This window comes from Acidilobus sp. (genome assembly GCF_049973875.1).
Classification (GTDB): domain Archaea; phylum Thermoproteota; class Thermoprotei_A; order Sulfolobales; family Acidilobaceae; genus Acidilobus.
Map to the genome: position 1 here is coordinate 1 of NZ_JBMFJI010000003.1, position 110933 is coordinate 110933.

A 110933-nucleotide genomic window follows, 5' to 3' on the forward strand; every position below is an offset into this window, starting at 1 on the left:
GGCGCTTTAGGCCCAGTAGACGTCCCGACCACTCGCGGGGCTGGTATTACCGCGGCGGCTGACACCAGACTTGCCCCCCGCTTATTCCCCCGCCTCCTTGCAGCGGGGAAAAGCTCCCTTACGGGAGCACTCGGGGTGACCCCGTCACGGTTTCCCGCATTGCGGAGGTTTCGCGCCTGGTGCGCCCCGTAGGGCCTGGGCCCTTGTCTCAGGGCCCATCTGGGGGCTCCCGCTCCCACGGCCCCTACCCGTCGTCGGCTTGGCGGGCCATTACCCCGCCAACTACCATGATGGGCCGCAGCCCCATCCTCGGGCGGACCCCAGGCGATAACCCCCCAGGGTCCCTTTCGGCGAGGGACCGTTCCAGGCCCCCTCGCCTATCGGGGATTAGCCCCAGTTTCCCGGGGTTATCCCCGTCCCGAGGGTAGGTTAGCTACGTGTTACTCAGCCGTGCGCCGCGCCCAGCGGCGGCTGGGCGCGCGACTCCCATGGCTTAGCCTCACCCCGATAGCAGTCGGGTCCGGCAGGATCAACCGGAGTTCAGCCGCAAGGCGGCGGCTGAGGCGGTCGGGCACACCCTGCCGTTACGTGGCTCACGGACCCCTGTCAGACCTAAGCGTCCCTGGGGTACCGCTCCCCAGGGTTTGCTTAGGCCCCCATTCGCTAAGCGTCCACGGCTCCTGTCAGAGCCGTAGATTCTTCTTACTGTGCTAGGGTTTATAACGTTTGCTAGTAGCTGATACCCCAGAACAAGGTTATTAGCTGCCCCAAAGCCCCGTGGACGCCGCTGGGCAAGGAATTCATGGCATGCAAAGCGCCATAAAAGAACGTCAAGGCGGTGTCCCCGCAGCCAGAGGCCGGGCCTCACGCTGGGAGCGACGACTCCCCGTTGGCCCAGCGCCGCCGGGCGAGCAGCTGCGGGGCGCTATTGCTGTGGCCTCCAGGGCTATTAACTTCAGGGCTCCCTGAGGAGGCCGAGCCTCCTGGCCAGGAGCTCCCAGTCAAGGCTGAAGACTATGAGGCCCGCCACGAGGCCGGCGACCGCCATGAATGTTATGATCACATATTCTGGCAGCCTGAATATCATGGACACCTCGCCAGTTATGAAGTACAGCAGGGAGGTCTCAGCCACGGTCTTCAGAAGCTTGGCAGCCGCGGCTATGAGGCCCATGAGCTTGGCCCTCATGCCCGAGGCGCCCCCTACCATGTAGACGAAGTCGTCAAGTGGGAGCACCGGCACCACCGCCGCGAAGAATGCCAGCAGGTAGGCCCACCTGCTGTTGGAGTACCTCGCCAGGAACCTCACGTTCCTGTTCCTCCTCAGGACCCCCTTAAGGCCCACCCCAAGGTAGTACATGATGACCTTGGCTATCGCCGCCCCGAGGGACGCCGCGAGCACCGGGGGCCAGAAGCCCAGGCCCCCGTACTTTATCTCAAGCAGGACGACGGTGACGTAAGGAGGGGCCCCAAGGGGGATTAGGTTGAACAGCAGGGCCACGGAGAAGCTAGTGGCTATTACTGCGAGGGCGCTCACTTGCGTCACTCGCTCATCCTTGTTACCGCCTCTACCTGGACGTCCTCAACGTCAGGCACTGACCTCAGCACGTCCTCAAGGGTCTCGGTGCCGCCCTCCACGTCCTCGGGCATGGCTATCACCAGCTTGAGCGCCCTGAGGCCGAAGGCTATGGGCTCCTCCCCCGAGTTCAGGACCTCATAGCCCTGCGGCAGCGAGCCCTTGATCCTGTTGAGCAGGTCGCCCAGGTTAACGTCAACTGAGGAGGGGGTCACGGTGACCAGCACAGCCACCCTTGCCACGGCCCCTCACCTCACGGGCCGACGAAGCCGCAGTTGGGGCACCTGTACGGCGTCCCCTGCTTCCTGCACTTGGCGCAGCGCCATATCAGCGCCTTGCCGCAGTTGGGGCAGTAGAAGGCCACGGCCTTCTCCTTTGGGTGTATGATCCTCCCGCAGCTGGTGCACACGGGGGGCTGGACCATGTCAAGCATGTCTATCTTTCTCACCGCAGCCACTGACATGCCCTAATCTCCCCGCTCAGGCCTGTGATCTCCCCTATTAAGTGTTAATCGGCCACGCCCCTGGGCCTCCTCAGCCCCCCTGCCTGGCCCCTCCTGGCCTGCGATGTAGAGGCCCTGCCCGGGAGCCTGGCGGCTACCTCAGAGGGGTCCAGGGCCCTTATTACCTTGGCCTCCGGCGCTGTCCTGGAGAGGGAACTTATGATCTCCTCCGCCGCCTCCTCGACCTTCATGTCTCCCGGCGTCACCCTGAGGTAGGCTATGGCCTGGGGCGACACTACGCTCTCCGGGCCCACTACCACCACCGGAAGCCCCTCCTCGTCGAGGGCGACGCCCAGGTACAGCTCTAGCCTCAGCGGCCTCAGGTAGTTCTTCTTGCCGTAGACCATGAAGGAGCCCTTGGCTAGGTACTCCCCTGAGGGAGGGCTCTTTGAGACCTGGGAGCCGTAGGCCCAGTAGACGCTGACGCTCGCCATCCCCTCCTTCCACGCCCTGCTGTATGCTGCTGTCAGCACCGCCGCCTCGCTCACGTCGGTTTCAGTGAAGCCCCCGGCGGCGGCAGCCATGAGTATGACCGCAGGCGCCCCGTGTATGTCCGCGTGCAGGAAGACGTCATTTGGGCCGAGCATCTTCCTCACGAGGCTCTCGTTCTGGTCGGCGTCCCTGCCGCCAACTGCAAGCACCCCCGACGAAGTCACAAGCCAGTGGTACCTCTCGTACCAGGCCCTGCGCCTGCGGCTGGCCCTCTCCCTGAGCTCCTGGAGCTCGAGCTGCTCCTCAAGCTGCTTAAGCTTGGCCTCTATGTCAAGCTGCATCCTGGAGGCCCTCTCCGCCTTAGCCCTGAGCTCCCCCGCCTGCCTGTAGAGCCTCTTTATGGCGTCGTCCACGGTTTCGTAGAGGTAAAGCTTCACGTCAACGCCTGAGAGGTCGACTATCATGTAGCCCTGCCTCCTGTTAACCTCCTTAGCCCCGCACCCCTCCTTGCCCTCCTTGACGCACCGCAGGGCCTCGAGGGCCTGGTAATAGGAGGAGGCCACGGCGTTGGCCTGCGCTTCGAGGGCGCTGGCCTGCCTCAGGTACTCCTCTGCCTCAGCCCTGGCAGCCTCAAGGCTCCTGAGGAGCCTCCGCCTCTCGGCATCGAGGGGGCTCTGCCTCCTTGACGTAAATGAGCTGAAGTAGAGGTCTAAGGCCTCGTCAAACGTGCTGAAGCTCAGCTCCCTGAGGCCCGTCGCGGAGGTCACCCTGAACGGCGTGGCCTGCACGGGCGAGCCGTCCTGGCCGATGTAAACGTAGCCCTGCCCCCTCAGCGACTCCTCAGCTATGGACCTGAGCGCGTCCGCTACCTTAGCAAGGTCAGCCTCGCCTAAGGCCTGTGGCTGCTCATTACCCCTGAGACCCGCCCTGAAGGCCGCCTCCTCCGCGGCCTCGCCGGGCACTCCGAGGTTCATAACAAGGGCCCTCACTATGTCCTTGGCCTGGGACCCCCTGAGCCTGCTCGCCAGCCCAGCGCCGTCGAGGGCGAAGGGGCTCTCAAGCCTCAGGGGAGGGTAGGAGTACTGGAGCCCCCTCCTCACCCTCCTGTCCTTGGCGTCAAAGTATGATGAGGCCGCCACCAGCCTGCCGTCCGGCGAGACCAGCGCTATGACCCCCCTGGGCAGGAGCTCGAAGACAAGCCTGTGGCCGTCCTCAAGCGTGATCTCTACAAGCCTGTCGAAGCCCACCTGCTTAACCTCTGATACCCTCAGGTCCCTCACGTTGTCCCTCATCGCCTTTGCGAGCGGGCCCAGCTCCCTCCCGGGCTGGTACCTGGCGCTCGCGTGGAGCCTGACCCCGGGCTGGGCCACCAGGAAGTCCCCGTACCTCAGCCTCATCCTTATGGCCAGCAGGTCCCCGTCCTGGTATATGTTGTCCAGCCTCTGGCCCCTGAGCTGGCTCGCCTGCTGCGCCGCCCAGGCCATAACGTCGAGCGAGCTCATGGACTTCCTTGCCAACTACGCCACCCTCTCGGACCTGAGCCCCCTGAAGAGCCACGAGTACCTGTCGTAGAGGGAGCAGTCAACTATAATGTCATCGCCCTCCCTTATTATTGAGAGCCCTTCAAGGGGGTTCTCCGGGGGCTCCGGGAGCCCCTTGGGCTTCACGGAGCCCGCGTATATGAGCTTCCCCTCCCCCTTCCTCCACCAGTACCTGCCGTAGTACTCGTACACCCTGGTTACTCCGTTGACCCTCTTGTAGACCTTGTGGACGGGCTTAAGGTAGTAGCCCCTCCTGGAGGCGAGCTCGTTGTAGACGTAGAGCTTCTCCTTGACCTCGCTCAGGACGGAGTATATGGCTGAGTAGCCCCCATACACCCTCACCCTGCACTGGGGCTCACTCGGCTTTTCTCGCTCATCCCCGCCCGCCGGTCGCCTCGTCGCAGGTTCCATCATTGCCCCTTGGATGAGGTTATGCGCGAGGCTAATTAGCTGAAGAAGGCCTCCAGCCCCGCCCTGACCTCCTTAACCCAGACCGGCGACCTGTTGAGGGGGAACGCGACGTTATAGACTGGCACGCCGCTGACAGTGGTGAACCTGGACCCCTTGTGAGCGTGGCCGTGGACTGCCACCGTGGGCCTGAGCTCTACTATTAGCCTCTCCATCCTGGAGCTGTAGAGGTTCGAGTAGAACCTCGGGTCCTCGCCCCTGAGGTTTGCCTTGGCCAGGGCGTAGTGCGAGAGCAGGACCACCCTGTCGGCCTCCGACTTGGCCTTCATGAGGAGCTCCCTGACGACCTCAACCCTCTTCGCGTAGATCTCCTCTATGCCCCTGATGTGGGCCTCCTGCCACCTCGTGGGCCTGTCCAGCGCTCCTGGGGTTCCCACCACCGCCACCTTAAGCCCCCCGCAGTCGTAAACCTTGAGCTCGTCCGCCAGCCAGTCGACCTGCGGGTACCGCCTCCTCAGCTCGTCCCACCTGTCCTGAAACTCGTCGTTGCCAAACGTCGCCACAATTTTGGACCCAAGCCTCTCCTCTATGGCCTTCACCACGGGCTCAGCCATAGCGACGTTTCCCCTGTCAACTATGTCGCCTGCCAGGAGGAAGAGGCACGGCCTTCCAGTCACGGACGTCAATGACCTGACGAAGTCGTTGAGGTACTCCGGCGAGTGTATGTCGGACGAGGCCAGCAGCTGCAGGCTCAAGCCGGCTCCCTGTTGAGGTGGGGCTGCGCAGGTTTACAGCGTTGTTATAAACGTCGCAGCCCCAGACCGGTGTGGGCCTATGATGCGCGATGGGCAGTCCGAGCCGTGAGGACTAACGACTTTCTGAGGCCCTACCCTTAATATTCCATAGGGGGCTCCAGAAGGGGGCCTACCGACTTGAGCGAGGACCCTGTGCAGCAGGCCATGAAGGTGCTTGCCAAGTACCCGCTGTGCGACAGGTGCCTGGGGAGGCTGTTCGCGGGCCTAGGAAGGGGGCTGAGCAACGCTGAGAGGGGCAGGGCCCTCAAGCTTTCGGTTGTGATGAGCCTTCACGCCATGTCGCTGAGCGGGAGGCTTCCGGAGAACGCGAGGGACCTGCTGGCCAACGCTGGAGGGGCCGCCGCCCAGGTCTACGTGGAGCTCTTCGGCTCCCCTCCAGAGCGCAGGAGCTGTTACATATGTAATGATGCGCTGGACAAGTTCCTTGATGAGATGCCCCAGAGGGTGGTGGATGCAGTGAAGGAGTGGGGCGGCAGCACGTTCCTTGTCGGCGCAAAGGTTGATCCGGAGGTCATCTCCAGGGAGGAGCGCATAAAGGCAGAGTTCGGCCTGGCCTTCGGTGAGTCCATAAAGTCTGAAATAAAGAGGGAGCTGGGCAAGAGGGCCCAGCTGCTGGGCCCCAAGGTCTCCTTTGACAGGCCAGACGTTGTCGTTATGGTGAGCTTTCCTGACGGCAGCGTGAGCGTGCAGCCCAGGAGGCTCGTGATCAAGGGGCTCTACAGGAGGCTCAGGAGGGACCTCCGGCTGAGGCCCAGGGAGGCCCTGTCTCACCCGCTCGTGGCCAGGCTAATTAGTGACACGAAGTCGTCAAGGGTCGGAATAGTTGGGCTCGTGAGGGACGAGAAGGAAGTCAGGGCCCTGGGGCTGGGCATTCCTGTCGAGTTCCACCTCGGTGGGCCTAGGGTGCGCCTGGTGCCCCCTGACGGCTCCATCATAGAGGCCGAGGGGGCCTCGCTCGAGGTCAACAGCTCGGTTGAGGCCTCAGGGCCCGAGGACCTCTCGAGGAGGGTCAGGGTTTACAGGTGCATCCTCTACGTCGAGGGAGGCTCCTTTGAGTCCCTTCAGCTGGCGGCGACATCGCTGCGCGGCAGGGAGGTAAGGCAGAAGTTCATGGGAAAGGAGGTCAGCGGGGTCGTCAGGGGGGCCGAGTGCGTTGACATGGGTGGAGGCCTGGCGGAGTGCATCATAGCGCTTGACGAGAGGCTCCACGTAATGGAGCTGGTGAGCGGCAGGGGGACCGAGCCGAGCCTGAGCGGCCTCCTGGGAACAGCAGCCGAGTGCGTGGCAGCTGACCTACTTGGAGTGATCCCCCTGAGGTGAGGGGCTTGATATCATATGGTCCCGTGAAGGAGCTCGTTGGAGGCGCAATCATAGCCCTCATACTTGGCGGCCTCATGTTCAGGTCCAGGTACTTCCACAACCTGCCCATCTGGACCTTCATGTCGTTTGCCGCGTTCATAGCAATAGTCAGCGGCCTCGTGAAACCTAATGACGTGGAGGACTACGTTAACTGGAACGTCATACTTTTCCTCATAGGCGTGTTCAACATCGGCGCCCTAGCGGAGGAGTCAGGGCTCCTTGAATACGTCACCTACTACGTAGTCTACAAGGTGAGGGACAGGGTCAGGCTAATAATAGTCCTGACCATCGTGCTAGGCGTCATGGCTGCCATAGTTGTCAACGACGCCGTTGCCGCCATGGGCTCGCTCATAATAGTGCCGCTGGCCAAGGTCATAGGCGTTGACCCAGAGCTCGCAATACTTATGCTGGCGTTCGCCGTCACCATAGGCTCCACCATGACGCCCCTGGGCAACCCGCAGAACATGTTAATAGCCGTGAGCTCCGGCGTCCAGGCGCCCCTGAGCACGTTCGTCATTTACCTTGCCGTCCCCACGGTGGTAAACCTTGCCGTCACGGGCTACATCCTGGCCAAGATCTACGGCGTTAAGGGTGGGCCCGTGAAGCTGCCCTACAGGATACCTGAGGAGGCCATAAGGAACAGGAGGGACGCCTTGCTGGCCGTCTTGTCCCTGCTCGTCATAATAGTGGCGCTGACCGTTAATGACCTGCTTGAGCTGATGAGAAAGCCCGCAATAACTGAGATAGGAATCATACCGTTCACCGTCGCCGCCGCGACCTTCATACTGTCAAGCGATCCGAGGGAAACCGTCAGGAGGGTCAACTGGGGCAATACTTTTCTTCATAGTGATGTTCATAGCTATGGCTGGCGTCTGGAACTCCGGCATACTTACATCCCTCTTCAGGTACCTGCTGCCAGGCGTCGGGAGCCCACTTAGCGACTTCATCAGAATCACCGCGTCCTCGCTTCTGTTCAGCCAGCTTCTGAGCAACGTGCCCTTCGTGGAGCTCTTCATAATTTACATGCAGAGTGTTGGGTTCGGCAGCGCCAATTACATGGCTTGGCTGACGCTTGCCATGGCCTCAACCATAGCTGGCAACCTGACCATACTTGGGGCCGCGTCGAACGTGATAATATTAGAGTCCACAGAGGCCCGCCACGGCGTCTCTGTGAGCTACTGGAAGTTCATGATAGTAGGGGCGTTGGTCACGCTAGTAAACGTGGCCGTCTACGCCGCCTATATGATACCGCTGTCGATGCTGCGCATCTAGGCCCGTCGCTCAAGCTTCCTGACGGCCGCAGGCTTGAGCTTGTGCTCCTTGAAGAGCCGCATCCTCTCCTTGGCCTCGTCAGTCATGGCTAGGGAGGCCAGCTGGCCTATGGCCTCCTTCATGCGCGACAGGTCAACGTCGCTCAGGGCCAGCCTCTTTATCGCTTGCAGGGCCTGCGGTGGGAATGACATAAGGGTGCTCAGTATATCATCCACTGTTTGGTCGACGTCAGCCTGGGGCACGACCTCGTCAACTATGCCCAGCAGGGAGGCCTCTGCCGCTGACAGCCTCTGGCCGGTCATAGCCAAGTACCTGGCCCTCCTGTGGCCCAGCGCTGTGACGCCGAGGCTTAGCAGGAAGGGGGGCAGAAGGCCAAGGGCGACCTCAGGGAAGCTAATCCACGCGTTCTCAGCAGCTACTACGACGTCGCACGCTAGGAGGAGCTCCGCCCCGCCGCCGGCGGCCAGGCCCTTGACGGCGCATACTATGGGCTTATTGCACTTTATCATAGTTGTGACCACGTCAAGTATCCTGTTGAAGAACTCCTCGGACTCCCTCTGCGTGCTAAGCCTTGACATGGCATCTATGTCATCCCCTGCGCTGAACGCCACCTCGCTCCCAGTGAGCAATATAGAGCGCAGGTCAGTGGCGCAGCCCTTCTCAAGCTCCCTTGCAAGGGAGTCCCACATCTCACCGTTTATGGCGTTCAGCTTCTCAGGCCTGTTTACCGTGATCCTGTAGGCCATGTTCTTATAGTTCTCACCGTATACATAAGTGGACATTTTTCTCCTGTGCTGCCCTTAGAGGGCCACGGGGTATTTTTGCGGAGACACGTGCCAGATAACTAAGACTTCATGCAATTATGAATTAGGGCGACGCCGGGGGTGGGATTTGAACCCACGCGCCCCTTGCGGAGCAACGGGTCTCCAGCCCGTCCCCTTGGGCCGCTCGGGCACCCCGGCGCCAAGGTGTAGATGAATGCTTGTGCTTAAATCTGTTAGCTGGCCTCCTTGCTCTTCCACATGCGCGGGTAGATGCCGCGCGGCATTACTATGCGGGTGGGCTTGACGGCTATGCCCTTATCGTGCTCCATGACTTCTTTGGCATCCATGACCGCCTCACCTAAGCCTACCAGCTCTCCCTTAAGCGTTAGCATGGCGACCCTGCTGCCTGCCTTTACATCAGGCGTAAGCAGTGATATCCCTGGCACAGCGAGGGGGGCGCCGTTCACGACGCTTTCAACGGCGCTGTCCCTGAGCACAACCTTAGGTAGCTCGCACGTAATGACCTCCCCCGGGAGCACCGCCCTCCTGAGGTAGTCGTCCTTACCCTCCTCCCTGAAGCGGTACACTGCCTCCGAGAGCTCCTGCAGTGTGACTAAGTTGTGGTCCTCGTCGAAGGGGCCCGTCTTAATCCTCCTCAGCTCCCTCATGTGCGCGCCGACCCCCAGGACGAGCCCCATGTCCCAGCACAGCTTCCTCATATAGGTCCCTGGGTCTGACTCTATCCTAAGCAGGGCCAGCCTGCCCCTGACTTCAAGCACCTCAAGCGAGAATATCCTCCTGGTGCGCAGGGCCCTCTTGACGTTGCTCCTAACGGGCGGCCTTTGATATATCACGCCTGTGAACTCCTCTGCCACCTCCCTGAGCTTTTTCTCGCCTACATCGCCATGAAGTTGCATGACGCAGATATACGCCTTCCTCGAGTGCACTACGGAGCCCATTATTTTGGTCATATGGTCAAGGGCTACGGGCAGGACGCCTGTTACTTTGGGATTTCCCCGCCCAGGCCATGCGGCCTGAGCCCAAGGGTCCCTCCATGTCCCGCCCGCTTAACCCCCAGGAGCCTCTTAACCCAGGCCGTGACTTCATGGCTTGTAGGCCCAGGAGGCTTGTCTACGTTAACCACCCCATAACTTATGTACTCCCCTGTGGGCCTCTCGGTTGGTATAACCCCGTAGTCGCCTGATGTGTCCTCTGGCATCTTCTCAAGCCACTGAACCTTGTGGCCGCAGAAGCCGTTGACGAAGTCCAAAAACTCCCTTCCACGTCTTGTTAGCTCAGAGCTCAATCCTGAGCACCGGCCTCAGGCTAAGGCCTGCTGAAGCTTTACCCTCTCCCTCATAAAGTCCGCGAGGCCAGCAGACTCTATTGCCTTGAGCACCTCCTCGTCGCTGGCCCCCTTGTTTATCTGAACCGCCTTGTCTAGGGGCATTATGTGTGATATGTTGACCCTCCTCCTTCTTACGCCAGTAAGCGTCTTGGGTCCTGTGACCAGCACGTTGTTCTCATCTACTATGTCAACTATTACGCACTTCCTGCCGGCCTCACGGCCCCTCAGCTTATAGCATATCCTCCCGACCTCTATGGCAGGCACCTTAAGGCCACCCTGGAGGTTTTGAGGAGGCGGTTCACTTTAAAACTGTTCTAGCCTAAGACCCGCCTTTAAGCTCAGCCTCTCTTATTTCCCTGTCGCCAACCATGTAATAAACTCCGCTTTCCCTAACCTCAGTCTTCCAGACGGGGGCCTCGTGCTTAACGTGGTCAACCAGCCACTCCAGCGCCGGGAAGACGTTCTTCCTGGACTCCCCTGAGACGCCGACCACCATGGTGAGCTGGCCCGGCCTCCTTGGACCCACGAAATGTATCACGCAGGCGCCCGCCAGGGAGAACTTAGTTATGGCTTCAAGGGCTAACTCCCTCAGCTTAGGCTCCATGAGCTCCTCTGAGTGCTCGTAGTCCAGCTCCTTAACCTGCTCACCGTTGTTTATGCCCCGGACTATGCCTATGAAGAAGGCCACGGCCCCGACCCTTGGGTTGTCGCCGTAGAGGAAGCTGGTTAGAGAGGTCAGGTCGACCGGCTCATCGTCCCTGGCCACCCTGACCAGCACCCTCTCGTCGCCGCCGGAGGAGGGCGGGAGCACGTGAATAACCTTGGCGTCCTGAGGTATGAGCTGCGAGGGGGCAAGAGGCCTCCCGTCAACTATGACCTGCACCTCGCCCTTAAGTTCCTCAAGGGCTTTTCCTAGGCCCATTGATGAGAGCTTTTCAAGGAGCCCGGAGACTGTAATGCCGTCACCGAGCTCAAGCTCCAGCTCACCCTTGCCGGCCACCTCACGGAGCACGGAGTAAAGCTTTACCTTTACTTTCAAGCTATCACCTTAGAGCTTCCCTGCCTTCTCTTCTCAAGTGAGTCCCTGAGCTCTTTAGAGATTTGTTTGATAGGGCCCTCCACGCACGAAGCCTCGGGCCTCTCCATAAGTAGCCTCAAGAACTTGGCTGCGCACTTGGCGCTGTGAAACTCCAGCAGAAGCTCGCCCCTCCTTATAATTATGCCCTGACCCTCGTGGAAGGGCCTGCCACACACCATGCATCTGTGGAGCTCGCCTGCGGCCATACTTTGGAGACCTATGTAAGGGAGTGCCACACTATATTTAAGCACAGACCGACCTGCTGTAGAAGGTTTGGCGATGTAGCCAGAGATGGTAGGGCGGCAATGACTGAGGCACCGCTGAGACCGGAGCTAATAGGCCTGATGAAGAGGAGGGGCTGGAAAGGCCTCACGGAGCTGCAGGAGAGGGCAGCGAGGGCTATACTGGCTGGCAAGAACGTGCTTATTATGGCCCCCACCGGCGAGGGCAAGACCGAAGCCGCTCTACTCCCCCTCCTTACCAGGCTCACCAACGAAGGGAATGTAATGCCTGTGAGCATACTTTATGTAACCCCAATGAGGGCGCTCATAAACGACCTCCACAGGAGGATAAGCTACTGGGCTGAACCCCTCGGGCTGAGGGTGACCAAGAAACACGGTGACGTGCCCAGCTCTGAAAGATACCTTAGGCTTAGGAACCCGCCTCACGTGCTCTTAACGACGCCTGAGAGCCTAGAGATAGACTTGGACTGGGCCCCCAAGTTCAGGGAGTACTACCGTAACGTCAAGGCAGTTATTGTAGACGAGGTCCATGAGCTGCTCTCATCGAAGAGGGGAGCGCAGCTCCTCCTGCTGCTCGAAAGGCTTGCGAGGCTGGCAGGGGACTTCCAGAGGATAGGGCTCTCGGCAACCATTGGTAACCCTGGGAAGGCGCTAGCAATGCTTAGGGGCAGCAGCAGGAGGGAGTCAGAGCTGGTAAGCGGCGGCGGGAGCCGCGGATTCCTCTTTGAGGTGAAATACGTAGATGGGGCCAAGGACCCGTGGCCCAAGGTAGCGGAGGTCGTGTCCTCGGAGTCCTCAGGGCCGACGCTGATATTTACTAACAGCAGGTACGTGGCCGAGAAGCTTAGTCACGAGCTTCAGAAAAGCAGGCTGGACAACGTCTATGTGCATCACTCCAGCGTCTCGGCTGAGGTCAGGGAGATGGTTGAGGAGAAGCTGAGGCGCGGCGAGGGCTGTCTGGTGGTTTGCACCAAGACGTTAGAGCTAGGGATAGACGTAGGGTCCATAAGGAAGGTCATCCAGGTTCGCGCCCCAGGCTCGGTGGCTGCGCTCATACAGAGAACGGGAAGGAGCTTCCACAGGCTGGGCGGCACCTCCATGGGCCTGATAATAGCTACTGACCCTGTGGACCTGGCAGAGGCGTTAGCAGAGGTTAGGCTCGCGTCAGGCGGCTATGTCGAGGACGAAATATTGGACGTAGCGCCAGCTGACGTTATTGCAAAAGAAGTTGTTGGAAGCGCGCTGTCAAAGGACCCCGGCCTCACTGTGGAGGAACTTTACAAGACCTTAAAGGGCTCTCCCATCTTTAAGTTAAGCTATGAGGAGTTCCTCTCCCTGATTAAATATATGAAGGGGAACGGCGTAATCGACATTGATGATAAGGGCTCGATAAGGGTTGGGGGCACCTTCTACAGGATCTGGAGGCTCCGCAGCGGCCCGGAGAGGCCCTGGTCCCCGAGGGACTTCAGCGACTTCTTCTCTACCATTCCCAAGAGGGACATGTTTGCGGTGAGATCGCCCGACTCCGTTATCGGCTACATTGACGCCTACTTTGTTTACCGTAACCTAAGGGTTGGCGACGTGATAAGGCTTGCAGGGAGCGCTTGGGAGGTCTCAAGAATAGACGAGGTTAACGAGCGCGTTGACGTGATCCCTGCCAAGGGCTCCGGCGAGATACCCCTCTGGAAGGGCGAGGGCCTGACTAGATCAAAGGAGGTTTCAGAGGAGTTCTACAGGGTTATCCTGGACGACGGCTGGCGCGGCTACGAGTCAGGCCGCGTGCTAGAGGCTATAGGCTCGTGGTATAAGTCGAGGGGAATAACGATAGGCCCTCACGACATAGCCTATGAGAGGATCGGGAACGAGCAGGTGCTCCTGGGCCCCTTCGGCTCAAAGCTCGCTGAAACCCTGGGAGTTTTACTCATGTCTTTAGCAGCAAAGAGCAAGGGCCTTGATGTATATTATAGGCCCTCGTTCTTCGGCGTAAGCGTTAACATGGGCGACCGTGACGCGCTGCCCGCATTAATGGAGCTAGGGCCCGAGGAGGTCAGGGAGGCCATCTATGAGGCCCTTGACTACCTTCCCATATTTCACGAGAGGCTCGCTGAGGCAAAGTACGACCTGGGCAAACTAGGCGAAGTAAACAAAGAAAGGGACAGCACGCTAATAGATGAGGTCAAAAAGTTTATAATAAGCAAGGAACTGGACGTTGAGGGCGCTATAAAGTTCATAGAGAGCCTCGGGAACCACTACATAAAAGTGCACGTTATAAGGGATGGGCCCTCGCCCTTGTCACAGGAGCTCCTCTCGCTGCCGCCTGTGAGGCTCTGGGTTCAGGACCTGGCGAAGAGGATTGCCGAGCTGCTTAAAGACTGGGCCTTCACCTCAATAGAGATTGCCGAGGAGCTTAAGCTCTCTGAGAAGACGGTGCTCAACAAGTTGAAGGACATGAGGCGTCCTGAGTACAATGATTTGAGGGTGATCGCGTTCCTCGACGTCAACAGCGACGAGTGGAGGTGGACCCTGGCCTCCTCATTTAATGATATAGCGTCGTCTGAGGACTTTGCAGAGAGCTTCGCGCCTCTGGACCTTAACGCTGAGCTTAAGGTGACTGCTAAGAAGGGGTACACGTGGGAGCCCAGGGAGACCATAGTGAAGCCTAAGGACGTAGTGGACAGGTGGAACTTAATCTTGCCATATGTAGCGGGCACTGACGAGATATACGAGCTAAAGGTCTCTATGGCAGGCTATTATGGCGCAGATTACGAGAGCTCTGTCACGTATCATTACGTCGATGCCAATCACGCAAAGCTTCTAATCTTAAACGCCGCCGCGTACCTGCAGAGGCACAGCAGCTCTGTCGGGAAGGTGTCGGTGTAATGAGCGTATGCGATGAAGTAAATTATATTAGGATAATTGGGGCAAAGGCCTCCAGGTCTGAGAACATGGACATAAGGCTCCTAGCGGCGTCGATATACAGCGTTGCCGATACGCTTAACGGCGTGTGTGAGTACCTAGATGCCAGGGAAGTAAAGCCCCTAGTTAACGAGCTTGCTGCGGCGGTTGACTCGGGCAACTTACCTGAGGTGTCATCGGCTTTAAATTCCATCAAGGCTAAGGCCCAGGGCTATGGGAGGCTTCTTCAGTTTAGGCTTGCATCTTTAGCAACCAGGATCCTGGCGAGCCTGTCGCTGGTCGTCTTCTCCTTCCTGTTGATCTTAGCAGCTGTAACGCCGCTAGAGTTTGAGGCGGCGCCCATAATTCTTGGTCTATCTATTTCCGCCGGGGCCCTGTACGCAAGGCCCGCGGCCGACGCGCTCTTAATAGCGGCCTCCGCTATGCTGATGGTCACGGGCGCGGGCAGTTCCCTCATCGTAGCCCTAATTACGATGGCTGCGAGTGTTGGCAACTTATTGGTAACAATAATTGCGTCCTCCAGTGGGTGAACAATAAAGGCCTTTACTAGTGGACCATCGCGGAGCGCTCTCAACTTAGAAGAAATGTCGCGCCGCATTTATCTACAGCATTAGACTTCTGCTACCTCCGCAGACGTTGACAGCTCGCTTTCGCTTAACAGGCTTTCCCCCCACAGCTCCCTTTTAAGAAGTTCCCTTACGGCCACCCTTATCACCTCGCTCCTGTTTGTAAACTTCTCCTCCTTGACCAGCTCATCTATAGCCTTTACGTAGAGCTCAGGCATCTTTACAGTTACCAGCTTCACGCACATCACCGCATAAAAGCTTATAACCACTGGCTTAAAGAGGGGTTAGCTCCCCCAGGCCCTTTCTTTTGTCAACATAATAGAATATTCTCAGGTAATTATTAGAGCTGCCTAGCATTAACAGACGGTTAAAGCTCCGGTGCTCTTAACCTCCAGTCCCCCCTGAGCATGGGGCTGAGGCTTGCGTGCAGAGGTGGAGACGGGCTCTAGGCTTCACGGAGGCTTCTATTATGCTGCAGGTGACTGGAACGTCAGGTGGGGCTCCATAGGCTTCTACATTGATAACCCTAAGTTCAGGGCCACCGTGGAGCTCTCAGACAAAGAGCAGTACAGGGGGCCTCAGGAGCTGCTCGAATACGTCAGAAGGGCTGCCAAGGTAGCGGGCGTGCAGGGCTTCAACGTTGAGGTTCACGAGAGTCCTCCTGTCCACAGGGGCTTCGGGACAGGGACCCAGGCGCTTCTGTCCCTTTACATGGCCTTCAAATCGCTTAAAGGAGAACAGCCTGAGGCTGTCGAGGAGGCCGCCTTAAAGCTGGGGAGGGCGAAGCACAGCGGCGCTGGCACGCTAGCCTTTAAGTACGGCGGGTTTGTAATGGACGCTGGGCTGCCCGGAAGGCCCACGCCCCTCGTCACATTGAAGATGCCGAGCGAGTGGAGGTTTGTAATAGTTATACCGAAGATCGAGAGGGGGCTGACCGATGAAGAGGAGGAGAGCATTATGGAGAAGAGGCAGTGGAGCAACAGCGAGTCCAACATAGCGTTTATGATGAGCGGGGCCCTCAGGCTAGCCGCCGGCATAGCCAGAGGTGATTTAGATGACGCCCTTGAGGGCCTTAGGTTCGTCCAAAGGGGCACTGGGATACTCTTCGCGTCCGTGCAAGGTGGCGAGTACAGGGGGAAGCTTAATGACCTAGCGGCCGAGGCCTGGAGGAGCAGGGTCATACTGGCTCAGTCAAGCTGGGGGCCAGCTATGTACACGATCGTTGAAAATGAGTACGAGGCCCAGGGCGACGTCATGCTTATGAAGGAGATCATGAACAACGTTGGCCTGAGCGGGGAGGTAATCATATCGCCCCCAAGAAATTACGGCGCATCAATCAAGATTGTGGGGTAGCCTGGGCCTCCTGCTGTTGCTGCGAAGCCTGCTGCCCTGAGGCCTGCGCGCCCTGCTGGCTCAAAGCGACGTTCACAACGAGTTTGACGCCCTTTATGCCAAGCAATGACGAGAGGTCCCCAAGCAGCAGCTGAAGCCTTGATTCGAGGTCTGACAGTCCGAGCACCTCTTGGGGCAGCTGAAGCTCTATGGAGCCCTCCCCCTGCTGCGAGACGCCTATTGAGTTCCTGTCAAGGGGCATATACCTTGTGACCAGGTACTTCACCTTATCGTCGAGGGTCTCAAGCTTCCCAACAACTTCAAGTTCTACCTTCAGGTCCCTGCCTGCAAGCGGATGGTTAAAGTCTATGTAAGCGAACCTTTCCGTGACGCTTCTTATGACCCCTATCCTACCTCCAACCTCCACGCGGCGCCCAACCACTGGCGGAATGCCGTACCTGTTGAGCTGCTTTATGGGAAGCCTTATAATTAGGTCGCTGCGGTAGGGGCCATAGGCCTTGTCTGGCGTCGCGGTGAACTCCTTCCTTTGGCCTACATCCATGTCCCTGAGCTGTTCATCTATGGCCTTTATCACTTGGCTTCTGCCTATGACTACTAGATAAGGCTCGTATCGCCTGTTAGAGTCATAGATGCCTGCGCTCTTAGCGACATCTTCCTTATTAGTGTCCTCCACTATCTCTCTGTCGCCATCCTTAACACTTATCACATAGTTTATTAGCACGAAGTCCCCGTCCTTAAATGTCAATTACCCTCCCCTCCTTAGGTACCAGCCCAGGTCCTTCACTGGCTCAACCCTGGCTACGCGCCTGGATTTAAGCCTAATGTAGGATCCAGACCCCCACCCCAGTGGCTCCAGGGATGTGTCGAGGACTACAGAGATCCCTTCCTTAAACTTAACTATGTACTCCTCTGTGACCTCCTTACCATAAAGGAATACCTTGGTTCCATATTCGTCGAGTACCGTGCAGTCCATGGAAGCAAAGCACTTGTTGGCAAGCCTCTGAGCCAGGGGGAGTCCGGGGTGAAAGCCCTCCCTGTCAATGTAGCCTAGGTATAAGCCTACGGAGTACAGGGAGGGCAGCCTGCTCACTACCTCTTCAACGCGGCCCGTGACGTCAAATATATCATAGTAATTGCCATCAGGAACCTCAAGGTAGTAAGGCCTTGTCGCTATGGCAGACATGGGGAGACCTAAAGCTTCGGCGAACTCCTTTAGCTTTTTAAGCATGTCATCAGTGAGCCTCATCAGTCTAGGCGCCTTAGCTTGCATATGAAGAACCCCTCCGTGCCTTGTTTATGAGGGAACAGCCTGCCGCAGCCCTTCACCCTATCATCAAATATTACGCCCCTGTACTCCTCGAATGGCTTACTTAAGGGAAACCCGAAGGGCCTCTCGGTGGTCACGTAATCCTTGTCCGCGAGGACCTTATGCACGGTGTATTCGCCCTCCTCGACTGCCGTCGAGCAGGCGGCATAGGTCACAGTTCCGCCGGGGCTCACTAGGGACAACGCCCTGTTGAGGAGCTCCACCTGAAGCTCATGTATTCTCCTTAGGTCTGAAAGGGAGGTCTTCGTCTTTCTGTCCTTGTCCTTCCTTATAATGCCTTCCCCGCTTGACGGGGCGTCGAGGAGCACCTGCTCCGGCTTAGTGTCCAGGCTTAGGAACCTGGCGTCCGACCTTATCAGTATGTAGTTGCTAAAGCCCATCCTCTGTAAGTTCGACCTGAGCGCCTTAATCCTCTCCCTCTTGGGCTCCACGGCTATTAGCAGGGAGGAGTCCCTGGTGAGCTGCAATATCTGCGTCGACTTACCCCCAGGGGCGGCAGCCATGTCAAGTATTGTAGCAGAGGGCCTTGGGTTCATAACGTAAACTATAAGCATGGAGCCCGGGTCCTGAAGGTAATAATATCCCTTCAAATACTCGTGAGTCGCCCCAGGGCTTATGGGAGAGCTTATCGCGTGGTAGCCGTGCGGAAGGAACGGCACCCTCTCGAGCTCAAAGCCAGCCTCCCCTAGCCTTGACTCGAGCTCCCCGCAGCTTATCTTAAAGTCGTTACATCTGAGGGTCTCAGGCATGGGGACTTCATTGGCCTCCAGGAGGTCCTCGGCCTCGCCCCCTAACAGCTCCAGGTACCTCTCGACTATGTATGGCAGGTACCCGTACTTCTGAGCCAGCCTCCTGGCCTCGGGCGTTGACCTGTCGCTGAATATTACTTCATCACTTCTGTCCCACCGCTCGCTCTGCTTAGGCAATCCTCGCCCCCTAGGCTAAAAACCCAGAGTACTTGATTCTGGTGGGGAATTAAGCTTGAAGCAGTTTAAGAGGCTGGTGTTTCCAGGCAGGTTTCAGCCCCCTCACTTAGGGCACGTAAGCGCGATAAAGTACGCCCTTGAACTTGCTGACGAGCTGATTGTTATAATCGGCAGCGCCCAGGACAGCTTCTCACTAAAGAACCCGTTAACGGCGGGTGAGAGGCTTCAGCTCCTTAGGACCGTGTTGACTCACGAGATTGGCGACGACTACTGCAAGAGGGTTTTGATAATACCAGTTATGGATATAGAGATGAACAAGGTCTGGGTCCAGTACCTTAGGATGCTGCTCGGGGAGTTTGACGGCGTGGTCTCAGGCAACCCGCTAGTCTTACAGCTCTTCAGGGATGTGGGGCTGGCCGCCATAGAGCAGCCCATGTTCAACAGGAGCGAGTGCAGCGGAACTAGGATCAGGGAGCTGATACTTCAGGGATCCAACACATGGGCCTCCTGCGTACCACCTTACCTGCTACCTGAGCTCGAAAGGCTCAATTTCGTTGGCAGGCTGCACAGCCTAGCTTCTGAGGGCTAGCCAAGCACCTGGCCCCCTCACCGCCCTGAAGGGCGGGGCTTGCACAGGTTTTGCCATGAGGGCCCGCAGTAAACAATTATTAGGGACCCAAGGCATTAAAGTAACGGTGAACAGTGTGGAGCTTGAGGTTATAGACATCCCTATACCTGAGGGCACCAATGTAATCATAGGCAGAAGCCACTTCATTAAGACCACTGAGGACCTCTATGAGGCCCTGGTCACCTCCTCGCCTGGCATAAAGTTTGGCCTCGCCTTCTGCGAGGCCTCCGGCAAAAGGCTAGTTAGAAGGGAGGGCAACGACGAGGAGCTAGTTAAGACAGCCACCGATGCCTGCCTTAAGATAGGGGCGGGCCACGTCTTCGTAATATACATAAGGAACGCTTACCCCATAAACGTACTCAACGCCGTAAAGCAGGTGCAGGAGGTCGTTTCCATAGACGTGGCCACCGCAAACCCCGTCAAGGTTGTGGTCGCTGACCTGGGCGAAAGCAGGGCCCTGCTGGGAGTCAGCGATGGATTTAAGCCACTCGGGGTTGAGAGCGAAGAGGACGTGAAGGAGAGAAGGGAGTTCCTGAGGAAGATAGGTTATAAGCTATGAACAGCACAGTGCCTGAGGGCTAAAGGTGCTAATAGTAGCGGTAACTGGCATGCCGGGAAGTGGGAAGAGCTGCTTTGCCAGGGTGCTCTCAAGGGAGCTCAACGCCAAACTTATAGTTATGGGTGACGTAGTAAGGGAGGAGGTTAAGAAAAGAGGCCTGCCCCTCACCGTGACTAACATAGAGAGCGTGGCCACCGAGCTCAGGAAGATTTACGGCAGAGGCGCCGTGGGCTTAAAGGTTGCGGAGACGTTAAAGGAGCTCCAGGGACAGTACGAGTACGTTGTTGTAGATGGCGTCAGAAGCCCAGAAGAGATAACTTACCTCAGGGCGGCAGGCGACCTCTGCGTCGTGGCCGTCCACGCCGCTCCAGCCATAAGGTTTGAGAGGGAGCTGAGGAGGGCCAGGGAGGGCGCCTCAACGCTGGACGAGCTTAAGTTCAGGGACTCCAAAAACCTGGAGTATGGCATAGGCGACGTGATAGCGATGGCCGACTACATGATAATAAATGAGTCCGACGTCCAAGAGCTTGCGGGGCAGGCCAGCAGGCTTGCCAAGGTGATAAGGGATGGGCTCTGGAGAGATCGTTGCAGAGGTTGAGCTTAGGCCCACGGAGAGCGAGGAAAAGGTCATGAAGGCCCTTACCAACCTCTTTGACCCTGAGAGGGTTGAGAAGGTCCAGGCCGGCGACTATGAGATTATTAGGGCGTACGCGAGCTCCCTGGCCTCGCTTCAGAAGCTTCACAGGCTCCTTAGAGCACAGGAGATCCTTGAGGCGGCAAGGAGCTACATGTTAAAGGAGCTCAAAGGAGACGCTGTCACGATGCTCTTCCACAAGCAGGCGGCCTACGAGGGGAAGGTGAGCCTCCTAACTTGGAGCGAGGAGTCGCCGCTGGGCCCCATAAAGATAACAATAAGGCACCCAAGTATAAGGGACGTCATAGACTGGCTGGCCCCTCAGACCTCAAGGGGAAGGCCGCTCTGGGAGAGGAGCATGCCAGACCCTTAGACGTTGGCCACAAACCTTGCTAGGTCCCATGCTAGCACGGAGTTTGGGAACACGGACCTTGCTTCCTGCTCCAGCTGCAAGGCCTCGTAGCCCTCATACCTGGTGCTTATGTGAGACAATATGAGCTTCCCAACGTTGGCCTTTACGGCGTCCTCCGCGGCCCCGACGCTCGTGCTGTGACCATATTTTGATGCCTCATCCTTCATTGATGAATCAAAGGTGGACTCGTGTATGAGCACGTTGGCCCCTGAGGCGCCCTTAACTACGCTGTCGCAGGGCGAGGTGTCCCCTGTATACGATAGCTTAAATGACCTAGGGGAGGTAAGCCCTGAACCTCCCTCCTCAAGCAGCTTGCGCGCCTCTGAGGGCTCGACAGGCCCAGCTATCCTTGGGCCTAACTCCCATGTAAGTGAGTACCCGTAGGCCTCTATGGAGTGACACGCCCTGAACCAGCTCAACACCAGCCTGTCCCTGCCCCACGACGAGAGGGTAAGCGAGCCCTCGTCCCCAGCAACGTCTATTACATCAACGGGGAACTGATCCTCAAACTTGTTAGCATTTATAAGCTCCCTTATCGGTCCTGCCAAGTACTTGGGCGCTATTATTGTGAGCTTGCTCTTCCTTCCGCTCAACTGCATCGTACCCAACAAGCCCGGAAGGCCGTTTATGTGATCCCCATGTCCATGGGTCAGCAGTATGAAGTCCACCTTGGTAGGGGATATTCCCGCCTGCCTAAGCCTCTGCTGGGCCCCCTCCCCGGAGTCCATGAGTATGACGTTGCCAGCCCAGTCCCTCACCGCGTAGGCCGCGGTAAACCTTTCAAGGCTCGGCAATGCCGCGCCCGTGCCAAGGGTTATGATCTCTACCTGTCTCGCCACAGCGCCTTGCCCGCGCGCTGGGAGCTACGTGGCCTTTTTAGCCACAACTATTTGCCTGGTGAGCCCGGAGTGCACGTATTGATCTATTCTGGCTATTAGGTCAAAGCCCTGCTCAACGGCATACTTATAGGGGGCCAGATCGACGGGCCCTGCGTAGGCAACGTAGCTGCCAGACTTCAGCACCCGGGCTGACTCCCGGAGGAACCCCTCGACCAGGTCCCCATAGCTCTCCCCAACAACCCTGGTCGACCTGCCGTAGGGGGGATCGCTGGCTATAGAATCGACGCTGCCCTCCTTTAGGGGAAGACGCCCCGCGTTGGCAATAAGTGACAGGGAGTCCAGCCCAGCCCACGAGAAGTTGATCTTAGAGCCGTAAGCCATGGAACCATCTATATCAACGCACAGCGCCTTGCTGCCTCCGGCAAGCATCGCCTCTAGCGCAAGGGTTCCAGTTCCGCAGAAAGCGTCCAGAAAAGTGCCCCCATAAGGTAGCCTTGAGAGGTTAACCATAGCCCTGGAGAGCCTTATGTCGAGCTCCCCTGACCTCCAGAACGGCCTGTTTGGGGGTGACCTGAGCTTAACGTTGCCAAGGTCCCTCCTACCGACGGCAAGGCCGACTATGGCGATGCCCTCACTTATTAGTACCCTTACGGTGTTCTCTGAGCTTAGGCTTGGCCTTATTGAGAGCTTGGTAAGGCCTCTCAGGAGTTCTGCAGGACTGCAGCAGGGCTCCACCTTAATCGAGGTTAACTCAAGCTTAAAGGACCTGAGCCCCCTGAGCTCCAGCGACCTCAGGGCCTTAGCCAGCAGCTCTTCAACCTCGCACCTTCCTCCATAGGCTAGCACTTCCCCGACCTCCTTCACGTAAGCTGCCCTCTTGGCATATGCCGATATGTTTACAACGTCGGCGTTAAAGAGCACCAGCTGGTCAAGCCTTAACAGCGGCTTGTACTCTGAACCGCTTAGCTCTACCAGGGCCTTCAGCTCCTCCTCTGGAAGCCTTGGGTGTTTGCCAGATAGGTACGCGTAAAGCATGCACCCGTTCTCCTGATAAGAGCGAACCCTGAGAGCTTAAGAGATCTTGAGCGCAGGCTTTTAAATGGAGGATGCACAGACAAGGCTCATGAGTGCCGCCGTAGCTCAGCCGGTAGACCCTGCGCGGGCCGTCAGCGCCGGCCTTGTAAGCCGGTGGTCGCGGGTTCAAGTCCCGCCGGCGGCTCCACTGCCTAATCTTTATTTAGAGATAGACGAGTAAAATAATCACAACGATGTCGCCTGCGAAACACCAATGCTCATTATCATAGAGAGCGCGTTATTTGATAACCCCCAGCGACAAAAGCCATGCCTGCAAGGCCTGCCATCAACGTCATGATTCCGCCTATAACCGATAGCGTGGCCTTCACTACGTTCCTGGACAGCAGTGACAGCGCAAGAATTACTATGAACAGAAGACCTATGATAACCCCCACTGCCATGTGAGGCGCAAGCAATGGTATAAGTGAGAAGTAGTACATCATGTACCCCATCATGAAGTAGCCGTGAGGTGGAGTAACATTCATGGGTGCGAATAGGTTAATCCACATGCCAATCATAAACTGAATAGCCAATAACATAGCCTGAACCAGTGACACTACCTTTAGCGACTTGCTGGCCCCGCCTGCTTGGTTATCCAACATGAATCCCGTAAGGGGGCTGAAACTGCAACTTAAAAGCATGAGCCTAAATTATTGCCCTAAAGCCCCTAACAAAACTTCCATGATATCAAAGCTGGTCAACAGGAATGTCATTTAAAGGCCTCGTGATGGCCTGCCTCTTCAAAGCCCAACTCGAAAAGCTCGGTTGCCAAAACTTAGCGGCTCTGACGCGCGAACTGTGGGTTACATTATGACATAATGTTAATGACATAATGTTGTAGGGATGGCCTGGAGGCGCTAAGCTCTATTTACAGCGGTGAGCCCTCAATAGCGTTTCCACACTTTCCTTGAAGAGAGAGTATAGTTCACCACGAAACCTGCAAGAATACCAACAAAGAGCCCTAGCAGGGGGTTCACATGCGTTAGCCTAGTTACAAGCTCCGCGACAAAGAATATCGTAAGCCCCGCGGGAGCTACCATTAAGTGGTACCTGACGAGCCTTGAGTACCAGCGACCTGGCCTCCTGTCCCTGAAGGTCCAGAGGTCATTAAGTATGAAGTTGCTTAGTATGCTTACCTCTATGCCTCCAACGTAGGAAAGCGTGTAGTTAGTGACGAGGAGCAGCGCCGCCGCCACCCCTTCGTTAACTCCTGTTCCTATGGCGCCTACGACGGCGAACTTGACAGGCCTTGAAATTCTTATCACGTGCCATAAGTAATCTAAAATGGCCTTTGCGCCAAGCTTGCTCTTGCCGCTGAGCCTGCGCGAGAATATGTAGGGCACGTCGACAACTTTGGCCTGCGGGTTCCTGTAAAGTATCTCAAGTAAAGCCTTGTAACCAGTGGGGTTTGCCCCCTCTATTGAGATGGTACCCCTTCTTATCATAAAGAAGCCAGACATGGGATCAGTGGTCCTCCTGGACTCAGGCACAAGCAGCCTAGCTATAACGGTGGCCCCCCAGCTTATTAGCCTCCTTATAGGGCTCCAGCCCTCTGTTCCCCCGCCCTTTGTGTATCTGCTAGCCACGACTACGTCCGCGCCATTCTCCTCAGCAGCCTTCAGCATCAATGGTATAACCTCTGGCGGGTGCTGCAAGTCAGCGTCCATAACTACTACATATCTTCCCTTCGAGGCCCTTATGCCGTCAATTATAGCGGTAGCTAACCCCCTCCTATTCTTCCTGAGGATCAGCTTAACCCTTGGATCCACCTTACTAACCTCCATAATTGCCTCGGCAGTGCTGTCGGGGCTATTGTCGTCAACAAATATGATCTCATAATGATCTATTTTCGCCAAAGCTTCATTCAGCCTCTTAACCAGTGGAGCCACGTTTTCCCTCTCGTTGTATGTCGGCACCACCACGCTCAGAATGGTCTCGCTCAAGCAGTTCACCTTTGGGTTTATCGCAGCGGCCAATGATGCAGTTGCTAAAGACTCACGTTAAAAGTCCTAACACTCACAGCCTAATAAAGAGCGAACAGAGAGGTGCAATCTCACGTCAAAGGGCGCCCTTGGCTCAAAGCTAAAGCTGCTTGGAAGATCCCCGGCGCTGTTACATCAAAGCAGCATGACTCTCATTGTAAGTGACGTGCACCTTGGCTATGAGGACTCCATGGCCGCTCAGGGCGTCTTCCTTCCAAGGCTCCAGCTGAAGAAGGCCGAGAGCATTATAGATGAAGGTGTTAGAGCGGGCGCTAAGAGGCTCTTAATAGACGGTGACCTTAAGCATGTATTTGAAAAGCTAACAAAGGGTGAGAGACTCGAAGTCACGGAGCTTATTAGGCACGCGCTGGAGGCTGACATTAAAGAAATAGTGCTCGTGAGAGGTAACCATGATACATTTATAGCCCCGCTACTTAAGGACTTCGGGGTCGAGGTTGTTGAAGACTATATGGATCTGGGCGACGGCATTGTTGTGACTCATGGCCATAAGCTTGTCGATGCAGTTAAAAGTGGCTCCACTGTAATAATAGGCCACGAACATCCAAGCCTTGAAATAAGCCTGGCTGGCGCTAAGGTTAAGCTTCAGGCCCTGCTCAAGTCGCCCCTCAAAGGTGGGGGTGAGCTGCTGGTGCTCCCAGCCATAAGCCTCTATCAGACGGGGACGGCCATAACCCCAAGCCCTGAGACCTACCTTTCGCCTATTGTAAAGGAGCTGGCGGAGCTGCAGGAGGCAGTCCCAATAATAGTTGACAGGGAGATAGGCGTAGTGGAACTGCCGACGCTTAAGGAGCTCTTTGCAGGAATTATTTGATGCACTTGTTCTCATCAAGTATCTTGTAGATGTTATTCACAGCCTCATAGACTTCGTTCTCCCGCTTGGCGCCTGTTATCACCATTTTACCGCTGCTAAATATCAGCAGGACAACCCTCGGCTTGTCCATCCTAAATATCAGTCCCGGGAACTGCTCAGGCTCGTACATGCTGTGGGGTAGAACGAAGGCCGCCTTCTCAAGGTCTACCACCACGTTTAGGTTAGCTGAGGCCACTATGTTTTGGATCTGAATCTGGGGTCTGCCCTGGATTACTATCCCCTTGGTTATGAATTTCTTAAGTATAGCCTTGACCGCCCACACCAGCTGCTTGACACTCTTAGCTCCTGTCACCACCATTTTCCCTGACTTGAAAACAAGCGCTGTGATCTTTGGGCTCTGCAGCCTATAAACGAGCCCTGGGAACTGGTCTGGGTTATAATCCACATCGGGTATCCTGGCCTCGATTAAGTTCAGATCGAGCGTGTTCTCCAATATTACGGTCGCCACTATGTTCTCTATATTGACGACAGGCTTTCTCTCGCCTGGTACCCCTTTAACATCGACCTCAGAAGCCTCCTCTGGCTCTGGAGGCGCGATATCGTCCTCTTTGGACAAAACCTACCACCCTTTTTAAGCTCCAGCTTATAAATCGTTAGGGCTATTTAAAAACTTTACTTAGTTGACCCCTTAGGGACTTAAGCCACGAGTCAAGGTTCAGGGACCACGTAAGCGCGGGCTCCGCGAAGCCCAACGATATCAGCCCCAAGGCAGTGCCAACGTCGATGAACACTGTGTCGCCGTTTCTGAGAGTTAAACCGTCTGGAGTAGTTATGTCGGTCCTCATAAGCGCCAGAACCTTCTCTCCTTTAGCTACCACTGCCCCACCTAAGTAACTTCCGTAAAGCTCTGAGAACCTGTTGAAGAACCTTATTACGCCTGAGTCCGCGCCGTTGTAGTCAATGCCTAGATCTTCCAGCCTCGCCCTTGCAATTAGCCTTGAAGACTCCACTATTATTTCCTTAAACTTCTCACAGTACGACGTTCCTGAGGAGCAGTAAAGAGACCAAAGTCTTCGAGTCCTCTTTATGGAATCGGCGGACAGGGATTCATGGCGACCAGTCGCAGCCTTGTACGGGCCACCAGCCAGGGTCTCTTCTGACAAGTACCTCACCGCCTATAATACTCACATAGCCGGACAGATAGAGGTAAAGGGCCACAGAGGCCGGCAAACTAAGCTCCTCCCCCTCAGTTAGCGAAACCTCAAACCCAAGTATTCTCGTCGGGTCAAGGCCTTTAGTTGCCTTCGCGTCCAGGGTTCCACGGAAGGGCGAAATTTGAGGCCCTGGAGTAAAGGAGTCGCAGAGTGGCGTAACTATCAACCCTCCCTTAGCATTTAGCGAGCCTGGGATCCTCGTAAGCCTTGAGGGGTCTTCCGTAACCATTGAATCTATGTCAACACCTACGTGCGTTCCTGAGACCCTCAGGTCGACCCCGAGGCTCGCCGCGAGACCCCTCCAGCCTGGGTCCTCTGGCGTGGCCGGCGCGGGCCTCACGCCCCTCTTGTTAGGGAATAAGATGCTCACATCTAATCCTTCGGCCCTCACTAGCTTAGCTATCTCCCTCCTCTCGTCCCTGCCAAGCTGCATGCACTGCTCGCAGATGCCCCTAATGTGAAAGCCCCTGTGGCCAGTAAAGTAGATAAGGGGCTTGCCTCCTAGTAAATCCCGCACTATCCTGCTCACTAGGCGGGCGCTGTCAAAACCCTTCACAAGGCACTCATCGTCTACTATTTGTCCTTCACAGGCCCCCGGATGATCTAAGTCAATATCGAACAGAAGCTCCGAGCCCTGCCAGCCTTTTTCTTCCATGTTAGGCGCGCTCGGCAACTCATATATCCCTACTGAATGATAGAGGTGCCTTGGAGTCCTTGACTTTATGTACTTCCTCAGCGACGTCTCGTCCTTAAATGCCAAGTGCCTGATGTAGCTTTCGATGTCAAATGGCTGTAAGGCGAACTCCCTCTTTGCCATATCGCGAGGAAGTATGAAGGGCGGGTCCATTCTATAGTATATTGCAAAGAGGCTCTTCAGAGAGTCGGTCTCTGACCACTTTCTTATGATCACCTCTTGTTGGGCGCCCTCACTCGATCCTTGGTGATACGTAGAAGACAAGCCTTCCACCACCCTCGTAGTCAAATTGGACCCTGGCTGGAGCATCTTGGGCGTACTGAATAGTCACCTGATCAGCACCCCTGGCGGCCTTAATCATATCATCAAAGTATTCAACGCTGTAGGTGGCCTTATCCGGCGAGTCAACCCTTATGTCTACCAGGTTCTGGTCCTCTTTGCTGAGTTCGATCTCAACCTTCTCAACATCGCCTGCCCCTATGAAGTGGAGCTTATCATCAGAGGTAGCGGCTATAGTTATTGCATCTGCCACCTCCTCGACAGCATTTATAACGTCAACGAAGGCCGCATTCATCAGCTTTGCAGTGACTGAGAACGAGATGCGGGGCTCTGGCAGCTTCTCCACGCTTAATGATATCTGAGGTATCTTGAACTCCCTCCTTCCATGACCCTCGAAGGCAACGACAAGCGAGTCGCCGGAAGCCTCGAGCTCAAGGCTCTCATCCCTCTGACCCCTGGCCAGGACCTTATTAAACACATCAAATGAAACTCCGAACATCTCATCACCGGACACCGAATACTCATCAAAGGCCTCCTTGGGATAGAAGAGGTCTACCATAACTACCCTGCTTGAGTCCAGGGCCCTCAGCGAGAGCCCCTCTGAAGTTGCGAGGAAAACGCCCTCATCTATTATGTTCTTGATAGAACCTACTATGTAGACCCACGTCCTAGCGTTTCTGAATTTTAGCTTCATTACGCCACACCACATAATTAATGTAGTAAAACACTTAAAAGGGGAACGGTCCCCAGCCTTTGCCAAAAACTTAAGCAAAAGCTGTTTCCTGTGAGGACGCGCACGCCGTAACATAATTTACGTAACTGCTTGTTATTTTAAATTGTTTTAACCCTTTAATGCCATTAGATAAGCCGGACGCCGTGCGTCCGTCAAAGCCCTGACAAGGTTTATAGAATTCCCTGTCATCTAACGGTAATCTGGAGGGCGCCACTGTAAGGCCCATGAGCAGTCGCAAGGCGGAGGAAGGCGCCCGGTGAACCCCGCGTCCTTGATGGGAGTTAGTCCCGTAGACGGCGCGGGGAGGGGGCAAGGGCGACGAGGCCGAGCTACTAATGGCCACTAAAGGTAGCCGTCAGTCACGGCAAGGGCCGAACCTAGCTCACGCCTGCTGGGACTGCAGGCTTACTAGTATCAGTCCACTTCATGAACTTTAGAGGCTAAGAGTTTAAAACAAGTCACCTTAACTGCTCTCCTGTGGGCCGGGGTAGCTCAGCTGGTAGAGCGCCCGGCTGTTAACCGGGCGGTCGAGGGTTCGAATCCCTCCCCCGGCGCCATTATTTACCCCTGAAGTCCTCTCACTTGACCTTTGAACGTCACGAAACGGTTAAAAGCCACTTTAAGCAGCTGTAGGCCTAGGTGCTGCGCGTGAAGTTCCCAAAGACCATAAGAACCTATTGCCCACGTTGCAAGACGCACACGGAGCACACGGTAGCCATTTACAAGGCCGGCAAGAGAAGGACCCTTTCGGAGGGCCAGAGAAGGTATCTAAGGAAGAACGAGGGCTACGGCAGCAAGAGGAAGCCCGAGCAGAAGAGGTTCGCAAAGACTACTAAGAAGGTCGTGCTGCTCATTACATGTACAAAATGCGGCTATAAGAGGCACATACTTGGCATAAGGCTCAAGAAGATAGAGCTCGCCGAGGTCATGAGGTGAGCCCTTCATGTCTATGATTGCAGGGGTCCCAAGGAGAAAGATACTAGTTCCCGAGCCCAGGAGCAGGTTCTTGTTAGTAGTCTGCCCTAACTGCGGCCATAAGCAGGTGGTATTCAGCCACGCCACGTTTCCAGTACGCTGCCTCACGTGCGGAACCCTTCTAGTCAGACCCACGGGAGGCAAGGCAAAGATACTTGGCAAGGTAGAAAGCGTATTGGCATAAGCGGCTCCTTACTGCAGCGCGTCCTGCTAAATATTATTAATAATAACGCTATCCCCTAATTACTCATAGTTCTTAGCATGTACCTGTATTTCACATACTTGTCGTCAGGGGAGAACCTCGGCGGGTGGGGCACCCTTAAGGCGCCCCCGCAGTAGGGGCACCTGTCAGTGCTTAGCGTGTATCTGCCACACACAGAACATCTCCTTAGAAGCCACCTCATTTTCAAGCCCCTTACTCGCGGAGTCTCTCCAACGAGAACTCGGCACCTAGCTCCTTCGCTGCTCTAGACATTACTTCCTCCAAGCTTTGAGCCAGCTGCTCAAGCTCTTTATAGTCGACCCCCATGAGGTCTATTCTATACCTTGGGGCCCCGATGGCATAGATCTTTATTGATACAGAATCATTTCCCTTAGAAGCGACGGCCTCCTCTGCAGACCTGAGCACTGCCTTTATCTTTTCTATGCCGTCGGGGCTCAGGCTCTTAACGGTGGCTACTAGGCTCACTTTAACCCTCTTAACTTCGACATATTTCTTGGCCGCCTCAGCCAGCGGCTTTAACCACTCCTCGGGCACGCCAGCTGCTGCCAGAGGCTGCTCGCCCTCGGTGGCGGCCATTTCTAACGCTGTCATGACATCACCGTACTTGTCTTCAAGCTTCCATATGACTTCTGCGTACGCTTGCTTCTCGGTCTTCTTCAGCTCCTTCGCTATCATCAGTATTATGTTTACGGCCTTTTGAGTTCTCTTCCACCACGTCATCTTCTTTCTGCGCTCGTCGTCTGTGACCTTCTTCAGGCTAACGTCTACTTGGCCCTTGGCCCTGTTGACCCTTATTACCTTGACTGCGATACGCTCGTTGACTTTAATCACGTCGTCTATTGACTTAAACGAGCGGCTGGAGACCTCAACCCATGGAAGGAATGCCCTAAGGCCATTAAACTCGTCAAGCTCTAAGTAGGCACCATAGTCATGAAGCTCCTTCACGGTACCTACCACGACCTCCCCTACGTCAGGCAGCTGCCTCCTGTTTAGCAGGGGCACCTATTCTCTCCTCCTTCTCCACATATTTCCATGGCTGCGCAAACTTAAGCTATTAGCCTCCTTAAAGCTATATGGACTATGCCGACGCTCTTTTCCTCATGTTCGCGTTTATTTCTATGAAAGCTTTAACCTGAGCGTATAGCCCGTCCTTCTCGAGGCCCCTCCTCAGCCTGTAAAGCCTTTCGTGTGAGACGCCTAGCAGCTTAGCTGCCCTGTAAGGAGGGAGACCTTCTGACATAGCGTAAATAAGGAGGAACAGGCTTTCCAAGGCACCGCTGCTGGTGAGCCTCTTCCTGAACTTAGAGTCGCTGCAGAGGCTTTCTACTAGTCTTAGCATCCAAGGAGAGGTTGCGATCGAGGCGGCCACTTCCTTGGGAAGCCTTATTTCCTTAGCCCTTCCTGAGCACTCTGCGATTACAGTATCGCCATTAAGTTTTAGCTTGACCCTCTCTGCTGGCATTAATCTCTCAGGCTAGCTGTGCAAGGCCTTTTAATATAAAGTTCTTGGCTCATCGGTCTCCTTTAGCTTTATTAGTCTGCGCCTCAGGTTCTACAGGACTCAGCAGGAGAGGCAAAATGCCCCCTGCATCGCCTGGCGCCATAGCTAGGAAGCTAATTGAGATGCTAAAGAGGAGAAGGCCGGAGCTAGAGGCAGTCTTAGACGAGATGTCAAAAAACAAGGAGGGCCAGAGGGAGCTAGCACATGCCTTCTCGCAGGCGTATGAGGTCTATCTGAGGTCTCTAAGGCTAGAGGAGGCCTTCGACTTTCTGGTAAAATACCTAGAGGCCGCATATGATGATTACAGCGAGCTAGACTAATAACGTAGACCTCGCAAGGAGTGATATATTGCTGGTGGGGATCGCTAAAGCTTAGATATGACGTTAAGCAGCTGTTCCGCGGCCTCAGAAGCCCTGCCCTCACGATTAATAATTATTGTCAGTAGGGATCCGGCCTGGACGGCGCTGGCCATGGCCGCTGACCTGGCTACATCCATTAGCTGACGAACGCCCTCCTCCCCACCAAAATCCGACCTGTACCTCGTAGCGTCGCGCTGCTGCCTTGCAACTATTTCCTTAGGGTCAGCCTCTATAACAACTATCATGTCAGGCCTGAGGCTGTCAACTACGTTGCTTGGAAGTCCTGGTAAATAGCCCAAAGGGGTCTTAACTATAGCGTGAGTGTCTACTATCAGGTAATCCCCCTCTTTGAGGTCGCCGCCAGCCTCCTCAATAATCGAGGAGGCCGCGATATCTTGAAGCTCCAGCTGCTCTCTGAAACTGAGGTACCTTATCTGGTCCCTGCTCTTTATTAAGCCCTTTCTAACAGCGTTGTCTAGCATAAAATCGCCAAAGTTCAGCACCTTGAGTCTAAGCCCCCTCTCTCTGGCTTTTTCCTGAAGCAGGGAGAGAACTGTGGTCTTCCCTACTCCAGGGACTCCGGTGACTACGATAACCTTGAAGGGGTTTCGCTTGACCCTGCTCGCAGGCATCACTCGCCCACCAACTTCCTTATCAGTGGATAGGCCTCGAGGGCTCTCTCGTACGTTATTATCGAATAGTACTGGTAGACTATGCCCACCGCGAGCAGAAGGCCAACGCCGCCGCCGTAGGCTCCGAAGAACGCCGCAACCACAGCTATGGCACCCACTATCAGGCTACTGAGCGACGTTAAGGGATATATATACCTTGCAAGCACGCTCTCCAATACTCTGGGGTTCCTCCTCATACCGGGTATCTCAAGGCCTCCCTTTATCAGGGACTCAGCCTGTGAGCTAGGGTTAAGGCCCGCCACTTCGACCCACACGTAACCAAAGGCTACTGAGAGCAGCATCCACGATATAGCGAAGATCACGGACCTCAGGGGATCTAGCACCGTCTCCACAAGCCCGTTGGGCGGCGATAGGTAGAAAACTATGTCACTGTAGACCTTATAGACCAGCGAGCTAATACCGAAGAACCTCGCCAGAGGCGCCTCAAAGAGTTGAAGATCAGCCACTAAAATTGCCAAGAGGAGCACCGGTATGTTGGTCACGTAGATGAACTGAAGTGGCACCTTAGTCCTTATGCCTCTGAGCTGCGATGATGTTACAGGTATCTCAACCATCATGGCCTGAAGGTAGACAAGCGATATAACTATGGCAAACGTGGCCAGTAGGCCCGTCACGTCAGGGAAGCCATTAGCCCTTGTAAGCACTATGAACGGGTCCCTGTCATAGATGAGGGCTGGAACTACTCCAAAGTCCAGCGCTAGCCTCGGGACAAATCCAAATATATCCCAGACCACTGTCTGGGCGACCATAGCTAATATGAAGAGGCTTATGGCGCTCCCCAGCCCCCAGCCCCTTTGAAGGGCCTCGTCCATTAATATTACTATGTAGCTGGCAGCCACTAGCTGAACTACCACCAGTGCCTTAACGAGTGGGGACACGGGGGTCCCAGCGGGCCAGAACATCCCGCTGAGAGTGACGACTAGCGCCTCAGCAACGGCAAACAGGACCGCCAGCGTCTTCATGGCTCCTGTAAACTTGGCCTGATCATCAGGGTTCGTGAAGTCTATGTCTATTAGTTTAGCGCCGGCCAGCACCTCAAGTATGAGGCCAGCCGTAACTATGGGTCCTATGCCCAACTGCATCAGAGTTCCAACGCTGCTTGCGAAGATTATGTTCTCAAGAGTTATAGTTGTGGCTGCAGTGGAGCTCACGGGCACGCCGTAAAGAGGTATGTTGCTCATTATAAGGTATAGAACCAACACTATGCCTGTCCAGGCAAGTCTCCTAGTCAGGCTTAGCTTCTGTGAGGGCTTTGATACCGTTGGCAGGTACTCCGAGATATTGGATAAGGCGTCAAGCACTCCCAATTAGAGTCCCTCTTCCCAGCGCGTCGCTGACAGAACGCTTAAAATGCTTTACGAAGCGATTGCCTTGCAGGCCTTTTACGTGCAGAACCGCGCGCAAACCTTTAAGAAACCCGACAATAGTTAGGAAGATGGTGCGGGGGTGCCCGAGCCTGGTCAAAGGGGACGGGCTCAGAACCCGTTGGCGTAGGCCTGCGTGGGTTCGAAGCCCACCCCCCGCACCATAAGTTAGAAAAGACGTCCTGCGGAGCCCCCTTAAGCAGAATAATTTTAATGCTATCAGCCTTTAAGTGAACCTCACGGGCTGTAGTGTTTGCATGAGGGCTTCGATCCCTTAGGGTGGCTCGAGCTTTCAACGCGTTTTAGGGATAAGAATTTCATTAATTATGATGACCTTAGAATACCTTCCCTTCCGGCGATCTTAAACAACGCAGGCATAAAGTCTATTGAGGGCCCTAGAGGATTAAACCTGAGGTGGTCCTGCTGCGGCCTTTACGAGGTTACTGTCAACAGGGGCGACCTGGAGTCAGAGCTGCCAGCCCCTCCTAAACCGCTGGGCTTTTACATACAACCTCTGGCGCCGCACAAGTTAGAGCGCGACAACATTTATATGAATCCCTTCTCCTGGGACGTTAAAGACGTTGTACCACTTTATGGCAGCGACTTAAGCCCAGTGGCCGTAGCAGCTGTTAATGGCACTAGATGGTCAAGGCTTAAGGCGCTTGAGGTTTTAGACCTAGAGTCCCTCAGATCTAAGGAAGGCCCTGCAACAGGGCCTAAAGTGTCGTTACAGCCCTTTAGCATAGCGCTCCCCTCTAAAGTAGAGGCCCTTAACATCAATAATATCAGCGTTCTCAAGGCTAGCGACTTCCTCTTAGCTCGCCTCACTAATAATGTCCTGGCGCTCCCTCTGGCTCGTTCATCTAAGCTTACCTTAAGTGTTGACGCTTCGCGTTACGACATTAAGGCTTCGGTTCTCTACCCCTTCGCTTACTTCGAGGATGTTTACAGGCCTGGAGATGCCATAGAAGCCAATAGCATAGTGTTAAGACAGCCGAAACCCTTGTCTATCTCTTCAAGCTCCCCGATTAGGGTTGAGTTTAGAGAGGGTTACGTTAACCTGGAGCTTCAAGGAGTTACGTACATAGGTGAGGGAGATGAGCCGCAGGCCACAAGGCAACTGCTGCAGCTAACGGTGGGCTACCTGCAGTGGATCGCCTCTCCAGGCTTTGTGAGTTCGGGTTCCTCATCAGCTGTGATCTATGACTTTGCCCCTGATTCAAAGAAAATGGGCTTTGTTGTCATTAACCCTACTCACTATGACTCAGAACTTGAGGCCAGACTAAATAGAGAAGTTGTGGAGGGGAGCGTTTGCTCCTCCATAGGATGTTACCCCTTAGAAAAGAGCCCTGCAGGCCTCCTTAGGGTTCCAGCCCCCAGAGGGTGCTACTGCTTCGTCACGCTAACTCTTGGAGTTCCTTCACATCCCTGAGGCTTCTCCCTCTGTCTTGGGCACCAGCTGGTCTAGCCTGTTCTCAGCTGCAGCCACCACGTAGTTTATGAAGTCCTCCTCATAGGGCACACCTATGAATGACATGACGCCGTTCAGAGCTATGGCTGGGACGCTCATAACTCCATACTTTTCTGCTATGTCCATGTTCTCGTAGGCCTCCACGGTGTCTGAGATCACCTTGGGGTTGTTCTGCTTCCAGGACTCATAGGCAAACATGTTAGCGAGCAGCGCGGCGTAGGGGCAGTAGGGGCACGACGGGGTTACGACGGTCTCTATGTGCACTGAGCCCTTGAGAGAGGCCAGCTGCTTCTTCGTCTCAGGGTCGAGACCGCTCTCGCCCTCGCTTATCCTCATTATCGTCTCTATGAAGCCCCTTATCTCCTCGCCCGCAGGGGTTCCTGTGTACCTTATTACACCGCCCAGCAGCGTTACGGTAGGGACCCTCTCAACGTTTTGTCTTTTGAACTCTTCAAGATCTTCAGGCTTAGACTTACTGAAGACCCTCAGCTGAAGCATCTTCTTGCCGTCGCGAACGGGCGAGGCGTCGGCTATGGTCTTAACAAGCTTGTATGCGTCCTCGCAGGTCTCGCAGTGCGAGGCCTCATCTATAAACAGGTCCACAGTTACTGGCGATACCATATATGCTAGCGTGTCCTTCAGCTCCTTTATTAGCTCCTCGTCGAACTCCACGTCAAAGTACCTTCCGGCCATTGAGGCACACCAAACCACTTAGGTATCTTACTAGGAGCTTTTTAAGCACTAGTTTAGTGCGCTGTAGCCAAGGCCTGTCCAAGACGTTAGCTTCCCTTAACTGGTACTAAACGGGCCTATAGCGAATTAGAGGGCGTACATAGCTCACATTTTTAGCCTTAGTTAAGCCACATACCTACTGGGACCATGAAGGTGAAGCAGCACCTGCAACAGCCGCCGCCCATACGCCAGCCCTGCGAGGTGGCGGCCAAGGAGGTCATGCCGTCAATTAGGGCGTCCATAGCATATGTGCTGGTCAACGAGTTTAAATTATCTAAATACGAGGCCGCCAGGCTCCTTGGCCTCACGCCCGCCGCAGTATCGAACTACGTAGAGGGACGGCGCGGCGAAAAATACATGGCCAAGATACTTAACGACAAGGCCAAAGCTGAGAAGATCAGAGAGGCAGCGATGATAATTTTAGCGTACTCTTCCGACGCTAAGAGCTCCGAAAGGTTCCAGAACATAACTTGCGCTATTTGCAGCTCCGTCAACGAAGTGGCCCAGACGTATGGATGTCATTACCTTACCATGAAAAGGCCTGAGCAACTGCACGCTTAACGCGCATCCACGCGTACTACTGTACTAATCGCTCTCCCCGCACAACTTACTTCTTGAACGCCAGCTGCAACTGCTGAGGCCAACTTAAAAGCTTAAGTCCATCAGGCGGCGTCGATTACCTTAGTACGAGCTTAGTTGAATAACACCTTTAAAGCTCGCGAATTATTAACTAATATACGGCCGTCACCAAGAGTGCGGCAGGCTATGTATGAGGCCTCCAGGGAGTTCGTAAACAGGTCACTATATCTGCTAGCGGAAGTAGGGGACGTTATAGCGCTCAATTACCCCAGAAACCAGTTAAAAAGAACGGTGGACCTTGCACTTAAGAATAAAGAAAGCAGGGTAATTCTTGTTAAACTCGCGTATAGCACCAACCTAATAGGCAAAAGCGAGAGGGAGGAACTCAAAGGACTTTCATCAACGCTTAAGGTGAACTCTTTCATAGTGGCCGAACGCAAGGGAGACATTAAGTTAGTTGATGGCGTAGTGTATGATTACGAAGGTTCTAAGGTGATCAGCGTCGAGACCCTAATTAACTCTCTTGAGGGCGACCTGCCAGTAATATATGAGGATAGGGACAACTTTAAAGTAAAAGTTAATGGCGAAAAGTTAAGGCAGAAGAGGGAGCTGAAGGGCTATAGCCTTGGCACTATGGCTAGGTTGGCCAAGGTTTCTAGGAAGGCCATCTATGACTATGAGAGGGGCAGCATAAAGCCAACTCTCGACGTGGCTGAGAGGTTGATAAATGAGCTTGGAGAGGATATAGTTGCTAGCATAGACATATTTGATCCTTCAGAGGAAATACTGTCGGGCTCCAAGCCATCTCATGGAACGGATTTCGACGATCAGATGGAAGTAGAGATGGTTAGAAGGCTCAGGGGACTTATGCTTGACGTTTGTCACGCGAGGAGAGCGCCGCTCGATATATGCCTCTCCGGCAGTAACCTTAAGGCACTAATAACTATATCACACGGAGGCGAAAAACCTAAGGACTTTAATGATAAAGTGACAAACATGTTAAGAATGGCGAAGTCAATCAGAGGTGAAGGCTTCGTAGTCGTGGAGCCAAGTCTTAAGGAGTTAGCCAAAGAGCTTAATGAGCCCGAAAAGGTCTTCACACTAGAGGAGTTCATAGATTTCATAGGTGGGAAGGTTGCAGAAAAAGCTGATAGCCATAACTGGAAGGCCGGGGATAGGAAAGACGACACTGGCTCAGACAATAGCAAGTGAGCTAGTTAACATGGGCTGTTCCGTGGGCGGGTTCACGACGCCAGAGCTACGAGAGGGAGGGGTCAGGAGAGGGTTCCTGGTAAAGAGCGTGGACGGCTTAAGGTCTGTACCCCTAGCAAGCGTAACGCCCGCGCCTCAGAGTCTGAGAGTCGGAAGATACTACATAGACCCTGGGGCAGAAGGCAAGGTACTCTCAATATTAGAGGACAGCATTAAATCTAGTGACATAATTATAATAGACGAAGTAGGCCCTATGGAGCTCAGCTTAAGATCTTTATCGCAAGCCCTTACTAAGCTTATCATGCAGCCTCCTAAGCCTCTCATAGTAACTTTCCACTACAGGCTCAGGGACCGGTCCCCAGAGCTCTTCTCCGCCTTAACTCAGGGTATGCTAATACGCCTAGATGAAAATAACAGGAATGAATACATAAGGAGAGCCCCTGAGCTTGCAAGGTGGTTGGCCAGTGAAGCTTGCAGTAATAAGGGAAGGAAAGGCGCTGCTGTACATACCTGATACGAGGCCTGCAGTAGACCCGCTCAGAGGAAGCCTAGAGCCTGCATGGCTTCAAGTATTCTACAACCCCAGCATGGAACTTAACAGGGACCTCTCGGTTCAGTTCCTGAACGCTTATGCGGCTGAAGGGGCCTCGCTTAGGAGCGCCATAGACGTGCTTGCAGGCACGGGTGTCAGGGGTTTAAGGTATCTGCTTGAAGTAAGGAGTCTCGAGAGGGCTGTGCTAAATGACATTGACGAGGAGGCTCTAAAGCTCATAAAGGCTAATATTAATCTTAACTCACTCGGAGATAGAGCTATAGCATCTAACAGGGACGCCAATGCTCTCCTCTACACCATAAGCCACGAGCTCGGAGAAGCTTATGACGTAGTTGACCTAGATCCCTTCGGAAGCCCTGCACCTTTCATCAGTGCTGCAATTTCTGCAACATCCAGAGGCGGAGTCCTTGCAGTCACCGCTACAGACCTTGCAGTCCTAGGGGGCTCTAAGAGGTTGGCTGCTAAAAGGAAGTACTGGCTTGACAACCCCCCAGAGCCTACCAGGAGTTACCGCGAAGTCGCACTGAGAGTTCTTCTGGGCTTCATAGCTAGGGAGGCGGCGGCGCATGACAAAGCGGTGAGGCCCCTCTTCTCAGTAAGCGTCGGCCACTACGCTAGGGTGTTCGTGACATTTGAGAAAGGCTCCCAGAGGGCACATAGGTCGTTGGAGGATAACATGGGCTGTATCCGCATCAAAAACGGCATAGCTTCAATGCAAAAGGGCCTTCCTTCAGACTCGTGCTATGGACCCATATGGGTGGGTCCCCTTTGGGAGAAGGAGATAGTGGGCAGGATGCTCAATGATGCAAAGGCGCGCAAGTACGAATACCAGAGATGCTACGCGGACGCGCTTAAGGTGTTAAGTCTGATAGAGGAGGAGCTAGGCCTTCAGGCGTTTCCCCACCAGAGGCTGGACGGGCTGTGCTCTGAAGCTAAACATAACATGCCCGCCCTAAGCGTAATAGGGGCCAGGTTAACATCGCAGGGGTACAGGTTCTCTAGAACTCACCTGAGCCCCATAGGATTTAGGACTGACGCGCCGCCTGACGCCATACTGGAAGCGTGTAAGTTGAGCTAGCAATCTACAGCGATTCTATGCAGCCACTTACTTTATCCGCTTCTTCTAATCCCTCTTAAGGCTGAAGCAGCGGCACATAATCGCGCCTTATAAAAAATGCTAACACCCTGTCTGTTGAAGACCACGCGATGAAACCTGTGAGGGGCTGTGGGACGAAGAGCGTGTCCAATAAGGTCCCTGCATCCTCGAGGGAGTAGCACCATAGACATCGCTAGAGAGAAAATCGACTAGGTCGAGCAGCTAATAGTTGTTAAAGGCAACCGTTAGCCACGATGAAGGGCAAAACTCTAAGCACGAAGCCTTACATTAGGCGCGAAAGCCTAATAGCTTCTCCCTTTGATTCAGAAATGAGAAGAGGTAAGCCATGGGCCTTAAGAGTGACGCTAGAAGGCCGCTGATAGTAGTCATAGATGAAGATGACGACATAGGCGCCACTTTAGGCAGGTCACTGGTCATGGGCTATAAGAACGTTGTAGACGCTGCAACGCAGTTCGCCATACTAAGGCCTGAAGACCCGGACTCCAACGCAATGTTTGTCGGACTTAACCTTTACAAAGAGATGGAGGCCGACGGTAGAAATCCTGAAATCATTGTTGTGGGTGGTCATCCAAAGAACGCCCTGTTGGCCCAAAGCTTAATTAAGGCCAGAGTCCAGCAGGCCATCTCCAAATCCCCTGGCAATTATGAACTTTACGTTGTCGGTGACGGCCTGGACGAGCTCTTTATGGCGCAAATACTCCGAGACGTAGGCCCAATAGCTGGCGTGAAACAGGTTATAGTAGAACAAAGCCTCGGCGTTGAGGGGAGTTACATACTTTTAGCCAGGTATATTAGAAAGGCCCTCAACGACCCCAGGTACTCAAAGTACTTCCTAGGGCTTCCTGGCCTGCTGCTCTTAGTCTTCGGGCTTCTAACCATCTTTGGTTACCTCCTGCTCTCACTTAAGATTATGGCAGCGCTGCTTGGCTTCTTCATGGTGGTTAAGGGCTTTAACCTGGAGTCACAGCTATGGGAATACCTGAAGACGACCGCCGCCAGGGTCCGCGAGGGAAGCGTCTTCCAGTTAGCTGGCCTCGGGACTCTGGCCATTAGCGTAGCAATAAGCGCTTATGGCGCCTATATTTTAAGCAGAAGTACGGCGCCCTTAACAGACAAGGTTGGATACGCCGTGTCCTACGACGTCACCACGCTTATCATAGGCATGGTTATATATGTAATTATAGCCAGCGTCTTCTTCAAAGTATCCCGCAGAAACTTCAGGCTGTACAGGGAGGCGCAGGTGATATCAGTGCTAATAATGCTTGCAGCGGGTCTCTATTACATGGGGCTCTCCATAGCCTCCACACCATTGCCTAGCACCTTAAACGGCAGCTACGTCTATAGCATCCTGATAGGCAGCGGCTTCCTGGTATACGCATTAACAGGCGCTGCCATAGCGGCTCTGATAGAGATAGGGGTCAGGGTGAAGTCCCACGAACCCTGACGACCCTTATAACAGCGTGTACCAGGTTATAGTTAATGATAAAGACTGGCAGAAGGCCATAAAGATGATAGAGGACCTCCACTTAGATCTTGAGACCTTCATCGTGTACTTTGACCTCAGGAGAAGGGGGAAAAAGGTTGCCGTGGGACCTAGGCCTAGGACCCTGCTCTATAACATGACAGATAACAGGACGGCTGAAGTCCTAATACTAAGCGAGGGGAACTACGTCAAACTCATGGATATAGTTAGGTGGAGCCAGAGGGCAGTGGCGGATGCTCATGAACCGATATTAGCCATAGTGGATGAGAGCGGCGGCGTGACCTATTACGAGGCACGCGTGGTGAGGCAGCTTTCTTAGAGAGCCATAAAACGCACTACCAGAAGCGATAGTACAGTTGAGACCAACGATGCTGCTGGCGACATTCTTCTGCCGCGGTGAAGTGACGCCGCTGGAAGCGTGGAGAGGGGGGACATAGCCATGAGCAGCCTAGCCGCATACTGAACTGAGAGAGTGTTGGTTAGCAGAGAACTTAGAGAAGATGAAGCTATGTAGTTTACCAGCGCATAGACCCCCACGAGGGAGATAGCTGGCGCTATGGCAGAAATCCCCATCAATATGTAGGCTTCCACCTGCAATGACTTCAAACTTCTCAGGGATTCGTAGAATATGTCAACGAAGCTTTGCAGCGCTGGACCCACCCCAACCCGGCCAGCGACCTTATCAGAGCTCACTATTGCATTAATTATGGACTTGCCAAGCATGGAGGCCCTTGAGAGCACGTCAGCGAAGGGCAACCCAAGCCTTGCTCTCTCCGATGCCTCCCTCAGGAGCCTGAGGGACTCTGCAAACCTTTTAGAAAGCCTTGCCCACGAGGCTTCAGATATTACGGTAGCCAGAGTAAGGATAATCAACGCTGCAAGGTACCTCCCCAGAAACATTATCAGCGAAGCGGCGACAGCTGAGCCTATAGTCAGGCCGGCAACCCACCAGCCACCCTCGGGCTCTCCAAGCTTAGGCCTAAGGAGGGCCAGCAGCATCGCAAGGCTTGGTGACAGGACCATCATAAGTACTGCCAGAGGTATTAGAAGGTTGGAACTTCCAAACAGCGATAATGGGAGCAGCACAGCGGCTGAAACTATAAGCGTAGTCACGGCTTCAGTTATTGTCTCGCCTAGCTTTGCGTAGCTCTGCCAAGTAGACTTGACAGCATCCATAGTTCTTGCATATAGGTTCACCGCGGCCCTAAGCCGTGAGAGCCCCATCTCCTCAACCGTCAGCAGCTCCCTAATGACTTCCCTTAACCTTGAACTTGGCGTCGTGTCGGCAAGTATCCTGAGCGCCCTTCTCTCATCATAACCTGCTGCCAGAAGATAACTCAATCTCTTCGCCTCTACCCTGCTGAACTTAAGGCCTAGGCTTTCGGAGGCGGTTACAAGCACTGCAGAGAGGTCACGCGAGGAGGCGACGTACGGTATCATGACAGCTAGCAGCGATGGCATCTCGTCATTAATTCCCGAGCCGAGGAGGGAGGCAAGCAACCTCCTGCTAAGTTTAGGAAGGAAGAAGATTATGACTCCTAGGGATGCTAGGATTAGCGCCGGCAAGTAGCGCACATGAAGGGCCACATATGATGCCCCTGCGGCTATGAAAAACGCCACTGCAAGTATAGGCGATATGGCGTCAATTGTATTAAGCGTTGTCACCAGAGGACCGTAGATCCTGGGATCATTGGGCCTCCTGCCCATCATATCATATCACCGTAACGTGATATGTAGAACTTAGCTAGCTCGGCGCGCAGCTCCTCGGGGGATCTGCCCGCAACAGATTCGAGAAACTTGGTCCTGGCCTCCATTTCCTCCCTTATATCACCTATGCCTAGCCTCTCCGCCGCCCACTCAAGCTCCCGGCTCCTTTCAACCAGGTCGTTGATACCAGTTTCCCCATATCTATAAATGGCGACGCTGTTGCCATTCTCAACCTCGGCTATTTCGGTGACCCTCCTAACGGCGCGCCCCCCAGTGGCCTGAAGGCGTTTGACTTGCACTATGGACTTTATGGAGCTTAGGAAGAGGGGCGGCAGCGCTATAGGCTCCATGCTAAGTCTCATTATAACCCCCTGGGGCGAGTCGCCGTGAAGTGTAGTCATGGCTCCGTACCCGCTGGCCGCAGCCTGAGCCAGCAGTTTGCCCTCCCTGCCCCTGACCTCCCCCACTACTACATAGTCTGCGCGCCTCCTGAGGGCGAACTTCAGAAGGTCCTCAAGCGTTATCTCCTCAACCTCCTCGCCGGGGGTTCTTGGCCTTGTGACTAAGGAGTCCCACAGGGGACCCGTGACCACCAACTCCGGTGTGTCCTCTATCGTGACTACCTTGGAGTAAGGCGGCAACAAGCTGATAATTGATTGAAGCACGGTAGTTTTTCCAGCTCCCATGGCGCCGCTGACTATTATAAAGCCCTGAGCTTCGGCTACGAGCCAGAGGTAAGCTGCTGCAGCAGGATCTATGGTCTTGTTAGCCAACAGGTCGGCTATTGTAAAGGGCTTCTGAGGGTACTTCCTTATGACGAAGCTGCTTCCAAACCTGCTCATCTCATTCATAAACGAGACCGATATTCTGTGGCCCTCTACTGTCAACCCTTCGGCATAGGGAGAAGCTATACTCACGCTCTTGCCGGCCTTTCTTGCAAGCTCTACCACTATTCCATTAGCCTCTTCGTCCGTCAGCTTTATGTCCGTGAGGACCCAGCGCGAGGGCACCTCCTTATGTATGACTATCACATTCTTAGTCGAACCCGTATATGATATCTCCTCTATGTGAGGGTCCAATATCAGCGGGTATATCTTGCCGTAGCCGCTCCTGTACTTTTCGGCCAGGTAGCTCTCGCGCTCGTCCTTAGGCTTAGCAAGGCCTGTGGCCACATAGACAAGCCTGTCATGATCCATGGGCTCAGGCTCCCTTACCATAAGTCTGGGCACTCCATCACCTCCCCTGTAGAGGAAGTACTCCACAGCGCCTATTCTGTAGTGGGAAACGACGCTCCACGAGGGCGGGCTCTTTTCCTCCTCGTCATGGTAAGCCGCGGCCTGAAGCCCTTCCTCGTGAGAATAATAGGAGGGTTTATGAAGGGCCCCCCTAAGCCTAGAGAGAATTCCCATCATGGCGGCTCAGCCTGCGGTGACGCTCACAGGGTTTGTGTAGTAGACCTGGTTGTTCATCTCATACAATAGGTAGACACTCTCGACCGTTGAGGTTAGATTTACATTTCCTACAGCAATAATTTCGCCACCAGGGTTTATAGTGACGCCCTGAGAGGTCGGCGCACTTGTTGATATGCTATATCCGCTGCTGGGGCTGCCCTCTATATAAACGTCCTCCTGGCCCCCATTTGAAAGCACCACGACCAGGTTCTTGACAGTTATTTGCAGCGGCTCGTTATTTATAATTTTGACGTAGAGCAGCGTACCGCTGCCTGTAGGAGTTGCCGAGGCTTCAACTGTGACCCTGCTGCCCATGCTCATAAATGCGTTCATGGATCTCTGGAAATATGAATAAACCATGAGACCTCCGACTATGGTGGCCGCTATTAGTATAACAGCCCCGATTATGTTTGAAAGGGACCTCCTGTGCCTGTTCACCATCATCACCTCCTAGCCTCCTGTTAGAGGACTAGCAAAGCACGGCCAATGGCATTTCAGATGCAAATGCTAATAAACTCCAAACCTCGCACCTTGATAGAATTGCGGCAATAAACGTCCCTTTGGCGGGAGGAGGTCAGCTATCCCTATATTCCCTGCCCTTCTCCAGCAGGGCCTGGTGAGAACGTGAAGCTAGAGCCTGTTAAGGACATAAAGGTTGACCCTAACATGCCAGTGAAGGACCTAATTGATTTGTACGAGGAGGAATACGGCTTCATGGCCGGCCATGTGTGGAGGGCGGCGCAAATACTTGCTAAGGGACTTAGCGAGTCAAACCTAAGAGTCATTTCATTTACGGGCAACTTAGTATCGACAGGCCTTAGAGGTGTAATAACGCAGCTCATAAGGGCCAGGCTTTTCAATGTAATTATGACCACGTGCGGCGCCCTGGACCATGATATAGCAAGGGCCATGGGCGGGACCTACTCAAAAGGGTACTTTGAAGGGGACGACGTCGACCTGGCAAGACATGGAATTCACAGGCTGGGCAACATTTACATAAAGGTTGACGACTATGGACCTAAGGTGGAGCAGTTCGTCAGATCCCTAGCCGCCAGGGCCTCAGCGCTTAAGGAGGAGTGGGGCATGTATGAGCTCCTAAAGCTGGCAGGCGAGATGATAAACGATGAGAGCAGTTTCCTTAAGGCGGCACACGATACTGGCGCTGACGTCTTCGTCCCAGGATGGCCCGACGGCGCTTTTGGAACAGATCTCTTCTTCGAGAGTCAGAGGGGGGTTAAGATAAAGATAAACTACTTCAGGGACATGCAGAGGCTCTCGGACCTGTTCTTCGGAACCCATGGCAAGGCCTCAGCGCTCATAATAGGCGGAGGCATAAGTAAGCACCACACCATCTGGTGGAGCCAGTTTAGGGAGGGTCTTGATTATGTGGTTTACATAACTACGGCCGTTGAGTGGGATGGAAGCCTAAGCGGTGCCATGCCCAGAGAGGCCATAACGTGGGGCAAAGTAAAGCCTGAAGCAGATAAAGTTATAGTCTATGCAGATGCCACTATAGCGCTGCCCCTCCTAGCGGCTTACCTCTTGGCCAACGCTAAGCTGCCAGAGACTTCGGGCCAAGAATGATACTGCATTTTACTAGTTTCTGGGCATCTTATTAGTTTAGCATCTACGCTAACACTTGCTGTTATGTGAAAATGTTTAAAGCTACGGGGTAGCACTAATTTCTGAGCTAAGCGCCTCTAAAAATTAGGTAAACAAAGTAAAAGGGGATGAGGCTTGGCTGAGGAAAACGCCATAGATAACGCCAAGGAGAAGTTCTCGGAGATAAGCGTGGCAGAGTTTTTCTCTAAAAACAAGGAGCTAGCCGGCTTCTCAAACCCTACCAGAGCCCTTTACCAGACCGTCAGGGAGCTAGTCGAAAACGCGCTCGACGCAACAGACTCTCATGGAATACTGCCAGAAGTAAAGATATACATAAAGGAGATCGAGCCTGAGACTGAGGAGAGGCCCGCCAGGTACGAGGTCAGCGTTGAAGATAACGGTATAGGCGTGCCAAAGACTGTGATGGCTCAAGCTTTCGGCAAGGTGCTCTTCAGCAGTAAGTATGTGATAAGGCAGACCAGAGGTATGTACGGCCTAGGAGTTAAAGCTGTAGTGCTTTACTCCCAGACCACCACAGGCAGACCTATAACGGTCGTTAGCTCACAGGAGGACAGCAACTTCGTATATTATCAGAAAATAAAGATTGATATCAAGAAGAACGAGCCCATGGTTGTTGAGGACGGACAGCTAGACAAGAGAAGTTCGTGGCATGGTACGATAGCGTCAGCTATAGTCGAGGGTGACTGGACTAGGGCTAAGCCAAAGATAATCGAATATGTAAGGCGCACTGCCATAATAGCGCCCTACGCAGAGCTCTGGCTTGTGACCCCTGAAGGTGAAATTTACTTCTTCCCGAGGGCCACCAAGAAAATGCCTAAACCACCAAGAGAGGCCAAGCCTCATCCTCATGGAGTCGACCTAGAGCAGGTCAGGAGCATGCTTATGTCTACACAGACTGAGACCTTGCTGGACTTCCTAAAGGAGGAGTTCCAAGGCATCGGCGACAAAACGGCCACCGAGTTCCTGAGACACGTGGGCCTGAAACCTGATATTAATCCCAAGACCCTCCTTAAAAAGGAGAAGTTAAAGGACCTCGAGGCGTTGGTAACAGCGCTGAGAAACTACAGGGGCTTTAAGGGACCTAGAAGCGATTACCTGAGCCCTATAGGTGAAGAGCTTATAGAGCTCGGGCTCACCAGGATGTTTAAGCCGGAATGGGTCAAGGCCGTGACGAGGCCCGCCAGGGCCTACCAGGGCCACCCATTCATAGTAGAGGTCGGCATCGCATATGGGGGCGCCATACAGCCCCAGGAGGAGCCCATACTGCTCAGATTTGCCAACAAGATACCTTTACTTTATGAAGAGAAGGAGGACGTGTCATATAAGGTTTTAACTAACATTGACTGGGGCAGGTATGGCGTTCAGGAGCCTTATCAGCTGGCAGTACTTGTGCATGTGGCAAGTACCAAGGTCCCATATAAGGGCGTAGGAAAGGAGAGCATAAGCGAGATACCTGAGCTTGAGAGCGAGATCAGAAACGGTATTCATGAGGTGGCCAGGAGCCTCAGGATTTACATATCACGCAAAGCGCGTGAGGAGCTTGCAAAGGAAAAGATAGTGAGCATAGCCAAGTACATACCTGAGGTGGCCAGGAGCCTAGCAATATTAAGCTCGCCACCAGAGGATCCTAACAGGTACAGGGAGCTGGAACCTAAAGTTACGGAGCTGCTTATATCCAAGGTGGCAGCGTCCATAGAGATGCCCAAGATTGACGGGAGACAGGAGAACCCAAGGCTCATAGTTGAGAGGGTTATAAAAGGGATCTCCATACAGGAGGTGAGTTAAAGTGTCAGCTCCAACTCAGGATAAGATAGACATCGAGGCCCGAAAGAAAGGCGCCGAAATAATCTATAAGACCTTTTCGAACTTACTAAGCTCGCTGGAGAAGGGCGCTGACCCTAAGCTAGTGATACCTAAGAGAACTCTTGCTAATACAGTCTTTGACGCCGAGAAGGGCATATTAAAGCTTGGCGTCTCAAAACTTGAAAGGAAGTTCCTTGATATGAACGAGTCCAGGAGGTTCATGCAGACGCTTGTGATGGCGGCCAACATCTACAGAGCGCTCATAGAGAACGAGTACCCCACCATAAGAGACCTTTACTACAGGGGCAAGCACACTATAGTATTTCATGACCTTGATGGGAAGCATAGAGAGGAAAACACCTGGGATGAGCAAGCAGAGAGTGATGCGGCGCTTAGGGACTTAGAGGTTATGCTTGGCCTACTAAGAGAGGACCTCATGATTCTGAGCAAGGAGAAGGGCAAAGTAGTTGGCAACATGAGGATAAGGAGCGGAAACGATATCATAGACCTTTCTAAGCTTGGACACGGCGCATATGCCATAGAGTCCACGCCGGACCTGATAGAGTTCCTTGATGTTGACGCCGAGTTTGTCCTGGTCGTTGAGAAGGACGCAGTCTTCCAGCAGCTTCACAGGGTCGGCTTTTGGCAGAAGTACAAGTCAATACTGGTTACCGGCGCCGGCCAGCCAGACAGAGCCACCAGGAGGTTCGTGAGAAGGCTCAACGAAGAACTAGGCCTGCCCGTTTATGTGCTTACAGACAGCGACCCGTATGGATGGTACATATACAGCGTCTTCAAGGTTGGGAGCATTCAGTTAAGTTATGAAAGCGAAAGGTTAGCCACACCCAAGGCGAAGTTCCTCGGCGTCTCCATGAGTGACATCTTCGGCTATGGAAGAAAGAAGCCATACCTGACTGAAGAGGAGAGGAGAAACTATATAATTAAGGCCAAAGACCTTGACATAAGGAGAGCCAAGGAACTAATGAATTACTCGTGGTTCCGCACGCCCCTATGGAAGAGGGAAATAGACATGTTCCTTGATAAGAAGGCCAAGCTAGAGATAGAGGCCATGGCAAGCAAGGGGCTTAAGTTCCTCGCCTTCCAGTACTTGCCAGAGAAAATACAGACCCATGACTGGATAGAGTAGCCCTCCTGAGTCTATGCTTTAAATAACCTTTTTTCCTTTACAATTTACTTCTTTACAATTTACAACAGTCACATGAAGCTTTCTACCCCTGAACAGGCGCTATATATATTATCATCTGCTCGGGCCCAGAGAGGTTAATTGCAACCTTGAGCGGGTAGTCAGTTGAGAACTCTAGCTGCACGCTCTCAGCAATTGACATAATTGGCCTAAGAGACGAATAAAGAGACTTGGCGCTGTAGGAAGCCTTGGTCTCGGCCTCTGCGCTGAGCTCCTGAAGCGGCGCTCCCTGTGACATTAGCCACCTGTAGCTCTTGCCCTCAGCGGACGCCGTTACCTCTAGTTTGCCATCAGACACGTGCAACTCTACCACGTCGCCCACGCTCTTAGCATCGGTTACCAGCGTCTCGAGATCGCCAGCGCTCATAACTATCCTTGCCGTGGGGCTCATGTTTATTTCCCTTAGGGACTCCTCCGTGGACTCAGAAGCCGTTATTAGGAAGGACCTAGAAAAGGAGGTCTTCCTATCCTGCAGTTCGACTGTGAGCCCAGGGGCTCCCGTCTCATACTGCATGGCAATCGCATCATTTCTGGTGGCCCTTCTCACTACCCTATTCATCTCACTTACATTGACTGACAGTTTGACTTCGCTGTCTAAAGAGTACTCCTCAAAAGCTGAAGGCTCGAACTTTGCTACAGCCAAAACGGTCTTATCTGGGCTAAAGAGCCAGAATACGACTTCATTCTGGGCAAAGTCGAACGTCGCCTCGTCGCTGACTTTAGCCATTGCTGATACTATACGTTTAAGACGGCTGCCTCCAGGGTAAATGGCTCTGAGGGACGCCATATCCAAGCTCCCACTGTTATTGTGCGGAGTAGGACCTTTTTAAAGAATAAAACGAGAATACCGAACCCGTTAATAGACGTATGCTATAAGTATGCCTCCCAGGCGCTTCTGCATGGCATCCTTGTGGGTCATCACGCCCTGACTAGTCGAAATTATCAGGTAGCCCAGGTCCCTGCTGGCCAGGTACCTCCTTAAGTGCTCAGGCAATCTAAGGAGCTCCCTGTAGGTGACAGGCGTTCTGGGCATTATCGTGCCAATTTTGTTTATATGGCCCAGCAGAGTTACCCTGAACTTGCCCCATCTCCCGTCGTCTATGTACTCAAAGTCACCTATGTACCCTTCCTTCTGCAGTACTTTCAACACAGACACTGTCAGCTTAGATGCTGGCATTAGAATTACCTCCCTCTGGCCCCTGAGCTCCGCATTATAAATCGCGGAAAGGTGAGCTGAAAGAGTATCATACACCACCCCATATCACCTCACGAGTACTTGTTAAACCCAATCTCTACGGCTATCTCTCTGAAGCACTGGCGGCAAAGGTAGAGACCGTACTTCTGTATAACCGCGTCGCGAGTTCCACACCTCTGGCACTTCTGGGCACCTCTCCCCATCACCTTAGCCTTAGGCGGCTTTATCTTTCCCATCGCCATCACCTCACACGAAAGTAACCCCAAGCTCCTTGTTCAGTAGCACCATAGTCTCCTCTGGTCTAACTCTGTGCTTTAAAGGTATAGATGAGCGGGCCCTCCTTCTCCTCTCAACCCTGAAGCCTGGCCTTTCTACTGTGAGGCAGACGTCCATGCCTACTATGCCTATCTCAGGGTCGTACTTTGCCCCAGGCAGCAATATGTACTCAGGTATTCCGAAGCACACGTTCCCGAACTTATCTACGCTGGAGGCCTTAATCCTATGGCCTGTGGCTTCTAAAGCCCTCTTAAGGAAATCCATGGCCTTTTGACCACGAAGGGTCACGGCCACGGCTATATTCTCTCCCCTGTGGATTCCAAAGGCCCTTATGGTTTTCTTTGCCTTCCTTAAAGTAGGCTTTTGTCCTGTGAGCTGCTCAAGCAGTCCCTGCACCTTAACTAGCTTCTCGCCGCTGCTCCCTAACGCTATGTTCACTGTAACCTTCGCTATCCTGGGCTTTCTCATGGGGTTCTTCTGCCACTCTGAGAGCACTTTGTTTACAACTTCATCTGTGAGAGCGGTCTGCTGACTCATAACATCACCCCTGCGTCACAGTTACCACCGACTTATCTGTACCCACCACGTAAATGTTGGACAGCGAGGTCTCGAAGGAGTTGCCGGCTGAGTCCTGCAGAGATGCCACGCTCCTGTCCCAGCCCCACCCCCTCGTGACGCTCACTATCTTGCCAAGCTTGCCCATGTTTCTGCCCCACACGACCAGCGCGAGGTTGCCTTCCTTGAACTCTATGTGATCCTTAACTGTACCTTCAGGAACGTTCAGCACAAGGGAGTCCAGCGGCTTGTAAGGAAGTTGGCCAGGCTTTCTTGGGTCCTCAACCCTCACCAGGACATTCCTTCCATCACTCAGGTGAACCTGGAAGTGTCCTCCCTTGAGCGTTGTGACGCCTTCAACTCTGAGGAGCTTTAGCGACGCCTCCTCTTTGCTTATCGGTACTAGCCTCAAAGTGCCTGTTGGGTCAGGGACTACGCGGTAGTAAAGATTGAGCGAGGGCAGCTCTACAATATCCATAACGCCTATGGGGAACTTGTAATCCCTTACAACTTTCCCGTCGACCTTGACTTGCCCTGACGAAATTATCTTGGTGGCCTCGCGCGCCGTCTCTGCGTACTTCAATAGATCCCTTATGACTATGAGCAGAGGGAGGCTCCTGTCTGCAGGGTGTGGACCTGGCGACGGCTTTACGGTCCAGGGTCTTACCTTTCTCGGAATCCTCTGGACGCTAGGCGCGCTGAGCGCCTTTAAGTGCCTAGACCCTCCCATCCTAGCCATTATTTAGCACCTCCAGCCTGCTGAGCCTCTTGCTGCGCGGCTGCCTGTACGTTACCGCCCCTCCTCTCTATAATCTTTTTGCGCCAATCATCCTTCAAGTTAAGGTCTGTTATGACTAGATTCCACGGCCTCAGTTTGACCAGTATTTCAGTTCCATCAGCCTTCTTCCTGGTTATGCCCTCTACCTTGACCCACAGCCCCTTTAGGTCAACCTCAGCTACCTTGCCGCTCTTGCCCTTATGGTCGCCCTTTATTACTATGACCCTATCTCCCACCCTAAGCGGCAGCGACCTTATGCCAAGTTTATCCCTTAGCTCTTTACTTAAGTGCGCCGAGACGAGCTTATGCCTAAGGTGTAAAGGTGCGTTGTAAAACGCCTTACGCTGCTCCCTAGGCTGCTGGCTGGCCACCCACCCCACCCCCTAAATTATCGTTGTGGCGAGCTTTGCTATAGATGGCCACCTCTCAGCCGCTTCCCTGGCCACGGGACCTCTGACCTCGCTACCCTTGGGCGTTCCATCCTGGTTTATTAAAACAATAGCATTATCTGAAAAGGAGACCCAAGTCCCATCCGGCCTCCTGTAAGGCCTCTTTTGCCTTATGACAACCGCGTAGCTTATCTGTTTTCTAACCTGAGGGGTACCCTTCTTTATAGTAACTATCACCATGTCGCCGGGTCCTGCCGCTGCAAGTCTCCTTACCCTAGTCTTAACTCCAGGCACATCGACTATCATGGCTTCCTTAGCGCCGCTGTTATCGGCTACTACAGCATAAGTGCCCACCTGAAGGCCAGCGCTATATCCAAAGCGTGAAAGTATCGCAGTGAACTTCTGCCTTCTTACCACTTCTATCACCTCTCGAGCCTTCCTAGCACAACGAATTTAACTGTCTTGGAAAGGGGTCTGGTCTCGCCTATTAGGACCTTATCACCGGGCTTCACGTCAACGCATGGCGGCACATGGGCGTGCTTCTTTGTCCTTCTCCACTCATACCTCTTGAACTTATTGTCATAGTAAAGGTAATCATGCCTTATCACAGCCGTGGTCTTAGTCTTCAACTTCTCCACGGTTCCCTCCAGAAGCACGCCACGTACCCTGAGTGATCCATGCCAGGGGCAGTTAGGGTCAGTGCAGGATACAGATGGCGGTTTAACTCCAGGCACGCTTAACGCTTTTAGTGCCTTTTGGGCAGGCATGTTCTAATATCCCCTTTCCTCTGTGCGGGTCTATCTAAGGACTTAAAAGGGTTTCCCCGTCACGTCTCACGCTATAGGCATACGTTAGGCCTGAGCAGACGCCAGCGCTACGCTGAGCTTGACCCTTTGAGTGCTGGACTACCCACTTATGGCCTTCTTCAGCCTCTCCTCCGGCCTACCTATAATGTCTAACCCCCTAACAATAAAGTTGCCGTCGGGAGTGACTATAGAAAATGTCGAATGAAGCTTTATGATAGTTATTTCCTTCTTTCTGTTACCTCTTTCCACCCTAAGCCTTAGAGCATTCTTAGAGTCGCCTACAACGGTACCGGAGACTCCAAGCAGGGAGGGATCAGTAGAACTAATCACCTTCACCTTCAAACCTACAAGAGGTCTAAACTTTATATTTGATGAGGTGAACTTCATCCTTGCCCCTGCTGGGAGTTTGTCGTTTCCGCTGCTGTTTTAGTTTGCTGACTCTTTCTGGACAGCTCATTCATTACGGTGAGTATCCGAGCTATGTTTTTCCTTATTTCCCTTATCTTAGCGGGCGAGTCTATGGAGCCAGATAACGCCTTCTGGCGTAGCGATGTTAGCTCGCCCCTCTGCTCCTGCAAAAGCTTTGTAAGCTCCTCCAGGCTCCGCTTACGCAGATCATCAGGACTTAGCCTGTACTTCGCCACCCTCCTCACCTCCCTCTATAATCTCCTTAACCCTCTGCTCGCCCTGGCCCTCAGAGGCCTCTTCACTTAACTGCGCGGCTATTGTCGCTGCTTCAGAGTCAGGCCTTAATAATATGTCTGGCTTTGCCGCCTCAGGCTTGATTATGCGAACTTCAACTCCAATTATGCCTAAAGGCAGCTTGGCGTAAGCTATGGCGCGATCGGTATAAACGTCGACAACGTTCCCAGTCTTTATAACCTTGCCAGCCTGAAGCTTCTCGAACCTAGCCCTCTCCCTGCTGAGCTTCCCACTTATGACTATCTCTACGCCAACCGCGCCGGCTTCCATAATCCTTCTCATAGTAGCCATAGCTACCCTCCTGAAGTGATAGCCCATCTCGAGCGCTCTCGCTATCCTAAACGCCTGTACCCTAGCATTAAGCTCCATGTTGTCTGGCTGGCTGACGGTTACCTGAACACCTTCAAGTCCAAACACCTTTTCCAGGACAGCCTGCAGCTTCCTTATTGTAGCGCCTCTCCTTCCTATGACTAGCGCTGGCCTCTCAGCAAATATGTGAACCCTGGTGCCTAGCCCGCTCTGGACTATCTGGACTCCGGCATAGCCTGCAGTGTAGAAGTTCTGAGCCAGATACTCGTCAACCTTTACCCGTGTCAGGCCTTGCCTCAGGAAGTAGCTCTTAATCTTGGACATTTCAGCTGCCACCCCTCTCCTCAACTATCACCTCAACGTGAGAATGCACCTTCCTTATAATGTCGGCCCTCCCAAAGGCCCTGGGGTAAACCCTCTTGAGCGTTATCCCCTTATGAACACCCACATGGACCACGTAAAGGTTATCTACATCTAGGTTCTTGTTCTCAGCGTTGTTAGAGACGTTTTCAAGAAGCTTCAGCATGTACCTGGCTGCCTTAACTGGGTACTTACCCATTGGTATACCCCATCTGTCAGCCAATCCCCTCTTATGAGGTATCTTCTTCGAAGCGGACCTATACGGTACCGGCTCCTTGAGCTCTGCAACCCTTCTGAGGTACTCTTCGGCGTCGCTCAGCTTCATGCCCTTTATAGCCCTCGCGACCTCTACCATGACCTTAGGATGAACTGGAATGTCCCACATCATAGCCTTAGCCGATAGGCCCTCGTTGGCAGGCTTAAACGAATAGGACCACTCCGGCATACTGGATCACCCCTTAGCTGCTATGTGCAGGCTGCTCTTTGAAGCCTTGAGGCCTGGTTCGCCGTGGTGCACTATCTTTGTTGTGTGGCTGAACTCGCCCAGCCTATGCCCTATCATCTCTGGTACCACTCTTACAGGCACATATTCTTTGCCATTATAGACGGCTATTGTTAAACCTACCATCTCTGGCAGCACAACCAGGTCCCTCACGTGAGTCTTTACCATGACATCGGTCTTGCCTGAGCGCCTAAGAGCCCTTATCTTAGCAAGCAGCTTCTTCTGGGCAGGCGTCAATCCCCTCTGCAGGCTCCTCCTCTGCCTCGCTGGGAGCAGAGAGACGAACTCGTCGAGTGGCATGTTTAGAAGCTCCTCTAGGCTCCTGCCTCTGTACTTGAACCTCCTCCACTCGGGCCTCAGCTCTATTGACATTATTACTGCCCCTCGGCTCCGCCATTCCAGGACTGTAGGGGCTTTTAAATAGTTTTAGGTATTAGAATGGCTAGAGAAAGTGCGGTATGAGACCCCTACTGCAGCTAATGTCCTCTTCATCAAAAGCTTGGCGCTTCGAACTGCCTTATCATAACCTGGGTCACAATGTCTAGATTTTCAAGAGCCTTACGTATAGTCTCTACATCGGCGTTCGACTGGCTCATGTCGGCTATGAAGACGCACTCCCCTTCCTCTCCCCTCGTTATCGAGGCGCACCTGCTGGCAACTATGTCAACCTTTAGCTCGCTTAGCTTGTCAGCTACCTTAGCTAGAGCGCCAACCTTATCAAGTACTGAGACGTCAATCTCTATAACTTTGGCGTTCTCAGCCAGTATCGGACTCACTATTATCTCCTTTTTATCAGTATCGGCCAGCATAGCTACTAGCATGCCGGCCTCTATACCTAGCGACTCCCTTATGGTCTGCGGTATCGTTATCCTCCCCTTGGAGTCTACCTTCACTAGACCCGTGAGCCTTGTGGACATTTAACTATCCCACCTCCGGTTCACATACTCTAAAGGCAACGTTATTAAAATTTTTTGGAGTAATGAACGGCGTACCTAAACTCATTAGACCCAACCTAACTGGTATCTCTTTTTACTCAATTTACTAAAAGGACCCTGGACCTTAACGCGTCCCACGGTCAGTGTGAGTCTAGGCATCTCATCCTTGACGTCGCTGGCTGCCCACGTCCTCATCCCGTGGTCCTGGAATATAGTGCGCTCAGCGTTTTTAACGGCCTTTGCACTAGCCCGCTATGCCATAGTCCTTCAGAAGAGGGGGCCTCTTGGAGTTAGCCTTGGCCCGCGCCTCCTCTATAACTCTTTCAATGTTGTTTAAGAAGTCTTCGGGCAGCTTCCTGAAGAGCGGGTGAATTTCCCCTATCCTAGAGCCTCCACTTATGGGCTTGCTGAGATTCTCGGGCCACTTAGCATCCATCACGCTTCCCGTGAAGCCTAGCTGATGCCAGAGGTCTTCTGCAATGCTAGGCATAAAGGGCGTTATTAGGTGCGCCACGGCCTTTACTATGCTCGCCGCTACATTAATGACAGTACCCGCCCTCTCCCTGTCCTTCTTTATAAGGTCCCAGGGGGCTGACTCGTTGAGGTACCTATTGCCTAGACGCGCCACCTCAAGCACGAACTCGCTGGCCTTCTTCAGCTCAACGTTATCCATGTGCTCTATAACTTTGCCAGCTAATGATGCGGCCTCCTCCAGCGTCTCCTTGTCGTGGGCATCAGAGGCAGTAGCAGGGGGTATAACGCCGTCAAATCTGCTCTTCACGAAGCTTAGCACCCTGTAGGCCAGGTTCCCTATGTTGTCATTTAGTTCGCTGTTCACTATCCTGTAAAACTCCTTCCACTGGAAGCTTACGTCGCCGCTTTCCGGCCTCATTCTTATCAGAGCCCACCTCCAGTAGTCGGCCGGAGCGATCTCTAGGGCTTCGTCTATCCAGACGCCAACCCTCCTGCTCTTGCTGAAGTGCCTTCCCTCATAAAGCAAGTAGTCGGTGGCGCTTATGCGCCACGGCATCACGTAAGGGTCCCCTGAGGCTATAAAGAGAGAGGGAAGTATTATGGAGTGGAACGGTATGTTGTCCTTGCCTATAAAGTAAACAGACCTAGTTGAGGGGTCAAACCACCACTGCTTCCAGGAGTTCTCATCCTCGCCCTTTGACATTAGGTATTCCTTGGTAGCGCTAACGTAGCCAAGTAGAGCGTCAAACCAGACGTAGATCGTTTTATTCTCAGCGCCTTCAAAGGGCGCTTGTATGCCCCACTCTATATCCCTGGTCAGCGCCCTTGGCTTCAAACCCTGTTTGACCCACTCTATGCTATAGTTCTTGACGCTATCCTGGAGCTCACTGCCCTGAAGCCAGGACAGCAGCTTCTCCTGAACTTTGCCCAAGTCTATGTAGTAGTTAGTGGTCTTCAACCAGATTGGCGTTGCGCCGCAGATAGCGCACCTGGGGTTTATGAGGTCCCTTGGAGTGAGCAGCCTGCCACAGTTATCGCACTGGTCGCCTCTAGCATGTTCGTAACCACAATAGGGGCATGTGCCCTCTATGAACCTATCGGGCAAGAACATTTTATCATTGGGACAATACGGCATCTCCTCATCCTGGGGGAAGACATAGCCTCTCCTCTGCAAGTTGAGGAAGAACTCCCTGACGAACTCCTTGTGCACCGGGCTCTCAGTCCTCGAGTACAAGCTGAAGTCGAACTCGAACTTCTTAAAGAGCTCAACATCATAGGCGTGGACCTGGTCCGTGAGCTCCTTAGGCTTTATGCCCCTTTTCCTGGCTTCGAGCTCTATGGGTGTGCCGTGTTCGTCGCTGCCTGTCACAAACACAACGTCGTGACCCATCAGCTTCAGGTACCTGGCATAAACGTCTGCGCTCAGCAGGTGAAGCACCGTGCCCAGGTGAGGTATGAAGTTAGAATATGGCCATGCTGAGGCCACTATGTATTTGCCCATGGCGCTTCACTTCAGCTCTACAGAGGGAATAGTCCCACAGCTATAAGTCAATCTTCGGACCATCAAGGCTTGAACTGCCTAATTAAAGTTAAGCCTCCAGGCCTCTCCCTGGTCCCTATGTAAACCACTTTGCCATCTGACGTAGTTAGGCCATCCACAAAAACCTCGCCTCCCCTGTAGAGGTAGCCTCCTAGGTTGTACTCAAATGAAACTATTGTTACGCCCTCCTCGGTCGAAACGCATGGAGGGTAAAGGAGGGCGCTCTCCTGGTATGGCTGTATTGTGAGGACATTAGCGTAGCTCCTCGCAGGCGGCTCTATATGACTATACTCGCTGAGCGGCCTACACGCAGAAGCAGGGCCTTCAGGCACGCCTACCCAGCTCACTGGAACGTTGACGCCATCCAGAAGACCCCTTCTCCATGCAAGGCAAGTAAAGCCCTTCACTCGCACCCCACCGAAGTCCTCTTTACATTCTCCTTCCTTCAGCGACTTTGTAAAGAATTTGAAGGCTGCAGTCGCCTCATCAACGCCGTAGACCACAAAATCTATGTCGGAGAAGCCTTGCTCTATTTCCATAGCAAAGGAACCTGTGAGCCCCAAGCTGTCGGCAGAGCCCACGGCCCTTGAAAGGGCCTGCGCTGCCCTTGCCAGCTCAACAACAAGTGGGGATCCACCGCTTAACGCCCTCCTCAGAGCCTCCTTAGGGCTCATGTAAACGAGCACGCTACTCATGGGAATGTATGGCATGTAGGAGGAGTAAGCGGGATCATATAGGAGCTTAAGTCCAGAGCCTTCGAAAGCCTTAGCAACCCCGCCTGGGCCGTAGCTCTCTATGATCCGGCATAGCTTAGCCCCTGGCCTTTCCCATTTGCCGTGGTCACAGGGCACATACTTGGGTATTATTGGTATGAACCCTGGCGGCGCCTGCAGCCCTATCTCTACGCCAAACAGAAGACCCCTAGTTATTATCGCGCTTCCATGCCCATACCTGCAGCGGCTTAACGTAGCCCCAAACATCTGGTACCAAGTACAGATCTGGCCCCGAGGCCTGTAATAGGCCTCTGACCAGATACCTGCCAGGGGGCAGCTCCTGGTACCTCGTCCTCCACGTTAACATATAAGCGGTTAGCTCCACGAAGCCTAGCCTAACACTGTACCTTGCTGGGACCAGGAAGCCCTCGCCTATGTCGTTAATATAAATAACGCCTTCAAACCAGCCCAGGCTCCTGTAAAAGCTGGTGCACCCTCTCTCCTCGACCTGCCTAAGCAACCTCAAGGTATAGGCGATGCCCTTGTAACAGGAGTCCAAAAGTTTGAAAGCGTGCATTACATTGAAGTCATCTAAGGACCAGGTGTCCTTAACTTTAGAGTACCTAGTTTCATGCTCGCATTCAGCTATTCGGCCTTCTTGGGCAAGATCCTTTAGCGAGTTGTAAAGCTCCGAGGGCTTATTAGAGTAGAGTAGAAGGTCGTAGTCGCTGGAGGGCTTCGCGGTTCCCAAGGCCCGGCTGCCAGTTATACCAACCCACTCAGGGTTCAGCACGTCAAGTAGTTCGCTCAGGCCCCGCGGTAAGGTAACTCTCCTTATAGCATCCGATGGATCTATTAAGGTCCCATAACGTCTAGGGACTACGTAGGCTTCTCTGCCGATGCAGTCCAAGTACCTGTATGAGACGCCACCTACGTTCTTGTTGTCAATATGCCAAGGGAAGTCGCTATGATACGGAACCGCTATGTGACCATCATCGGGGTGCTCGTAACCTTTGACCATCCAAACAGCGCCATCAGAAGACCTTATCAGCCATCCCTCGAAGGGCACCAGTAGTCTCCTTCGTTAACATATAACTTGCGCTGCCAAATAAGCTTCTGAGCAAACCAGATCTAAATTCTAAATATCGACCCCAGCAGTAAACGCCGCAATAGGCCAAAGACTACATCCAGCTATACTATATATAAAATCTCCGAGAATCCTAAAAGCCTTGGGGGTTAGAGGTTGAGCGACGAGCGCAAGAAGAAAAGGAGGTCTTTTGATGACATATTCGATGAGATAGACGACCTCATGAGGAGATTTGAAGAGGAATTTGAGGACATGGAGAGGGACTTCGAGGACTTGCTTAAGAACGCCCCCACTAAGGAAGGGCCATATTATTATGGTGTGAGGGTCTACGTTGGCCCAGACGGCGTGCCTCATATAGAGCAGTTTGGCAACATAAAGAAGGAAGGCAGGGGAAAGGTAATAATAAGCGATGAGACTGAACCGATGGTGGACGTTATGGAACGTGACGATGAGGTATGGGTCGTAGCGGATCTGCCTGGCGTCGACAAGGATCAAATAAAGGTTTCAGCCACTGAAAGAACAGTCAGCATTAGGGCTGAAGGCGACAAGAGAAAGTACTCAAAGGAAGTAGAGCTGCCAGCCGTCGTGGATCCGAGCTCAGCTAAGGCTACGTTCAAGAATGGAGTGCTCGAAATTAAGTTTAAGAAGCTTCAGGGCTCGAAGGGAAGTGTCAACATAAAGATAGAGTGACATGTAGATGATCTTCCCCTCTTCACCGTAGGCCAAGCGAGTCTGACCTAATGTTGGTGAGCGCCCCTTAGCTTAAGTATCGTTGTTTTTAAACCCCGCACGAAGCAGTAGCTCAAGGAGGTTCGTCTTGACAAAGGAGCTAACGTATGACGTAGTAATTGTAGGCCTCGGCCCTGCAGGCTCCTCACTCGCTTACTTTCTAAGGAAATCTGGGCTCGAAGTGGCAGGCATTGAAATGAATGGCCCTGAAGGCGCGTGGGGCAAGCCCTGCGGTGATGCTATAGGCAAGCACCACTTTGACGAGACGGGCCTTCCATATCCCACGGGCGAGTCGCTTAAGCAAAAGATAGACGGCATTGATATAGTAAGTCCCTACGGGGGCGTCAAGCTAAGGGTTAACGGAGAAGGGTTCATAATAGACAGGAACAAGTACGGACTTACCCTCATTAATGAGAGCGCTAAGGGCGATGTCGATATTTACATGAGAACCCGCGTCACGTCGCCTAAGCTGGAAGGGGGAAGGCTTGTCGGCGTTTATGCCAAAGGCGAGAACGGCGAGGACCTTCTGTTCAAAGGAAAGATCATAGTAGACGCTACCGGCAACAGCGGCCTCCTAAGGAGGCAGCTGCCCACGTCCTGGCCCGTTAATGAACCCCTGGACCCTAAGGACGCCAACATAGCTTACCGCGAGATCAGGGAACTGAACTACACTGTAGAGGAGCCCAGCTACCTTAAGATCTACGTTAACCAGGAGATATCCCCAGGGGGCTACTGGTGGTACTTCCCTGAGGGCAAGGAGTCCGCCAACATAGGCCTCGGGGTTCAGGGAGGCATGGGTTATCCAACCCCTAACACTATATTCAAGCAGAGGCTCGAAAAGTTAGACGAAGTCAAGAACTATAGAAAGGTTATCAACGCGGCCGGCTCCAAGGTTCCAACAAGGCGCCCTGCTAACACGCTTGTGTGGGATAACTTCATTGGAATAGGGGACAACGGGTATACTGTGAACCCGGTGCACGGAGGTGGAATGGGCTACGCCATGGTCGCAGCCTACTACGCCTCTAAGTCAATAATCAAGGCATTCACTGAGAACGACTTCTCAGCCAAGGCCCTCTGGGACCTTAACATAAATTATATAAAGTCCATTGGGAGAAGGCAGGCTTCTCTCGACATCTTCAGGATATTCTTACAGAGGCTCAGTAACGACGACATAGAGTACGGCCTTAAGCATGGCGTAATGAACGCAGACCAAGTTTATGAGACGAGCGTCTCAGGCGAGCTGAAGGCCAACCTAGGGCTCCTTGACAAGGTCTCTATAGCGCTTCGCATGCTCGGCAGACCCTCGCTGCTGCCTAAGCTAGCCACCGTGGCCGCCTATATGAAGAGGGTTCAACAGCTCTACGACGCCTATCCAACGTCACCAGAGGGTCTTGACACCTGGGTCTCGGCCATCAATGCCCTTTACTCTGAGTATAAGTCTAGGATAGGCGTGGCCTAGACCTTTCCATCGCTCATCAGCCCGCTCTTTTCCATGTGGTCTCCTCGCCTTTATCGACTAGAGTTACGCCATATGAAGCCAGCCTGGACCTTATGTAATCTGCTAGGTCGTACATCCTGTTTTTACGAAGCTGCGACCTAACCTCAACTAAAAGATCTATAAGCTGGTCTTCGAGGGAAGCTATAGGGGCCATCGGCGCCCCCTCAAAAATATCATCTAAGACTGCGTAGACTCTGTTAAAGTCTACAAGCACTTTGTACGTAAAAGCTATGAGGGCCCTTGACTCCGATGAAGCTATATACTTGTAATATTCTGAGGTTAAGGCCCATACGCTGCCCGCGGCCTCCCCCATGTTAAAGTCTCTCTGCATCGCCGCGTGCCAGTTTAGGTACAGGGACCTTAGCTTGAAAAGCTCGTCTACATCTGCGGCTTTCATATAGTTGACGTATTCCTCCTTAGAGAGCCTCTTAACTATGTCGCTCGCAATATCGCGCAGCCTCTCGACCAGCTTCTTGGCCTGTCCAAGGCTTTGTTCGGAGTACTCGAGGCTTCCTCTATAATGAGAGGTAAGAACCCACATCCTTATTACATTGGGGCCCCACTCATTTATCGCGTCCCTTAAGCTTACAATGTTTCCAAGGCTCTTGCTCATCTTCTCGCCCCTTATAGTCAGCATGCCCGTGTGAAGCCAGTACTTAACCCAGGGGCTGCCAAAGAGGCTCTCGCTCTGGGCCCTCTCGTTCTCATGATGCGGAAATATGAGATCGGAGCCCCCTCCATGAATGTCGATCCTGCTCCCAAGATACCTGCTGCTCATCACGCTGCACTCTATGTGCCACCCGGGCCTCCCGCGGCCCCAGGGGCTTTCCCACCACGGCTCTCCAGGCTTGGCGGCTTTCCACAGAGCAAAGTCATAAGGATGGCGCTTCTCTGACACCACTCCCTCCCCTTGATCCCACAGGGCCTTGTTGAAGTTGCCGCTAAGCCTTCCATAGTCGGGGTATGCATCAACGTCGAAGTAAACGCTGCCGCTCGACGCCACATAAGCATAGCCTTTCTCGACAAGCTTCCCTATAAAATCTATGATTTCGTTTATGTGAGACGTCACCCTGGGGTGTAAGTCGACTCTTATGTTGAGCTTCGAGAGGCTTTCCAGGTAATCCTGCGCGTAGCTGTCCGCTACCTCTCTCCAGCTCACGCCGCGCTCCGAGGCCCTCTTTATTATCTTGTCATCTATGTCTGTTATGTTCTGAACGTGATATACGGAATAGCCTAGCAGTGATAGGTACCTCTTTATTCCATCGAATGCCACAAATGTCTTAGCATGACCTATGTGAACGTAGTCGTACACCGTTGGACCACAGACGTACATGGTTACAAGTGGAGGAGACCATGGCCTGAAGACTTCCTCCCTTCTTCCTAGGGTGTTAGTTACCGTCAGCGTCATCCTGCTCGCCTAAGCTCAGGCTGCGTATCAAAGGTCCTTAAATTTGCCGCTACAGGACTCTAGCTACCCATCGACGTAATAGCGATCGCTCCCCAATGTTTTTAAGTTTCTTTCAAACCACTATAAAGTGGTGCCATCTTGACCAGCCCCAAGAAAGTCTTCATGGGTACTAGACCGTGGAGCTTGCCTATGTTTATAGTGGTATTAATGATAGGGTTTCTCTCGTTCAATAAAGCTAAGTTTTCTCTGCCAGTGATATTGATACTCATGTTAGCTATCGTAGGCGAGCTCCTCATGCATTCGGCGACCAATATACTTAACGACGTCTATGACTTTTATAAAGGCATAGATGGCCCGGACTCGGCCACGCTTAGGTACAACTTCGTCTTCGACAAGGAGGTGGGACCTAGGAGGACTCAGTCCATATCCCTCGCTTTCTTCCTCTTCTCGGCAGCGCTCGGGGTTGCAGTTGCTGTTCTAGGGAGGCCATTAGCAATACTTCTAGGGCTTTTTGGCATTTTCCTCGGGTACTTCTACAGCGCGCCGCCTCTGGAACTGAAGTATAGGGCCCTTGGCGATCTGGCCGTGATTGGCTCCATGTTGCTCCTGACGCTCACAGGGTACTACCTGGCGAGCAGCTCGCTGTCTCTGAAGGGGCTCGCGGTCGGCATACCGATGGCCTTCATCATAGATGACGTACTCATGGCGAATAATATAAGAGACTTAGGCAGGGATAGCAAGAGAGCGAAGACATTGGCTACAGTGCTGGGCCCAGGTCTCTCCAAGGCCATCTACTACGTTTTCATGGCTGTTGCCTATGTAGTTCAGGTTGCTCTCGTGGTCCTAGGCATATTGCCGCCTGAAGCCCTTCTGCCACTACTATCCTTGCCTTTGCTCTTCTCAATAGCTAGAAAAGTGGAAAACTCTAAGTCCTGGCTGCAGATCGACGTGATGACTGCCAACCTTGCCGTAGCATTTGGGTTACTTGAAATAATAGGGCTGGTACTCCATATTGCTTTATAAACCTTACGTAGGCTCTAAAGCTATAGTCCATGATCTCCCAGCGTTTTAAGAATAATCTTGAGGTTCTCTCCGATTTCGTTTAAACCATTATAGTTTGTGTAGTACACCTCGATTTCCCCTCTGCGCACGTCGCCTGAAGGCAACAGGAACATGCCCTTACCCTTGAATACGCTGACTGAACCCACGGAGTCGAAGAGGCCTGTCTCAAACCTCACGCAGGGAAAGTCCCTGAGGTCTTTAGTAGGAATTGCATTAAAGTACCTGTAAAAGTAAAGCCTCTTGTCCTGGAATGATATGCAGACCGCGGCGCTGATAGCGCCTGGGCCATCAAGGTTACAGGCCAATACGTCTCTTAGAAACATATAACTGCACTTTCTGCAAGCCGCTGCCTGTAAGATAGACCTTTCAGCGAGGGAGACCCTAAGCTCATTATGGAGGAGCCACGCTATAAATAACATGGCTGAGAGCCAGAGTACTACATAGATGATAATAGATATGTACCATGAAATCCCCATCATCAGATGAACAGCGTACGTAATCGAGGAGGTTACCAGAAGGTCGGCCCCTGCTAACGCCAGGGTCAAAGTCTTAATCGAGGTCACCAATATGCGCCCCGTTCCCGCCGCCCTTGGTCAAGGACCCCTTATTCTTATTACTGATTTTACTGACTAAGAACTGGTTACTGCAGAGTTGCGAGCTTTGAAACACACTATATATCTTAGCGGGAGGCCCACTCAGACTCGTACTTGCTTATTATTTCGTCATAAGCGCCCGCGTCCACGTCCTTTATGACTTCCTTTGGGTCTTTGTTGTCCACCGTTAGCCCTATGCTCTTGGCGGTGCCAAGCACGCTCTTAACGGCCGACTTTAGTGTCTTAGCGGTTATCTTAGGCTTTACCATTAACGAGACCTTGACTATGGACTCAAAACTTACGTTGCCGATCTTCTTGTGAGCTGGGTCACCACTGGGAGCATCGACGCCTGCCTCCTTGAGCAGCAATGCTGTAACGGTGGGGATCCCGACCTCTATGCGATAAGATTTTGTCGTCATGTCAACTGTTATCTTTACAGGCACTGTCATGCCCTTAAAGTCCTTTGTCTTATTATTGATCTCATCTATTACCTGCTTGACATTTAGGCCTAGGGAGGATAAAGTTGGGCCTAGAGGCGGGCCGGGCTTAGCGTTCCCCCCTTCTATCTGAATGTTTATTATCTTCTCCTGCGGCACCCGTAACACCTCTCATAACTGACTTGCCTTGGGTTATAAAAGTTTCAGTTGCTCATAGTTTCATGAAATTTTAATATAAAGCCATTAAACGAAACCTAATTTGATCTAAGGCCTGTCCTATACTTATTTAACTTCCCTTACAAAACTATTCCTAACGGAGATAAGTGGAGGTGCTTAACTTAAATGGAGTTTAAAGTGCTTTATATTGATGCCACAAAACGCTCTTATAAAATCGAATCCGTAAACAACCCAGAGCTCTTTGGAATAGTTGACCTTGGGCTGCAGGTACACTTAGACATGAAGAGTTATAACGTAGACCCTCTGGACCCCGCCAACCCTCTTGTGCTTGGAATAGGACCCTTTGCAGGCGGCGCCGTTGTTGGCAGCCACAGAATAGTGGCTGTCTTCAAGAGCCCAGAGAGCAGGGGCCTCCACGTGAGCGAGATGGGAGGGGCCGGCTACTCATTCTTCAGGACTGGACTTGACGCGCTCGTGATTACCGGCAGAAGCGAGAGGCCCCTGCTCATAAGGGTCATAGGTAGCTCTAACGGCGAAGTCTCCGTGAGCTTCTCGGATCTAAGCTTTGACGAGCTTAACAAGATATACTCAAACTACGCAGGACTCAGCGGCACGAAGGCGCTAACTAAGTACGTCGTTGACATGGACAGGGACCTCATAGTTAAGAACCACGCCAGAGTGGCCGTAGTGGGGCCTGGGGCCTATAAGACCCCCTTCGCAGGCATCTTCAGCTACGTCCTAGATGACAAAGGCAACTTGACTGAAGTCTCGGACTCGGCCTCCAGAGGCGGTGGGGGCTCCGTTATGGCACAGGCGCACAACGTTGTGGCCATAACGTTTGGTGGAACTTACAAGAGGCCTAATCCAAACCTTTCAAATGTACAGATACTCAACAAGATTGCACAGGAGGTCTACAAGAAGCCCTTCTCACAGGCGCTTCTTGACAAGACCACAAAGTACAGGTTTGACCCGGCCTCTAAGACCGGAGGCACGTTTGGCGAGAACTACCCACATTACAAAGAACTTGTTCCAATGCTCAACTATAACCACGTGTACCTAAGTCGCGGTCTCAGGCTTGAACTGCATGGGAAAATTATGGACTACTTCTGGCGCCCATTCCAGGACGAGGTCTTTGATGGAGGAAAGCTCACGCCTGCCTCCAAGAACTGTGGCGAGCCGTGCCCGGTCGTCTGTAAGAAAATATTTAATAAGGTCAAGATAGACTATGAGCCTGCCCATGGCGTTGGCCCCATAAGTGGAATCTTTGACATAAAGAAGAGCGCAGAGCTGGTGGACCTGGTTGATAACTTGGGGCTCGATGCCATAGAGGCAGGCCACTTCGTGGGATGGATATTCGACCTCATAGACAAGGGACTGTTGAACCCAGAAGACGTGGGGCTTGACAGGAAGCCAGTGATGGATCCGAAGCTCCAGGGTCCAGAGGCCAGCAAGGTGAACGCTGAGCTGGCCAGGAAGCTTCTCATAAACCTAGTAAGCGATGATACCACTAAAGTCCTTAAGATAGTGGGCTCCATGGGGCTCAGGGCCGCGGCCAAGGAACTAGACAATCTCTACAGCGACCGCGTGGCCAAGAGCGGTGTTAAGTTCGAGGATCTCCTAGTATATGCAGCCTTTGGCAAGAGCGGTTACTTCACGCCGAACTTTTACTGGTCGCCAGGGGTCCTTGCGCCGCTCTTCGTGCTTGGCAAATACTGGACCGACTACTCGCCGGCATTTAGGGAGCCTGAGGACTACGCCTCCGCGGCGCTACGGCGCGCGGTGATGGAACTGCTAATAGCAAACGCCGGGTTCTGCAGATTCCACAGGGGCTGGGCCGAAGAGGCCCTCACGGGCCTCTATAAGGAGATGCTTGGGGCTGAGCTGGACGTCTATAAACATGGCCTCTTGACCTATAAGAGAATAGCCGAGTATCAGGCCAAATCTGAGGCTACGCCAGAGCCGTGGGAGTCCAGAAAGGTCATGGATGCCATAGCTTCTCTTGCTGCTGAGACAGGCGTGCATGGCTGGGAGGACGCCATGTACCACACCGAGAAAATGGCTGAGTGGTGGAACAGGTTCTATAAGAAACTCCAGGAAGAACTGAATAAGGTCTCTTGACATCTAATAAAGGGCGTACTATCTTTAAGCAACTAATATTGTTGTTGGTTATTGCAACAAAGGCCATCAGCTCTGAGCGTTCTGAGATACTATCCTGGAAACGGAGCGCTTTATTATAGCATCAACCTTCTCTGGAACCTCGCTGGTGAAGAAACTCCCGTAGGTGCCTCTGCCTCCGCCGGTAACCTTAAGCTCTGATGAAATTGCCGCAAGTATCGCCTCCACGCTCAGTACCCTGGAGGCCTCCCTGCCTAGGCCAAGCTCGTATCTGTAGCCCTTATCCTCTTTAACGGCTACAGCTATGACTGAGTTTACGAACTCGTCAGTTAGCTCCTTTAACGCATCGCGCGCTGACTTCACGTCAGGCTCTGGGTACTCTAAGGTAGCTACGATAAGGCCATTAACCTTGCTTGAGGCTACAAGGTCCTTGGCAGTGCTAAGCCATAGGCTACGATAAGCCTTCACCGACTCCCTCAGCCTCATCAACTCATCTTTAAGCTCCCTGACTTTATTCAGCTCCTCTCCACCTTGCGCTCCTAGCTCTGAGGACATCTGTGCCATCCTATCTTCGAGGGCCGCCATCTCTTCAGGAACCCTCGTACCTGCCACGAACTCAAGCCTAACTACACCATCCTGTATCTTCTCTACATTGATTATCTTTATGCCCCCTATGTCGCCAGTGTTGGTCACATGCGTCCCAAAACAGGCTTCGACGTCCCAGCCCTGGACCTCCACAACCCTTATCTTGCGCTCCATTGGAACTCCGCCCTCGTAGAGCACGAAGCCATACTTGGACTCAGCCTCATTACGATCCATGTAGGCCTGCAGCACTGGCCTCCTCTCATCAATGACCCTGTTTGCCAGCTCCTCTATCCTCCTGACCTCTTCCCTTGTAAGGGGTTTATGGTGTGTTATGTCAAGCCTTGCCTTCTCAGGCGTCTTCTCCGCTCCCGCCTGCCATACGTGGTTACCTAAGACCCTTCTTGCAGCTCCGAGTATTATGTGGGTTGCCGTGTGATGCCTCATAAGTCTAAACCTACGAACCCAGTCTATCTCTCCTCTGGCCTCGCCACATGAGGCGTTATCAACGGCCCTGTCGAGCTTGTGAACTATCACGTCACCTGCCTTCTGAACGTCCACCACGTTATACCTTTCACCGCAGATCTCCATAACCCCTACGTCGTTAAGCTGGCCGCCGCCAGTGGCATAGAATATCGTTGAGTCCAATACCACGTACTCGCCCTTGACACCCATTATCTTAGCGGTAAAGCTCCTTGCATAGGGGTCCTTGTGGAACAGCAGCTCCGTTGACTTAAACTGGCGGGCCCAGGAGACCACGTCCTCCGGCAGTGAGCTCTTCTCCTCTATGGAACGTACCTTGGCGGGGGCCCTGTGCCTGGCCGCCACCAGCGAGTAGAAGTTACGCGGCACCAGCACAGTTATGCCCTTCTTAGCCGCGGCCTCCGCAACTACCTCTGGAGGTATGCCATAGCTGTCGTAGAGCTTAATGAGGGTCTCCAGGCTTGCCCCCTGCGACAACTCGCGTAGGGCCAGCTTCTCGCCCCTCCTAAGCAGGTCCTTGTACCTATCCTCCTCAAGGCCAACCGCCTCAACGATGTAGCCTCTGTTCTCCTTGAGCTGCGGGAAGTCGGAGCCCCAGAGGTCTATCTGCATATCAACAATCCTAGCCAGGTCATAGCCCTCGTTGAGAAGCCTGAGCTGCCTCAGGGCCCTCCTTATCACTAGCCTGGCAAGGTAGCCCTCCCCCGAGTTGCTTGGAACAACTCCATCACCTAACATCATCGCTATGGTCTTGCTGTGATCCAGCACGCTGTAAAGCCTTGCCTCGCGCTCCAAAACCTGCCTAACCTCGCTCAGGGGGGCGCCTGTAGTCTTTGAGACCTGCTGGTAGAAGGCGTCAAGGCTGCCCTCCACGTCAGGGTTAAACTTAGCCGCGGCCCTGAAGGCTGCCCAGAGGTACTCCTCAGGGGGCCTCGGAAGGCCTAGCTCGCCCCTCACCTTATCCAGCAGCTGGCCATAGATGGCGTGGAAGGCCGTTGGAGTCTTCTGCGTGAACCAGGCCATACGCTCGACTCCGTAGCCTGTGTCGACGATTTTCAGCGGAAGCTCCACGTAGTTGCCATTTTCATCTATCTTATACTGCATGAATACCAGGGTTGCTAATTCGAGGCCGCCGACCGTGACCTCAAACGATGGCCCAGCGTTGCCTCCTCCCTCCCACCAGGACTCCTTAAACACTATGAGGTCTCCAGGTATTCCAAGCTCCTTGGTAAAGAACTCGTAGGCATACCTCACGGTCTCATCTTTCCAATAGACCTGCTTGTCAGGATAGTTGAACGCGTGGTGCGCAGCCATCTCAAACGTAGTCATGTGCCTCCCTATGGTGAGGCCTACGTTATCTATATCCTCAAGCCTTATGCAAGGCTGGCTTATCACGAGGGGGTTCGCGGGGGGCGGCACCAGGCCGCTGGTCACGTGCGGCTGAAAGTCCACGATGCTGGCTATGGTCAGGTAAAGGTCCTCGCGCCACCTGGCCACCACAGGCCTTGGCTGAACCGGCGTGTGGCCGTGCCTTGCAAAGAAATCTATGAACTTCCTCCTGGCCTCCGCCACCGTCAGTCCTGGCACCGAGGGTATCCTGTCAAACCAGTAATCAGTGTCGGGCACGTCCTGACAAGTGTCAAAGCTGGCATTGAGCGTCCAGAAGAAGTCCCCTCCAACCCTGCACTGCTTCCTCTGATACCCCTGCTCCTTGAAGAAGGGGAGCCTGTACTCGCTAGGGTTCACCTGAATTGGCAAGCCTTACACCTTCCGTCCTTCCTTACTAGGGTAGAACTTTGACCTTAGTAAAATAGGTTTCTTCCAATATCGGTGGAGTTTCGTGCAGATGTTCACATGCCGAAGAGCCCTGAGAGGCCTGCGCTGATGTCAGCCTCGCTGGCCTCGCTCTTCTTCTCTTCCTCCTTCTTCTGCTCCCCTCCCTGCTGCGCAGGCGCCTGCGCAGGAGCCGCCGCAGGCGCTGCTGCTGGGGCAGCCACGCTCACTGCAGTGGCGTTCTTAAGGACGTCCTCGAGGTTTAGCTGCGAGAGGCTGGCAACGAGCATCTTAACTTTTGCGTCGTCTACCTGAAGGCCTAGGGCCTCAACTACCTTTTTAAGGTTGTCCTCGTTTATCTGGGCCCCCGCGTAGTAAAGTGCAAGGGCCGCATGCACGTAGGCCTTGCCTTCCTGTGCCATACTCCATCAACCCCTTTCCAGTAGCTGTTATAGCGGGGGAGTTATAAAGAATGTTGCTGAGTTAACGCGTTGGCTAAGACCTGATGCTTAGCATGACGCAAGACCATAGACAAGGGCTGAGGCCTTTCAAAAGGTATTTCAACAATGCCGTCATATCGTTAACTTGACTAAGGACATCGTATGTTAAGGCCTTGCCTCTCTATAACTAGGGATCTTAAGGGGAACTTCTGATGCAGCTTAAGATTACCTACAGCCAGAGAAAGGGGAAGTCTATGCCACTGCCGGCGGGCCTTACAAACTAGTAGTCACAAGAGATGCGCTTTCTCTAAACAAAAGCGCTACGAGCCGAAGAGCCCTGAGAGGCCTGCGCTGATGTCAGCCTCGCTGGCCTCGCTCTTCTTCTCTTCCTCCTTCTTCTGCTCCCCTCCCTGCTGCGCAGGCGCCTGCGCAGGAGCCGCCGCAGGCGCTGCCTGCACCACCTCAAGGCCTAGCTCTTTAGCTTTATCGCCGAGAGCCGCTATGACAGAGGTCTCCTCAGCGACCGCCTGCTCAATAGCAGTCTTGGCAGTATCAGCGTCTAACGTTAGCTCTCCAGCCCTTATCACCGAGAGAGCCTCTAGCTCTGTCTCAACTGCCAGCATCTGCACAACCTCAGGCACCTCGAAGAACCCTATAGTCTTAGCAAGGTAGGTGCTCTCCTGCTCTGACCTTATTATGTCGTTCTTTGTTGCCTCGAGGTCTATGTGCAGCATATCGCCAGGTATGACCGTCTCGCCGTCCCATGCCGCAACTACGTTAAGCCCTATCTCCATGGGCTGTATGCCTAGCTGCTGCAGAAGGCTTGCAAGGTCAGGCGATATAACATCGCCCTTTTTGGCCACGACCGTGTCGCTCTTTATGTATATGGTTCCCTTCCTGACTTCGTAGGGTATCTTAAGCTTTCCAAACACGCTTACCATGGGGCCAGGCCTGATGCCTGTGTCGCCTTCGGGTACTACTATGTCCTTAGTTGCCACCTGCCCTGGCTTGGCTGGCGCGGGCATCTTCAGCTTATCTATTGTCAAGGTTAACAGGAACGGGTTCTCATTTGTTGCTATCACAAGAACTCCGTGCTTAAGGTAAGGCTCTATCTTCTCCTTCTTAAGGCCACGGCGCTCGAGCGCCAAGTAGACAAGGTTTTTCTTGGCCACAGTCATTATTGCCTTGCCGCGGAGCTCCTTCCTTATCATCTGAAGCTGCTTGGCAGGCAGCCCCTCTAAGTCAGCGAAGAGAACATACCTGTTCTCTGCAAATATTTTCTCGAGCTCTGCCACCCTCTGTCTCTTATATTCTGGCGGCTCGAGTCTGCCTTTCTTCTGGATCATTGTTGCCATGTTAACATCACCTCAGCGGCACTTCCACAGGTGTACCCATAGTAGTCTTTATATAAATGCTTCCTATCTTGGCTGCCCCTACCCTTGACTCCACCACGGAGAGGACGGCATTTACGTTATCAACAAGCTCCTCAGGCTTCATTGAAGTAGTTCCTACCCTGCTCATTATCTGTGGCTGACCCCTGATCCTGACCCAGGCAGCCCTCTTATAGTTGTTGACGAGCTCTGCCAAGTTGGCCCTGGGCGGTATAGGGGTTGGCACCTTGCCCCTCGGTCCTAGGGCTGGGCCCAGGACGCTGCCAACAAGGCCCATGAGGTCGGCCTGAACAAGAACCCAGTCGCACGAGCGGCCTATGGCCTTGACCCTCTTTTTGTCGCCACGCATAGCATTCAGATCGTCCCTTGAAATGGTGGTTACGCCAAGCTTCTTAGCCTCAAGTAGAAGGTCGCCCGCAGCCACCACACAGACGTTTGGGTCCTTGGCAGGTTTATGAGGTAAGAATACCACTTCCCTCAGTCTGCCCTCTGGGCTCTTGACATCAAAGTCCTTGAGGGTAACTATGAGTTCTACCGCCTGCTCGAACTTCGTCTTCTTGGAGAGCGAAAGCGCCCTGTTTATATACTCTATCAGGGCATCTTGCTGCAAGGGCACGTCTTGACACCTCTTTGCAGCCTTAGCCTTACGCGGTGTATAAGGAACTCTGTGGGGTTAAAAAGCGGTTTCCTAGCCTTAGACAAGCCTTCCCGGCGTGCGCCCTGACAATGTTTTTAAGCAATAAGCACCCTTAGTCCTTTGGGACCCGTAGCTCAGCCAGGACGGAGCGTCGGCCCTCTAAGCCGATGGTCGGGGGTTCAAATCCCCCCGGGTCCGCCTTTGGCTTCTCTTCGTCAGAAAACGTGGGCATCTCTAGCGCTTTTATAAGAAAACGAGTTTACACTAAGAATAGGCTGTTAAGTTTAAAAGGGTCATGGAAATATAGTTCGCAACCCCTGTCCCGACAGTAATTTGCGCTGCTACCGGCACATCATCTAGGTTGATTACTCCCGCACTGACGCTATAAGCACCGCTAGTGCCTAGGAATGAGGTCTGCGGTGTAATGGTTATCTCGACGCCCCTGTAGCTCTTGCCGTTAAACACTATTGGCGTGAATAGGTACCCTACGGTGGCGTCGGTGCTTCCCGGCTGGCCATCAAGGAGATCCTTCCAATTTATGTTATAATATGAACTGAAGTACGAGAGCCCATAGAGAGGCCCAAGGCCAGGGAACGCCTCAAGCGATATAGTGCCCGTGAATGGGTTATATGATATACTTGCGCTCGTCAGCAAGGGTGTGATGTAAGAGGACATATTAGAGTCGCTCACGTTCTGCTTAACGCCCCCTATGTTTATGTAAATCCATGTTATGTTAGTGCTGTTATATCCAAACTCCACAAAGCCGAGCTCGTAACCCGATGAATTAGTGAGAATGATATAAGCTGTCCTGTTAGGGTAGTTCTTGAGCGTGACATAGTACGTATCCCCTGAAGGAGAAACATACATCTTATACTCAAGCGATGAGACCTTGGAGAGGACAAGGCCCAGGGGCCTCTGTGCTGTTATTGTGAGCAACGTGGACCTATAGGAATAGTAAAACGCTATACCTATGGAGCCCACTATTATCGTTGCTGCGAATAAGGCTATTGTTAAGATCGCCAGCTTTCCTAGCAAGCTCTACACCCTTCCTCTGCTCTGCCTGCTAAAACGATAGGTTTTAAGTCTGTGTAGACCTACGCTCGCGGAGGTGGAGCCTGGGACTATGACAGTAGGTAAGGTAAGGGGAGTTAATGCAATGGGAACGCTCGGCTGGACAACGGTCAGATGCAGAGTGTGCGGGAGGCTGCTGGATTTAAGCGGCCAGAGGCCAGGGAGCAGGAGGTTTGAGGCCGTCTATATGTGTCCAAAGTGCGCAAAAACCCTTGACGCGTACTTCTGCGCGGCAGATGCCAGGTCGCTGAAGTATCGCTGCCCCTTCTGCGGCTCGGAGCTGGTACTTGCCACGCCTGTGATAAGCGAATGACCAGCCGGGTCTCCTTGATGATTGAGAAAAACCTGTTGAATGGCAACTATGTGATTAAGCTTGAGTCCGGAGGGTTGAAAACCTTCATAGTTGACGCAGATGTAGGACTTAAGCCTGGTGTAAGAGTTGATTGCGAGAAGACACTTAACTATAATGGCGTAAAACTCTGTTATGTTAAACGCTCTGAGGACTGCACGCTTGTTGTGCTCATCACTGAAAAACGCAGTGAGATTATAGGGTGCTATGTGGTGGGCTATGCAGGTGCTGCTGAAGTCGCTCGCAACAAATGCATGCAATGCGCGAAGGAGTTCTCAGCGGCCATCGACGCTACTACTGCTGACAAGGTGCAGTGAGGCTATAATCGCCGTAACCATAAATTTCCCCCAGCTCTGCCATTGACACGAGCCTGCATATATAGCTCATGTCTAGGCCCAGGGATTCGCATACCCTTAACACGTTGTGAAGCGTCGGCCTCCTTATAGACTCCCTGAGGGCACGCCTAACCTGAGGGGCTGCCCCCTTAGCATATCTTAAGGCTGATGCCAAGAGCCTCATACCGTCGCTGTTTACCTCCTCGTTCTTAGTAAAGTACGACCAATAGTTAGTGAGCAGCTTAATCATAATCCTGGCTATCTCCCTGTCGCTTTTCTCAAAGGGTGAACCCTCAGGGCTTGCACCCTTCTCCATTGCTACATCAGCTCGGCAGCGATGCGAGGCCTCATCATAGGGCTTAGATGCGCTCTTTCTTTAAAACCTTCTGGCGTGAGTAAATAAATCCTATCATCGCTTCTTGGCCCCGAAACCTTTGGAATCATGTAAATCATGCAGTGTCCTCGTACTCTCCTGGCGCTGGCATGTCCGGCGAGTTCCAGTCAACTGGAGCGTCGCCGTACCTTATGGGCTTTTCAAGCTTGGAGAGCAGCACAACCCTACTAGGCATACTTTCACTGACTATCGGATACCCTGTGAGCTCGCTGAGCTTCTTGGCCACCTCTTTAACCTCCCAGTGCCTTGGCATATTGTCGAGGCGCAGCCTTCCCCTGCTGGCCCCTACATACATGTACGCCTTTACCTCTATGTAGTCAGGCCTGCCTAGGTCTACAAGCTTAGCGAAGCCTTTGAGCGCCGCTTCGTTATCATTGTACCCCTTAACTATGGTTATCCTGTAAACGGTTGTTGAAGAGAAGCTTGGAAGCATCTCCAAGGTTTCCAGGGTCAGCTCCCACGCCCTTGGAACCAGGGGCCTGTTGAAGTAATTGTAGGACTCCTTGTCCCACGACTCTAGGCTAATATAGATCTGATTAGGCTCCTCCTCCAGATTAGCCAGTACGTCAGGCCTCACGCCCCTTGTGACCAGGAACGTTGATATGCCCCTCCTGTGGAACTCCCTTATCAGCTCGCCCAGCCTGGGATAAAGCGTGGCCTCGCCGGTCAGGCTGATAGCCACGTGTTTTGGCACTGTGGCCTCCTTGTACATCTGGGGCGAGACGCCTGGCCTCCCCTTGTAGCCACTTATGATTCTCCGGTACTCCTGTATGGCCTTCTCCACTATCTCCTTAGGGTCGTCAGCGAACGGCATGCGCGTCTCGTTCCACTCTATTCCAACATCCTGGGGCCTGAGCCTCCAGCAGTGAAGGCAGGCGTTCCAGCACCAATGGTTGGTGACGCTGAGCTGTATGCACCTGTGGCTCTCTATGCCGTAGAACTTGCCCTTGTAGCAGAACCTCCCTTCGACGAGGGCGGCGTGATTCCAGTAGCACTTCTTTACAGAACTGTGGTTACCTATTATGTGGTAGCCCTGCTTTACAAGCTTTTGGTTCAGCGTATTGTAAATCTCTTTCTCCTCTACCTGCCTCTCCTCCAACTTACTTTGCCTCCCTGCTAGCCAGCGCGGGCCTCCTTACAAGCCCGTGCTCTGTCAAGTATGTGTAGGCGCTGTAGGCGGCTATAGCCCCTGATGCGGCTGCATTAACTATCTGCCTGAAGCCGCGCCACAGGCTTATCGCGTCGCCTGCAGCAAAGACTCCAGGAAGGTTGGTCTTCATCCACAGGTCTGTCTTCACATAGCCAAGCTCGTCAACCTCTAGGCCTAAGGACTGGTACCAGTCCTTAGGGGGTTCGAAACCTATCTCTATGAACACTCCGTCCACGTTAAGCTCTCTAATGTTGTTGTCGACGTTGTTCTTTACTACAACGCTCCTAACCACCTTGTCGCCCTTAATCTCTGTAACCACCGAGTTGAGGACGAACTCTATGTTAGGCCTTGACATGGCTTCCTGGACGTAGAATGGCTTTGCCCTGAACTCGCTCCTCCTGTGTATCAGGTACACCTTCTTCACGTAGCCTGAAAGCAGTATGGCTCCTTCAAAGGCCGCGTCGCCACCTCCTACCACTGCAGCCGCTTCCCTGCCCTTATAGAGCGGCGCATCGCAGATGCTGCAGTAGCTTACGCCCCTGCCGGCGAACTCGTTTTCGCCAGGCACGTTTAGCTTCCTTCTCCTAGAACCGACGGCAAGTATTATCGTCTTAGAATAAACGTCCAGCCCTCTCGTCCCAGTTACGTGATATTCATCGCCCTCTCTGGAGAACTTCTGGACAGTTATGTTAGTGTAGATAGGGACCCCAAAGAGCTTCTCGGCATGCTCCCTGAAGCGTGATATGAGTTCTGTCGCGCTAATCGAGAGCGTGGCAGGATAATCATCAACTACGTTAGTTAAGTTAAGTTGACCTCCGACGTCCTCGGAGACCACCACAGTCTTGAGCAGGAACCTTGACGCATAGACAGCCGCCGAAAGCCCTGCAGGCCCTGCGCCTACTATAAGCACATCATAATGTTCTCCCTTGGGGGGCACCTTAAACTGAGGTAAGGCTCCAAGTCTCAGCGACACATCGCTTCACCTTTTCTCTCAATCTCGGATTAGCCTTTTAAAGTAGACTAAATACATGCTCCGCCGCAGAGAGCACCTTTAGCCACGTGACAGCACAACGGCAGCTATCCCCTTCTGACAGAGGGGAGGCCAATAGCAAAGCCTTATCGCCCTTCAACTTCATTGGCTAACGTCATTTACCTGCAGCTACAGGCGGCCAATCGCCTGAGCCATTTTAATCAACGCAAGTTAATGCCGACGCCTCATTTAAAATTAAACTAGTATGCCCCCAACCATTCTCTTTGACTTTATGAACTCGATTAAGTTCATCTGATGCCTGAGCGCTGCATCGTGAGCCTCTTTGGGGTCCCCCTTCTCTATGGCTTCATAGATTCTCCAGTGCTCCTCTATTTCCTGCTCAACTCTATTGCTCGACGCAAATAGATCCACCCTGACTATAGCCAACTTGTTCCTTAGATCCTTGAGTATATCCCTCAGGTACTCGTTGCCACTCATGTCGGCTATTATGTCGTGGAAGTAGCTGTTAGCCTGGGCCAGGGCCAGCGGGTTGCTCCTGTCGGCCTTCTTGAAATTCTCAGCCGCCTCCCTTAGCTTACTGAGCATAGCTGGGTCCCTGTTTTCGGCTGCCTTCTCCGCCGCCAAAGCTTCAAGGACGGCTCTTACCTCGAATATCTTAAGTATTTGCTCCTTCGTCAGGAAAGAAACGTGATATCCATCACTGAGTTTCACTACAAGCCCTTCCTTCTCAAGCTTGTGAAGCGCCTCCCTCACGGGTGTCCTGCTTACGTTGTAGAGCTTAGCTAGCGTCGTCTCGCTGAGCTTGTCCTTGGGCTCAAAACGCCTGCCAAGGATGTCGTTTTTAAGCATCTCATAGACCATGTCAGAGTACTTAACCGACTTCTCGTTGTTCTCCTCTGCACACATCTCTGCTCCCTTCTCAAAATAAAGCTATAAAAGAGAGAAAATAAACTTGCTCTTTTAAGCGAAGAGATGTTTATACTATCAAGGAGTGAACTGTGAGCTCGTCCTTACATGAGGAGTATTACGAGCTCCTGTGGAGAGCTGTCAAGTTCGGGCTCTCGGAGCTGCGCCCAGGCTGTGTAGACGCAAAAACGCTGGAGGAAGAATGCGCCAAGTCAAGAGGTTATAGATCTTTTGCCGAAATGCCTCTCTACACCAGACTACTGTGCGCCTCCTCGGCAGTCGTTGCAGAGCTTATGTGCGACTACTTTAGTGCAATCGCGGATTACGTGGCCTCTAATGGGCTGGATAGGGACGGTTTGTGCCAAGAGCTAAGGGAGGCCGATCTACTGTTAGCTAACATAAGCTCTACGTTAGCTGAGGAGGCCGCAGAGTACAAGATTCATGACAGTGTCTACGAAGCTTTTCAAAACGCGGTTGGTAACATTAGGGGCCTCTCTAAGCTCCTCTGCTCTGATAGCCATAACTAGCTGATATCGTAAAGCCCTTGCTACTTGGAGCTAGAATGGAGCTATTTAATATTGAGCGCTCACCTCCCTATCTCGTGGAAAGGAAGGCAACAGCAAATCATGAAGTCTTATGGAAACCTCTCTACTACGGTGATTTCAGTAAGGCTTAAAACAACAGGGCACGGACAGGATACCAGGCAGGCCCGCCGTAGCTCAGCGGTCAGAGCGCCCGGCTGTAGTGGGACGGGGCGGCTGGAGGCCTAGCCCCTCCGGCCGACACCGGGTGGTCCGGGGTTCAATTCCCCGCGGCGGGACCAGGGCCTGCCACTCTATAGCGGCTATTTTTAAGTTGGACAAGCTGGCCAGCAGGGGGTACAGCTTGTTAGCTGCTGTGATGCCGAACGGAGCAATACTATTAGGGAACAATGTAGTGGCCGACTCCTACCATAAAAGGCCTATAAGGGTCGTCACCCATGCCCACGAAGACCATACCAAGTACCTTAGCCGGAGCATCTCTGAGAGCCTGTTCATTGCAGCGACTCCTATCACCCACGAGTTCCTTAAGGTCTTAGGGTACTCGATACCTCAGAGCAAGGCGCTGCTGCTTGACTATTATAAAGAGGTAGAATTTGACGATGAGAGGTTAAAGCTGATACCGTCAAGGCACATAGCTGGAAGCGCCCAGGTAATGGTGGAAACTCCTCAGGGCACCGCTGGCTATACTGGTGACTTCAAGATGCCTGGCACCCCTCCCATGCAAGACCTTGACGTCCTAGTGGTAGACGCCACCTACGGTAGTCCTCACCTGTCCAGAAAGGGAACCGAGTGGGATGCCCTGGGAGCTCTAGTCAATATTATAGAGGCGGAGTCGCCTAACAACCCCATAATAATATATGGTTATAATGGAAAACTTCAAGAAATAATGGTAGAGCTGAGGATAAGAGGCGTTTCAAGCGCCTTCCTGGCTGACGAGACCACTTTAAAGCTTGCTAAGATAGCCTCAAAATTTTATAACGTGGAACTAGGTGACGTGAGACTTTACAGCAGGGATGAGCTTCTCCCAGGGTCCATAGCATTTATTCACCTATCCAAGTCCTCGTCAATGATAAGGGTGCCAGCTGTTCACGTGATACTTACCGGTACCGAAAGGCGGGGCCCCGCTGTTAAGGTTAATGATAAAGTTTACAGAGTTTCCTTTAGCGACCATGCCACCTTCTGGGAGGTGGTGGACTACATAAGGGAGTCAAGGCCAAGGAAAGTCATAGTTGACGCCTCGCGGGGCTTTGACTCTAAGTTCATGGCTAAATATCTTTCGAACGTACTTAATATAGACGCTGTGTCGGAACCTTAGGTGACCATTATGGGCACGCAAGGGCAGAAGGAAGGAGGGCGGCCAGACCCCAGGCTTGTTAACACAAGAGCTTATCTAAGCCACCTCTCCGAAGCCCAGCTGGGCCCGGTTCTTATGTCATTAGGCATAATACTTGCCATAACTTCTTATGCCCTGAAGCGGCCTACTACGTTTTCGGTTGACCTCTCTCTGGTGGGGCTCACATCGGCTATGGTAGGGTCTGCTATGGAGATGGCCTTCCTGCTCATAGTCTCAAGGGTCCTTGACGTAATGTTGGGGAGGAGATATAACATGCTGTTTAAGGTCATTGGAATAGCCGCAATGATGACTGCCTATATGATTATAATAGGCATGCCCATACTTGGAGCTTACCTGGAGAGGTTGATGGCGAGAGAGGGCCTAGCTGAAGGCGGCCTTTCTGGGCAGCAGAGCGTGACAGCCCTTAATCCGCTCTGGCTTTACTCACTTCTTACCTTCGGTTTCATTCTCTTCCTTGTTCAACGAAACCTCAGCATCAGGCTCCTGAGAGTTATTGACAATATCCTTGGGCAGGGCAGTTCTGAACCTCTCAGCAGCCATAGCTAAGAGCGGCAGAACTATGCTGGGCGCCGAAGCCATCTCTTCATCCCAAATAACTCTCCAGTAAGAGCCGCACTCCTGACAGAACATAAGGCCGTACTTCCGCTCCTTGTCCATGAAGGTTCCAAGCTTAAACTTATTGTCATTTCCGCAGAAGGGGCAAACGGGCGAGCCCCTGCCAATGACCCATTCATAGCCGCAGAGGTGGCACACCATCACGTACTTGTCCCCCCTCTTAACCATGGTGCGGCTCTCCGCCCCGCAGAGGGGACAGTAGGGCGACAGGTGCTCTATGGAGCCGTTCTCCTTGAAGTACCTGCTGGCATAGGCCCTCGCTATAGCCTGGAATGCTATTAGGGTGCTTTTTGCCCCCTCCTGGGAGACGTCGCCAGAGATGGCACTTGCCAACACGTCATCTACGGAGTCAGGGTTCAGGCTTTCACCGATGGCCTTAGATGCATAGACCGCCTCCTCCCTTAGGACCCCGTCATTGCTCAGCCTTGCCAAAAGGTCCTGCAGGGTTAGGCCCTGGGACCAGATTTTGTCAATGACTTTTGTTACATCATCCATTATCTTCAGCTGAACCTCTTCCACTTTCCTGGAGAGCTCAACATTGACACGAAGTCCAAGAACCCCAGCAAACCTGCTAAGGCTCCTCTCAAAAAGCCTCAGTCGCTCGTCTTCCCCCTGGCTCAAATCAGGTCACTCTATCCTGGGGGTCTCGCCCCTCTTCACTTGCTCCTTCAGATCCTTAAGCATCTTTATCAGATGTGATATGACCTCGCGATAGTCCGCAACTACGCCATAGTCGCACTGTGAGAAGATAGGTGCCGTTGGGTCCTTGTTTATGGCTACCACGACCTCGGCCTCCCTCACGCCGAACATGTGCTGCGCCGCGCCGCTTATGCCAACAGCCATGTATATGACTGACTTTATTGATTTGCCCGTCTGCCCTATCTGCCTTTCATGAGGTATCCAGCCTAAGTCTACGGCCTTCCTGCTGCCTCCCACGACAGCGCCCATGACGTTGGCCAGCTCCTGCAGCATCTTGAAGCCCTCGGCAGTTCCGAGGCCCTTGCCACCGCCTATCACCAGCTCCGCCTTCTCTATGGGCACCTCAGTCCTTGGCACTACCTTGCGCGAGACGAGCCTTGCCTTAGGCTGGGGTACATAATCCACCTTTTCCTCTATTATCTCTCCCTTCCTGCTCGGATCGCGCTGAGGCAAGGGGAACACGTTGGGCCTTGCCGTAGCCACCTGAGGCCTTCTGTTTGGCGTTCTTATGTATGCCAGCAGCACAGCGCCGAAGGGCGGTCTTATCTGGAAGACGTCCCTGGTCTTCTCATCAACGTCAAAGTCTGTGCAGTCAGCAGTTATTCCTGTCCTCAGGTGGTTGGCTATGTAAGGCGCCAGCTCCCTTCCCTTCATAGTGCCAGCCACGAAGACCATCTCAGGCTTGTACTTCTTAATTAAGCTCACCACGACCTCCCCATAGACGTTGGGCGCATAGGAAGAGAGGCGAGGATCGTCGACTACTATGACCTCGTCAGCCCCATACTCTATGAACTGACTCGCGAACCCCTTTACATTGCTGCCGAGGAGTACGCCAGTTATCTTAACGTTAAGCTTGCTCGCCACTTTCTTAGCTGGCGTTAACATCTGCAGGCTCGGCTCTATAATGCCATTCTCGTCTACTTCGCCTATAACCCAGACGCCCCTGTACTCGCTGTTGTCCCTGCACTCCCACTCAGGGCAAAGCTTGTCGCAGTCCTGCGAGCCCGCTGAAGGGGAAGCTGCCCACTGGCTCATGCTGCCTCACCTCCCTCCTTGAGGGCCTTTATCAGCGCCTTGGAGGTCTTCTCATCAGAAAGCAGCGACTTGAGTATCCACTTGGCGGCATCCTCGCCATTCTTGGGCACGTAGACCTGCTTCTTTCTTGGCACCTCTGGGACGTCGACGGTCTTCGCAACAACGGTTGGCGAGCCCTTAAGTCCGGTGCACCTTGGGTCTAGCTTTAGATCATTATTAGTCCAACTCATCATGATGCTGGGGTTTGCCTTAAACCTTATCTTATTAATCAGCGTGACAGGCCTTGGCTTCAGGGATTTCATAGCAACGTTTATTATGGCTGGAAGATCTATCTCCCACTCCTCTATGGCCTCTTCAAGTATCCTCTCTACCCTTAACTTTCCATCCTCCGTTAGCCATGCGTTTCGGACATAGTATATGTAAGGCCACTCAAGCCAGCTGGCGGTCTGTGCAGCTATGTGAGCAGTGCTGGAGTCCGTGGTCTCCTGTCCGAAGACAGCTAGGTCGACTTTACCTATCTCCTTGTCAATTTTCTTTATCGCGTTAGCCAAAACATAACTTGTAGCCAGGGTGTCGGCCCCAGCATAGGCCCTGTCAGTTATTAGTATTGCCCTGTCGACACCCATGCCTACTAGGTACTCGAGGCCCTTCGCTGCTGGGGGAGGGGCCATAGAGATGGCTATTACTTCGCCGCCATACTTGTCCCTCAGTCTGAGGGCCAACTCAGCTGCAGGTAAGTCGTGCGGATTGACTATGCTCGGAACTCCTTCCCTTATCAGGGTACCGGTCTTGGGGTCTATCCTCACCGACTGAGTCCCAGGGACCCACTTTATGCCTACCACTATCCTCATGCGCTCACCCCTCATGTGAACCTAAAAATAATACCATGACCGCTCTTGGGATAGTTCCAAGTTATTGCATCCATGGGACAAATCACCCTGCAGGTGCCGCACTCCACGCAGCCCTCGTAGCTGAAGACTATCCTGTCGCCGGCCAGAGTGTAGCAGCCTGCGGGACATAGGTAAATGCATGGCTTGGCAGGGCACTTCTCACACTTGGTATAGTCTACCACTATGTGAGGCTCCTCGTCGACGTTCCAGACGTCGCTCTGAAGTATGTCTTCCAGCTTCATGGGCTGAGGCTCCTGTTTGGCCTGTTGAGCGCTCATAAGGACCTCACCACCGAGAGAGTTAATGGCAAGAGGTTAAATAGGCCGATATTTTCGTTGCTAAGCACTGATATCAGGGCCTCGTAAGGCGTTGGAGTAGAGTAGTCCTGCTCGTAAAGTTCCCTGAAGAGGCCCAAGGCTATCCTAGGCAGCTTTGCAAAGAGCGTTGGGTCGTTCATCAGCATCTCCGCCGCCAGGTGCTTCTTGAGGTCTTTGTACACAAAGCTATTCTTGAGGTAAGTCTCATAGACACTTATGTTGTCATAGGTGAAGCCTCCGTGGTCCCTGGCATATTTAACGGCCTCGGCGGCAAGCTTGCCGCTGTAGGCCGCAAAGTCGACACCGCGGTAGTTTATGCCAGTACTTAAAAGCAGCCCAGCCGCGTCACCAACTACTAGAAGGCCTGGATAGGCAAACCTCTCAGGGGCGAACTTAAGTCCTCCCTCAATTGTTAGGTGGCCTCCGTACTCTGAAATTGTGGCGTCACGCCAAAGCCTCCTGAAAAATGGGTGAAGCCTAAAGCCTTCAACAAGTTCGTAAACGTGCTGGTTCAGAGAGCCAGCCTCTATGGCCTCTATGGCGTGCTTTAGGTGGAGAACCACACCTATGCTAACGGTTTCCTTGTTGGTATATATGAAACCTCCTCCTGGAACGCCCTTGGTTATGTCACCCACCACAACCCAGGAGACGCCCTCGTTCGAGTCAATGCCAAATGAGGCCTCAAGCTGCGTGGCGCCGGTTCTAAGCACTTCCTTAACTCCAAGGGCCACGTGATCCGGTTTAGGCTTTTTCACTAGGCCGGCCCTCTCAAGCAGGAGCCTATTGGCACCTTCTGCGTCTATGACCACATCAGCCTCTATGGTGTCAGAGCCGCTCCTCACCCCTACCGCTTTACCATCCCTGAACGCTATTTCATCTACCGTTATCTCATTAACATAAAGGGCCCCGGCCTGCTCAGCCTTGCGCGCCATCCACGACGTGAGTTGAGGCAGGAAGGCTGTGAAGCCTTTGCCGGCAGGACTTTTATACTCGACAGTGAAAACCTCATCACCGTTAACCATGCTTATCCTCTCACGCGTGACCCACCTCTGTATAGGGGCCTCCTTGTCAAGCTCTGGCCAGACCTCTCTAAGGGGCTGCGCGTAAACCCTTCCGCCAAAGAGCTCCTTCTCGCCCCCTCCCCTGCCTCGATCTATTAGAAGCGTCTTGAAGCCTTCCTTGGCTAAAGTATAAGCTGCCGCGGAGCCTGCTGGCCCTGCACCTATCACTACCACGTCGAACTTTGTGGGCACGGAGCTCAAAGCATAGGCACCATTACATCTGACTGTGAGCGTGCTTTAAAGTTTACTTTCAACTTGTGTATTAATTATCTATAACTTGAAAACCTAAGTTAACCTTAGTTACATTCAGCTAATATGTCCTTCTAAAACATCAAGCCTGAAGGCTCTATTGCCTTTGCGTCGCGCTTAGAACGGCTTCAGTGTCTGCTCTGCGCCGCAGGCCTCGCAAACCAGGATCCATACCTTGCCTCTCTTCTCTATGTGAGTATCTATACTTCCACAGGTGGGACACTTGACATAGCTCTTAACGAACATGTCGAGAAGTTGCTTGAGCACCTTGCTAGAGACCTTAACGCTCAGCACGAGCTGTCCGGAACCCTCCTCGTAGCTGCCCGCAGACGCCAGCTCCTTCATTAGATAACGTGAGACCATGTCAGGCTCCCTCTTTAATTTCTGTGAGATATCCCTGAAGTTCTTTATAATGGTCTGCGTCCCGACCCTTATTACTTGAGGTTCTGGCAGTTCAAAGGTCCCTGAACCGCTCTTTGGAGGTATCTTTTTATAAACTCTGTCAAGCAGCCACTCATAGTCCTTTAGCTTCTCTAGGTCCTCGCTCAAAGTCGCATCCCCAGCTATAGGCTCTACAAAAGGATATAAGTTCATGGCCTACGCCCTTTGGTAGGCCTTAAAGCCTTAAAATTGCCAAAGGTGACGCTGCCAGAGAGGGTGGGCCGGTAGCTCAGCTGGAAGAGCGCTCGGCTTGCACCCGAGAGGTCCCGGGTTCAAGTCCCGGCCGGTCCACCTACTTTTGAGACTTATATTACTCACGTTTCGTGATGCCGTCCACCATGGCGGAACTTAACTTAGCGGGTGCCAACATTACAATTATCGATAGATAATCGTCATATACGGCTTTTAAGCCTTTGACTCACCATTAGGGCCAGAAGATAGATCACGAGGGTGGTAGTAAATGCCATGGAGCATATTGAATCTTCTCAGGACAAACCCAGAAGCGCTTAGGGAGGTTGCCAGAAAGAGGCAGATCGATGTTAAGATAATAGACGAGGCTGTCCAGCTGGACGAGCAGTGGAGAAAGGTCCAAGCAGAGATAAATGAGCTAAGGCACCAGCATAATGTTATTAGCGCCGCCATTCCTAAGGCTAAGGGTGAGGAAAGGGAGAAGCTCCTGGCCCAGGCCAAGGTGCTCAGCAGAGAGCTCGAGGACGCGGAGAGGAGGCTGAGTGAGCTCGAAGCGAAGAGAGAGGAGGCTCTGTGGAGGCTGCCAAACGTAGTCCTCGATGACGTTCCTGTGGGCGGGGAGGAGGCCACAAGGCCAGTAAGATTCTGGGGCACCCCCAGGGTGTACCACGAGTACCTAGACGCCTTCAAAGCCCAGACGGAAGCCTATGGCTTTAATGTACCCTACGAGTTGATCGACTGGAAGCCCGTAGGGCACGCCGATATGCTCGAGAACGTCCTAAAGCTCGGCGACACTGAAAAGGCCTCTGAGGTCGCCGGCTCCAGGTTTTATTACCTCTTTGATGACCTGGTCTGGCTAGACTTCGCCCTGCTGCTTTACGCCATAGATAAGCTTACCTCTAAAGGTTACACCCTCGTGTTGCCACCCTACATGCTGAGATATAAGGTCATAAACAGCGTCATAGACCTGGCGACCTTCCAGGACGCCATTTATAAAATAGAGAATGATGACCTCTACCTGATAGCCACTGCAGAGCACTCGCTGGCAGCGATGTATTATAATGAGGAGCTATATGATGACGAGCTCCCAAAGAAGTTTGTCGGCATAAGCCCCGCCTTTAGGCGTGAGGCCGGGGCTGCCAACAAGGACCTCAAAGGAATATTCAGGGTTCACCAGTTCCACAAGGTTGAGCAGTTCGTGTTCTCAAAGCCTGAGGAGAGCCAGAAGACGCATGAAGAGCTTATATCAAATGCCGAGGAGTTGTTCCAGGGCCTGGGAATACCACACAGGGTCGTAAACATAGCCTCTGGCGACCTGGGCGCCTGCGCCGTCAAAAAATATGACCTAGAGGCCTGGATGCCCGCCCAGGGCAAGTACCGCGAAATGGTCAGCGCGAGCAACTGCACTGACTGGCAGGCCTATAGGCTTAACATAAGGTTAATCAGGAGGAAGGGCATGGAGAGGGGCGAGTACGTGCACACGCTGAACAGCACAGGAATAGCGTCAACGAGAACTATTACAGCCATATTAGAGAACTTCCAGGAACCTGATGGGACAGTCATAATACCTAAGGTTCTCAGAAAGTACCTTGAGCCCTTTGACGCGGCCCCAAAGGATTTCATAAAGCCCAGGCCGCGTAAGGTTATTTAGACTAAAGGGCGTTTGTCAAAGCTCTTACCTGGCTTGACCTATTACCTCGAGGTGACCAACCTCTCTGGACTGAAAGCCTTGAGCGACAAGGCGACAAATAGCGCCGTGAACGCCACCATTATCATTATGTCCAGGGCGGCCATTAAGTACTGGCCCACAACATAATTTGAGAGCGCGAGGGAAGCCTCAGTGAAGGGTATCGCCATGAGCGCGTACCTTATAGCGGCGGGCAGCGAGTCTACATTGACGAACAACGCGCTAAAGTAGATCCCCAGCGCAACCATAAGCAAAGCGTACGCGGAAGCCTGGGCAGCCCTGGCTGAAGGGCTCCTTAGCACTATAGGCATTATGAATGATGACGTCATCAGCACTAGGACTGCCGAGTCCACCATGTTAAGCCCAAGCAGTGCCGGCGTCAGCCTAAGCCCTGCCGAGGACGCCAACATCAGGAAGTAAATAATGAAGCCCGCGCTGTCGGCGACCGCAATTGCGAGGCCCATCACGGCGGAGGAGAGTAGCTTGCCCACAAGCAGCGATGTGCCGGACAGCGGCGACGCCAGGAGCACTTCAAGTGTCTTGCGCTCCTTCTCTCCAAGAAAGGCGTCAGTCATTAAGACCACCGCTGGGTTAACGACAAAGAATAGGGAGAATTGGAGTAGCCTCACGGTGAGCGACAGCTGAACCTGCTGGGCGCTCGCGGCCTTGCCTGAGGGCAATATGTAGCCGGTGGTTATTATTATTGGATTGAGAAGCCTCTCTGCGGAGATATTGACGCCGGCCATCCTTGCAAGGCTATCAACCCTGCTGTCAACCACCTGAGAGCTGAGCTGTGACACTACCGAGGAAATGACGTTACTTACCTCTTGGGCCACGTAGCTGCCTACCATAACCCTCACTACGAGCGTCGCGACGCCGTCTACAGCCGTCAGGTTATTGTAGAAGCCCCGAGGTATCGTAATCTCTATGTCGTAGACCTGAGGAGGAGGCTCACTGGACACGGTCAGATTAACCTTTAAGCCCTGTTGCTCAGAGGCGTTAACTATGCTCTCGCCAAGCCACTCCGCTATTCCAAGCGACTTTGTATCGTTAACCTGTATGTAAACCGTTGTTAGCTGCGCCGAGCTGAGGCCTCCGGCAAGTAACGCCATTAATGGGAGCCCCACGAGGGGAACGATTATCATCAGGGCCAGGGCCCTGCGGTCGCGCACCATGTCGAGGAGCTCCTTCCAGAGTACGGCCTTAATCTCCTCTATCCTCATAGGACTTCACCGCCTTAACGAACGCCTCCTCTAAGTTTTCAGCTCCGAAGGACTCCCGGGCCTCCTTTGGGCTGCCGGTAAACAGGGATTTACCGTAAGCCATGAACGTTACCCTGTCAGCCAAGTACTCGGCCTCGGCCATGTTGTGGGTGGCTATGATAAAAGTCACCCCCGTGCGCGAGAGGGATTTTATCATGGTCCTAACTTCATGGGCTGAGAAAACGTCTAGGCCATTGGTTGGCTCGTCTAGCAACACTAACAAAGGCCTGTACATAAGCGCCCTGGCTATCAGGAGCCTTCTCTTCATCCCATTGCTGTACTCGCCGGCCTTTCTCCTCAGGTCTCTATCGCTTAGGCCAGCTATGTTAACGCCCACCTTAACCATTTCCTCAACCTCGCTGGGGTCCCTCGCGTAGAGTCTGGCAAAGAACCTCAGGTACTCATAGCCCGTGAGCCTCTCATATGGCGACGCGTCCTCAGGCACATAACCTATGTACTTGATCAGCTTACGCCATGAAGGCGCTGAGGGGTCTACCCCGAGAACCTTGAGAGAGCCTGAGTCCCTCCTTATGAGGCCTATTATTATCTTAAATAACGTGCTCTTACCTGCGCCGTTATGGCCGGCTATTACATGGACCTCCCCCCTCTTGACCTGTAAGTTAACCCCCCTCAGGGCAGGCGTCTTGCCGAACCTCTTAGTCACTTCTAGAGCCTCAACTACGTTCTCATTATTGTCCAGAGGAAGCCCTGCAGGCCTGCCTAAGGCGGCTTCCACTGAAAACCACCGGCTCTTAGGTAGGGTTGTGGATGCAGTAGTTAAATCGCTTCAGCAACAGTGGCGATTGGCATGGAGGGCGACGCCTCTAGCATGGAGGAGTTTCTTGCAAAGTACGGCGATAGGGGTTACTACGTCCTTAAATCAATGCTGGAGGCGTCGCTGAGGGGTGGGGCTAAGCTTGGTGACTTCAGTCTAAAGGACCTTAAGGACAAGCTGACGGCCTACGGTCTTGACTACAACCCTGTCCCACTACTTTATGCGCTGGAGAAGAACTACGGCGTAATAAGAACCTCCTATAGGAGCAGCAACCAGCACTGGTGGGTTATATTAAGGAGGAGAGACGTTGAGGAGGCCATAGCTAAATATGAGGGGAAGCCCGCAGTTGAGAGCGAGGACTATAAGCTTAAGCTCCTTAAGATACAGTTCTACAGCCTTAACCCGCAGAGGCTCCTCATGGAGCTCAGGGCAGCCTCCAGGAGAGGCGACAAGAGCGCGGTGGCTAGGGAGGCCTTCACCACGCTTCCCCTCCTGGTGGAGTTCCTAGAGAAGGCCAAGTCCCAATATCCTGACGAGCTCTCATCCGAGATAGGCCTCGCAGAAGAAATAATCAAGCTGGCAGAGGAGATAGTTACTCCCAGGTACGCGGGAACCCGTTCAAACGTTAACTTCGTCGCGGAATCCCAGGTCGATTATGATTCCCTTTGACGACGCGTACTCTAGCCTCTCAAGCATTGCCTTGAATGCCATACTAAGGGTCCTCCTGTTGCTGTAGCTGCTAACCATGTCTCTTAACTTATCTTTGCCCAAGCCCTTGAGCTCTTCAGCCATGCTTATCATGTTCTTCGTGGCTCTTATGGCCTCGTCTACTATCGTTATTGAAGCTGCCTGGGCAGTCCTGCTGAAGGGGTTGAGGTCTATGGCTATAACTACCTTGCCCATCCTTCTGAGCGCTTCCGTTCTATCGCCATCTTCTATTGCTACTAGAACGACATCCGCTGAATATATTCCATCAACGCATACTATGCCCCTTGCGCTTTCAAGGCCTGATATGTGAGTCTTCTGACACTCGCTTCCATAAACTCTCGTGGCCCCGTGCCTCTTCATGAAGTCCTCTATGGCCTTTACTCTTTCCTCGGTCCTATGGAAGACGTTCACCTCTATCGGGGCGTTTAGTTGCTCTGAGAGCTTCACTATATCGTCGGCCGCTAAAGCAGCGTAGTTACCATTTACTGATATAATAGGTCTCCTGGCAAGAAGCATTGCAGCCACAGCTGCCCTCTCGGCTTCAATGGCGAAGTCCAGGCTCTTCTCGCCAAGTATGTAGTCAAAGGCCTCGCCTCTGCCGTGGGATATCAGTCCCTGAGGGACCACTACGCCCTCCTTCATGGCGTCCACCAGCTTCTGCCTTGTCACTAGCGACCAGTACCTTGGATGGCTTCTCGGTATGTCCTCCATGTGCTCACCTCAGGTAAGGACCTGCCTCCGAAGGGCTTAACTCCCTTATGTCGTAAGGGAGCCCCCTCCTAAGGTAATCCACCGCGTCGCCTACGAGATCCCTCTCTATTATGAGGATCACCAGCCGCTTCTTTGCGTAATAGCCTAAGAGCCCTGGGACCTTGGTCACGTACTCGAAGTTCTGCGCACCTAGTATAGAGCTGGGAAGCCCCAGTTTGTCATTCAATGCCCTCACGCCCTCTATGAATGTCTCAAAGCTCAGCTCCTCGTCAAGCTTCCTAAGCACGTTAGATGACTCTACGTAAAAGCTCTCACCTAACGTTGAGAGCAGCGACTCTGTGCTCATACTTCCAGCCTCTATGGAAAGTAGGGAAATGCTCCTAGGCAGATACAGGCAGTCCACTTGGCCTATGCCAGGGGGACCCGCCCTTCTCCTAAGCACTAGCCCCAGGCCACAACTAATGGCCAGCACGTCCCCAAGTCCTGTCCTGTCCTGAACCTCTATTTCATGCGCCTGGACTAGGAGGGAGCCCAGGCTCTTGCCCTTGAGGTAAGACGCCAGATGGGCTGCAGCCACCGCAGAGGCGCCGCTGGTTGCGTAACCAAAGCCCCAGGGGAGCGGGTTGGAGGACCTAACCCTCGATAAGTCGATGCCGTTGCTTTCAAGAAGTTTCGCGGCCGTTCCTGCAGGTTCCCCTGATAGCTTCAGGTCGTAACATAGCTCAAGGCGAGGCTCCACAGCTATGCCTACGCCCACGGAGCCTGAGTCCCTAGGAGTGCCACCCCACACTGGGACAAAGGCAGCGGTAATGTGATGGGGCGCTGAGACGCAGACGGAGGCCAATCTGAAACACCTTATTACAAAAATAACTTTTACATTATCGTGACATGTACCTGACCACGCTTTCCAGCGGAGGTGAAGGGGGCAGCGACCTCTTGTGTTGAGTTGACCTGTTCAACTGAAGCACCCTATTAATAATGTCCATGCTTACCCCGGTCGCTTCAGCCGCCTCTGATGGTGCCATCTTGAGGTCCTCAATGGCGTGTATAACTAGGTCCACCTGATCATAGCTTACTCCAAGCTCGCCCTCGGCCGTCTGCCCAGGCCAGAGCCGTGGGCTGCTCGGTTTGAATGCAACCTTCTCGGGCACCCCCAGCTTCAGTGCAAGCCTTCTGACCTGGCTCTTCAGAAGCGGCGCTATAGGCAGGAGGTCGACGCCGCCATCGCCATACTTCGTGAAGTACCCTAAGAAGGCCTCGCTTCTGTCTCCAGTGCCTAAGACGGCATAGTTAAACTTATTGGCATAGTAGTAGAGCAACGACATCCTGATCCTGGCCCTCAGGTTGCCAAGCGGAACCGTATCTGCAGGGTCGTAAACTGGTATGGTTGACTTGTAAGTCTCCACTATAGGGGCTATGTCTATGATGTTATATTGCGTCCTAGCCATTTCGATTAGATGTTTCGCGTCATCAACATCCTCCTTTGGAGTTACGGTAGAGTCGTGCATAATTAACGCCATGACCTTCTCTGGGCCTACGGCTTTAACTGCCGCAAAGTAGGTCGCTGCCGAGTCAACACCGCCGCTAACACCTATTACAAAGCCCTTAACGGAGGAGCTCTCTAGGAAGTCCTTTATAAAGGAGGTTATCGCGTCTATGGCCTTTTCATAGTCTATATTAATTACATCATCTAACAAAATCCTCTTGGAATTCAAAGGCGCCCTCTGTTACATCTAGTGCGCTACACTTTTAAAGTTCCTTGAGTAACAAATCGACTTCGCCGTTTAGCCTGCCTCTGATAGCGATGACTAGGATTACACTGCGCTTAGCCGCTGCGCGACTTTATCTGCGACAACGCGATATCCAGTATCTTCCTGGCGAGCGCCTCTTTCCTATCCAGGCCCAAGTCATAGATCTTACCCGTGCTCGTGTCGATCACAACAACCTTATCGTACTCGCTTGCAAAGCCATAAGTGCCCACATTAACTGGGTTTGCAGCCACGAGCGTAGCACCGTACTTGGAGGCCTTTTCCATGGCTGAGCTTATGAGCTCTTTCTCCGTAGTTGCTACGTCCGCCGCGAACGATATCAATACCTTAGGCTTCAACGTTATGGACTTTAGGGTCTTTGGCGCGGGCCTAAGGGTTATGGTATAACTCGAGTCGCTCTTGAGCTTGCCCTTGTAGGGGGCCTCAACTGTGAAGTCCAGGGGCGCTGCGGCGCCAACTATTATATCATAAACTCTTGAAGCAGTAAGCTCGCGCATCTTTTCAGCCATCTCCTCCGTCGTCTCAACATGGTAGGAATTCACGAAGTGAGGTATTTTGACATCCACATGACCATATATTACGTCGACTTCTGCCCCCCTTGCGAAAGCGTCTATGGCTATCTCAACGCCCATTCTCCCGGAGCTGGGGTTGGATACAAATCTCACCGAGTCTATCCAGCTTCTGGTGGCTCCAGCCGTGACCAGCACCCTGAGGTCCTTCATATCAAATCCCCTGAGAGCAAACGAAGTGAACGCGCGGGCCACCAGGTAGGGGTCCGGGTACTTAGCTACGGACTCGGCTTCAAGCGGCGGTATTACCAGCACCCCCATGTCCTTTAGTCTTCTCACGGCATCCTGGTATTGGGGGCTCCTTTCCATGCCCTCGTGCATGGCGGGGACCACGGCGACAGGCCTTCCATAACCCATCATTGTTATTGCGGTGAGCACAACTGGGTTGTCAGCTATGCCTAACGCGAGCTTAGTTATAGATGAATACGTCGCAGGGGCCAACAACATAGCTGAGCAGCTGTGAGCCATCTCTACATGCTCTATGTCACCGCCTATCGCAACTACCGGTTTATTTCCTGTGGCCCAGTGGAAGAGCTTTGGGCTAACCAGGTCAGCCGCGGCCCTGGTCATTATAACGTGAACTTCAGCCCCCCTTCTCATGAGGGCCCTTGCCGTGTCAAGCGACCTATATATCGAAGCGCTGGCCGTCACACCTAAGGCTATGCAGCGTCCTGCGAGTTCCTCTGACGTTGACCCTGTTATGTCAAGTGAGGGGTGCTTAAAGCTCAACGCCTAGCCCAACGGTCCTCTCTGAACGCCTGTAATTTAAAGTTAAGAGCCGTTTATTAACCTTACAAAGTCACGGGCTCTCAGGCGCCCTGAAGTGAAAGCGGAGGAGCAGGAGGGCAGTGAAGGCTTCCCTTTTATTATAAGGAGGGCGAGGGAGGAGGACATAGATCAGGTAATGGAGGTTAACCTCGCAAGCCTTCCTGAAAACTACTGGTACAGCTTCTATGTTTACGTGCTTAACGAGTGGGGAGATGCCTTCCTAGTAGCCGAGCACCAGGGCAGAATTATAGGCTACATTATGAATAGGGTCGAAGAGACTCACGACAAGGTCCTCATGGGCCTTGAAAACGAGCTGACAGAAAAGCCAGGGAAAAGTGAGAGCTTGCTGGATGCCATTAGGAGGAGGTTTTCGGAGTCTGCTAAGGTGGGTCACGTGATTTCCATAGCTGTTCTAGCCGAGTATAGACGGAAAGGCGTTGGATCGGCCCTTATGCATGAAGCTATAAATGTGCTCAAATCAAAGTACGACGTAGATGCTATATACCTTGAGGTCAGGGTCTCAAATGCTCCTGCCATAAACCTCTACGAGAAGTTTGGTTTTGAAAAAGCCAGGATAATCAAAGGCTACTATAGGGATGGTGAGGACGCTTACGTAATGGTGAAGCGGCTAAAGCCTGTACAATAGTTCTTTAAGCCAGTTAAGATCATAATTTTCGTCCGCGACCCTAAATGTTTACCCTTATATAGTCCTATTACAGTACGTTGTAACCCTCCTGGTGGCGGGCTTTCGCCCGTATGGCCATTTAGCAAGCCTTGGAAAAGGACGCTATTGTTGCGATGCCAGGGTATTGGCACCCCCTCTACTCTTGGCGACGCTCTCCGCCTCTTTAATAACCTTTTTAGCCTCTTCCTCTATTGACATTAGATCCCTCTCACTAAATTCTTCTGGCAGCGATGGCTCTATGTTCATCCATGCTCTGGAGAGGCTCTCCTCGGCGCCCGATATTTCCTCCTCAATTCTTGGGTCGAGGTAACTGTACTCCTGCATCACCTTCTTCACTACATTCATAACTGTGGCCACCTCCCTCCAGTTAACTAAGCCCACTGTAATTAGCGTCTGTACCTTCAACAGGGCCCACTCAAGCAGCCAGTCGAGCGCGTTCAAGGTGTCCTCCATTTGTTTAAGCTCATCTTCCTTTGAGTAAGCTCTCAGCCTTACCATGCTGTTCCGTACGCTCTTCCTCGCATTGATTAGATACATCTGAGCCTTTACTAAGTCGTCCAGTACTTGTCGTCTTGAGTCCGTGGGCTGCGATTTCTTTCCAAATAGCCTTGGCAAATTAGCAGCACCTAAGAGTATGTTGTGATCAAAAGTTAAATTGATTTGGGGTCAAAGGCCGAAGGGCCCAAGTGGCGTTCGGGCTTAAATGACGCCCGTCCACCTATAAAGGAATACAATGACGCTGTAGAAGTACGTCACGTTGGAGCCTGCCGGGCTCCATGCATATGGCACTGAAATGAACACCTTGGCCGGCTGGTAGTACGGCAGCGGGCTAGGGGGAGTTATGGGTTCTGGCACTATGGAGCCCGTGAGCGGATCGACGTATTGCACCCCGGCAGGCACGAACGAAGTTACATTAGTGAGGAACTTCGCGCCTGTTCCAAAGTAGCCGTACTTGTTTAACACGCTGATGCCATACATCATGAGATCGTATATGGTGGTGTGGAGGGTTAAACTAACGTTGGAGCTCGGACCTCCAACAAACGCTGGGAACTGGTAGAATTCGTAATTACTCTCAGTAGTTACTGAGGTGTAGTTAGAGAAGAAGGGGCTGTCAGCATATGGGTTAACTCTAAGGGCTATCCTTAACATTTGGTAAGATTTAGCAATATCACCGAGCCCGTAAGTTATGGCATAAACTCCTGCCTGAGGATTAACGGGGTATACGTTAGGGTATGGGAACATTATCACGCTGTGGGTGCTATTATCATAGATACCAATGAATATATCATAAGTTATTAGGTATGTGTCATTTGGTACCAGCCTCATCATTTCAAGGTATACAGGGCTCTGGTTCACTGGAGCAGTGAACACGTTAGCCACTAGCCCTATCTGAGTTCCGTTAATTGTAGAGCCGTCAACTACTGTTGTTCTGTTGCCTAACGCTGCTATCCAGTAGCCATAGTCCCACCACGACACTACTATGGACTTCTTTGACGTGTTATACTTGATGTAGTTAAGGGCTGCAATCCACGCATTGTTAAGGGGTACTATGACTCTGCTAGTACCATTGGAGGTGGGCACTGAAAGCGCCGTCAGCCAGCCGGTGGTCACTGCCGGCGCGTCCAGTTTCAGCGCAGCGTAATCCTCAGGAATGTAATAAGCCGCGAACCCAAGGATAATTATGGCCAGTATGACCCCTACTGCAAGTGCAGCTGGCTCCCTCTTATAGTAGGTGCGCCTTGTCTTCTTGTCGAAGTAGCTTACGTGCATGGACGTTAGAGCCCCTATGGAGGTTCCTGCTGAGATCGCCAGGAAAAACGCGGCAGAGGGTATGAAGTAGGCTTCATTTATGCTAGCCACCATAAAGAGCACGCCAAGCACTAAGAACGCAACCCTTAAAGTATCGGTGCTGCTTAGCCTCTCACGCCTCGCAGCAACGTCATAAATGAGCATTATTAATCCTATAAGCGTCACGAAGAAGACGGGCCCATACTCGGCCATTGCCTCTGAGAACGGTATGGGCATATACTCCTGCACGGTAAGCGGCACAACGCCCGTTAGTGGCCTTATTCCGAGCGCTAGCAGCACTCTTGAGGGCAATGATATTATGCCCGACATTGCAGCTGCCGCGAGAAGCCCCACGCCTAGGATTATGACCCACAGATGCATCTTCCTCGTAAATGTGTTCGTGAGGTGTAGCTTTTCGAGGTGCAGCTTTTCAATGTTGGCCTCTAAGAAGTAAACTACGAGAACTGCCAAAAGGGCGAGGCCTAGGCGGTGGTAGACGTAAGTAGGCCCTACGGCAGGGGACGTTGAAAGCACTGCCAGGTAGCCTACTGCCGCAGTCAGATGCTTATAGAACCTGTCCATGGTGGGGCTTACAATGAAGGGGTCCAGCAGCACTATAACTGCCAGTATTAGTGCAACGTACTCATAGCCTCCCCATAGCCACGCGAGGGAGCCTCCTACTATGCCTCCTACCAGCGCAGCCGCGAGGGACCTATTCCTTGAATTGGAAGTATAAGCTACGGCAAGGAAGTACAGCGAGAGCGCTATAATTCCAAGGCCTGAGACCTGCTTGCCTGGATACGTCGCAAAGGACTTGTCAAGCACTATAGCGGGGTAGAAGGCGTAGACAGACGCCGCAGTTATTGCCCCCAGCTTTGACCTGGTGGCCCTGTAGACGGCCATGTACGTGGCCGCTATTCCTATCACGGCGAATACAACCGGCAGAAGGCCTTCGGCCTCTATTATAAAGGCTTGGCCCTTGCCCAGGAGCTTAGCTATGAACGCCGAGAGCCATGGAATGCCAAGGTACTCACTCTTCAGGAAGTTCCTCCCCCAGGGATATCAGAACGTGCCAACGTGGGACAGCTGGGAAAAGCCGCCCAGGTCGTGGACGTAGAAGTAATTAGCTAGCTAATAAAATATCCAAGGGTCGTTACCGTTGACGTACTTAAAGCCGTAGATTAGGCCTGGCGAGAGCCTTATGTAGATGCTAACCGCTATCATGGCCAACAGAATAGCCAATGATATAGGGAATGAAAACCTCTCTATGGTATCCATAAAAGACTCTTCGCCATGGGTCCTTGGGCCGCTGTCTCTTCTAGACATTACGCTACCCAAAGCGCTTTGCGGGTGCAAGCACTATATACTTTACCCACCCACGTTTGAATAATATAAAAAGAAATAAAGTAAATAATAGGAAAGGCCTTATAGGCTCTGCCTTAACTCTAAACCGGAAAGGGACCATGAGCGAGGACTTAGAGAAGAAGCTGTTGGTAGACAAGCGAACGCTCAAGGAAGTTATAAATGAGCTTAAGCAGTGGAGCGCCCCGGCCACTGTGCTGTTGAGCCTCTACGTCCCTCCTGGGAGGCCCATAAGCGATGTGACCCAGATGCTTAGGGAGGAGCTCTCCCTGGCTGATAACATTAAGCTTAAGCGAACTCGAAATGCTGTAAAGAGGGCTATCGCGGCCGCCATAGACAGACTCTCCATGATACCTAAGGTTCCTCCTAATGGCCTTGTGGCATTCTGCGGTGAGAACCTAGACAACGGGGACTTCAAGTGCTACGTCTTCAGCCCGTCTGAGAAGGTCCCCGTCTTTTACTACAGGACCGACAAGAGGTTCATAACGGAGATTCTAGAGGATATGATAGAGAATGAGGACTCCGTCGGAGTTATAATAGTGGAGAGGGACCACGCCACCATAGGCCTAATCAAGGGGTCAAGGATACAGGTACTGGAGGAGCTCGAGGATTTTATACCTGGAAAACATATGATGGGAGGACAGAGCCAGAGGAGATATGACAGGATTATAGAGCAGATGGTCGACGACTTCATGAAGAAGGTGGGCGAGAGGGCTAACGAGTACCTCCTGCCAATATATGAGGCTGGCAAGCTTAAGGCCATCATAGTTGCCGGGCCTGGGTACGCCAAGTCTGACTTCATTAAGTCTGGGTACCTTGACTATAGGCTTCAGAAGATAGTAGACCCACATCTAATCGACGTTTCTTACCAGGGTGAGGAGGGCATAAGGGAAGCCTTAGAGAAGGCCGATGATGTAGTTCAGCTGTCCCTTTATAGGGAGACGATGAATGCCTTCGAAAACTTTAAGCTTCACTTGGCTAAGGGAACAGGTTTAGCCATATATGGTCCCGATGACTTAGAGAGGGCCCTTGATATGGGCGCAGTGGCTGTTCTTCTCGTACATGAGGATAGGCAGGATGTTGACAAGTGGAAGGAGAGGGCAGAGTCTATGGGAGCGAAGGTTTACATAATACCTGAGTCCCTGCCCGAGTCCGAGTGGTTTCTTAAGACATTTGATGGCCTGGCCGGGATACTGAGATATAAAGTAGACCTCTCTTCACAGCAGGGCTAGGCCGCTTTCAGCGTCAGCCCTCAGTCCTCGGAGGATATCTTTCGTATTCTGTCAACACCCCCTATCTCCTCTATGAACTTTGCTACGGAGGGCGTGACGTACTCCTTCCACTTAGGGTCGCCGCGGGCTATCATTGCGCGTATTCTCTCACCCCTCCACTCCTCACGATTGAAGGTGGGCGGGCTTATGACCTCTATGCCAGCGTCCGAGAACGCCTTGCCTATGACTGGGTTTCTAGTCATTATCGCCTTAACCTTAGGCACGTAGGACAGCACATAATAGGCACACCCAATGCTCACCTCCAGGGTCTCTATGGTGGCAGTGACTATCCTGTCGAGGCTTATGTTCTCGTCCTTGGCTGAGAGCCTCGCCATCTCGATCCTTTCACCAGCGGTAAAGGGATTCCTTACAGTGTAGTTCTCCGAGGCCATGCCAACTAGTACTACTACCTCGTCGAAGCCCTGCGATAATGCCCACTTAACGAGGCTCACGTGACCCCTGTGGAACGGCTGGAACCTCCCGTAAAGCAACACCCGCTCCGTCAAAGCTCGCCCTCTGATGGTTGTGCGAAAGAACTAAAATAAGCTCCGCCTTATGTTTAAGAGGGCTTGAAGTGCGTCCATGGAGAAGGCCATGGTACTACGCTGAGGTGGACGAGCCTTACTCATGGATAATTGGGATCCTAGCAGTACTTGTGGCCATGACAGGCGTTCAAGCCTTCAGGTTAAGCACCTATACGTCCGTTTATAGCTACGTAGTGGGGGGAGTAGTCATTGGTATGGTTGTCCACGAACTCATGCATAGAAACGTGGCGCGCCGTTATGGCATGAGATCAAGTTATGTCATTAATTGGCTGGGAGTCATAGTTACGTTAGTCACAGCAATTCTCCCCATAAAGCTCATAGCGCCAGGCTACACCCGCGTCTACAGCCGCGGCTTCGAAGAGGACAGAAAGGGCATCCTGTACTCAGTGGCCGCAGGCCCCACGAGCAATATAGTCATGGCCTTAGCGGCCCTCATAGCTGGAGTGCTAGCAAGAGCCCTAGCGTCTAGCGCGTTTGCCGCAACGTTTACTTCTACGTGGCTTATAGGTTTCTCGAACATAAACTCCTATCTGGCCTTCTTTAACCTGTTGCCCATACCGCCGTTGGATGGATATAAAATCTTTAGGTTAAGCCTAGAGCTGTGGATAATAATGTTTATAGCATCTATAGCTTTCTTTGCCGCGACTTTAATGCTCCTCTGAAGGTAGAGAGTTGCACCAAAGCAGTTTGTATAGGAACTGCTAAATATTTTCTGGACTGTATATGAAGGTTTTTACTTTCCTGCCTGCTACTGTGAGTCTCGTGGTGAGGCTTTGTGTCGCTTACACCTGATGAAAGGGAGCCCGACAAGGAGGACGGCAAGAGGCGGTGGGTCATAAAGATGATCAAGAGCGCCAAGAGCCAGCACAAACTATGTCCATACTACGATAAGAAGACACAGATATGCTTCCTCATGGTTACCATGAACAACCAGCAGGGTAAGTGCGACCGCGAAGGTAGATTTGATGGATGTCCCATGTTCGCCAACTTCTTAGAGAGAGTCTATGATGACTATGTTGCAAAGAAGAAGGTTCTGCCAAACAGCTTTCAAGATATAGTGTGGGGCATAACATCTATTTGACGCCCTGCGCACGCCAGCACGTAAATCGCGTGAGGCTCACCATCCATGGCATAAAATATATTGGGGACCCAAGTCTTGGCTATCCCTGAACTTAGCGATCACATAGAGTCGTCCAGGTTGTCAGACACCTCGCTTATCTCCGAGCTCTCCCCGCTCTCATCGCTCCAGTACTCGCCCTCGGCCTCCAGAAGCTCAGTAAGGTAGAAGTAGCCCTGTTTGTCCATGGTTACAATATCGTTCCGTAGCAGCTCGTTCAGCGCGTATCTTATCTTGTCCTCACTGGCTAGGCCTGAGAGATACCTATGGAAATCCTTCACGGACATCCTACCATTACGGCGAAGAAGATTAACTAGGATCTCCTTGAGCTCCTCCTCGTTAGGCGCTGTATAAACAATAACGTCACCGTCTTCATATATCCTAGAAAGGGCGTCAGTTATCGAGACCTCGCTTACTTGCGAGCCGTCCTTCCCATCGCCCTTCCCATCACTCATATTAATTTTCACCTGCAGATTGTAGGTAGCTGAAACCTAAAAGTTAAAGTGTTTCCTAGAGTAGAGGGAAATTAGTTAAACTACTATTAAGTAACATAAAAGATAAACTTAATGTACAAACTCTATAAAGACCTGCACTCCATAAAATGAAGTTTTGCCTTAGCTTTACCTTAGGATTCCATAAAGCAGTAGCGAGGCCTCCGCGGTGCTCCCAGCCCTGTAGGACAGGCCCTTTATGTAAATCGGCTTGCCAAGAGAAAGCTCCTGCGGGCTGAAAGGTGTGTCAGAGCCGTTAAACACCAGCATCAGTGGGCTGCTCGAGCCTGTGACGAAGTCCCCCGAGAGTGGGTCGACGAGCTCCGCGGCGTGCTCTTTATCCACTAAAAACACCTGCATGCCGTCATAGGTCTCCACGGCGTCCTTAAGCTCAGGCAACACGACCAGGCCCTTGCCAGCCTTGAGCAGAAGCCTAAAGGCTTCAGCGATACCTGACTGCGCCGCAGCCCCATAAACTTTGGTCGCCACCAGGAGATCTATGTTCATACTTAACACTATCCTGGCCATATCAACTAGCCTCTGAACGCTTGAGGTGTTATGAATGACCGGTATGACCTTCCTCAATTTTTGCACCTCACAGCTGGTAGCTCAGGTCGCCGGGGATCCTTGGTACCATGCCAGCTATCTCTTTTACGGGCTCCTCCAGGCGAGAGGCCAGGGACTCTATGGCATCAGCGGCCCCCAGGGGGTCGCCAGCGTTTACTGATGTCTGCCTTCTAGAGCCTCCTTCGTAAATTGACACTGTTACAGAGCCCTTCTCTATCTCCCTTCTCCCCACGTAAACTATGGCCGCAGGCTTGGGGCCTGACTCCAGGAGCCTTACGTCGCCCGAGAGCGAGGTCCTGGTGCTCTCCCCGTAGCCTGACCTAAAGCCCTTCGCTACCAGGGCGCGGTGAAGCGATAAGGCAAAGTCCTCGACTCTCTTGTCAAACTCGTCGCCCGCCTTTATCGCCAGCACCGCGAACTGCAGGGGCGCTAAGACAAAGGGCAGCCTGCCCTTGTAGTTGACAAGGTACGCGCCGAGGAACCTCTCTATGGAGCCTATTAGGGCGCGGTGTATTATGTAAACGTCCTCGCTTCCATAGAGTTCCTTGACGGCATCAAATATCTTAAACCTCCTGGGCAGGTTAAAGTCGAACTGTATGGTGCCTAGCTGCCACTCCTTGCTCTCCTGGCCGCTCCCCAACTTCACCAGCACGTCTATTTTCGGGCCATAGAATGCGGCTTCGCCCTCAGCGGCCGTGTACCTTAGTCCATACTTGCTTGCTATGGCTTCTAGCGCGCCTCTCAGGAAGTCCTCAGCCTTCTCCCACTCATCCTTTGTGCCCATGAAGTCAGTCCCTATCTTGCTCTTATCAGAAAGGCTCAGCCTGAGCGTCACAGTGGAGGGGCTCATCTCCACATTAAACAGCTTTGAGTAAATAGTTATCATCTCATCAAATACCGAGGTAACGACGTTTACCGCGTCCTTGCCAAGAGTTATTATGTGAGCGTCGTCCTGTGTGAAGCTCCTTGGCCTGAGGAGCCCATAGACGCTTCCGCTGGGCTCTAGCCTGTGAACTCTGCCAACCTCAAATACCTTGAATGGCAGGCTCACCTTGTTGCGGTGTCTTGTGACTTCGCTCAGAAATATGAGTATGTGGAAGGGGCAATTCATTGGCTTTACTGCATACTCCTTGCCCTCTACCTGGAAGACGAACATGTTCTGCTTGTAGTAGCCCATGTGGCCCGAGAGCTCAAAGAGGGCGCCGCTGCTCACTATGGGCGTCTCGGCTATGTAATAGCCCCTCCTCGCGTGGAAGTTCACTAATATCTGCGAGAGCGCAGACCTGAGGTATCCGCCGCCTATGGTGAAGAGAGGTATTCCATGGCCTAGCAGGGACCCCACGTCGGTTCCTAGCACGGATATTGTTAAGTCAGGCCTCGCAGCTATGTCAAGGTCTTGGGCGTAGTCCATGTGGTCCTTCTCTTGACTCAACTTTTATCATCGCTTTCAGTGTGAGATGAATTGCTTTTTTAAGGTTTCTTAGGTGCCTGAACTCCCTGACTCATCCTGTCTAAGCCCCTTTCTTGAATTAAAACTGTTGAGAGCACGACAGCCAAGCCGAGCGGGCCTAGTGATGACAGGAGGCCATATGCGAGTTCCTTGAGCAGCCCCCTCGAGGCTAGGGATGATATGACTGCGGCAGTGACCGACGCCGCCAAATAGACAGCCTCGCTGTAAATTAGAGAACCTGTAATGGAGGCTGAAAACGACTGGATAGCTAGCCCGAGGGATGCTGAAGCTAAGGGAACCGCAGAGGGGGACCTAGCTCTCGCTATTGGACCGGAGCCTGGCTGACGACCCCTTAGCTCTAACAAGAAGTACGTGGCTAGCGTAGCAACTAGGCTGACCACCAGCGACGCTAGGCCGACCAGAAGGGCCTGAAATGACGAGGATGCGCTCAGAGGTATAGCGGAGATGGCTATGCCAGGGTAAGGGCTGCCCGTGAGGATCACAGACACAGCTGCCCCCACCGCAGTCACGAGAGGCAGCACAGAAAGTAGCAGAACATAGTAGATGAAGCTCCCAAGGCTAGTCGCAGCAATAGGCCGCTGCCTCGCTACCATGGATAGGGCCTCTACAGCGGTCGCCACGGCCAAAACGGCTACTATCCTAGCCCAGCTCATGCCCTCTCAAGCGGCCTATAGTCGCCGTGAGGTAATAAGGTAAATAAAAACCTGTGAGCCTTGGATGTCTGAAAGGTGCAGCCCGATTGAAGCTAGAGCCAAAGATAAGCGAAACCCGATGGGACGTCAACAAGGAGCTTGAGCTACTCGACTTATGGCGCAAGGAAGCGGCCTCCTCAACGGGCGCCGCCGAGTGGCGCGAGAAGGAGGTGCTAGTGATAGATACGCCGCCGCCTTATGCCAGCGGCAAGTGGCATGTAGGAGGCGCTGCCCACTACGCGCAGATAGACATGATCGCGAGGTACTTCAGGCTGAAGGGATACTATGTACTAGTGCCATTCTATGCTGACAGAAATGGGCTACCTGTGGAGGTCCAGGTGGAGAAAACATATAATATCAATGCTAAGGAAATGGCCGCGACGCCTGAAGGCAGGAGGAAGTTCCTGGAGCTCTGCAAGGAGTTCCTGGACAAGGCTGAGAAGGACCTTGTTAACGTGTGGACAAGGCTTGGCTGCTCCTTCGACTACTGGCGCGATGGCACTGACAGCCCTAAGTACAGAGCCATGACCCAGAGGACGTTCATAGACCTGTTCAAGAGGGGCATAATATACGAGGCCGAGAGGCCTGTGAGGTGGTGCCCCCGCTGCGGCACAACGCTGGCAGAGGCCGAGATAGAGTATGAAGAGAGGGAGGACTTTATCTACTTCATTAAATACCGCCTCGCTGACTCAGACCAAGATCTTGTAGTGGCCACTACTAGGCCTGAGCTGCTCCCTGCCTGTGCAGCCTTAGCCTATAACCCTCAGGACAACAGGTACAAGGGCCTCGCAGGTAAGAGAGCAATAGCGCCTATATTTGGAAACGAGGTCTCCATTGTAGAGCACCCGAGCGTTGACATGAACTTCGGCACAGGGCTTGAGATGGTCTGCAGCTACGGCGATGAAGATGACGTGAGGCTCTTCAGGGAGCTGAACCTCAAGCCTAAGGTCATCATAGACCAGGACGGCCGCATGACAGAGGAGGCAGGGTTCCTGGCGGGCCTAAAGGTCGAGGAGGCCCGCAGGAAGGTCGTTGAGGAGCTTGAAAATAGAGGGCTGTTAGTTAAGAAGGTCAAAGTTAAACACACAGTGCCCGTGTGCTGGAGGTGTAAGACACCACTGCAAATAATAAACAGGACAGAACTCTTCCTGAGACAGCTTGACCTGAGGGAGCAGATGAAGGAGCTCGTAAGCAAGCTCGATGTGAGGCCCGAGTTTCACAGGAGGAAGCTGCTTGAGTGGCTTGACTCTATAGCTATGGACTGGCCCATATCAAGGGACAGATACTACGGCACCGAGATACCGCTCTGGAGGTGCACGAAGTGCGGGTCCCTCCTGGTCCCAGAGCCAGGCAGATACTACAGGCCCTGGGAGGAGGAGCCCCCATGGGACAGGTGCCCTGTGTGCGGGGCACCCAAGGAGTACCTTAAGGGGGAGACCCGCGTCTTTGACACCTGGTTCGACTCGAGCATTTCAATGCTTTACGTGACCAAGTGGCTCGAGGACCCAGAGTTCTTCAAGAAGGCCTCCCCAAACGTGCTGAGGCCCCAGGGCGAGGACATCATAAGGACGTGGCTCTATTATTCACTGCTGAGGGTTTACCAGCTGACCGGAAAGCCCGCGTTCAGGTGGATCAGGATAACTGGCATGGGCCTTGACCCTAAGGGGAGGCCCATGCACAAGAGCTTAGGCAACGTGATAGACCCTGACCCCATTATAAATAAGTACGGAGCTGACGCGTTCCGCTTCTGGGCCGCCTCATCGGCCAAGCTAGGCTATGACTACAGGTATGATGAGAAGAAGGTCATAACTGGCAGGAACTTCTCCACAAAGCTCTGGAACCTGGCAAGGTTCATTTCCGCTTTCCCAGAGCCTCAGGAGGTTAGCAGTCTCAGGCCCATAGACAGGGCATTCCTGGCCCTGGCCCAGCAGTATTTAGATGCGGCAGTCAAGGGGTACGAGGACCTTGACGTCTATGAACCTGCGGTACAACTTTACGAGCTCTCATGGAACGTCTTTGCAGCTCACTACGTTGAGCTAGTTAAGGACAGGGCTTACTCAGAGAGCTACCCCTACGAGGATAGGGCCTCAGCCTGGTACACGCTGCACAGGATCTTTAGGGCGGCCCTAGTGCTGCTATCGCCTATAATGCCCTTTGTGACCGACTACATTTACAGGCAGCTCTACGGAAGAAGTGTACATGCTGAGCGCCTGCCCGAGAAACTCATAGAGGCGCCAAACCTTAACGAGCTGGCTGAGGACGCCAGACATATTATGAATGTTGACAGCTCTGTGTGGGCCTACAAGAAGGCAAGCGGGCTTAAGCTAGCAGATCCCATAAAAGGTCACGCGGTGGCCGTACCGGCCAGGCTGTCGCCCTACTTAGATGACTTAAAGCTCTTCCATAAGGCTAAGTTTGTAACATATGAGAGGCCTCTGCCAGACTGGACTAACATAGGCCCTGGAATTTATTTAGCTCCCTTACCTTCTACGGGCGCTGACCTTTCAATATAATAACAAATTATGAATGCTTCCGCTGTTAGAGTTTTAGTCCGAGTCCTCAGTTTACAGCGCGAGTGACTAGATATGATAACTATTGTAGGCGGCGCTGGAAGGGTAGGAGTTACGACAGGAGCTATGGTGCTTCTCAGGGACCTTGACGATGTCATGCTAATAGATATAAAGCCCAACGCGCCGCAGGGGGAGGCGCTGGACCTCAACCACATGGCCGCAGTCCTAGGCATCTCAAGGAGGGCCTATGGGTCTAACGACTATAAGGACATGAGTGGCTCCGACATAGTGATAGTCACTGCCGGCTTCCCAAGGAAGGCAGGTCAGACTAGGGAGGACCTGCTCAGGATCAACGCAGACGTAATGAAGCAGATAGCCGAACAAATTAGGGAGTACGCGCCTAACTCTAAGGTCCTTGTCCTAACTAACCCGTTAGACGCCATGACCTACGTTATGTACAAGAAGCTTGGGTTCCCGAGGGAGAGGGTGATAGGCTTCAGCGGCCTGCTGGACTCGCCAAGGCTTGCCTACTACGCCTCCGTCAAGCTAAACATATCGCCGGCTTCAATACAGCCGGTGGTCCTCGGCATGCACGGAGAGCACATGTTCCCAGCGCCAAGGCTTTCAAGCGTAGGGGGTGCGCCCCTCAGCTCGCTCCTGAGCCAGAAGGACATTGACGAGATAGTGAAGCAGACCGTAGAGGCGGGAGCCGAGATAATAAAGCTAAGGGGCTACAGCAGCAACTGGGCTCCAGCGGCAGGCCTAGCCCTCATGGCTGAGGCCATAAAGAAGGACCAGAGGAAGGTATACATAGTCAGCGCCTACCTGAACGGAGAGTACGGCTATAAGGATGTCATAGCTGAGGTCCCAGCGGTCCTTGGACGCAACGGCATTGAGAAGATAATAGAGCTGCCCCTGACCGACGAAGAGAGGAAGGGCCTGGACGCTAGCGTAAATGCAGTAAGAGACCTGCTCAATGCGTTGCCTCCCGAATATAGGTAAAGATGTTGAAGCTTTTGTTAAACCTTTTTAAATATTATTTTAACTTTAATAATATTCTCTAAAGGTTCGACGGAGCTTGAGCCCTTTTAAGGCCTGAAAATGCTACAGAGCCCACGGGAAATAATGGCCTCAGGGGAGCAGCTGCCTAAGAAAGTATTTTACATTAACATCTACCAGCTTAACTATAAGCCTTCCTCTGGCTGCGAGTTCTTTGAGTCATACGAGGTTGGAGGCTCATATATAGCTTACTGCAAGGTGTTAGAGAGCTATATTACGAGGTCCAAAGTGCATAAGTGTGAGACCCTGTACAAGGACTGCCCCTTCAGGAAGGTTGGAGTTAAGGCTTCGCTTCAGGACAACGAGGCCAGCGCCACCTCTTGAGGTTAATTAAACAGAATTCACCAATTACGTTAAGGCGTTGCCTCCAGTTATGTCATGGCTGGAATTCGGTATTTAAAGTTCACACAGCACACACTATAAAAAGCGAGCGGGGAGAGGCTTTGCCTGAACTATATTGTGAGGTCTGCGGAAAGCCGATAGTTGGTAAGGGGCACAGGATACTAATGGATGGCGCTGAAATGCTTGTCTGTGATGAGTGCTTCCTGAAGTTAACCAAAAGCGGCCGGGCAGTGCCCGTAACCTCTAGGCCCAGAGAGGTAAGGCCTCGGCCGAAGAAGACAGCTAACGAAGTGGCCCTGGAGGTCGTAGATAATTACCCAGAGCTGATAAGGGCTGCTAGGGAATCCAAAGGGTGGACCCAGGCAGCCTTAGCTCAGAAACTCAAAATAAGTGAGGCCATGGTAAAGAAGATAGAGGGTGGCAAGTACAAGCCTACCGTGGACTTAGCAAAGAAGATGGAAGCCATTCTGAACATAAAGCTACTTCAACCTGTTGAGAGCGAGGAAGAGGAGGAAGAGCCACCTGAGGATTATCTCACCTTTGGGGACGTCGCCGTGGTTAGGAGGGACAAGAACTCTTGAATGACGTTGAAGCGTCCAACAAACGAAAGGCCGTCTTAGTGATTTCAAGGGAGTATCTGGACCACTTAGAGGAGGCCCTTGCTATAGCTGAGAGCGCCAACTATGAGGTTGTTGATATAATTAAGAGGTCTAGGCCTGGTAGGAGGCTCAGCGACGAGGCCGCCAGGAGAATCAGCGAGAGGGCCCACAGGGCAAACGCCGAGGTAATAATATATTATGGCAACCTTGAGCCCTCGTCACTCTATAAGCTTGAGAAGGAGTCGAAGCTTAAGGTCCTTGACAGGGTCCTTATAATACTCGAGATCTTCGCCCTTCACGCTGGCTCTAAGGAGTCGAAGCTGCAGATAGAGATGGCCAGGCTTAAGCACGAGCTGCCCCTCATAAGGGAGTACATAAGGAGGGCTAAGGCCGGGGAGCAGGTCGACTTCTTAGGTCCTGGAAGATATGCCTTCGAAGCCTACGAGAAGCACGTAATAACTAGGATAGCGAGAATAAGGAGGGAACTGGACGAGCTGAGGCGCAGGGTTAAGACACAGGAACAGGCCAGGAAGGACAGCGGCGCGGTCCTGGCGTCAATAGTGGGCTATGCCTCTGCCGGTAAGACCTCGATATTCAACGCAATAACCGGCGAGAGGCAGCCTACGGGGCCTGAGTACTTCACGACGCTCTTTGCTAAACACAAGATGGTTAACTTCAACGGCACCAAGATCATGTTGATAGACACCGTCGGCTTTGTAAGGGACGTGCCCGCCGAGATAATCGAATCCTTTTACTCGACGCTCCAGGAGGCCTCGCTGGCTGACGTCCTGATATTTGTCGTCGACTCCTCGGAGGACGTGAGCGCCATCAGGGAAAAGGTTGCGGCCGGGGTCTCACTCTTAAGCAAGCTTAACGCCATAAACAAGCCCATAATACTTGCCATGAACAAGATAGACTTAGTGATGCGCGATGATCTAAACAAGAAAGAGTCCCTAGTGCGCGAGCTCTTATCGCATATGGGCATTAAGGCGAACGTTGTGGAGGTCTCAGCGGTTAAGAAGTTGAACCTAGAAGCGCTTCTAGAGAAGGTGTCAGAGAGTGCCAGAGGGGCTGGAGGACCTGGCGAAACCTTACGGCAAGGTGTACGTGCTGAGGCTAGGCCACAGGCCGACGCGAGATAAGAGGGTAACCACCCACGTGGCCTTAGTGACCAGGGCCTTCGGCGCAAACGGTTTTGTCCTTGAAGGCGTCTGCGACGACTCGGTGTACAACTCCTTGGCAAAGGCCTCGAACATGTGGGGAGGCGCAATTCACTACGAATGCGGAGTTAACGGCCATGAGTATGTTAAGTCCTGGAAGGCCAACGGAGGTGAGGTGGTTCACCTGACAATGTATGGAATGCCTATCGACGACGCCATTGGAAAACTTTCCTCCTCGCCAAAACCTAAGTTGATAGTTGTTGGTTCTCAGAAAGTGGAGGCGTTTTATTACATGAACGCTGACTACAACATAGCTATTGGCTGGCAGCCCCACAGCGAGGTGGCAGCGCTGGCTCTGTTTTTAGATAGGCTATTTAAAGGTAGGGAGCTCTATACTTACTATACGGACGCCAAGGCGTCCATAGTTCCCACGGAAAGAGGGAAAAGAGTTGAGTGGAGAGGGCAACGGAAATAATGAAGACGATAAGAGCCTGGAAGGGCTAAGGCAGCTGATAAGGATGTTAGCGGTCAAGTCAGGGATTGATGAGGCCATGGCAGACGACCTCTTCGACCTTCTGCTCACGGTGGATCCTGAAAAGGGGATAAGCGATGAAGAGGTTGAACAGATGAAGGGTTACAAGCAAGCTGACGTCAGGAAAGTCTTCAGGATATTCTATGATCTGAGAATAGCCTCCTACAGGCGCGGCAAGCACCCCGACACGGGGGCCACAAGGTATTATTGGTACCTTGACTCCAGGGACGCGGACCTCGCGCTGCTGAGGCGCAAGAAGCAGGTACTTGAGAAGCTTAAGATGAGGCTCGAGTATGAGAGGAGCAACGAGTTTTACGTGTGCCCCAAGGACGGCACCAGGTACACCTTCGACTACGCCTACGAATATCAGTTCACGTGTCAGAAGTGTGGTACAATGTTGGTTCCTGAGGACAACAGCAACTACATCAGGGTCCTCGAGAACCGCATATCTAGGCTTGAGGAGGAGATCAAAAGGGATGAGAGGCAGATATTTGGTCATTGACCTATTCTCAGGCGCCGGAGGCTTCTCGAGGGGCTTTGAGCTGGCCGGCTTTAACGTTGTGGCCGCGGTGGAGAACGACCCACCGGTAGCTAAGACCTACAAGGCTAACTTTCCGGAGACGTACCTGATTGCAGATGACATAAAGGACGTGAGCGAGCCCATAATAAAGGACGTGAGCGGCTACGGAAGGGGCGACGTTGACGTAGTCATAGCGAGCCCGCCCTGTGAGCCCTTCACGCCCACTAACAGGAGGAGGATGCAGGACCCTGTCGACAGAATACTCTCAGACCCGATAGGTCAGCTTTACCTTCACGCAATAAGACTTATAGGTGAGCTGAAGCCAAAATACTTTGTCATAGAAAACGTTAGCGGAGTGGCGGAGGGGCCCATAAGGAAGGTAATAGAGGATGAGCTTAGGCGCAGCGGCTATGATGAAGTTTATTTCAACATCATTAGGTCAGAGAAGTACGGCGCCCCTAACGAGAGGGTTAGGGCCTTTGTCTCGAACGTGCAGCTTAAGCTCAGGGAGTCCAGGCCTATAACTGTGGAGGAGGCGCTTAAGGGCCTTCCCGAGCCCGGGAGCCCCTGGCCTCCAAATCATGATTACCCTCAGCCCCTGAGCAGGAGGCTGGAGAGGAAGGTGTCAAGGATAGGATGGGGCAGGGCCATGATAACTTTCGAGGGCGCCGACTCAAGGAGGTTCCGCAACTTCATAAGGCTTAACCCCAGGAGGCCGGCTCCCACTGTAATGGGATCCTCCCGCTTCATTCACCCCTACGAGGACAGGCTGCTTACTGTTAGGGAGCAGGCCAGGCTCATGGGCTTTCCCGACTACCACCTCTTCCTAGGGGGCAGGGACTCACAGTATAACATGGTCGGCGAGGCCGTCCCTGTCCCCCTTGCCAAGAATATAGCTGAGTTCCTGCTCGCGTTGTTAGATAATGAGGGGTAGGAACCTTGGGCATGACGGCTGGCCTTCATATATGAGTTCCAAATATCTGCTTCCTCTTCTCCATCCTGTTACGAACCTTGTCGACGGCCTTTATGAAGTGCTCCTGGGATACGTAGTTCTTACCATCCCTGATGGCAAAGAATCCGGCCTCCGT

At 53.0% G+C, this 110933-nt stretch carries 128 protein-coding genes, 7 tRNA genes, 1 rRNA gene and 1 pseudogene (1 of these 137 running past the window's edge); 53 read left to right on the forward strand and 84 right to left on the reverse strand.

Going from position 1 to position 110933, the window contains the following annotated elements:
• The 7 genes from ACP5H1_RS01755 to ACP5H1_RS01785 all read right to left on the reverse strand — a co-directional run.
• A 16S ribosomal RNA gene (locus ACP5H1_RS01755) occupies positions 1–540 on the reverse strand; the annotation flags it as partial.
• A gap of 415 nt (positions 541–955) precedes the next feature.
• Positions 956–1543 (reverse strand): hypothetical protein, encoded by a 588-nt coding sequence (locus ACP5H1_RS01760; RefSeq protein WP_427971034.1) that lies wholly within the window; start codon positions 1541–1543, stop codon positions 956–958.
• Positions 1540–1815, reverse strand: a complete 276-nt coding sequence (locus ACP5H1_RS01765) for an elongation factor 1-beta (protein WP_427971036.1) — start codon at positions 1813–1815, stop codon at positions 1540–1542. The genes ACP5H1_RS01760 and ACP5H1_RS01765 overlap by 4 nt, the downstream gene beginning before the upstream one ends.
• Positions 1816–1826: 11 nt before the next feature.
• Positions 1827–2036 (reverse strand): zinc finger domain-containing protein, encoded by a 210-nt coding sequence (locus tag ACP5H1_RS01770; protein ID WP_427971038.1) that lies wholly within the window; start codon positions 2034–2036, stop codon positions 1827–1829.
• Between the two features lie 44 nt (positions 2037–2080).
• Positions 2081–4024 (reverse strand): ribosome rescue protein RqcH, encoded by a 1944-nt coding sequence (gene rqcH, locus ACP5H1_RS01775; protein ID WP_427971039.1) that lies wholly within the window; start codon positions 4022–4024, stop codon positions 2081–2083.
• Positions 4025–4390, reverse strand: a complete 366-nt coding sequence (locus ACP5H1_RS01780) for a hypothetical protein (protein ID WP_427971041.1) — start codon at positions 4388–4390, stop codon at positions 4025–4027.
• Between the two features lie 104 nt (positions 4391–4494).
• Positions 4495–5211, reverse strand: a complete 717-nt coding sequence (locus ACP5H1_RS01785; RefSeq protein WP_427971043.1) for a metallophosphoesterase family protein — start codon at positions 5209–5211, stop codon at positions 4495–4497.
• A gap of 177 nt (positions 5212–5388) precedes the next feature.
• Between ACP5H1_RS01785 and ACP5H1_RS01790 the strand changes: the two genes are divergently transcribed.
• Genes ACP5H1_RS01790 through ACP5H1_RS01800 form a run of 3 tightly spaced genes read left to right on the forward strand, consistent with a single transcriptional unit; the run spans position 5389 to position 7902 of the window.
• Positions 5389–6591 (forward strand): hypothetical protein, encoded by a 1203-nt coding sequence (locus ACP5H1_RS01790; RefSeq protein WP_427971045.1) that lies wholly within the window; start codon positions 5389–5391, stop codon positions 6589–6591.
• Positions 6592–6596: 5 nt separating this feature from the next.
• On the forward strand, positions 6597–7568 hold the full coding sequence (locus ACP5H1_RS01795) for an SLC13 family permease (RefSeq protein ID WP_427971047.1): 972 nt from the start codon (positions 6597–6599) through the stop codon (positions 7566–7568).
• A complete protein-coding gene (locus tag ACP5H1_RS01800) occupies positions 7492–7902 on the forward strand; it encodes a hypothetical protein (protein ID WP_427971049.1) in 411 nt (136 codons plus the stop codon). Before ACP5H1_RS01795 ends, ACP5H1_RS01800 begins: the two co-directional genes overlap by 77 nt.
• Here the strand turns inward: ACP5H1_RS01800 and ACP5H1_RS01805 are convergent.
• From ACP5H1_RS01805 to ACP5H1_RS01830, 6 genes and pseudogenes are all read right to left on the reverse strand, one after another.
• Positions 7899–8684: an enoyl-CoA hydratase/isomerase family protein gene (locus ACP5H1_RS01805; protein WP_427971051.1), complete on the reverse strand. Its 786-nt coding sequence runs from the start codon at positions 8682–8684 to the stop codon at positions 7899–7901. The genes ACP5H1_RS01800 and ACP5H1_RS01805 overlap by 4 nt on opposite strands.
• 94 nt (positions 8685–8778) lie before the next feature.
• Positions 8779–8864 (reverse strand) — tRNA-Ser (locus tag ACP5H1_RS01810).
• A gap of 35 nt (positions 8865–8899) precedes the next feature.
• Positions 8900–9885, reverse strand: a pseudogene (locus ACP5H1_RS01815) (RNA-guided pseudouridylation complex pseudouridine synthase subunit Cbf5).
• Positions 9886–9987: 102 nt separating this feature from the next.
• On the reverse strand, positions 9988–10278 hold the full coding sequence (locus ACP5H1_RS01820) for a 50S ribosomal protein L14e (protein ID WP_427971052.1): 291 nt from the start codon (positions 10276–10278) through the stop codon (positions 9988–9990).
• Between the two features lie 55 nt (positions 10279–10333).
• Positions 10334–11053, reverse strand: a complete 720-nt coding sequence (locus ACP5H1_RS01825; protein WP_427971054.1) for a molybdenum cofactor biosynthesis protein — start codon at positions 11051–11053, stop codon at positions 10334–10336.
• Positions 11050–11298 (reverse strand): hypothetical protein, encoded by a 249-nt coding sequence (locus tag ACP5H1_RS01830; protein ID WP_013266099.1) that lies wholly within the window; start codon positions 11296–11298, stop codon positions 11050–11052. Before ACP5H1_RS01830 ends, ACP5H1_RS01825 begins: the two co-directional genes overlap by 4 nt.
• Positions 11299–11397: 99 nt before the next feature.
• On the opposite strand from ACP5H1_RS01830, the gene ACP5H1_RS01835 reads away from it, so the two are divergent.
• Entirely contained in the window at positions 11398–14214 is a 2817-nt protein-coding gene (locus ACP5H1_RS01835) for a DEAD/DEAH box helicase (RefSeq protein WP_427971056.1), read from the forward strand.
• A complete protein-coding gene (locus ACP5H1_RS01840; protein WP_427971058.1) occupies positions 14214–14780 on the forward strand; it encodes a hypothetical protein in 567 nt (188 codons plus the stop codon). Before ACP5H1_RS01835 ends, ACP5H1_RS01840 begins: the two co-directional genes overlap by 1 nt.
• Positions 14781–14860: 80 nt before the next feature.
• Here the strand turns inward: ACP5H1_RS01840 and ACP5H1_RS01845 are convergent, their stop codons facing one another.
• Complete coding sequence (locus ACP5H1_RS01845; RefSeq protein WP_427971301.1) at positions 14861–15061, reverse strand: ribbon-helix-helix domain-containing protein; 201 nt, start codon at positions 15059–15061, stop codon at positions 14861–14863.
• Positions 15062–15236: 175 nt separating this feature from the next.
• On the opposite strand from ACP5H1_RS01845, the gene ACP5H1_RS01850 reads away from it, so the two are divergent.
• On the forward strand, positions 15237–16169 hold the full coding sequence (locus ACP5H1_RS01850; protein ID WP_427971060.1) for a hypothetical protein: 933 nt from the start codon (positions 15237–15239) through the stop codon (positions 16167–16169).
• Here ACP5H1_RS01850 and ACP5H1_RS01855 read toward each other — a convergent pair.
• Genes ACP5H1_RS01855 through ACP5H1_RS01865 form a run of 3 tightly spaced genes read right to left on the reverse strand, consistent with a single transcriptional unit; the run spans position 16153 to position 18422 of the window.
• Positions 16153–16914 (reverse strand): FKBP-type peptidyl-prolyl cis-trans isomerase, encoded by a 762-nt coding sequence (locus tag ACP5H1_RS01855; RefSeq protein ID WP_427971062.1) that lies wholly within the window; start codon positions 16912–16914, stop codon positions 16153–16155. The two genes, ACP5H1_RS01850 and ACP5H1_RS01855, sit on opposite strands and share 17 nt — an antisense overlap.
• Entirely contained in the window at positions 16915–17439 is a 525-nt protein-coding gene (locus ACP5H1_RS01860) for a PUA domain-containing protein (protein ID WP_427971063.1), read from the reverse strand. It lies immediately after the preceding gene.
• Positions 17415–18422 (reverse strand): RsmB/NOP family class I SAM-dependent RNA methyltransferase, encoded by a 1008-nt coding sequence (locus ACP5H1_RS01865; RefSeq protein ID WP_427971065.1) that lies wholly within the window; start codon positions 18420–18422, stop codon positions 17415–17417. The genes ACP5H1_RS01860 and ACP5H1_RS01865 overlap by 25 nt, the downstream gene beginning before the upstream one ends.
• 55 nt (positions 18423–18477) lie before the next feature.
• Between ACP5H1_RS01865 and ACP5H1_RS01870 the strand changes: the two genes are divergently transcribed.
• Genes ACP5H1_RS01870 through ACP5H1_RS01885 form a run of 4 tightly spaced genes read left to right on the forward strand, consistent with a single transcriptional unit; the run spans position 18478 to position 20616 of the window.
• Positions 18478–19011 carry a nicotinamide-nucleotide adenylyltransferase gene (locus ACP5H1_RS01870; RefSeq protein ID WP_427971067.1) on the forward strand — a complete coding sequence of 178 codons (534 nt, stop codon included), beginning with the start codon at positions 18478–18480 and terminating at the stop codon, positions 19009–19011.
• 55 nt (positions 19012–19066) lie between these two features.
• Positions 19067–19609 carry an adenosine-specific kinase gene (locus tag ACP5H1_RS01875; protein ID WP_427971069.1) on the forward strand — a complete coding sequence of 181 codons (543 nt, stop codon included), beginning with the start codon at positions 19067–19069 and terminating at the stop codon, positions 19607–19609.
• A gap of 25 nt (positions 19610–19634) precedes the next feature.
• On the forward strand, positions 19635–20207 hold the full coding sequence (locus ACP5H1_RS01880) for an AAA family ATPase (RefSeq protein ID WP_427971071.1): 573 nt from the start codon (positions 19635–19637) through the stop codon (positions 20205–20207).
• Positions 20176–20616, forward strand: a complete 441-nt coding sequence (locus tag ACP5H1_RS01885; RefSeq protein ID WP_427971073.1) for an RNA-binding domain-containing protein — start codon at positions 20176–20178, stop codon at positions 20614–20616. Before ACP5H1_RS01880 ends, ACP5H1_RS01885 begins: the two co-directional genes overlap by 32 nt.
• On the opposite strand, the gene ACP5H1_RS01890 is transcribed toward ACP5H1_RS01885, so the two are convergent.
• Positions 20613–21494, reverse strand: a complete 882-nt coding sequence (locus ACP5H1_RS01890) for a ribonuclease Z (protein ID WP_427971076.1) — start codon at positions 21492–21494, stop codon at positions 20613–20615. The two genes, ACP5H1_RS01885 and ACP5H1_RS01890, sit on opposite strands and share 4 nt — an antisense overlap.
• 24 nt (positions 21495–21518) lie before the next feature.
• Positions 21519–22529 carry an RsmD family RNA methyltransferase gene (locus ACP5H1_RS01895; RefSeq protein WP_427971078.1) on the reverse strand — a complete coding sequence of 337 codons (1011 nt, stop codon included), beginning with the start codon at positions 22527–22529 and terminating at the stop codon, positions 21519–21521.
• Positions 22530–22623: 94 nt separating this feature from the next.
• Here ACP5H1_RS01895 and ACP5H1_RS01900 point away from each other — a divergent pair.
• A tRNA-Thr gene (locus ACP5H1_RS01900) sits at positions 22624–22716 on the forward strand.
• A gap of 76 nt (positions 22717–22792) precedes the next feature.
• On the opposite strand, the gene ACP5H1_RS01905 is transcribed toward ACP5H1_RS01900, so the two are convergent.
• Positions 22793–23077 carry a hypothetical protein gene (locus tag ACP5H1_RS01905; RefSeq protein WP_427971080.1) on the reverse strand — a complete coding sequence of 95 codons (285 nt, stop codon included), beginning with the start codon at positions 23075–23077 and terminating at the stop codon, positions 22793–22795.
• Between the two features lie 375 nt (positions 23078–23452).
• Positions 23453–24520: a glycosyltransferase gene (locus ACP5H1_RS01910; RefSeq protein WP_427971081.1), complete on the reverse strand. Its 1068-nt coding sequence runs from the start codon at positions 24518–24520 to the stop codon at positions 23453–23455.
• 175 nt (positions 24521–24695) lie between these two features.
• Between ACP5H1_RS01910 and ACP5H1_RS01915 the strand changes: the two genes are divergently transcribed.
• Positions 24696–25382, forward strand: coding sequence for a metallophosphoesterase (locus tag ACP5H1_RS01915; protein WP_427971083.1), 687 nt, complete (start codon positions 24696–24698; stop codon positions 25380–25382).
• Here ACP5H1_RS01915 and ACP5H1_RS01920 read toward each other — a convergent pair.
• From ACP5H1_RS01920 to pcn, 4 genes are all read right to left on the reverse strand, one after another.
• The gene (locus ACP5H1_RS01920; protein WP_427971085.1) at positions 25375–25998 is read right to left on the reverse strand and encodes a TATA-box-binding protein; all 624 of its coding nucleotides are present in this window, start codon (positions 25996–25998) and stop codon (positions 25375–25377) included. The two genes, ACP5H1_RS01915 and ACP5H1_RS01920, sit on opposite strands and share 8 nt — an antisense overlap.
• A 43-nt stretch (positions 25999–26041) precedes the next feature.
• Positions 26042–26392 (reverse strand): hypothetical protein, encoded by a 351-nt coding sequence (locus tag ACP5H1_RS01925; protein WP_427971087.1) that lies wholly within the window; start codon positions 26390–26392, stop codon positions 26042–26044.
• A 97-nt stretch (positions 26393–26489) separates the two neighbouring features.
• Positions 26490–27506 (reverse strand): DNA primase small subunit PriS, encoded by a 1017-nt coding sequence (gene priS / locus ACP5H1_RS01930; RefSeq protein WP_427971089.1) that lies wholly within the window; start codon positions 27504–27506, stop codon positions 26490–26492.
• A gap of 16 nt (positions 27507–27522) precedes the next feature.
• The gene (gene pcn / locus ACP5H1_RS01935) at positions 27523–28263 is read right to left on the reverse strand and encodes a proliferating cell nuclear antigen (pcna) (protein WP_427971091.1); all 741 of its coding nucleotides are present in this window, start codon (positions 28261–28263) and stop codon (positions 27523–27525) included.
• A 520-nt stretch (positions 28264–28783) separates the two neighbouring features.
• On the opposite strand from pcn, the gene ACP5H1_RS01940 reads away from it, so the two are divergent.
• From ACP5H1_RS01940 to ACP5H1_RS01950, 3 genes are all read left to right on the forward strand, one after another.
• A tRNA-Asn gene (locus ACP5H1_RS01940) sits at positions 28784–28859 on the forward strand.
• A gap of 91 nt (positions 28860–28950) precedes the next feature.
• The gene (locus ACP5H1_RS01945) at positions 28951–29238 is read left to right on the forward strand and encodes a 50S ribosomal protein L44e (RefSeq protein ID WP_427971093.1); all 288 of its coding nucleotides are present in this window, start codon (positions 28951–28953) and stop codon (positions 29236–29238) included.
• 7 nt (positions 29239–29245) lie between these two features.
• Positions 29246–29461: a 30S ribosomal protein S27e gene (locus ACP5H1_RS01950; protein ID WP_083773988.1), complete on the forward strand. Its 216-nt coding sequence runs from the start codon at positions 29246–29248 to the stop codon at positions 29459–29461.
• Positions 29462–29516: 55 nt separating this feature from the next.
• Here the strand turns inward: ACP5H1_RS01950 and ACP5H1_RS01955 are convergent, their stop codons facing one another.
• The 3 genes from ACP5H1_RS01955 to ACP5H1_RS01965 all read right to left on the reverse strand — a co-directional run bounded on the left by ACP5H1_RS01955 (position 29517) and on the right by ACP5H1_RS01965 (position 30962).
• Positions 29517–29681: an RNA-protein complex protein Nop10 gene (locus ACP5H1_RS01955; RefSeq protein WP_427971096.1), complete on the reverse strand. Its 165-nt coding sequence runs from the start codon at positions 29679–29681 to the stop codon at positions 29517–29519.
• 11 nt (positions 29682–29692) lie between these two features.
• Positions 29693–30502, reverse strand: coding sequence for a translation initiation factor IF-2 subunit alpha (locus ACP5H1_RS01960; protein ID WP_427971098.1), 810 nt, complete (start codon positions 30500–30502; stop codon positions 29693–29695).
• A gap of 76 nt (positions 30503–30578) precedes the next feature.
• A complete protein-coding gene (locus ACP5H1_RS01965) occupies positions 30579–30962 on the reverse strand; it encodes a hypothetical protein (RefSeq protein WP_427971100.1) in 384 nt (127 codons plus the stop codon).
• A 116-nt stretch (positions 30963–31078) separates the two neighbouring features.
• On the opposite strand from ACP5H1_RS01965, the gene ACP5H1_RS01970 reads away from it, so the two are divergent.
• Entirely contained in the window at positions 31079–31321 is a 243-nt protein-coding gene (locus ACP5H1_RS01970) for a hypothetical protein (RefSeq protein WP_427971101.1), read from the forward strand.
• A 44-nt stretch (positions 31322–31365) separates the two neighbouring features.
• Here the strand turns inward: ACP5H1_RS01970 and ACP5H1_RS01975 are convergent, their stop codons facing one another.
• Both ACP5H1_RS01975 and secY read right to left on the reverse strand, forming a co-directional pair.
• Positions 31366–31992 carry an adenylate kinase gene (locus ACP5H1_RS01975; RefSeq protein WP_427971103.1) on the reverse strand — a complete coding sequence of 209 codons (627 nt, stop codon included), beginning with the start codon at positions 31990–31992 and terminating at the stop codon, positions 31366–31368.
• Complete coding sequence (gene secY / locus ACP5H1_RS01980) at positions 31992–33359, reverse strand: preprotein translocase subunit SecY (protein ID WP_427971105.1); 1368 nt, start codon at positions 33357–33359, stop codon at positions 31992–31994. The genes ACP5H1_RS01975 and secY overlap by 1 nt, the downstream gene beginning before the upstream one ends.
• A gap of 133 nt (positions 33360–33492) precedes the next feature.
• Here secY and ACP5H1_RS01985 point away from each other — a divergent pair.
• Together ACP5H1_RS01985 and ACP5H1_RS01990 are read left to right on the forward strand one after the other, a co-directional pair.
• A tRNA-Leu gene (locus tag ACP5H1_RS01985) sits at positions 33493–33580 on the forward strand.
• 89 nt (positions 33581–33669) lie between these two features.
• Positions 33670–34848 (forward strand): hypothetical protein, encoded by a 1179-nt coding sequence (locus ACP5H1_RS01990; RefSeq protein ID WP_427971107.1) that lies wholly within the window; start codon positions 33670–33672, stop codon positions 34846–34848.
• Here ACP5H1_RS01990 and pdo read toward each other — a convergent pair.
• The gene (pdo, locus tag ACP5H1_RS01995) at positions 34837–35580 is read right to left on the reverse strand and encodes a protein disulfide oxidoreductase (protein ID WP_427971109.1); all 744 of its coding nucleotides are present in this window, start codon (positions 35578–35580) and stop codon (positions 34837–34839) included. The two genes, ACP5H1_RS01990 and pdo, sit on opposite strands and share 12 nt — an antisense overlap.
• A gap of 186 nt (positions 35581–35766) precedes the next feature.
• Here pdo and ACP5H1_RS02000 point away from each other — a divergent pair, with 186 nt between their 5' ends.
• The 6 genes from ACP5H1_RS02000 (at position 35767) to ACP5H1_RS02025 (ending at position 40882) form a co-directional block, all read left to right on the forward strand.
• Positions 35767–36180 carry a transcriptional regulator gene (locus ACP5H1_RS02000; RefSeq protein ID WP_427971111.1) on the forward strand — a complete coding sequence of 138 codons (414 nt, stop codon included), beginning with the start codon at positions 35767–35769 and terminating at the stop codon, positions 36178–36180.
• A 204-nt stretch (positions 36181–36384) separates the two neighbouring features.
• Positions 36385–37410, forward strand: a complete 1026-nt coding sequence (locus ACP5H1_RS02005; RefSeq protein ID WP_427971113.1) for a transcriptional regulator — start codon at positions 36385–36387, stop codon at positions 37408–37410.
• Positions 37334–37924, forward strand: coding sequence for a nucleoside-triphosphatase (locus ACP5H1_RS02010; RefSeq protein ID WP_427971115.1), 591 nt, complete (start codon positions 37334–37336; stop codon positions 37922–37924). Before ACP5H1_RS02005 ends, ACP5H1_RS02010 begins: the two co-directional genes overlap by 77 nt.
• Positions 37875–39041, forward strand: coding sequence for a hypothetical protein (locus ACP5H1_RS02015; protein WP_427971117.1), 1167 nt, complete (start codon positions 37875–37877; stop codon positions 39039–39041). The genes ACP5H1_RS02010 and ACP5H1_RS02015 overlap by 50 nt, the downstream gene beginning before the upstream one ends.
• Positions 39042–39405: 364 nt before the next feature.
• The gene (locus ACP5H1_RS02020) at positions 39406–40524 is read left to right on the forward strand and encodes a DUF373 family protein (RefSeq protein ID WP_427971119.1); all 1119 of its coding nucleotides are present in this window, start codon (positions 39406–39408) and stop codon (positions 40522–40524) included.
• 16 nt (positions 40525–40540) lie between these two features.
• On the forward strand, positions 40541–40882 hold the full coding sequence (locus ACP5H1_RS02025) for a hypothetical protein (RefSeq protein ID WP_427971121.1): 342 nt from the start codon (positions 40541–40543) through the stop codon (positions 40880–40882).
• On the opposite strand, the gene ACP5H1_RS02030 is transcribed toward ACP5H1_RS02025, so the two are convergent.
• From ACP5H1_RS02030 to ACP5H1_RS02040, 3 genes are read right to left on the reverse strand one after another with little or no spacing between them, the layout of a single operon-like run.
• Complete coding sequence (locus ACP5H1_RS02030; protein WP_427971123.1) at positions 40879–42273, reverse strand: hypothetical protein; 1395 nt, start codon at positions 42271–42273, stop codon at positions 40879–40881. The two genes, ACP5H1_RS02025 and ACP5H1_RS02030, sit on opposite strands and share 4 nt — an antisense overlap.
• Entirely contained in the window at positions 42270–43682 is a 1413-nt protein-coding gene (locus tag ACP5H1_RS02035) for a type II/IV secretion system ATPase subunit (protein ID WP_427971125.1), read from the reverse strand. The genes ACP5H1_RS02030 and ACP5H1_RS02035 overlap by 4 nt, the downstream gene beginning before the upstream one ends.
• A gap of 6 nt (positions 43683–43688) precedes the next feature.
• The gene (locus ACP5H1_RS02040) at positions 43689–44165 is read right to left on the reverse strand and encodes an archaellin/type IV pilin N-terminal domain-containing protein (protein WP_427971303.1); all 477 of its coding nucleotides are present in this window, start codon (positions 44163–44165) and stop codon (positions 43689–43691) included.
• A gap of 180 nt (positions 44166–44345) precedes the next feature.
• On the opposite strand from ACP5H1_RS02040, the gene ACP5H1_RS02045 reads away from it, so the two are divergent.
• The 3 genes from ACP5H1_RS02045 (at position 44346) to ACP5H1_RS02055 (ending at position 48294) form a co-directional block, all read left to right on the forward strand.
• Positions 44346–45305 (forward strand): deoxyhypusine synthase, encoded by a 960-nt coding sequence (locus ACP5H1_RS02045; protein WP_427971127.1) that lies wholly within the window; start codon positions 44346–44348, stop codon positions 45303–45305.
• A gap of 153 nt (positions 45306–45458) precedes the next feature.
• Positions 45459–47129 (forward strand): DNA topoisomerase VI subunit B, encoded by a 1671-nt coding sequence (locus ACP5H1_RS02050; protein WP_427971129.1) that lies wholly within the window; start codon positions 45459–45461, stop codon positions 47127–47129.
• Position 47130: 1 nt separating this feature from the next.
• A complete protein-coding gene (locus tag ACP5H1_RS02055; protein ID WP_427971131.1) occupies positions 47131–48294 on the forward strand; it encodes a DNA topoisomerase IV subunit A in 1164 nt (387 codons plus the stop codon).
• A gap of 82 nt (positions 48295–48376) precedes the next feature.
• Here ACP5H1_RS02055 and ACP5H1_RS02060 read toward each other — a convergent pair whose 3' ends face one another.
• The 17 genes from ACP5H1_RS02060 to ACP5H1_RS02140 all read right to left on the reverse strand — a co-directional run bounded on the left by ACP5H1_RS02060 (position 48377) and on the right by ACP5H1_RS02140 (position 58954).
• On the reverse strand, positions 48377–49138 hold the full coding sequence (locus ACP5H1_RS02060) for a DNA polymerase sliding clamp (RefSeq protein WP_427971132.1): 762 nt from the start codon (positions 49136–49138) through the stop codon (positions 48377–48379).
• Between the two features lie 69 nt (positions 49139–49207).
• Positions 49208–49606: a 30S ribosomal protein S8 gene (locus tag ACP5H1_RS02065; protein WP_427971134.1), complete on the reverse strand. Its 399-nt coding sequence runs from the start codon at positions 49604–49606 to the stop codon at positions 49208–49210.
• An 11-nt stretch (positions 49607–49617) separates the two neighbouring features.
• On the reverse strand, positions 49618–49782 hold the full coding sequence (locus ACP5H1_RS02070) for a 30S ribosomal protein S14 (RefSeq protein ID WP_427971136.1): 165 nt from the start codon (positions 49780–49782) through the stop codon (positions 49618–49620).
• A gap of 10 nt (positions 49783–49792) precedes the next feature.
• Positions 49793–50359 carry a 50S ribosomal protein L5 gene (locus ACP5H1_RS02075; RefSeq protein ID WP_427971138.1) on the reverse strand — a complete coding sequence of 189 codons (567 nt, stop codon included), beginning with the start codon at positions 50357–50359 and terminating at the stop codon, positions 49793–49795.
• 4 nt (positions 50360–50363) lie between these two features.
• The gene (locus ACP5H1_RS02080) at positions 50364–51116 is read right to left on the reverse strand and encodes a 30S ribosomal protein S4e (protein WP_427971140.1); all 753 of its coding nucleotides are present in this window, start codon (positions 51114–51116) and stop codon (positions 50364–50366) included.
• On the reverse strand, positions 51116–51526 hold the full coding sequence (gene rplX / locus ACP5H1_RS02085) for a 50S ribosomal protein L24 (RefSeq protein ID WP_427971142.1): 411 nt from the start codon (positions 51524–51526) through the stop codon (positions 51116–51118). The genes ACP5H1_RS02080 and rplX overlap by 1 nt, the downstream gene beginning before the upstream one ends.
• 12 nt (positions 51527–51538) lie before the next feature.
• Complete coding sequence (locus ACP5H1_RS02090; protein ID WP_427971144.1) at positions 51539–51961, reverse strand: 50S ribosomal protein L14; 423 nt, start codon at positions 51959–51961, stop codon at positions 51539–51541.
• 5 nt (positions 51962–51966) lie between these two features.
• Complete coding sequence (locus ACP5H1_RS02095) at positions 51967–52311, reverse strand: 30S ribosomal protein S17 (protein ID WP_427971146.1); 345 nt, start codon at positions 52309–52311, stop codon at positions 51967–51969.
• Positions 52312–52449: 138 nt separating this feature from the next.
• The gene (locus ACP5H1_RS02100) at positions 52450–52737 is read right to left on the reverse strand and encodes a ribonuclease P protein component 1 (RefSeq protein WP_427971148.1); all 288 of its coding nucleotides are present in this window, start codon (positions 52735–52737) and stop codon (positions 52450–52452) included.
• The gene (rpmC, locus tag ACP5H1_RS02105) at positions 52734–52994 is read right to left on the reverse strand and encodes a 50S ribosomal protein L29 (protein ID WP_427971150.1); all 261 of its coding nucleotides are present in this window, start codon (positions 52992–52994) and stop codon (positions 52734–52736) included. The genes ACP5H1_RS02100 and rpmC overlap by 4 nt, the downstream gene beginning before the upstream one ends.
• Entirely contained in the window at positions 52969–53685 is a 717-nt protein-coding gene (locus tag ACP5H1_RS02110; RefSeq protein WP_427971152.1) for a 30S ribosomal protein S3, read from the reverse strand. The genes rpmC and ACP5H1_RS02110 overlap by 26 nt, the downstream gene beginning before the upstream one ends.
• A 1-nt stretch (position 53686) precedes the next feature.
• Positions 53687–54166, reverse strand: a complete 480-nt coding sequence (gene rplV / locus ACP5H1_RS02115; RefSeq protein WP_427971154.1) for a 50S ribosomal protein L22 — start codon at positions 54164–54166, stop codon at positions 53687–53689.
• A gap of 6 nt (positions 54167–54172) precedes the next feature.
• Positions 54173–54595, reverse strand: a complete 423-nt coding sequence (locus tag ACP5H1_RS02120) for a 30S ribosomal protein S19 (protein ID WP_427971156.1) — start codon at positions 54593–54595, stop codon at positions 54173–54175.
• Positions 54596–54714: 119 nt separating this feature from the next.
• Positions 54715–55140, reverse strand: a complete 426-nt coding sequence (locus ACP5H1_RS02125) for an AbrB/MazE/SpoVT family DNA-binding domain-containing protein (RefSeq protein ID WP_013266154.1) — start codon at positions 55138–55140, stop codon at positions 54715–54717.
• Positions 55141–55402: 262 nt separating this feature from the next.
• Entirely contained in the window at positions 55403–57133 is a 1731-nt protein-coding gene (gene metG, locus ACP5H1_RS02130) for a methionine--tRNA ligase (protein ID WP_427971158.1), read from the reverse strand.
• A gap of 62 nt (positions 57134–57195) precedes the next feature.
• Positions 57196–58152: a hypothetical protein gene (locus ACP5H1_RS02135; RefSeq protein WP_427971160.1), complete on the reverse strand. Its 957-nt coding sequence runs from the start codon at positions 58150–58152 to the stop codon at positions 57196–57198.
• Positions 58094–58954 (reverse strand): nucleotidyltransferase domain-containing protein, encoded by an 861-nt coding sequence (locus tag ACP5H1_RS02140; protein ID WP_427971162.1) that lies wholly within the window; start codon positions 58952–58954, stop codon positions 58094–58096. The genes ACP5H1_RS02135 and ACP5H1_RS02140 overlap by 59 nt, the downstream gene beginning before the upstream one ends.
• Positions 58955–59128: 174 nt before the next feature.
• Between ACP5H1_RS02140 and hsp20 the strand changes: the two genes are divergently transcribed.
• Both hsp20 and ACP5H1_RS02150 read left to right on the forward strand, forming a co-directional pair.
• Positions 59129–59662, forward strand: coding sequence for an archaeal heat shock protein Hsp20 (hsp20, locus tag ACP5H1_RS02145; protein ID WP_427971164.1), 534 nt, complete (start codon positions 59129–59131; stop codon positions 59660–59662).
• A gap of 127 nt (positions 59663–59789) precedes the next feature.
• Positions 59790–61160: a digeranylgeranylglycerophospholipid reductase gene (locus ACP5H1_RS02150; protein WP_427971166.1), complete on the forward strand. Its 1371-nt coding sequence runs from the start codon at positions 59790–59792 to the stop codon at positions 61158–61160.
• Positions 61161–61176: 16 nt separating this feature from the next.
• Here ACP5H1_RS02150 and cysS read toward each other — a convergent pair whose 3' ends face one another.
• The gene (gene cysS, locus ACP5H1_RS02155; protein WP_427971168.1) at positions 61177–62607 is read right to left on the reverse strand and encodes a cysteine--tRNA ligase; all 1431 of its coding nucleotides are present in this window, start codon (positions 62605–62607) and stop codon (positions 61177–61179) included.
• 138 nt (positions 62608–62745) lie between these two features.
• Here cysS and ACP5H1_RS02160 point away from each other — a divergent pair, with 138 nt between their 5' ends.
• A complete protein-coding gene (locus ACP5H1_RS02160; protein ID WP_427971170.1) occupies positions 62746–63630 on the forward strand; it encodes a prenyltransferase in 885 nt (294 codons plus the stop codon).
• A 20-nt stretch (positions 63631–63650) separates the two neighbouring features.
• Here the strand turns inward: ACP5H1_RS02160 and ACP5H1_RS02165 are convergent, their stop codons facing one another.
• Positions 63651–64232: a hypothetical protein gene (locus tag ACP5H1_RS02165; protein WP_427971172.1), complete on the reverse strand. Its 582-nt coding sequence runs from the start codon at positions 64230–64232 to the stop codon at positions 63651–63653.
• Between the two features lie 116 nt (positions 64233–64348).
• Positions 64349–64858, reverse strand: coding sequence for a 50S ribosomal protein L11 (locus ACP5H1_RS02170; RefSeq protein ID WP_427971174.1), 510 nt, complete (start codon positions 64856–64858; stop codon positions 64349–64351).
• 183 nt (positions 64859–65041) lie between these two features.
• Here ACP5H1_RS02170 and ACP5H1_RS02175 point away from each other — a divergent pair, with 183 nt between their 5' ends.
• The gene (locus ACP5H1_RS02175; RefSeq protein WP_427971176.1) at positions 65042–66994 is read left to right on the forward strand and encodes an aldehyde ferredoxin oxidoreductase N-terminal domain-containing protein; all 1953 of its coding nucleotides are present in this window, start codon (positions 65042–65044) and stop codon (positions 66992–66994) included.
• 66 nt (positions 66995–67060) lie between these two features.
• On the opposite strand, the gene alaS is transcribed toward ACP5H1_RS02175, so the two are convergent.
• The 4 genes from alaS to ACP5H1_RS02195 form a co-directional block, all read right to left on the reverse strand.
• Entirely contained in the window at positions 67061–69814 is a 2754-nt protein-coding gene (gene alaS, locus ACP5H1_RS02180) for an alanine--tRNA ligase (RefSeq protein ID WP_427971178.1), read from the reverse strand.
• Between the two features lie 92 nt (positions 69815–69906).
• Positions 69907–70251, reverse strand: coding sequence for a 50S ribosomal protein P1 (gene rpl12p, locus ACP5H1_RS02185; RefSeq protein ID WP_013266166.1), 345 nt, complete (start codon positions 70249–70251; stop codon positions 69907–69909).
• Between the two features lie 338 nt (positions 70252–70589).
• Positions 70590–71624: a 50S ribosomal protein L10 gene (locus tag ACP5H1_RS02190; RefSeq protein ID WP_427971181.1), complete on the reverse strand. Its 1035-nt coding sequence runs from the start codon at positions 71622–71624 to the stop codon at positions 70590–70592.
• A 7-nt stretch (positions 71625–71631) separates the two neighbouring features.
• Positions 71632–72276, reverse strand: a complete 645-nt coding sequence (locus ACP5H1_RS02195; RefSeq protein WP_427971183.1) for a 50S ribosomal protein L1 — start codon at positions 72274–72276, stop codon at positions 71632–71634.
• A gap of 144 nt (positions 72277–72420) precedes the next feature.
• Between ACP5H1_RS02195 and ACP5H1_RS02200 the strand changes: the two genes are divergently transcribed.
• Positions 72421–72495: transfer RNA gene (locus tag ACP5H1_RS02200), tRNA-Arg, on the forward strand.
• 66 nt (positions 72496–72561) lie between these two features.
• Here the strand turns inward: ACP5H1_RS02200 and ACP5H1_RS02205 are convergent.
• Entirely contained in the window at positions 72562–73332 is a 771-nt protein-coding gene (locus ACP5H1_RS02205; protein WP_427971185.1) for a hypothetical protein, read from the reverse strand.
• A gap of 88 nt (positions 73333–73420) precedes the next feature.
• Here ACP5H1_RS02205 and ACP5H1_RS02210 point away from each other — a divergent pair, with 88 nt between their 5' ends.
• Positions 73421–73681, forward strand: coding sequence for a hypothetical protein (locus ACP5H1_RS02210; protein WP_427971187.1), 261 nt, complete (start codon positions 73421–73423; stop codon positions 73679–73681).
• A gap of 17 nt (positions 73682–73698) precedes the next feature.
• Positions 73699–74034 (forward strand): hypothetical protein, encoded by a 336-nt coding sequence (locus tag ACP5H1_RS02215; protein ID WP_427971189.1) that lies wholly within the window; start codon positions 73699–73701, stop codon positions 74032–74034.
• On the opposite strand, the gene ACP5H1_RS02220 is transcribed toward ACP5H1_RS02215, so the two are convergent.
• The 4 genes from ACP5H1_RS02220 to ACP5H1_RS02235 form a co-directional block, all read right to left on the reverse strand.
• Positions 74012–74368: a hypothetical protein gene (locus tag ACP5H1_RS02220; protein WP_427971191.1), complete on the reverse strand. Its 357-nt coding sequence runs from the start codon at positions 74366–74368 to the stop codon at positions 74012–74014. The genes ACP5H1_RS02215 and ACP5H1_RS02220 overlap by 23 nt on opposite strands.
• Positions 74369–74501: 133 nt before the next feature.
• On the reverse strand, positions 74502–75545 hold the full coding sequence (gene twy1 / locus ACP5H1_RS02225) for a 4-demethylwyosine synthase TYW1 (RefSeq protein WP_427971193.1): 1044 nt from the start codon (positions 75543–75545) through the stop codon (positions 74502–74504).
• 1 nt (position 75546) lies between these two features.
• The gene (locus tag ACP5H1_RS02230; RefSeq protein ID WP_427971195.1) at positions 75547–76569 is read right to left on the reverse strand and encodes an NAD(P)/FAD-dependent oxidoreductase; all 1023 of its coding nucleotides are present in this window, start codon (positions 76567–76569) and stop codon (positions 75547–75549) included.
• 252 nt (positions 76570–76821) lie between these two features.
• Positions 76822–77493 (reverse strand): GntR family transcriptional regulator, encoded by a 672-nt coding sequence (locus ACP5H1_RS02235; protein WP_427971197.1) that lies wholly within the window; start codon positions 77491–77493, stop codon positions 76822–76824.
• A 92-nt stretch (positions 77494–77585) separates the two neighbouring features.
• On the opposite strand from ACP5H1_RS02235, the gene ACP5H1_RS02240 reads away from it, so the two are divergent.
• The 3 genes from ACP5H1_RS02240 to ACP5H1_RS02250 all read left to right on the forward strand — a co-directional run bounded on the left by ACP5H1_RS02240 (position 77586) and on the right by ACP5H1_RS02250 (position 79350).
• Positions 77586–78020 carry a hypothetical protein gene (locus ACP5H1_RS02240; RefSeq protein ID WP_427971199.1) on the forward strand — a complete coding sequence of 145 codons (435 nt, stop codon included), beginning with the start codon at positions 77586–77588 and terminating at the stop codon, positions 78018–78020.
• Between the two features lie 181 nt (positions 78021–78201).
• Positions 78202–78316: transfer RNA gene (locus ACP5H1_RS02245), tRNA-Tyr, on the forward strand.
• Between the two features lie 32 nt (positions 78317–78348).
• Complete coding sequence (locus ACP5H1_RS02250; protein ID WP_427971201.1) at positions 78349–79350, forward strand: MBL fold metallo-hydrolase; 1002 nt, start codon at positions 78349–78351, stop codon at positions 79348–79350.
• Positions 79351–79496: 146 nt separating this feature from the next.
• On the opposite strand, the gene ACP5H1_RS02255 is transcribed toward ACP5H1_RS02250, so the two are convergent.
• The 7 genes from ACP5H1_RS02255 to ACP5H1_RS02285 form a co-directional block, all read right to left on the reverse strand.
• Positions 79497–79643, reverse strand: a complete 147-nt coding sequence (locus ACP5H1_RS02255; protein ID WP_427971203.1) for a hypothetical protein — start codon at positions 79641–79643, stop codon at positions 79497–79499.
• Positions 79644–79812: 169 nt separating this feature from the next.
• The gene (fdhE, locus tag ACP5H1_RS02260; RefSeq protein ID WP_427971205.1) at positions 79813–80625 is read right to left on the reverse strand and encodes a formate dehydrogenase accessory protein FdhE; all 813 of its coding nucleotides are present in this window, start codon (positions 80623–80625) and stop codon (positions 79813–79815) included.
• 6 nt (positions 80626–80631) lie between these two features.
• Positions 80632–81738, reverse strand: a complete 1107-nt coding sequence (locus tag ACP5H1_RS02265) for an electron transfer flavoprotein subunit alpha/FixB family protein (protein ID WP_427971208.1) — start codon at positions 81736–81738, stop codon at positions 80632–80634.
• Positions 81735–82589, reverse strand: coding sequence for an electron transfer flavoprotein subunit beta/FixA family protein (locus ACP5H1_RS02270; protein ID WP_427971211.1), 855 nt, complete (start codon positions 82587–82589; stop codon positions 81735–81737). The genes ACP5H1_RS02265 and ACP5H1_RS02270 overlap by 4 nt, the downstream gene beginning before the upstream one ends.
• 11 nt (positions 82590–82600) lie before the next feature.
• A complete protein-coding gene (locus tag ACP5H1_RS02275; protein WP_013266185.1) occupies positions 82601–82906 on the reverse strand; it encodes a ferredoxin family protein in 306 nt (101 codons plus the stop codon).
• The gene (locus ACP5H1_RS02280) at positions 82903–84198 is read right to left on the reverse strand and encodes an FAD-dependent oxidoreductase (RefSeq protein ID WP_427971305.1); all 1296 of its coding nucleotides are present in this window, start codon (positions 84196–84198) and stop codon (positions 82903–82905) included. The genes ACP5H1_RS02275 and ACP5H1_RS02280 overlap by 4 nt, the downstream gene beginning before the upstream one ends.
• Positions 84199–84372: 174 nt before the next feature.
• Entirely contained in the window at positions 84373–84804 is a 432-nt protein-coding gene (locus tag ACP5H1_RS02285; protein WP_427971214.1) for a translation initiation factor IF-2 subunit beta, read from the reverse strand.
• Positions 84805–84914: 110 nt separating this feature from the next.
• Here ACP5H1_RS02285 and ACP5H1_RS02290 point away from each other — a divergent pair.
• A tRNA-Ala gene (locus ACP5H1_RS02290) sits at positions 84915–84987 on the forward strand.
• Positions 84988–85156: 169 nt separating this feature from the next.
• Positions 85157–86536, forward strand: a complete 1380-nt coding sequence (gene serS / locus ACP5H1_RS02295; protein WP_427971217.1) for a serine--tRNA ligase — start codon at positions 85157–85159, stop codon at positions 86534–86536.
• A gap of 41 nt (positions 86537–86577) precedes the next feature.
• Here serS and ACP5H1_RS02300 read toward each other — a convergent pair whose 3' ends face one another.
• Both ACP5H1_RS02300 and ACP5H1_RS02305 read right to left on the reverse strand, forming a co-directional pair.
• Positions 86578–87795: an ABC transporter permease subunit gene (locus tag ACP5H1_RS02300; protein WP_427971219.1), complete on the reverse strand. Its 1218-nt coding sequence runs from the start codon at positions 87793–87795 to the stop codon at positions 86578–86580.
• Positions 87776–88570 (reverse strand): ABC transporter ATP-binding protein, encoded by a 795-nt coding sequence (locus tag ACP5H1_RS02305; protein WP_427971221.1) that lies wholly within the window; start codon positions 88568–88570, stop codon positions 87776–87778. The genes ACP5H1_RS02300 and ACP5H1_RS02305 overlap by 20 nt, the downstream gene beginning before the upstream one ends.
• Positions 88571–88642: 72 nt before the next feature.
• Here ACP5H1_RS02305 and ACP5H1_RS02310 point away from each other — a divergent pair, with 72 nt between their 5' ends.
• On the forward strand, positions 88643–89278 hold the full coding sequence (locus ACP5H1_RS02310) for a hypothetical protein (protein WP_427971223.1): 636 nt from the start codon (positions 88643–88645) through the stop codon (positions 89276–89278).
• Here ACP5H1_RS02310 and ACP5H1_RS02315 read toward each other — a convergent pair.
• From ACP5H1_RS02315 to coaBC, 4 genes are all read right to left on the reverse strand, one after another.
• Positions 89228–90028, reverse strand: coding sequence for a 4-phosphopantoate--beta-alanine ligase (locus ACP5H1_RS02315; protein WP_427971226.1), 801 nt, complete (start codon positions 90026–90028; stop codon positions 89228–89230). The genes ACP5H1_RS02310 and ACP5H1_RS02315 overlap by 51 nt on opposite strands.
• Positions 90029–90032: 4 nt before the next feature.
• The gene (locus ACP5H1_RS02320) at positions 90033–90872 is read right to left on the reverse strand and encodes a pantoate kinase (RefSeq protein ID WP_427971228.1); all 840 of its coding nucleotides are present in this window, start codon (positions 90870–90872) and stop codon (positions 90033–90035) included.
• Between the two features lie 34 nt (positions 90873–90906).
• Entirely contained in the window at positions 90907–91743 is an 837-nt protein-coding gene (locus tag ACP5H1_RS02325; RefSeq protein WP_427971230.1) for an NAD+ synthase, read from the reverse strand.
• 110 nt (positions 91744–91853) lie between these two features.
• Positions 91854–93095, reverse strand: coding sequence for a bifunctional phosphopantothenoylcysteine decarboxylase/phosphopantothenate--cysteine ligase CoaBC (gene coaBC, locus ACP5H1_RS02330; protein ID WP_427971232.1), 1242 nt, complete (start codon positions 93093–93095; stop codon positions 91854–91856).
• A gap of 94 nt (positions 93096–93189) precedes the next feature.
• On the opposite strand from coaBC, the gene rimI reads away from it, so the two are divergent.
• Entirely contained in the window at positions 93190–93780 is a 591-nt protein-coding gene (gene rimI / locus ACP5H1_RS02335) for a ribosomal protein S18-alanine N-acetyltransferase (protein WP_427971235.1), read from the forward strand.
• A 141-nt stretch (positions 93781–93921) separates the two neighbouring features.
• On the opposite strand, the gene ACP5H1_RS02340 is transcribed toward rimI, so the two are convergent.
• Together ACP5H1_RS02340 and ACP5H1_RS02345 are read right to left on the reverse strand one after the other, a co-directional pair.
• On the reverse strand, positions 93922–94434 hold the full coding sequence (locus ACP5H1_RS02340) for a hypothetical protein (RefSeq protein ID WP_427971237.1): 513 nt from the start codon (positions 94432–94434) through the stop codon (positions 93922–93924).
• A gap of 84 nt (positions 94435–94518) precedes the next feature.
• Positions 94519–96534 carry a hypothetical protein gene (locus ACP5H1_RS02345; protein ID WP_427971239.1) on the reverse strand — a complete coding sequence of 672 codons (2016 nt, stop codon included), beginning with the start codon at positions 96532–96534 and terminating at the stop codon, positions 94519–94521.
• Positions 96535–96586: 52 nt separating this feature from the next.
• On the opposite strand from ACP5H1_RS02345, the gene ACP5H1_RS02350 reads away from it, so the two are divergent.
• Positions 96587–96724 (forward strand): hypothetical protein, encoded by a 138-nt coding sequence (locus ACP5H1_RS02350; RefSeq protein WP_427971241.1) that lies wholly within the window; start codon positions 96587–96589, stop codon positions 96722–96724.
• A 346-nt stretch (positions 96725–97070) separates the two neighbouring features.
• Complete coding sequence (gene prf1, locus ACP5H1_RS02355) at positions 97071–98201, forward strand: peptide chain release factor aRF-1 (protein WP_427971244.1); 1131 nt, start codon at positions 97071–97073, stop codon at positions 98199–98201.
• A 20-nt stretch (positions 98202–98221) separates the two neighbouring features.
• Here the strand turns inward: prf1 and ACP5H1_RS02360 are convergent, their stop codons facing one another.
• A complete protein-coding gene (locus ACP5H1_RS02360; RefSeq protein ID WP_427971248.1) occupies positions 98222–98746 on the reverse strand; it encodes a nicotinamide-nucleotide adenylyltransferase in 525 nt (174 codons plus the stop codon).
• Between the two features lie 68 nt (positions 98747–98814).
• On the opposite strand from ACP5H1_RS02360, the gene ACP5H1_RS02365 reads away from it, so the two are divergent.
• A complete protein-coding gene (locus ACP5H1_RS02365; RefSeq protein ID WP_427971251.1) occupies positions 98815–99447 on the forward strand; it encodes a site-2 protease family protein in 633 nt (210 codons plus the stop codon).
• Positions 99448–99560: 113 nt separating this feature from the next.
• Positions 99561–99866, forward strand: coding sequence for a hypothetical protein (locus ACP5H1_RS02370; protein WP_427971253.1), 306 nt, complete (start codon positions 99561–99563; stop codon positions 99864–99866).
• Positions 99867–99964: 98 nt separating this feature from the next.
• On the opposite strand, the gene ACP5H1_RS02375 is transcribed toward ACP5H1_RS02370, so the two are convergent.
• The 4 genes from ACP5H1_RS02375 to ACP5H1_RS02390 form a co-directional block, all read right to left on the reverse strand.
• Entirely contained in the window at positions 99965–100357 is a 393-nt protein-coding gene (locus ACP5H1_RS02375; protein WP_427971255.1) for a hypothetical protein, read from the reverse strand.
• 165 nt (positions 100358–100522) lie between these two features.
• Positions 100523–100978 carry a RecB-family nuclease gene (locus ACP5H1_RS02380; protein WP_427971257.1) on the reverse strand — a complete coding sequence of 152 codons (456 nt, stop codon included), beginning with the start codon at positions 100976–100978 and terminating at the stop codon, positions 100523–100525.
• A 10-nt stretch (positions 100979–100988) separates the two neighbouring features.
• Positions 100989–102392 (reverse strand): aminoacyl--tRNA ligase-related protein, encoded by a 1404-nt coding sequence (locus tag ACP5H1_RS02385; RefSeq protein WP_427971259.1) that lies wholly within the window; start codon positions 102390–102392, stop codon positions 100989–100991.
• A 38-nt stretch (positions 102393–102430) separates the two neighbouring features.
• On the reverse strand, positions 102431–103084 hold the full coding sequence (locus tag ACP5H1_RS02390; RefSeq protein WP_427971262.1) for a hypothetical protein: 654 nt from the start codon (positions 103082–103084) through the stop codon (positions 102431–102433).
• An 86-nt stretch (positions 103085–103170) separates the two neighbouring features.
• On the opposite strand from ACP5H1_RS02390, the gene ACP5H1_RS02395 reads away from it, so the two are divergent.
• The 8 genes from ACP5H1_RS02395 (at position 103171) to ACP5H1_RS02430 (ending at position 110779) form a co-directional block, all read left to right on the forward strand.
• Positions 103171–105636: a valine--tRNA ligase gene (locus tag ACP5H1_RS02395; protein ID WP_427971264.1), complete on the forward strand. Its 2466-nt coding sequence runs from the start codon at positions 103171–103173 to the stop codon at positions 105634–105636.
• Positions 105637–105708: 72 nt separating this feature from the next.
• Positions 105709–106635: a malate dehydrogenase gene (locus ACP5H1_RS02400; RefSeq protein WP_427971267.1), complete on the forward strand. Its 927-nt coding sequence runs from the start codon at positions 105709–105711 to the stop codon at positions 106633–106635.
• Between the two features lie 123 nt (positions 106636–106758).
• A complete protein-coding gene (locus tag ACP5H1_RS02405; RefSeq protein WP_427971269.1) occupies positions 106759–107016 on the forward strand; it encodes a hypothetical protein in 258 nt (85 codons plus the stop codon).
• A 119-nt stretch (positions 107017–107135) separates the two neighbouring features.
• A complete protein-coding gene (locus ACP5H1_RS02410) occupies positions 107136–107615 on the forward strand; it encodes a multiprotein bridging factor aMBF1 (protein WP_427971272.1) in 480 nt (159 codons plus the stop codon).
• Complete coding sequence (gene hflX, locus ACP5H1_RS02415; protein ID WP_427971274.1) at positions 107612–108775, forward strand: GTPase HflX; 1164 nt, start codon at positions 107612–107614, stop codon at positions 108773–108775. Before ACP5H1_RS02410 ends, hflX begins: the two co-directional genes overlap by 4 nt.
• Complete coding sequence (locus ACP5H1_RS02420; protein ID WP_427971276.1) at positions 108693–109268, forward strand: tRNA (cytidine(56)-2'-O)-methyltransferase; 576 nt, start codon at positions 108693–108695, stop codon at positions 109266–109268. Before hflX ends, ACP5H1_RS02420 begins: the two co-directional genes overlap by 83 nt.
• Positions 109243–109827, forward strand: a complete 585-nt coding sequence (locus ACP5H1_RS02425; RefSeq protein WP_427971277.1) for a transcription initiation factor IIE subunit alpha — start codon at positions 109243–109245, stop codon at positions 109825–109827. The genes ACP5H1_RS02420 and ACP5H1_RS02425 overlap by 26 nt, the downstream gene beginning before the upstream one ends.
• Complete coding sequence (locus tag ACP5H1_RS02430) at positions 109817–110779, forward strand: DNA cytosine methyltransferase (protein WP_427971279.1); 963 nt, start codon at positions 109817–109819, stop codon at positions 110777–110779. The genes ACP5H1_RS02425 and ACP5H1_RS02430 overlap by 11 nt, the downstream gene beginning before the upstream one ends.
• 25 nt (positions 110780–110804) lie before the next feature.
• Here the strand turns inward: ACP5H1_RS02430 and ACP5H1_RS02435 are convergent, their stop codons facing one another.
• Positions 110805–110933: the final stretch of a proteasome-activating nucleotidase gene (locus tag ACP5H1_RS02435; protein WP_013266214.1), read on the reverse strand. 1038 nt of this gene lie beyond the right edge of the window; only the last 129 of its 1167 coding nucleotides appear in the window; the start codon falls outside the window, past its right edge — the gene reads right to left on this strand; its stop codon occupies positions 110805–110807.

What these genes read in the sequence shown, in the direction of transcription:
- ACP5H1_RS01770 (WP_427971038.1), bottom strand. Translation starts at nt 2,036, where the DNA reads ATGTCAGTGGCTGCGGTGAGAAAGATAGACATGCTTGACATGGTCCAG.
- ACP5H1_RS01800 (WP_427971049.1), top strand. Translation starts at nt 7,492, where the DNA reads ATGGCTGGCGTCTGGAACTCCGGCATACTTACATCCCTCTTCAGGTAC.
- ACP5H1_RS01805 (WP_427971051.1), bottom strand. Translation starts at nt 8,684, where the DNA reads ATGTCCACTTATGTATACGGTGAGAACTATAAGAACATGGCCTACAGG.
- ACP5H1_RS01830 (WP_013266099.1), bottom strand. Translation starts at nt 11,298, where the DNA reads ATGGCCGCAGGCGAGCTCCACAGATGCATGGTGTGTGGCAGGCCCTTC.
- ACP5H1_RS01835 (WP_427971056.1), top strand. Translation starts at nt 11,398, where the DNA reads ATGACTGAGGCACCGCTGAGACCGGAGCTAATAGGCCTGATGAAGAGG.
- ACP5H1_RS01840 (WP_427971058.1), top strand. Translation starts at nt 14,214, where the DNA reads ATGAGCGTATGCGATGAAGTAAATTATATTAGGATAATTGGGGCAAAG.
- ACP5H1_RS01845 (WP_427971301.1), bottom strand. Translation starts at nt 15,061, where the DNA reads ATGTGCGTGAAGCTGGTAACTGTAAAGATGCCTGAGCTCTACGTAAAG.
- ACP5H1_RS01860 (WP_427971063.1), bottom strand. Translation starts at nt 17,439, where the DNA reads ATGCAAGCTAAGGCGCCTAGACTGATGAGGCTCACTGATGACATGCTT.
- ACP5H1_RS01875 (WP_427971069.1), top strand. Translation starts at nt 19,067, where the DNA reads ATGAGGGCCCGCAGTAAACAATTATTAGGGACCCAAGGCATTAAAGTA.
- ACP5H1_RS01885 (WP_427971073.1), top strand. Translation starts at nt 20,176, where the DNA reads ATGGGCTCTGGAGAGATCGTTGCAGAGGTTGAGCTTAGGCCCACGGAG.
- ACP5H1_RS01895 (WP_427971078.1), bottom strand. Translation starts at nt 22,529, where the DNA reads ATGCTTTACGCGTACCTATCTGGCAAACACCCAAGGCTTCCAGAGGAG.
- ACP5H1_RS01905 (WP_427971080.1), bottom strand. Translation starts at nt 23,077, where the DNA reads ATGTGGATTAACCTATTCGCACCCATGAATGTTACTCCACCTCACGGC.
- ACP5H1_RS01915 (WP_427971083.1), top strand. Translation starts at nt 24,696, where the DNA reads ATGACTCTCATTGTAAGTGACGTGCACCTTGGCTATGAGGACTCCATG.
- pcn (WP_427971091.1), bottom strand. Translation starts at nt 28,263, where the DNA reads ATGAAGCTAAAATTCAGAAACGCTAGGACGTGGGTCTACATAGTAGGT.
- ACP5H1_RS01950 (WP_083773988.1), top strand. Translation starts at nt 29,246, where the DNA reads ATGTCTATGATTGCAGGGGTCCCAAGGAGAAAGATACTAGTTCCCGAG.
- ACP5H1_RS01955 (WP_427971096.1), bottom strand. Translation starts at nt 29,681, where the DNA reads ATGAGGTGGCTTCTAAGGAGATGTTCTGTGTGTGGCAGATACACGCTA.
- ACP5H1_RS01965 (WP_427971100.1), bottom strand. Translation starts at nt 30,962, where the DNA reads ATGCCAGCAGAGAGGGTCAAGCTAAAACTTAATGGCGATACTGTAATC.
- ACP5H1_RS01970 (WP_427971101.1), top strand. Translation starts at nt 31,079, where the DNA reads ATGCCCCCTGCATCGCCTGGCGCCATAGCTAGGAAGCTAATTGAGATG.
- ACP5H1_RS01975 (WP_427971103.1), bottom strand. Translation starts at nt 31,992, where the DNA reads ATGCCTGCGAGCAGGGTCAAGCGAAACCCCTTCAAGGTTATCGTAGTC.
- pdo (WP_427971109.1), bottom strand. Translation starts at nt 35,580, where the DNA reads ATGGCCGGAAGGTACTTTGACGTGGAGTTCGACGAGGAGCTAATAAAG.
- ACP5H1_RS02000 (WP_427971111.1), top strand. Translation starts at nt 35,767, where the DNA reads ATGAAGGTGAAGCAGCACCTGCAACAGCCGCCGCCCATACGCCAGCCC.
- ACP5H1_RS02005 (WP_427971113.1), top strand. Translation starts at nt 36,385, where the DNA reads ATGTATGAGGCCTCCAGGGAGTTCGTAAACAGGTCACTATATCTGCTA.
- ACP5H1_RS02020 (WP_427971119.1), top strand. Translation starts at nt 39,406, where the DNA reads ATGGGCCTTAAGAGTGACGCTAGAAGGCCGCTGATAGTAGTCATAGAT.
- ACP5H1_RS02030 (WP_427971123.1), bottom strand. Translation starts at nt 42,273, where the DNA reads ATGATGGGCAGGAGGCCCAATGATCCCAGGATCTACGGTCCTCTGGTG.
- ACP5H1_RS02035 (WP_427971125.1), bottom strand. Translation starts at nt 43,682, where the DNA reads ATGATGGGAATTCTCTCTAGGCTTAGGGGGGCCCTTCATAAACCCTCC.
- ACP5H1_RS02040 (WP_427971303.1), bottom strand. Translation starts at nt 44,165, where the DNA reads ATGATGGTGAACAGGCACAGGAGGTCCCTTTCAAACATAATCGGGGCT.
- ACP5H1_RS02060 (WP_427971132.1), bottom strand. Translation starts at nt 49,138, where the DNA reads ATGGCGTCCCTCAGAGCCATTTACCCTGGAGGCAGCCGTCTTAAACGT.
- ACP5H1_RS02070 (WP_427971136.1), bottom strand. Translation starts at nt 49,782, where the DNA reads ATGGGAAAGATAAAGCCGCCTAAGGCTAAGGTGATGGGGAGAGGTGCC.
- ACP5H1_RS02075 (WP_427971138.1), bottom strand. Translation starts at nt 50,359, where the DNA reads ATGAGTCAGCAGACCGCTCTCACAGATGAAGTTGTAAACAAAGTGCTC.
- ACP5H1_RS02080 (WP_427971140.1), bottom strand. Translation starts at nt 51,116, where the DNA reads ATGGCTAGGATGGGAGGGTCTAGGCACTTAAAGGCGCTCAGCGCGCCT.
- ACP5H1_RS02095 (WP_427971146.1), bottom strand. Translation starts at nt 52,311, where the DNA reads ATGCCTGCCCAAAAGGCACTAAAAGCGTTAAGCGTGCCTGGAGTTAAA.
- ACP5H1_RS02100 (WP_427971148.1), bottom strand. Translation starts at nt 52,737, where the DNA reads ATGAAGTTCACCTCATCAAATATAAAGTTTAGACCTCTTGTAGGTTTG.
- ACP5H1_RS02110 (WP_427971152.1), bottom strand. Translation starts at nt 53,685, where the DNA reads ATGTCCAAGATTAAGAGCTACTTCCTGAGGCAAGGCCTGACACGGGTA.
- rplV (WP_427971154.1), bottom strand. Translation starts at nt 54,166, where the DNA reads ATGCCGGAGTGGTCCTATTCGTTTAAGCCTGCCAACGAGGGCCTATCG.
- ACP5H1_RS02120 (WP_427971156.1), bottom strand. Translation starts at nt 54,595, where the DNA reads ATGTCAATAGAGCTGAGGCCCGAGTGGAGGAGGTTCAAGTACAGAGGC.
- ACP5H1_RS02125 (WP_013266154.1), bottom strand. Translation starts at nt 55,140, where the DNA reads ATGTCCACAAGGCTCACGGGTCTAGTGAAGGTAGACTCCAAGGGGAGG.
- metG (WP_427971158.1), bottom strand. Translation starts at nt 57,133, where the DNA reads ATGGGCAAATACATAGTGGCCTCAGCATGGCCATATTCTAACTTCATA.
- ACP5H1_RS02135 (WP_427971160.1), bottom strand. Translation starts at nt 58,152, where the DNA reads ATGTTTGGGGCTACGTTAAGCCGCTGCAGGTATGGGCATGGAAGCGCG.
- cysS (WP_427971168.1), bottom strand. Translation starts at nt 62,607, where the DNA reads ATGACGCTGACGGTAACTAACACCCTAGGAAGAAGGGAGGAAGTCTTC.
- ACP5H1_RS02175 (WP_427971176.1), top strand. Translation starts at nt 65,042, where the DNA reads ATGGAGTTTAAAGTGCTTTATATTGATGCCACAAAACGCTCTTATAAA.
- rpl12p (WP_013266166.1), bottom strand. Translation starts at nt 70,251, where the DNA reads ATGGCACAGGAAGGCAAGGCCTACGTGCATGCGGCCCTTGCACTTTAC.
- ACP5H1_RS02190 (WP_427971181.1), bottom strand. Translation starts at nt 71,624, where the DNA reads ATGGCAACAATGATCCAGAAGAAAGGCAGACTCGAGCCGCCAGAATAT.
- ACP5H1_RS02210 (WP_427971187.1), top strand. Translation starts at nt 73,421, where the DNA reads ATGACAGTAGGTAAGGTAAGGGGAGTTAATGCAATGGGAACGCTCGGC.
- ACP5H1_RS02215 (WP_427971189.1), top strand. Translation starts at nt 73,699, where the DNA reads ATGATTGAGAAAAACCTGTTGAATGGCAACTATGTGATTAAGCTTGAG.
- ACP5H1_RS02220 (WP_427971191.1), bottom strand. Translation starts at nt 74,368, where the DNA reads ATGGAGAAGGGTGCAAGCCCTGAGGGTTCACCCTTTGAGAAAAGCGAC.
- ACP5H1_RS02235 (WP_427971197.1), bottom strand. Translation starts at nt 77,493, where the DNA reads ATGTGTGCAGAGGAGAACAACGAGAAGTCGGTTAAGTACTCTGACATG.
- ACP5H1_RS02255 (WP_427971203.1), bottom strand. Translation starts at nt 79,643, where the DNA reads ATGTTATATCTCCTCCCCAACATTACGTCAAGGACCCTTGAGACTATG.
- ACP5H1_RS02265 (WP_427971208.1), bottom strand. Translation starts at nt 81,738, where the DNA reads ATGAGCCAGTGGGCAGCTTCCCCTTCAGCGGGCTCGCAGGACTGCGAC.
- ACP5H1_RS02270 (WP_427971211.1), bottom strand. Translation starts at nt 82,589, where the DNA reads ATGAGGATAGTGGTAGGCATAAAGTGGGTCCCTGGGACTCAGTCGGTG.
- ACP5H1_RS02275 (WP_013266185.1), bottom strand. Translation starts at nt 82,906, where the DNA reads ATGAGCGCTCAACAGGCCAAACAGGAGCCTCAGCCCATGAAGCTGGAA.
- serS (WP_427971217.1), top strand. Translation starts at nt 85,157, where the DNA reads ATGCCATGGAGCATATTGAATCTTCTCAGGACAAACCCAGAAGCGCTT.
- ACP5H1_RS02300 (WP_427971219.1), bottom strand. Translation starts at nt 87,795, where the DNA reads ATGAGGATAGAGGAGATTAAGGCCGTACTCTGGAAGGAGCTCCTCGAC.
- ACP5H1_RS02310 (WP_427971223.1), top strand. Translation starts at nt 88,643, where the DNA reads ATGGAGGGCGACGCCTCTAGCATGGAGGAGTTTCTTGCAAAGTACGGC.
- ACP5H1_RS02315 (WP_427971226.1), bottom strand. Translation starts at nt 90,028, where the DNA reads ATGGAGGACATACCGAGAAGCCATCCAAGGTACTGGTCGCTAGTGACA.
- prf1 (WP_427971244.1), top strand. Translation starts at nt 97,071, where the DNA reads ATGAGCGAGGACTTAGAGAAGAAGCTGTTGGTAGACAAGCGAACGCTC.
- ACP5H1_RS02375 (WP_427971255.1), bottom strand. Translation starts at nt 100,357, where the DNA reads ATGAGTGATGGGAAGGGCGATGGGAAGGACGGCTCGCAAGTAAGCGAG.
- ACP5H1_RS02390 (WP_427971262.1), bottom strand. Translation starts at nt 103,084, where the DNA reads ATGAGCTGGGCTAGGATAGTAGCCGTTTTGGCCGTGGCGACCGCTGTA.
- ACP5H1_RS02400 (WP_427971267.1), top strand. Translation starts at nt 105,709, where the DNA reads ATGATAACTATTGTAGGCGGCGCTGGAAGGGTAGGAGTTACGACAGGA.
- ACP5H1_RS02405 (WP_427971269.1), top strand. Translation starts at nt 106,759, where the DNA reads ATGGCCTCAGGGGAGCAGCTGCCTAAGAAAGTATTTTACATTAACATC.